This window comes from Microbulbifer pacificus (assembly GCF_033723955.1).
Lineage (GTDB): Bacteria > Pseudomonadota > Gammaproteobacteria > Pseudomonadales > Cellvibrionaceae > Microbulbifer > Microbulbifer pacificus.
In genome coordinates, this window is sequence record NZ_CP137555.1 from 1,205,115 (window position 1) to 1,317,500 (window position 112,386).

A 112,386-nucleotide genomic window follows, 5' to 3' on the forward strand; every position below is an offset into this window, starting at 1 on the left:
AGCTGGCAGACCGGGAAGAATTCTACAAGGTGGTACTGTCCCCCCGCGGCGGTGGCACCGGCACCAACGGCCAGTCCCTCACCGATGGCCTGGTGGTGGACATGTCCCGGCATATGAACCGCATCCTCGAGATCAACCCCGAGGAAGGCTGGGCGTGGGTGCAGACCGGGGTGGTGAAGGACCAGCTGAACGCGGCGCTGAAGCCCCACGGGCTGTTCTTCGCCCCGGAGCTGTCCACCAGCAACCGTGCCACCATTGGCGGCATGATCAACACCGATGCCTCCGGCCAGGGCTCGTGTGTGTACGGCAAGACCCGCGACCATGTGCTGGAACTGAAAACCGTGCTGATGGGCGGCACACTGTGGCAATCCCATGCTGTCGATGATGCCAAGCTGGGTGAAATCAGCCACCAGAGCAGCCGCGCCGGCAAGATCCACCGTATGGTGGACAGTATCGAGCGGGACAAGCGCGACCTGATCGACGCCAAGTTTCCCAAACTGAACCGCTGCCTCACCGGCTATGACCTGGCGCATATCCGGGACAGAGAGAAGGACGGCCGCTTCAACCTGAACAATATCCTGTGCGGCTCCGAGGGCACCCTCGGGTTTATCGCCGAGGCCAAGCTGAACCTGCTGAAAATCCCCAAGTGCGCGGCACTGGTGAATCTCAACTACGACCACTTCCAGGACGCACTGAAAGACGCCCCCGACCTGATGAAAGCAGGCCCCACCTCCATCGAAACCGTGGACAGCAAGGTGCTGCAGCTGGCCATGGGGGATATCGTGTGGGACAGCGTGAGCGAATTTTTCCCGCAGACCGCTGATGGAGAACAACCGCGCCCGGTAAACGGCATCAACCTTGTGGAGTACACCGCGGAATCCGAAGAGGAACTGGACGCGGCGCTGGCCAAATTCACCGCCCATGTGGACCGCCTGAGCGGACAGCCGGGCAAAAGTTTCGGCTACACCATTGCCCGTGGTCACGCCCAGGTGAACAAAATCTGGGGGATGCGCAAGCGCGCGGTGGGTCTGCTGGGCAACGTCCAGGGCGAGCAGCGCCCTATCCCGTTTGTGGAAGACTGCGCGGTGCCGCCGGAAAACCTCGCCGACTTTATCGCCGAATTCCGCGCCGCGCTGGATGAGGCCGGTTTTGCCTACGGCATGTTCGGCCATGTGGACTGCGGTGTACTGCATGTGCGCCCGGCCATCGACATGAAAGACCCGGAGCAGGCCAAACAGGTAAGGATCATCACCGAGAAAGTGGTGGAGCTGGCGCAGAAGTACAACGGCCTGCTGTGGGGGGAACACGGCAAGGGCGTGCGCTCGGAGTTTGCACCGGCATTCTTCGGCGAGCTGTATCCGGAGCTGCAGAAAATTAAAGCCGCGTTTGACCCGCGCAACCAGCTAAACCCGGGCAAGATCGCCACCCCCAGCGCCGCTTCCGGCCTGCTCAAGATCGACCAGGTACCGACCCGTGGCGAGTACGACCGGCAGATTCCGGTGCAGGTGTGGGATGGTTACTCCGATGGCGTCTATTGCAACGGCAACGGCGCCTGTTTCAACTGGAACCCGGACGACGCCATGTGCCCCTCCTACAAGGGCACCCGCAACCGTATTCACTCCCCGAAAGGCCGCGCCTCCCTGATCCGCGAGTGGTTGCGCCTGCTGGCGGACCGCGCGGTGGATCCGGAGGCGGTAGCGCGCAAGAGCCGCGAGCAGTCCTTCATTCTCGGCCTGCCCGGGCGCATCAAGAACAGCCTGGCCAAGGCCCGCGGCGAATACGACTTCAGCCACGAGGTGAACGAATCCATGCAGGCCTGCCTGGCGTGCAAATCCTGCGCCGGCCAGTGCCCGATCAAGGTGGATGTTCCCACCTTCCGTGCCAAATTCCTCGAGCTCTACTACAGCCGCTACCTGCGCCCCGTGAAAGACTATTTCGTGGGCGGTCTGGAGTTTTTAATGCCGCACTTGGCGCGGGTACCACAGCTGTATAACTGGCCACTGAAGTTGAAGCCGGTGCGCTGGCTGCTGGAGCAAGGCCTGGGCCTCGCGGACTCCCCCAGCCTCTCGGCCACCAACCTGGACAAGGCGATGCGCGAACTGGGCGTGCCCTACGCCAGCCGCGAAAGCCTGCGCACCATGGGTCCGGCCCAGCGCGCCAAGGCGGTGGTGATCGTGCAGGACGCGTTCACCAGCTACTTCGACGCGGATGTGGTGGCCGATACCCTGCGCCTGCTCAAGCTGCTGGACTTCTACCCGCTGGTGGCACCGTTTCGAGCCAACGGCAAGCCCCTGCACGTGCACGGTTTCCTGCGCCAGTTCGCACAGACCGCCGCCGGCAACAGCGCCATGCTCAACAGCCTGGCGGAGAGCGGTGTACCGCTGGTGGGCATAGATCCGTCCATGACCCTCACCTATCGCGGCGAATACAAAAAGCTGATGGGCGACAAGGCGCCGAAGGTTCTGCTGCTGCAGGAGTGGCTGGCGCAGCACACCGATCACCTGGCCACCAATCGCAACCGTCTGCAGTCGGGCAGCTTTACCCTGTTGCCTCACTGTACCGAGCAATCCAACGCCGCCGGTGCCGGTCGCCAGTGGCAGGAAGTCTTTACCGCGCTGGGTATGCAACTCAGCACCCAGGCCGCAGGCTGCTGTGGCATGGCCGGCACCTATGGTCACGAGGTGGCCAACAAGGAGACGTCGCGGGTGATTTTCCAGCAGTCGTGGGAACCTAAACTGAGCGGCGACACCAGTGCCATCCTTGCCACCGGCTATTCTTGCCGCTGCCAGAGCAAACGCTTTGCCGGCAAAAATTTGCGCCATCCACTGCAGGCACTACTGGCGCAGATCGAAGATTCGGGGTTTACTGTCAGTACTCACTAACCTGTCGCCGGAGCACCGGCGACCCCCGGAGATGTCTGGCGATGCTGAGTCCGCGGAATAACCCGGCCCGGTGCCTGCTCAAGGTTCTCGGCGCCACCCTGCTGGCGGTGCACTTCGGCGCGGCCTCGCTGGCGCGGGCGGAACCCAACGAATCCGAGGGCGTGGCACCGCTGATCGCAGAGGCCGAGGAAAATGCCTTGGCCGGCGATTACGATGCTGCCCTGCCACTGTACGAACGGGCCATCGCCGGGCTCGCCGCCGACCCGCACAGCCAGAACCTGCTGCGCTACCGCTATGGCATTGTGCTGAACGCACTTGGCGGTGAGCGACCGGATCTCTACCCGCTGGCCCGCAGCCAGTTCCAAGCGGTCCTCGCCTATATTGAATCTTCACCGGGACTGCCGTTCGAGCACTCTGCCGCGCGGGTGCGCTCCGCTATGGCCCACACCTATCACCAGCACTCGGCACTGCAGGACAACCCCAACAAACGCACGGCCATGCTGCGCAACGCCTACCAGCTTTACGCCAGCGCCATCGGCGATCTGCGCCGGGAGGGCGACTGGCAGAACCTCGCCATTACCGCCTTCAATATCGGCCAGGTGTGCGAGTGGCAGGGCAATCTGGAAGAGGCCATCCAGTGGCTGGAGCAGGCGGTGGAACTGGACCGGCGCCACGGCTTCGAGGACCTGGAAGAAGACATGGGCTACCTGTCCGCACTGCGCGAAATGGTCAGCCCCCAGCAGCCCGTGGGCGATACCGCCATCTGAGCGGCCACCTCTCCGCTACTCAGCCCCCTGTCGGACCACCTGTTCCCGGGCTCCATCGCGCCCCCCTGCCAGGAATCCGTACTCCCTGTTTGCGCGAAAGAGCGAGATATCACACCTAGCACATGGGCTTTTCTATCGGCGTGATAGTCACAGTCTTGCGTGAAACAGGGAAAACACCGGTCCCGCATCCCCCTTACAACGCTGTCATCGATAATATTTCACGCTTTTGAACCACGGGTCGCAAAAAAAACGAAAAAAATTTTGTTCCACGGACCCACAGGTACAGCATCCCAAATAGCGCATTTTTCCACCAACCAGAGATGACATCGCTGTCATAGCAATTTTGCGATCGGAAACCAGATACCCATTGAAATCCTTTTTTTTGCGTCAATCTCTGTCACAAAACCATAACAACAGAATAAAAATTACCAATAAAACGATTTAATAAAGCACATTAGGCTAAGAACAAAAAATAACCGATTACTCTGTAGGGAAAATCCCGCCGGTTGCGCAAAAGATTGATTCGCATCCAGTGCCGTTTAATATGGCCCTCCCTGATCAAACATTGATCACTTATTACGAAATCAACTTGGAGGCGGGGGTGAACAGGCGACGCCTGTGACCGGAGAGCTTCCAGAGGTCTTCCAGAGGTAATGAGACTTATGCGACAGAGCCTTAAAAAGTACATCATCGTAATGGCCGCTTCCCTTGCAGGCCTGGTCGGCGGCGACGCTTTCGCCGCAATCAAGAAGGAAGAACCTGCAGACAAGAAGAAATCCATGACCGTCACCGCCACGGCCTACAACTCCATCGAAGGCCAGACCGATGACGATCCCTGGACCGCCGCCTGGAACAACCGCCTGCGCCCGGGAGACAAGATCATCGCGGTATCCCGCGACCTGGAAAAGCACGGCCTGACCAACGGCGCCAAGGTAAAGATCGAAGGCCTGCCGGGCACCTACACCGTGCGCGACCGGATGAACAAGCGCTACACCAACCGCATCGACGTGTGGATGGAGAAGGATCTGAAAAAGGCACGCGCCTGGGGCAAGAAGCAACTGAAAATCGTCTGGCACCCGGAAAAAAAGTAAGGCACGGCTTCTTAAAGCAAAACGTCGCTAAGAAAACGTTGCCCGCCAGAACCTTGCCTGGAAATCAGGTCCCGGACTGAAGCTAAACGACAGCCGGACAACAGAAAGTACACAGGGCTTTGCCAAGCACTGCTTTCAAAAACAAAACCCCGCTTAATGCGGGGTTTTGTTTTTTTGCACCATCGGTAATTCAGGGCTCGGTTGTGGTATCCACTCCGGGAAGTTCGCGGCAGCCCTCGTTTTCGATATAGAAAATACTCGGCTGCCGGCCCTCGTTGTAGCGGTGTTCCACGCCTTCATCGCGAAACACCAGTAAATACTCCTCCTTCATCCAACCCTTGTCGGTGCGGTACTCCGTCAGCCATAGCAGCGCGGGGGAGTTCTCATGGCAGCTGCCATAAAACATCCGGGTCTTTTCCACGAGCTTGTTGGTCAGGTAGTCGCGGTATCGCCCCGGGTAGCTGAAGCTCTCACCGGAGAGATCCACCTGCGTAACGCCATCGGCATCGCCGTCCATCTCCACCTGGGAGCGGTCCCCGCGCATGGCGGCGGTCTCGCCCGGCCGATCCTTTTCCGGCGCCACAAACTCCTCCGGTTCCGGCGGTTCATCCAAATCGCGAACGGGAACCGGCTCACCGTCGATCTTCTGCAGGAAAATGGCGGTATTTTCGTCGCAATCGATACAGGTGCGCCCGGCGATGATGGCGTAGCCCTTGAGCTCGGAAATGAGGCGAGCCTCAGCCAGGTCCACATTAAGTACGCGGTTATCAGATAATTTGAGCTCAATGCCGGAGAACGCCAGCAGGACGCTGGAAAAAAGCAATAGGGGGAAACCCAGAAGGGGAAGGAATTTTTTCATGCAGAGCAACCACATTTAATACATCTGCAGACCGCGAACAGTTGGCACCGCCCGGGCAACTTTCCCTGCTGCCCGTAGCGGCACCGCGATTGGGGTAGTGCTGTCACACTGTCGCGATTCCCTTCTATTTATAACCTTAGCAGGCAATAAAAAAACTGCGTGGTACAGGGGTATTTATTTGTAATCGCTCTTGCGGCGCCCAGTCACGCACACTAATGCAATAACCGGGGCTTCAGTTGATTCAAATCAAGCGGAATTGCCGAAAATGACAGAATCAGGGCGCTTCCCAGCTGCCGGATTCCGCAGGGCCTATAAATGCCCCCACCCCCTCTTCCTTCAGTGCATCCAGCGCTTCCTGCAGCGCCTCCTCATCGGTCTCGAAGACGTCTTCCCATACGGTGGTGTTGTTGTGTTCGTCCACGATTTCCAGCAACCAGCCGCCCTCGCCATCTTCGTAGATGTCGATGTTGACGGTGTGGTTACCATCGCTGTATGCGCGGCTCAGTGGAGAGTCCTGGGGAGTGAAGTCGTCGGCCATGGAAAAACCTCGCTGGAAATGAGGAAAGTGGAAAATGGCGGCCAATCTGACAATTTATGAACCACTGGTCAAGGCCCGCCCTTCACTGCGGAAAAAGTGTACGCCAGCATCGGCAAATTTTTGTTAAAATGCGCGGCGATTTTTACCAATGTTTTAGCCCAATGCCCCGGATTTACGCTCCGGCCTGCAAAAGGAACCCCTCATGACTGATTCCACGACCGTGGTCTGTGCGCTGTACAAATTTGTCAGCCTCGATGATTTCGAATCCCTGCGCGAACCCCTGCTCCAGGTAATGCTCGACAACGAAGTGCGCGGCACCCTGCTGCTGGCGCGCGAAGGTATTAACGGCACTGTAGCCGGCAGCCGCGCCGCGATCGACGCCCTGCTCACCTACCTCAAGTCTGACCCACGCCTGGCCGAGCTGGATTACAAGGAGTCTTTCACCGCCGAGATGCCGTTCCTGCGCAGCAAGGTGAAGCTGAAGCGCGAAATCGTCACCATGGGCGTGGAAGGTATCGACCCCCGCCAAACCGTGGGTACCTATGTCAAACCACAGGACTGGAACGCGCTGATCTCCGACCCGGAAGTCCTGCTCATCGATACCCGCAACGACTACGAGTACCAGGTGGGCACCTTCGAACACGCGGTCAATCCGAATACCACCAGTTTCCGCGAATTCCCCCAGTATGTGAAAGACCACCTGAACCCGCAGAAACACAAGAAAGTGGCCATGTTCTGCACCGGCGGCATTCGCTGCGAGAAGTCCACCGCCTACCTGAAAGAACAGGGTTTTGACGAGGTCTACCACCTGCAGGGTGGTATCCTGAAATACCTGGAAGAGGTGCCGAAGGATGAAACCCTGTGGAAGGGCGAGTGCTTCGTATTCGACGATCGCGTAACGGTCAATCATGACCTGGAGCGTGGCAGCTACCAGCAGTGCAATGCCTGCCGTATGCCGGTGACCGAGGAAGAAGTGCAATCCCCGATGTTCGAGCAGGGTGTCAGCTGCCCCCACTGCTTTGAGGCGGTATCCGACGCCGACAAGGCGCGTTTCCGCGAGCGCGAAAAACAGATCCAGTTGGCCAAGGCCCGCGGCGAAGACCATTTGGGTCACGACGCCAAAGCCGTCACCGAGGCACGCCGCCAGTACAAGCAGGAATTGCGCAAACAGCAAGCCGAACAGGCGCGCCGCGCCTGATTTCTTCCCGCTATTTCTATTCCCGTTTTATAGCTCCGGCTTGTTTATAGGCCCGTCTGACAACGAGGTACCCCTAGCCGGGTACCTCCGCGCGGCGGTGAACACTAAACAGGGTCGCGACCCGCGCTTTCAGCGTCTGCCACCAGCCAAGCCAGTGCAGCCTGCTCGGTGACAAATTCCCGCACATCCATACCCTCAGACTGGGCAGTACTGTCGATAATAATGTTCGCGTTGAAGTTTGGCGCGTGCAGCACGGCAACGCGGCCGTGGCGAAGGCCGGTGAGATGGGCGGCAAAGGAACCGAATTTCTGGCGCTCGTTTATCGTAAGAACGATATCCGCCCGGCGCACATCCACCAGCAAGCGCAGCGGGTGCAGATGGCCAAATTTTTCGGCGATCTGGCGTGCGGAAGCCAGCTTTTCTGCAAAGTCCACACGATCAAAAAATACCGCGTTGACGATGCGCGCTTCCGGGTTAAAACGAATTTGAAAACTCAAGTTCCGCCTCCTGCGCGGCGACTATCTGAGCCATGTAGCGAATTTCCGACAAGAACTCCGCTACTTCACCTGAATGGATCAATACTGGTGAAATCCGGTGGTTATTGTACGCACCGGATCTGGACACAACCAACGCACTGATCACAAATTCAGCGCCTATTCCATTTCAATTTCGGGCAGTGCGTCCTCTCCGGCCGCCAGCCATACCTGCGCCGCCGCCTTGCGGGCAATGTCGCGGTAGAGTGCGGCCACTTCGCCTTCCGGTTCCGCCGCCACCGTGGGCAAGCCGCCGTCGGCCTGCTGGCGGATGGACATGGCCAGAGGCAGTTGGCCGAGCAGGCGGGTGTCATAATCGGCCGCCATTTTCTCGCCGCCACCGGCCCCGAATACCGGTTCCTGATGACCGCAGTTGGAACAGGTGTGCAAGGCCATGTTTTCCACAATGCCCAGCACCGGCACCGATACCTTGCGGAACATCTCCACGCCCTTGATGGCGTCCACCAGCGCCAGGTCCTGAGGCGTGGTGACAATCACCGCCCCCGCGAGCGCCACTTTCTGCGACAGGGTGAGTTGGATGTCGCCGGTGCCCGGAGGCATGTCCACCACCAGGTAATCCAGCTCCTCTTCACCCTCGGCCCACAGGGTCTGGGTCAGCATCTGGTTAAGGGCGCCGCTCGCCATCGGGCCGCGCCACACCGCCGGCGTATCTTCGGTAAGCAGGTAGCCGAGGGACATGGTCTTGAGTCCCAGTGCCGGCACCGGTACAAAGAACTTGCCACCCTTCACTTCCGGGCGCACGCCCTCGGTACCGAGCATGGTGGGCAGGCTTGGACCGTAGATATCCGCGTCCAGCAGGCCCACAGAGGCGCCCTCCGCAGCCAGTGCCAGGGCCAGGTTCACGGCGGTGGTGGACTTGCCCACACCGCCCTTACCGGAGGCCACGGCGATAATGTTTTTGACCGCTTTGAGTGACTCCGGTACCTCACCGGCTTCTGTACGCCCCACATCGAAAAACAGATCAAATTGCAGCTCAGACCCAGCCAGTGCGCCCTCTTCCAGTAGCAGTACACAGGCGGCGCGCACACGCTGCTCCCAGGCCTGCCGCTCACTGGCGCAGGGATACCCGAGAGTCACCCCCGTATAGACTGTGCCGTCCTCGAAGCCCACTTCGATATCCGCATCCAGGGCATCCAGCGGCAGACCGGTGGCCGGGTCCTGCAGCGCACCGATGACTTCGGCAATCGCCTCGAGCTGCGCCTGCACGTCCTCAGGGATGTCCTCGTGGTCATGGTCGTGATCGTGGTCATGCCTATGATTGTGTTCGTGGTCATCGCAATGGTGGTGGTGATCGGTCACGCTGTAGTCCTCACTGGCGCTCTGTTCGGGCCGGCATTTTGGGCAAGCCCCCGAGTGAATACAAGGCCGATACCCACACAACCAATAGCCTAGCCCGCGGCGCTGCGGGTGCCTTGCAGGGCCCATTTCTGCTATATTCCGCGCTCTTTTTCGGCGGGCCTCTACGTGGGTAGCCGCCGACCGAACAATTTCCACCGACAAGTCTCGTCCACCGACAAGTCTCGCAGCCTTTGGAAGCCAAGATGTCTCAGACCGACCATCAGCCCAGAAACATCCTCGTCACCAGTGCCCTGCCCTATGCCAACGGCTCCCTGCACCTGGGTCATATTCTCGAGTACATCCAGACCGATATCTGGGCCCGTTTCCAGCGCGCCCGCGGCAATCAGTGCCTGTACATGTGCGCCGACGACGCTCACGGCACTGCCATCATGCTGAAGGCCGAACAACTGGGGCTGACCCCGGAGCAGCACATCGCCAATATGCAGGCGGAGCACGAGCGCGACTTCGGCGGCTTCCTGATCAGTGTGGATAACTACCACTCCACCCACTCGGAAGAGAACCGCGAACTGTCGGCGATGATCTACAAGCGCCTGCGGGAGAATGGCCACATCGCTTCGCGCACCATCACCCAGGCCTATGACCCGGAAAAAGAACTGTTCCTGGCGGACCGCTACATCAAGGGCACCTGCCCGAAATGTAAGGCCGAGGACCAGTACGGCGACAACTGCGAAGTCTGCGGCGCCACCTACAGCCCCACAGAGCTGATCAACCCGGTATCCGCCATTTCCGGCGCTACCCCGGTGGAAAAGGAGTCCGAGCACTTCTTCTTTACCCTGCCCGCGTTTAACGACTTCCTGAAAGAGTGGACCCGCGCCGGTCACCTGCAGACCGAAATGGCCAACAAACTGGCCGAGTGGCTGGACGAGGGCCTGCAGGAGTGGGATATCTCCCGCGATGCGCCCTATTTCGGCTTCGAGATTCCCGATGCGCCCGGCAAGTATTTCTATGTGTGGCTGGATGCGCCCATCGGCTACATGGCCAGCCTGAAAAATTACTGCGACCGCAACAACCTCGACTGGCTGGAATTCTGGAAGAAGGACAGCAGCGCCGAGGTGTATCACTTTATCGGCAAGGACATCGTCAACTTCCACGCCCTGTTCTGGCCGGCGATGCTGCACTCTGCGCAGTTCCGCACCCCCACCAAGGTGTGCGTGCACGGTTTCCTCACCGTCAACGGCAAGAAGATGTCCAAGTCCCGCGGCACCTTCATCAATGCACGCAATTACCTGGACCACCTGAATCCGGAATACCTGCGCTACTACTTCGCCGCCAAGCTCACCGCCGGTGTCGACGATCTCGACCTCAACCTCGAGGACTTTATCGCCAAGGTGAACTCCGACCTGGTGGGCAAGGTGGTGAACATCGCCTCGCGCACCGCCAAGTTCGTGAGCAAGTCCGGCGGCGCACTTGCCGCTGAAATTGCCGACGAAGCGCTGTGGAACCAATTTGTGGAAGCGGCCCCGCGCATTACCGAGTACTTCGAAACCCGTGAATACAGCCGCGCCATCCGCGAAATCATGGCACTGGCCGACGCCGCCAACGCCTGGATTGCCGACAAAGCGCCCTGGTCGCTGGCGAAACAAGAAGGCGCGGAAGCGGAAGTACTGGCGATCTGTTCCCAGGGCGTCAACATGTTCCGCGCCCTGATCACCTGGCTGGCGCCGGTACTGCCGGAAACCGCACTGAAGGCCGAGGAATTCCTCGGTGTGAAACTGGACTGGAACAGCGCTACCGCGCCCCTCTCTGGCCACACCATCAACACCTTCAAACCGCTGATGCAGCGCGTGGAAAAAGAGCAGGTAGACGCGATGCAGGAAGCGGCAAAAGAATCCCTGGCGCAGCTGCAGGCGGAAACCAAACCGGCAGCCTCAGGCCCTCTTGCGGACGATCCCATCGCCGCGGAAATCCAGTTCGATGATTTCGCCAAGATTGACCTGCGCATCGCACTGATCGCCAATGCGGAACACGTGGAAGGTGCCGGCAAACTGCTGAAACTGACCCTGGACCTGGGCGGTGAAACCCGACAGGTATTCTCCGGCATCAAGAGCGCCTACAAGCCGGAAGACCTGATCGGCAAGCACACCGTGATGGTGGCCAACCTGGCACCGCGCAAGATGCGTTTCGGCGTGAGCGAAGGCATGGTGCTGGCCGCCGGCCCCGGCGGCAAGGACCTGTGGATTCTGGAACCCCACGCCGGTGCCCAGCCCGGCATGCGGGTAATGTAAACGGAAAGGACCTGATCCATGCGCGGAGTATTTCTCGATACGCTCACCATGAAACCGGAAGAGCTGGATACTTCCGCGCTGGAAAGCACCCTTGATCACTGGGATTTTTTCGCCACCACATCGCCCGATGAAACTGCGGTGCGTATCGCCAGCGCCGATGTGGTCATCACCAACAAGGTGGTGCTGGACCGCGCACTTATCGAAAGCGCCCCCAACCTCAAGCTCATCTGCGTCTGCGCCACCGGCATCAACAATATCGACCTGGGCGCCGCGGCAGAGAAGAACATTCCGGTAAAAAACGTCACCGGCTACACCGGCAGCTCCCTCGCCCAGCACACCATCGCCCTGCTGCTGGCGCTAGCCACCCGCTGGCACCGGTATTCCGAGGATGTGAAAAGCGGCCGCTGGAGCCAATCGCCAGTTTTCTGTCGGCTGGATTACCCGGTGATGGAGCTGTCGGGAAAAACCCTCGGCATCATCGGCTACGGTGATCTCGGCCAGAAGGTGGCGCTGCTCGGCGAAGCGCTGGGTATGCACGTACTTGTCGCACAGTCCGCAACGGGCGGGCACCAGCCGGGACGGGTTTCGCTGCAAACCCTGATCGCCGAGTCCGACGTCATCAGCCTGCACTGCCCACTCACCGAGCAGAACCGGCAAATGGTAAACCGCGAGTTCCTCGCCGCCATGAAGGACTCCGCGTTCCTGATCAACACTGCCCGCGGTGGGCTGGTGGATGAAGAAGCGCTGGCGGAAGCATTGAAATGCGGCACCATCGCCGGTGCCGCCCTGGATGTACTCAGCGTCGAACCACCACCTGCGGATCACCCGCTGCTGGCAAGTGATATTCCCAACCTGATCATTACGCCCCACAACGCCTGGATCAGCCGTGAAAGCCGCCAGCGCCTGCTCGACGGCGTGGTCAACAATATTCAGGGCTGGTTACGGTCCTGACTTAAAGTCCTGAAAATTCTATCCACGCAGGCGCTGGCAACGATTGCACCGGACGCGCAAAAAAAAGGCCGAATTCCCTCCCACTGACCCTACCCTTTTAGCTCACCTTGAAATTTCCGAGGAGGGCATCATGGCAAGCGCAAAATCTCCCAACAGCGACTCCGGCATCCATTCCGGTCGGGAAAAGCTGCACCAGGCGTATAACCTGGCCGGCGAAGCCGCCCTCGACACCGCCGCGCATGTCAAAACCCGTGCCCGCGAAACCGCGGATCAGGTGAAAACACGCACTCGCGAATCCATGGAAAAAGGTAAACAACGCGCACAAGATGTTGCCGAACGGGCGGAAAACTCCATCAAGGCACACCCTCTGGTGAGCGTGGGCTGTGCCTTTGCTGCCGGATGGCTGATCGCGAAGATTCTCAAGTAAGTTTTGCAACGCCATTCAGTGCCGGTGGGGCTTTTAATAAGTCCTGCCGTTTGGCTCTGCGCACGTTACATTGCCGGAAACGCTGCATGATTCTCTGGCATTCACTGGGGTTCTACTGATGGCCGGTCCAGACAACGCCCGCAAACAATACTCCGAGAAGCCTGCAGACGACGCTAAATTTTCATCCACTGCTGCTGAAGATGGGTTGCACTCCGAAGTCGCCGCGCTGATGGATCGCGCGGAGGCCACCATGACACTGGCCGCAGCGTGGACGGAAAACCTGAGCCGCCTGGTACATCTGGAATTCCAACGCACTCTCGCTGCCGGCAAGCGCATTGTCGCGCTGCTGTTGCTGGTATTTTTCCTCGCCATCGCCTTGGTGGTGAGCCTGTGCGCCGGGCTGGGGCTGCTCGGCTATTACTTTTTTCAATCCGTGTATATCGGCTTCGGCATTTTCCTGCTGGCGCAGCTGCTGATTGTCGCGGCCATGCTGCTTTCGGCCCACCGGCTGCGCCGGCTGCTCGGCTTTGAGGAAACCCGCAAACAGGCGAAAGAGGCGATCGACGATGTCACTGCGCTCTTTAAACAGACAGATTGAAAGTTACGGTTTCGAAATGGCACGGCAGCGGCGCTGTGCCGTGGCGCTGATGCAGCAGCAGAAAGTACAGACGCTAACCCAGGCGCAGAGAATCCCACTGCCGCTGGCCATGGGCGTGGCTTTCGCGAGCGGGTTTATCCTGCAGAAATTCTTTAATACTCCCGCGCCCAGAACCCTGATGAACTGGTATCTGACTTACCAGGCTTTCAGCCAGGGAGCGAGCCACAATACGCCGGGGTGACAATATTGCCCGGCATTAGCGGATTTCTTCAGCAAGCGTTTCCGCGGCTGGTCGCACACTACCGCTAGTCCCACCACCCGCGCTGCCGTCACGGCCGCCGATTTGCAGGATTTTTTCCGCAACGTCAGCGAGTTTCAGATTCATCTCCATCGCGCGGGTCTGCATGCTGCGGTAGGCTTCCTCTTCGCTCAGTCGCAGGCTGCGCATCAGAATCCCCTTGGCACGCTCCACCAGTTTGCGCTCGGTCAGGGCGCGGCGGGTCTTCTCCAGCTCCTCACTCACCCGGTGAATATGTGCAACCTGGGAGCGGATCAGGTCGTACAGGGAGTGAGCCAGGTTTTTCCCCGGCAGCGGCGGCACCGCGGTACTCGGCGCACTTCCGTACAGCCCGGGAACTTCCGGATCAAACAGTACCGCCAGTGCCGGCGGGCGCGTCCACTCGGTAGATTTCATGCGCTGTAACTGCGCGTAGTGATACCCCAGTTCCGACTGCGCCTCCGCCACCCGCTTGCGGCTCACCTGCAACAGACGCGCCGCCATGGCATCTTCGAGACAGTGCATGGCATCGATGCGCGCGGTGGCGAGGTCATACCACACCTCACTGATTTCTGACGCAATCGGTTCGCCCTCCTTCAGTCCGGCAATGACCTGGCGCAGGCGCTGCAAGTCGCGGGATGCCTCGCCACCCTCAATCGTTTGCCAGCGCGTCTGCTCCGCTTCACCGGAAAATTCCACAAACAATTCCAGGCTACCGCGCTGGCAATCCTGCAACTGTGCCAGGCGCCCGTGCAGCTTTTTGTCAAAGCGGCAGCCGGCAAAGCCGATCGCACCCCAGGCGCGCTCCTGCCCGGCAAATTCCTTGGCCTGCATAAAGTTGAACAGGGCCACCAGCAGCCGCGTCACCTCCGGATCGTCCGCCACGTCGGCCGCTTCGAAAACCACCGACAGCAATCCGGCAATCAGCCGGCAGTAGGCATCGGTGGATTCGAGTGCACTCACTTCGAATGCATCGACGTGGAGCCGGAGGTTGGCGAGTTCATCCAGCCCGTGCAATGAATAGGCGATGCTGTTCAGCAGACGCATATCCCGCGGGCTTTCATCCCGACCGGACCGCAGATAGCGGTTGTGCAACAGGCGCCGGAATACCTCCTCACTATCGCGGCCATTCTGGATCTGCTCCTGACGCTGTGCGGAAAAGCGAAAGCCTGTAGATACCAGGTAAATGTTGCTGATCCCCCGCTCCCGCTGCAGCTGGTGCACCAGGTCGGAAACCGTCGTCACCAGCTCGCAACTGCCGACGAGCCGCTCCAGCGCCTGGATTTCTGCGCGCTTGGCCGCCAGCAGGAATTTTTCTGCATCATCGCTGTGTGTCGAGCTGGATCTGGGCATGGTTGCGCTTCCGCATAACAAGGTCACCCACTGTTCCAGCAATAAATATTCCACTCGCGAATGTGTACACGGCAAAAATCCCGCCTCCTCACATAGCGCACCATTCGGGAGCGGTCGGGCAACATTGCACCAGTTCGACGCAAACGCGATTGCGGTCAAGGCAAGTCCACTGCGCACAGGCCAGCCCGCGAGATTGTTTTACCCCGCTATTAGTTCACAGACGCATACTTCCCGTGGCGCCAAAAGTACCGAGGGTCAAAAAGTTGGCACCGAGCTTGCTTTTGCTTTTTCAGGTACAGATACCGCGCTGCCGTTTCGGCGCAGGTGCGGGTCTTACCGGGCACAATATGCCCAGCACAATCAGAACACTCTGGATAAAGGCGTCCATCACTTTCCGGCAGCGGCCGGTCTGTGTGGGCGCTTTTTTTATGCCCCGAATTTACCCGTGTGCAGAGGCAGCAGGACGCCACAGGGTCAATTCAGCACAGATGGACACCCGATCCTCGAACATCATTAAAGGTGATCACTATGGCTTATCTCGTTCCAGCAGAATTCGTGACCAAAATGGTCGACGCCGGGGAATCCAAAATCTATATGTCCACCCGCGACACCCTGGTGCGCGCGTATATGGCCGGTGCCATTCTGGCGCTGGCTGCGGTTTTTGCGGTTACCGTGGCGGTGGCCACCGGCTCGCACCTGATCGGTTCCATCCTGTTCCCGGTGGGCTTCTGCATGCTCTACCTGATGGGATTCGACCTGCTGACCGGGGTATTCGTACTCGCCCCGCTGGCACTACTCGACAAGCGCCCCGGGGTTACCGTACAGGGCGTACTGCGCAACTGGGGCCTGGTGTTTGTCGGTAACTTTGCCGGCGCACTCACCGTTGCGGTGATGATGGCATTTGTATTTACCATGGGCTTCAACACCGACCCCGGTGCGGTGGGCACCAAGCTCGCGGCCGTAGGTGAAGCCCGTACCCTGGGCTACGCCAAATACGGTGCCGATGGCTGGTTTACCATTTTCCTGCGCGGCATGCTGTGTAACTGGATGGTATCCATGGGCGTAGTGGGCGCGATGATTTCCACCCATGTGAGCGGCAAGGTCATCGCCATGTGGATGCCAATCATGCTGTTCTTCTTTATGGCCTTCGAGCACTCTGTGGTGAACATGTTCCTGTTCCCCACCGCGATCATGATGGGTGGCGACTTCTCCGTGATGGACTACCTGATCTGGAATGAAATTCCCACCGCCCTCGGCAATCTGGTCGGCGGCCTCGCATTCACTGGCCTCACTCTGTACAGCACTCACTATAAAACCGCACCCAAGCGCCAACTGACTGCCGAGCGCAATAGCGCAGGCAAAGAAGCTCTGGCCTGATAACGTGTCAAAGCCCCGCTGCGCGGGGCTGATATTTTTCTATGAACAATAAACTCACTCTGGACATCGGCCAGCACAGCAGTGCGGGACTTAAGGCGGAAAACCAGGACAGCTGCGGCGCACGCCTGCCGGAAGAGCCGCAGCTCGCCATGAAGGGTGCCGCGTTTGCGATTGCCGATGGCATCAGCTCAAGTCCGGTCAGCGCCGTTGCCAGCGAAACCGCGGTAAAGAGTTTTCTCGACGATTACTACTGTACCTCCGACAGCTGGAGCGTAGCGCATGCCGCGAAACAGGTACTCAGGGCCACCAATGCCTGGCTCCATGGCCAGACGCACCAGAGTCCCTACCGCTTTGACAGGGACAAGGGCTACGTCTGCACCTTCAGTGCGATGATTATCAAAGGCATCGAGGCACACCTGTTTCACCTCGGCGACTCGCGCATTTACCGTCTGCGCCGCGGCACACTGGAACAGCTCACCCACGACCACCGCCTGTGGCAGGGAGAGCAGAACAGCTATCTGAGCCGCGCTCTGGGTGCGCAGCCACAACTGGACATCGACTACCGCCGGGTTTCCCTGGAAGCCGGCGACCTGTTTGTCCTGAGTACCGATGGGGTGCACGAATTCCTGTCGCAACCGACACTGATCGAACATCTGCAACAGCATGCAGACTGCCTCGACAAGGCCGCCAAAACCCTGGTAGCCGCGGCACTGGCCAATGGCAGTAACGACAATCTCACCGTGCAGCTGGTGCGAATCAGGAACTTGCCTGCTCCGGTACTGGAACCTCTGGAGCACGCGGGCACCTTACCGCTGCCTCCCATCCTGAAAAGCGGCGACGTGTTCGACGGCTATATCATCGAGCGCGAAATTCACGCGAGCAGCCGCAGCCACGTCTATCTCGCCTGCGACCAGACCAGTGGCAGTCGTGCAATCCTGAAAACACCTTCCATCGATCTCTCCGAGGATCCCGCCCATCTGCAACGGCTATTGATGGAGGAGTGGGTGGCGCGGCGCGTCAACAGTGCCCATGTGGTGCGCGCGGCCGTCAGCCGGCGACCGCGCCGATTTCTCTATACCGCGATGGAAGTGGTGGAAGGACAGACGCTGCGGCAGTGGATGACCGACAACCCCCAACCCAACCTGGAAACCGTGCGCGGTATAGTCGAACAGGTAGCGCGTGGCCTGCAGGCCCTGCACAGGGCAGAAATCCTGCATCAGGACCTGCGCCCGGAAAATATCATGATCAGCCACGCCGGCACTGTGACCCTGATTGACCTCGGCTCGGCCAGGGTAGCCGGCATCGCGGAAACCGCCGATGAAAACGGTCAGCTGATTCTCGGTACCGCCCTGTACAGCGCGCCGGAATATTTTCTCGGCGACCAAGGTACCATTCGCTCGGACCTTTTTTCTCTCGCGGTACTCACCTATTACCTGTTATCCGGTGAGTTCCCCTACGGTACCCAGGTAGCCCGCTGCAGTACCGTAGCCGCGCAACACAAGCTGCGTTACCGCAGTGTACTGAGTGAGTCCCGCGCGATTCCCGCGTGGATCGACGCCACCCTAAAAAAAGCGCTGCAACCAAACCCGCTGCGCCGCCACGAGGCGCTATCGGAATTTGTTTATGAGTTGCGCCACCCGAACCCCGAGTACCGCATTGCCACCCGCCCACCGTTGATGGAGCGCTATCCGGTGCGTTTCTGGCAATCGGTGAGCGGCATTCTGCTGCTCGTTATTGTTTATCTGTTGAGCCTGATTTCCAGCACCACCTGACCCCCACCAATAAAACATGCAAGGAGAAAATCCATGATCAGTAGCCGTCAGCAAGTCACCGATATGATTCTCGTCGTCAAGGTGCAGAAGGATCTGAAATGGTCCCAGGTGGCAGAAGCCATCGGCCTGTCGAAAGAGTGGACCACCGCCGCCTGCCTGGGGCAGATGACGTTTACCAAACAGCAGGCCGCCGTGGTGGGCGAGCTGTTCGATCTCAGCGACGAGGCCGTCGCCTGGCTGCAGATTGCCCCCTACAAGGGATCCCTCCCCACAGCAGTCCCCACCGACCCACTAATTTATCGCCTGTACGAGTTGGTGAATGTGTATGGCACCACCATCAAGGAGCTGATCCACGAGGAGTTCGGCGATGGCATCATGAGCGCCATCGACTTTTCCATGGATATCCAGCGGGAGGCAGATCCCAAGGGGGATCGGGTGAATATGGTGATGTCCGGCAAATTCCTGCCATATAAAACCTACTGAGGATGGTCCCGGCGCTGGCGGCCGCTGCGCCGCCGGCCTACGCCCTAAACAACATCAATACAACGTCCCACCGCCAGACTCGCTACAATACCGGTCCTGACATTTGCCCAGAATCGGCCAGAATCATGAGTCTTAGCACGCCTTCCTCCTCTGCCCTGCAAGAAGAAAACGCCATTGTCGAATCTGAGTTATCCACAAAGAAAGCTGCGGAGCAGCTGGCGGAATTTATTCACCGTCACCCGCGCCTAACGGTGCTGACCGGTGCCGGTGTGAGTACCGATTCCGGAATTCCCGATTACCGTGACCGCGACGGCCAGTGGAAGCGCAAGCCGCCGGTGGATCACCGGGATTTCATGGCGAGTGCGGCCACACGCCAGCGCTACTGGGGGCGCGCACTGATCGGTTGGCCGGTGATCCGCAATTCGGCGCCGAACCCCGCGCACTTTTATCTGGCGGAACTGGAGCGCCGCGGACATATCCATTTGTTGATTACCCAGAATGTGGATCGCCTGCATCAACGCGCGGGCAGTGAAAAGGTCATCGACCTGCACGGTCGCGCGGATGAGATTCGCTGTTTGCGCTGTGATTACCGCGCAATGCGGCAAGCCGTGCACGATCGCAGCTACGATCTGAACCCCGCGTTTCGCCACTATACGGCGGAGACAGCGCCGGATGGGGATGCCGACCTGGAAGTGGATTTCAGCGGCTTTGAGGTGGTGGACTGCCCGGATTGCCGGGGGATTCTGAAGCCCGATGTGGTGTTCTTTGGCGACAATGTGCCAAAGGCACGGGTCGAGCAATCACTGGAAGCCGTGCGCGAAAGCGATGCACTGCTGGTCGTGGGATCGTCCCTGATGGTCTACTCCGGATTCCGCTTTTGCCGCTATGCGAAAGAGTGGAGCAAACCGCTGGCCTCACTGAACCTGGGGCGCACCCGCGCCGATGACCTGCTCGATCTGAAACTGAATGCACGCATCGGGGAAACCCTGGCCGGAGCGCTGAAGCAGCTGTAACTACCCACGCACCCAGCCGCGCCCCTGTGTTATTCCGCCGGCAGCCCCAGCACAAATACCGCGAGGCAGATCAGGCCAGTCACGGTAAAACACAGCATATACCAACGCCGCCGCGGCAAGCCCTGCGTTTGTCGGGCAACCAGTAAAGCCGCGGCGCACTGGAACGCATAGAACAGGGCGAAGGCGCGCGAGGCATAGGCGATGATTTCCTGAACGCTGGTAAGCCAGGCCAGGCATACGGTAACCGCCATGATCAGCACATAGGCGTAGCGCTCCGGTAATTTCTGGCGCGAAATATCTTCGATCAAGCCCCCCGCCCCCGCCGAGTCTGCGACCGAAGCACTGAACTGGCTGCCAATTGCGGCAATGGATATCAGCATCGGCAACACCGCGGCAATCGGCGCCGTCATGCCAATGATGGCGGTCACATCGGCCCCGAGCCTTTTGTGAAACAACACGGTCGCCAGGGCGATGAATACCAGGTAGATGCCGGCAGAGAGCAGCTGCGCAATGCGCATGGTGGCAATGCGCTGCTCCGCCGAATGCTCACTGCCCAGATAGCGAGAAGTTTCAAATCCCTGCACCACGATCAGCAGCCCGAGCAATACACGCACGTCGTGGGACCCGATGCTCGAATCGACATCCGGCAATGCCCAGTCACCACCCAGGAAGAGCCGCAGGTTATATACAAACAGCGCCACCAGCAGCGCACCGATCATGCCCAGATTAAGGCTGACCGCGTACTTTTCCAGCGCCTCCAGTTCACTGAGGCCACGCCAGATACCGACGCCGCCGATGATGACCAGCAGCGTGGTGGTTATGCTATTGGCCAGGAATTCACTCTTCATCCCCATGGCATTCAGCAAAAATTCCGCCAGCAACTGCAGGTAATAGGTGACAGAGATGGAATAGGCTCCAGCCAGCACCACCCGCGAAGCGAGCGCTACTTTCTGTGCCGGACCATTCAGGTGCTCAACCGGCTCTAAATGACGGATATTGAAACGAATGGCACTGCCCACGGCGTAGGCAATAACCAGCAACACCGCCATACACAGCACTGCCAGATTTCCGACAATGCCCGCCAGTAACGGCGCGCTGACCAGAAAGCCACTGCCCATGATGGAAGCCAGTGGTGTTACCGTGGCTTTCCAGCCAGAGGAGTTTGCCACGCGCGGTGAAAACGCCAGATAGGCTGCAATCAACAATGCGACGCCGATTATCAGGACATTCACCCGTCAACCACTCCTTTTAGCGTTCCTTTTAGCGGTCCTTCAATCGCTCTGTTAGAGAAATTTATTTCGCGGCGTCAATTTTATGCATGCACAACCTGCATCGAGTCTAATTTAGGGTATTTAAATATAGCCCTTAACTCGCAGCAAAATATTGGCATCGATATTTACTCATAATAAAAATTGTCTACCAGAATTCATTAAAAATTCGCTGTGTTAAAAAAATAACACGCCACCTAATAACCCCACAAAAAATATGCTTTAACGGAAATCCAACCTTATATAAACACACATCGACTAATGGATTCTTAATGGAAGCGCATACTTCTGCCCACCCAGTCAAAACAGAGAAATCAACGCCTACACCAATAAAATCAGGACCCACCCTAAGTGTCGAGCTCACATGGGATGGGGCAAAAAAATTACTGCATTCCTGGGAGCACACAGATCACAAGGGTGCCGCGAGAGTCGCCACCGCAAAAGCCAATTTCTTCCTGCCATTTATCGCAGAGATGCCCGGCGAAAAAACGCCTTATGTAGCGCTATGGAACAAAGATGGGGTGCCTGATGGGATGCTGTTAGGCCGCCTTGCTTTTACGCGCCCGGTGGCAAGAATCGGGAACTGGCAGGTTCCGATGCCACTGCTTCGCACCCTGAATATTACCGAGGGTGGGCTTGAGGCACTGACCACAGAAACTGCCCTGCAGCAGAAAAAATACTTGCAAGAGTTACTGGCTAGCGGAAATTTTGACTGCATTTCTATTTTTCGCCTCGCTCCGGATAGCGAAGTCGGGCGAGTGTTTGAAAATGGATTCCTTAAGCCTGGCGATGGATTCCCGGTAAAAATAGCGCGCTGGTTCACCGAGCTCCTTGATTCCCACGGTCGCCCGATAGCCGCAAACTCAGCAAAAACACGCAGCGGATTTCGCCGCAAAGACCGCAAACTGGTTGAAGCGTTTAATGGTGCCGTTGAAATACGGGAAATTCGCGATCCTAAAAAGGTAACTGAATATTTGAAGATGGCCGTCAAAATCGGCGCTGCAGGCTATCAAAGGAGTATCGGCGTAGGGGTAAAAGACGACCCCATTTGGAACAGTGTATTCAGAATCCATGCCGAAAACGGCAACTTCCGCGGATATCTGCTGGAGGCCGAAGGCGAGCCCATCGCCTATATCGTAGGGCCGGTGGTGGACGGTACCTTTTCATTACTCGCCACATCCTATCTGCCGAAACACAGCCGATTGGCACCGGGCACCTATTTACTCCGCAGGGTAATCGAACGGCTTCAGGACGAAGGCATTCGCTGGATCGACTATGGTGAGGGCGATTACAGCTACAAAGAACTCTATGGCACCTACCGGCGGGAGGATGCCTCGATGAATTATTATGCTTCGTCACCCAGGGCAAAAATCGCCTGGCTGTTGAACAGCGTGGCACATGGCACGATGCGATTCCTTCATTCCAGTGGCTTGTTGGTACGCCTGAAAAAAATCCGCCGGTTTATTATTGACCGTCTGAATAAAAACAAACTGGACGCGGATTAAATTCAAGACTGACGCTTGCGGTCAGGTATCCTTCTGGCCGGAGAGCTTTGCTTCCGTGCGCAATTCAAAATCACTGGCATCGTGCCGCTCGTGTAATTGCTCCGATGGCTCACCCCAGGTGCGATTTACCATACGCCCGCGAATCACCGCCGGGCGCTCACCGATTTCATTTACCCAGCGATTGACATTGATGTAGCTGTGGGTTTCCAGAAATTCTGCCGCATCGTATGCCTGATTTTTTACCAGCGCACCGTACCAGGGCCAGATGGCCATATCTGCAATGGTGTATTCTTTGCCGGCAATATATGGATGTTGCGCAAGCTGCCGGTCGAGTACGTCGAGCTGGCGTTTGACTTCCATCGCGTAACGGTTGATGGGGTATTCGTATTTCTCCGGCGCATAGGCATAGAAGTGGCCAAAGCCGCCGCCGAGGAAGGGGGCGGCGCCCATTTGCCAGAACAGCCAGTTCAGCGTTTCGGTGCGCTGGGCCGGGGTGTGGGGGAGGAAAGCCCCGAATTTTTCTGCCAGGTACAGCAGGATAGAGCCGGATTCGAACACACGGATCGGTGGCGTGCTGCTGTGGTCCACCAGGGCGGGGATCTTGGAGTTGGGGTTGATGTCCACAAAACCACTGCTGAACTGATCGCCCTCGGTAATACGGATCAGGTGGGCATCGTACTCAGCACCGTTTTGCCCGAGCGCCAATAGCTCCTCGAGCATGATGGTCACTTTCACTCCATTCGGCGTACCCAGCGAGTAGAGCTGCATCGGGTGCTTGCCCACCGGCAGCGCCTTGTCGTGGGTCGGGCCGGCAATGGGACGGTTGATGTTGGCAAACTGTCCGCCATTGGCGCTGTCCCATTTCCAGACCTTTGGTGGTACGTAAGTTTTGTCAGACATTCTAAAGTTCCGATGTTGAGAATTAACCGGCCCCGCGGCCGCTACCCCTGGATTGTCCTTAGCCCGTTTCTGTCCGCAATTGAACTCGCCCACGGGCGATCAGCGCCAGGGCGCCCCATAACAGCAGGCTCACTATCAGCACCAGACCATACTCCCCGAACGGAATGCGCAGTGGCTGCTGCCAACTCATCACGCCGCTACCGATCAGACCCAGCAATACCAGCACATACCCGATGATGATGCTGCCAACCACCCTCTGCGACAAGCCCAGGCCGTGAATCTGGGTTACCACCAGCATGCTCAGAAAACCGGTGAAGAACATGGCCACAGCGGACCAGCCCTGCAGCGGTGACAGGTAAGCGACCACCACTCCGTGAATCAGCACAAAGCTTTCCAGGAAAACGGTCCAGTAACGGTTGCGGTGACTGCGGGTGAACATCAGGCTTCCCTGCAGCAATAATGCGAACAGGTAGAAAAAGCCGAGCAGGTGTCCCGGGGTCAATTCAATCGGGTGATACCAGAAGGTGTAGAGGATCGCCCAGGAAAAGTAGTAGCCGTGATAGCGCTTGAGGCAGGTGACCACGGTCTGCTTGATCGGAACCCGCTTGCCAAAAAACAAGCCCCGGCGCGGGTTTTCCATGATCAGCACGACCACCAGCAGGAAGATGACAGAAAACTGCGATGACCACACCGAAACCGTCTGTGCCAGGCCGTCGTAGAACAACTTGGTCTGCAGTATGTGCAGGCCGATGAAAAAGGCATTGCCCACCAGCGCCAATACGTTGATGGGGTGCAGGCCACTGGTGTATCCCATACCTTCTTTGTGATGCGCCTGTCTCGCGCGAAAGATGATCCACCAGTGAAACAGCTGATGGGCGGCATAGCCGACCCAGGCCGTGATAAACGCCCAGGTAGATGGCTCGGGTAACTGCCAGTAATACCAGCCTCTGGTTTCATCTGGCAGGAATTCAATGTGTTCACTGTAGGGGCCAGTAATGATCGCCACCAGCACTAGCGCGAGGCAGCCCATCAGGCCCCAACGCAATTGAAAGCGATAACTCTTGTGGCTATTTAACCAGTTGTTGAGCGCCATGCTCCCCCCGGTGATGACCTTCGGTTAATGAAGAATCCTGACTGCGAAGCTATCTTATCCATGCTCAGGAGATGACACACAGTTCACCATATCTATCGAGACAATTTCTCGGATACAAAGCTGTAGCTCGTTATACGCAGATGGCAGGCCCAGTGGATCAACGTATCGCGGCAACGCTTTATTGCAAATCCAGCCACGACACGCTAGAGCATTAATCAAAACTGCGGTGCGAAAATTTCTCCTCACATGCAGAATTCCAAAGGTGGCTCCATCTCCCGTTGTTGAAGCCCCCCTGACGCTCCCCCATAATACCGGCCCAATTTCCATCAATGCGCCGCCTGTCGCCAATCACAGACTAGGGCCCCAACCCGGCTAGTTGCTAGTCTTGCATTAACAGGCGCCCAATTTTTGTACTACGCCAATTCAGTACCCAGGGCCACAATGCGGTGGCCCAAACGGAACGTCTATGACCGAATTCACCGTCATCCTGCTCTCCACCATCCTGGTGAACAATTACGTGCTGGTGCAGTTCCTCGGCCTGTGCCCGTTTATGGGGGTTTCCAACAAGCTGGAGACGGCCATCGGCATGGCTGGCGCCACCACCTTCGTACTGACACTGGCGGCCATCTGTTCCTATCTGGTGAATACCTACCTGCTTGAACCCTTCGGCATGGAGTACCTGCGCACCATTTCCTTCATCCTGGTGATCGCAGTGGTGGTGCAGTTCGCGCGTATGTTTATCGAGAAGACCAGTCCGCTGCTGTACCGGGTACTCGGGGTCTTCCTACCGCTTATTACCACCAACTGTGCAGTGCTGGGCGTGGCGCTGCAGAACACCCTGAAGGCAAACAATTTTGTGCAGTCCACCCTGTACGGCTTCGGCGCGGCGGTGGGTTTTTCGCTGGTGTTGATCCTGTTTTCCGCAATGCGCGAACGGCTGGCTATGGCGGATGTCCCCAAACCGTTCAAGGGCGCGGCCATCGGCATGATGACGGCGGGGCTCATGTCGCTGGCGTTTATGGGCTTCAGCGGGCTGGTATAAGGAGCGGCGACGATGGATTGGCTTTCTGATGTTTCCACACCGCTGCTGATTCTCGGCGGCATGGCGCTGGTGTTCGGCGCCCTGCTGGGCTTCGCCGCGGTGCGCTTCAAGGTGGAGGGCGACCCCATTGTCGACCAGATCGACGCCCTGCTGCCCCAGACCCAGTGCGGCCAGTGCGGCCACCCGGGTTGCCGCCCCTACGCCGAGGCCATCGCCAATGGCGAGGCCATCAACAAGTGTCCTCCCGGTGGCCAGGCCACCATCAACGAACTCGCCAACTTGCTGGATGTGGAAGCGATTCCGCTGGATGCGGAGCACGGGGTGGAAGACGTCAAGAAAGTGGCGTTTATCCGCGAGGCAGAGTGCATCGGCTGCACCAAGTGCATCCAGGCCTGCCCGGTGGATGCCATCGTCGGCGCCGCCAAGCAGATGCACACGGTGATCGTGGACGAATGCACCGGCTGCGACCTGTGCGTGGAACCCTGCCCGGTGGACTGTATCGACATGGTGCCGCTGGAGGTAACCCTGCAGCGCTGGCACCCGAGCAAACCCAGAGACAGTGTCCAATTGATTGCCAGTGACAGACCCGAACTGCACGCCGATGACCGGAGTGCAGCATGAGCCAGGTAGATGAACGACTGAGCGCCAGCGAGCGCCGCGCCGCCCGCGAGGCCCACCTGATCGCCAGCGAAAAGGCCCGCGACCTGTCCCGCGAGTTGAAAATCAACGACTTCCACGGCGGTGTCCACCCGCCGGAGAACAAGCACCAGTCCACCGGTGAGCCCATCGGCAGTATTCCGCTGGCGGAAGATTTGATCGTGCCCCTGAACCAGCATATCGGCGCCACCGCCATCCCGCTGGTGAAGCTGGGCGACCTGGTATTGAAGGGGCAGAAGATTGCCGAGGCCGATGGCCCGGTGAGCTGCCCGGTGCACGCGCCCTCGTCCGGCAAGGTGGTCGCCATCGAGCCCATGGCGGTGCCGCATCCCTCCGGCATGGTGGCGGATTGTATCCAGATCCGCACCGATGGCCGCAATGAGTGGTGTGCGCTCACTCCGCTGGCGGACTACCAGAACCGCGATAGCGACGAGCTGCTGGAGCAGATTCGCGACTGTGGCATCGCCGGCATGGGCGGTGCCGGTTTCCCCACCGCGGTGAAACTGAATCCCCGCGGCGGCGCAACCATCGACACCCTGATCATCAACGGCACCGAGTGCGAGCCCTATATCACCGCCGACGACATACTGATGCGCGAGCGCGCCGATGAGATTATCGGCGGTGTGGAAATACTCGCTCACCTGCTGGACCAGCCGGAGCGGGTGCTGATCGGTATCGAGGACAACAAGCCAGAAGCCATCAAGGCGATGCAGCGGGCCGCCGAGGGCACCCGCTTTCACGTGGTGGTGTTCCCCACCAAATACCCCTCCGGTGGCGAGAAACAGCTGATCCAGATTCTCACCGGCCGCGAGGTGCCGAACGAGGGTCTGCCGGCGAATGTGGGCATTGTGTGCCAGAACGTCGGTACCGCCCGTGCGGTGTACCGCGCCATTCACTTTGGCGAGCCGTTGATCAGCCGGATCACCACCGTGGTGGGGGAATCCCTGGCTCACCAGCGCAATATCGAGGTGCCGATCGGCACCCCGATCCGCCACATCCTCGAATGCCACGGCATCGACCGCAAGCAACTCCAGCGCATCGTGATCGGTGGGCCGATGATGGGTTACACCATCGAGGATGAGTCCGCGCCGGTGGTAAAGACCACCAACTGTATTCTCGCCCCCACCAACAAAGAGCTGCCGCCGGCGCCGCCGGCCCAGGCCTGCATCCGCTGCGGCCTGTGCGCCGAAGCATGCCCGGCAAGCCTGCTGCCACAGCAGCTGTATTGGTACGCACGCGCGGAGGACCGCGACAAGTTGCAAGCCTACAACCTGTTCGACTGCATCGAGTGCGGCGCCTGCTCCTATGTGTGCCCCTCCAGTATTCCGCTGGTGCAGTACTACCGCGCCGCCAAGGGGGATATCCGCGAGGCACGCCAAGAAAAGGAAAAGGCGGACCGCGCCCGCGAACGTTTCGAATACCGCAAGCTGCGCATGGAAAGAGCGGAGCAGGAGAAGGAGGCCAAGCGCCTGGAGCGCAAGCAGGCCGCCGAGGAAGCCCGCAAGCTGCGCGAGCAGAATGCCGGCAGCCCGGAAGCGCAGGCAGCCAAGCAGGAGGCCGATGTGGTCGCCGCGGCTCTGGCGCGGGTAAAGGCCAAGCAGGCCTCACCGGAACAGCAGCTGGCCCGCGCCCAGCGCACCCTCACCAGCGCGGAACACCGGGTGGAACGGATGCAGCAGAAGGTGGCTGAGGCGGATGAGAACCAGCGCGCGCAGCTGGAGGCCCAGCTGAAGACCGCCGAGCTGAAACTGAAGGAAGCCCGCGACAAGCTCGCCGAAGCGGAAAGCCTTTCCGCCGCGGCTCCCGCAGGGGACCAGTCACCAGAGGCAGCAAGCACGCCGACGCCATCGATCACCGAAGACAAGCTCACCGTGGCCGGTGCTTCGTCCTCCGCCGCCGGCGCCGCGATCGAAAGAGCCAAGGCCGCGGCCGCCGCCCGCGCCAGCATGAGCCCGGAGGAAAAGCTCGCCGCGGAAATCGACGCGCTGAAAACGCGGGTGGAAAAGGCCGAGGCGCGGCTGCAAAAGGCCCGCAGTGACGACGATCCCAACACCGCCGCGTTTGAAACTGCACTGACCAAGCTGCAGGAAAAGCTGGCGGAAAAACAGCAACAGGCCGGAATCCAGGACTGAGGCGAGGGAAATAAAGAGAAACACCATGTCCCTGATGCGAATCACATCCCCCCACGCCCACTCGGGCCAGAGCACCTCCAAGGTGATGCTGCAGGTGGCCGCCGCCACCATCCCCGGCATCCTGGCGCTGGTCATCTACTTCGGGCCCGGCGTACTGATCAACATTGCGCTGTGTATCATCACGGCGCTGGCGAGCGAGGCCGCGGTAATGAAGCTGCGCAATCGCCCGGTGGGCTTCTACCTGAAGGACTACAGCGCACTGGTCACGGCGGTGCTGCTGGGTATCGCCCTGCCCCCCTACTGCCCCTGGTGGATTCCGGTGGTAGGCAGCATCAGCGCCATCGTGCTCGCCAAGCAGCTCTATGGCGGTATGGGCTACAACCCGTTCAACCCCGCCATGGTGGGTTACGTGGTGCTGCTGATCAGCTTCCCGGTGGAAATGACCCGCTGGGCCGGCCCGGCGGAACTGATCCAGGGCGTTCCAGGCCTCGACGAGACCTTCGCACTGGTCTTCGGCAATATGAATGTGGACGGTTTTACCCGTGCCACACCGCTTGAAATCGTGCGCCTGAACCAATCCACCATCCTTTCCCAGCTGTATGAGATGGAGCCGGTGTTCAACAAGGGCACCCTGGCGGGACTCGGCTGGGAGATGGCCAACGTCGGCTTCCTGCTGGGCGGCCTGTTCCTGTGGTTCCGCCGCCTGATCACCTGGCACGCACCGGCGGCGATGCTCGCCACCCTGGCAGTGCTTTCCATCATGTTCTATGACGGCGGCAGCTCACTGAGTGAGGGCTCGCCCCTGCTGCACCTGTTCTCCGGCGCCACCATGCTCGGCGCCTTCTTTATCGTCACCGACCCGGTGAGCGGCTGTACCAGCAACAAGGGGCGGCTCATTTTCGGTGCCGGCGTCGGTCTGCTGGTGTTTGTGATTCGCGCCTGGGGCGCCTACCCGGATGCGGTGGCGTTCGCGGTACTGCTGATGAACTTCGCCGCGCCGTTTATCGACAACTACACGCTGCCGCGCACCTACGGCCACAAAGCCGCACGCAAGGCTACCGACCTGGAGGAGCAGTGATGCTGAAGCGCTCCATCGGCAAGAACGCCGCGGTGCTGGCGCTGTTCGCAGTGGTCACCGCCGGCACGCTCGCCATCACCCAGATCACCACCAAAGAGCCCATCGAGCGGGCCGTGCGCGAAGCCTCCGCCAAGGCCCTACTGGAGATCATCCCCATCGACCGCCACAGCAATGACCTGCTGGTAGACACCTACCCCATCCCCAAACAGTACTGGGCCATGCTCGGGCTGAAACAGGGAGGCGATATCAACCTGGCGCGCCAGGGCGATGGCACCATCGATGCGGTGATCATCCCTACCGTGGCGCCGGACGGTTACTCCGGCCCGATCCGCATGCTGGTGGGCGTAAACCGCGATGGCAGCATCGCCGGTGTGCGGGTCACCAACCACGCGGAGACCCCCGGTCTCGGCGATAAGGTGGACGTGAAGAAGAGTGACTGGATACTGTCGTTCAACGGCAAGTCCCTCGACGATCCCGGCCGCGAAATGTGGAAGGTGCAGAAAGACGGCGGCGCCTTCGATCAGTTCACCGGCGCCACCATCACCCCGCGTGCGGTGGTGAACCAGGTGCGCAGGGTGCTGGATTTTGTCGCCGAACACCAACAGGCGATTTTCAGCGCGCCGGTGTCCAAGCGCGCGGTGGAAATCGAGCAGTCAACAGCGCCCGAGGGGGAGAACAACTGATGGCCACCCCGAGTTACTCAGAAATCACCCATAACGGCCTGTGGAAGAACAACCCCGCGCTGGTCCAGCTGCTGGGTCTGTGTCCGCTGCTCGCCGTCACCGGCTCCGTGGTCAATGCCATCGGCCTCGGCCTCGCCACCACCGCGGTACTGGCCTGCTCCAACCTGGCGGTATCGCTGTTGCGGCATCAAATGCCGGAAACCGTGCGCCTGCCCGCCTCGGTGATGATCATTGCCACCTTCGTGACCTGCGCCGAGCTGTTGATGAAGGCATTTACCTACGAGCTGTATCTGGTACTGGGGATTTTCATTCCGCTGATCGTGACCAACTGTGCGATCCTCGGCCGCGCCGATGCGTTTGCCAGTAAAAACCCGGTACTGCCGTCGCTGCTGGATGGGCTGATGATGGGCGCGGGCTTCAGCGCGGTGCTGATCGTGATCGGTGCGATACGGGAAATAATCGGTCGCGGCACCCTGTTCAGCGATATGGACCTGCTGCTCGGCCCGGCCGCCGCCGACTGGGCACTGCCGGTGCTGGGACAGGATTACAGCGGCTTTCTGGTGGCGGTACTTCCCCCCGGTGCATTCCTGGTGGCAGGCCTGCTGATTGCGGCAAAAAATGCGATCGATGCCAATGCGGAAAAACGCCGCAAGGCACTGGCTACGGTGGTGACCGGCAGCAAGCGGGTGAGAACCACCGGAAAAATTCAGTGATTACACGCTCGTCTATTTTTTTAATTGGTTTTCACGCCATGAAATGCCGGCCAAAGCGCCGGCATTTTAATGACCAATTCGCTCCATATATCCAAACCAACTTTTTTTCACGCCTGACCAATCGCGGGTTTTCCGTCGCGTGCTTCAACAAATTCCTCCCTGTAATGAAATGTAATGGGATTTGCCTCACAAACATGAATTCCGCGATGGCCACAGCCCGGCACATCGATAAAATAGCGCGGCCGTTCCAGAGTGGCTTATGGGTCGAATCTATCCATGGTAATGAGTCCACGACATTCGTTAGACTGCCCCCACAAAGATAAAGCACTCTGAGAGCGGAACACTGTGTACAGGCCATGTCGCCCATACCCTTATTACCACGCTATTTTTATCCGGATTTCGTATTACCTGATTGCCGATAGCACTCCGCTCACCGCCGCAAAGGAACTACCGTCACCATGACTTTGGACAATGGAAAGTCTGAACTGGTCTATCAGGGGCGCAAAGCCCAGCGCGCCGACAGCCGTCAGCGCCGCAAAGCCATTCTCGAAGCCACCCTGCGCCTGATTGTAAAAGACGGCATCCGTGGAATCCGCCACCGCGCGGTTGCCAAGGAAGCCGCTGTGCCTCTCGCCGCAACCACCTACTATTTCAAGGACCTGAACGACCTGATCAGTGACGCCTTCACATTCTTTGTGGAACAAAACATTGATCAGACCCGGGGCCTGCAGGAAGAAAGTTTCGCCGCAGCACGCCAGCTCACACCGGAGCAGCTGGCCTCCCCCGAGGGACGCCGCCAGCTGATCCAGCAACTGACTCGCTTTGTGCTCTCGCACATCCGCGCCCAGGCGGCGAGTCGCGACAATCGCCTGCTGGAGATGGCATTCAAGAATGAAGCACTGCGCAACGAACAACTGACCCGCGCAGTGCGCATGGCCAATCAGTCCACGGAAAGCATGATTGTGGAGTTCTTCGACCTGCTGCAAGTGGCAGACCCCGCCGCTGCCGCACAGATCGTGCACGGCACCATTCTGAACCTCGAGTTCCAGGTGCTCTGCGGCGCCATCTCCATCGAATCTCCGCTGCTGGAGCGGACCGTCACCATGATGATCAGGGGCCTGATTCCCTCTAGGGCGGGAGAAAACACCCCGGAGCAGATGGTGAACATGCAAACGACCTAAGCTGGCGTTTTGCACTGAAACCGCGATATGGGTAGCTGCAGTCAATTGATATGACTGCGCTGCCGATATCCGAAACACACTTCCCCCCTGCGCCCTCCCGTGACCGCCCCATTATTGCGCGTTTACAGTTACTCCCACCTCTCCACACCCGCCTGGATTAATCTTCCCCGCTCCGCGTTTTTCATTCCCGGCGTGTAAACACACCGATTGCGTGCGCAGATCCGAACTGTGGTCGCCCGTTGAGCAACTAAACTGAAAGGGTTTACACCGGAAGTTTTTGAAGACGCACTATGGATTTTCCCGCATTCCGCAGGCTGCTATGTTGCCTGATCATTCTGCTTCCGGTCACCGTCGCCTGCCAGCGAGATACGCAGTCGCCATCCTCAGAAAAAAACATCGCGGAGCAAACCGACGCCGCTAATGGAGAGACGGCTGGCACTAGTACCGAAGACACGGACGAAACAGGCCTGCGTGCCGCAAACAATGAGGATGTGCGCCCTGAAGCCGCATGGCCCCCGGAGACCAGCGGTGAATACCCGATCAATGCCTACAACAACTACGTCGAAACTGGCGACCTGGATGCGATCAAAAAGCGGGGAAAGCTGCGAATACTGGTGGATATCGCCAACGTTGACTCCCTGCATCGTGAAGCGACACAACAGGATATCGAGCTGGAAGAGACCAAGAGGCTGGCCAAGCACCTGGGGTTGGAGCCCGTTGTACTTTACGCAAACAGCTTCGACCAGCTCATACCGCTGCTACAAGAGGGAAAGGGAGACATCATCGCCAATAACATGGTGGTAACTGAATCCCGCAAGCAACAGGTTGATTTCTCAATACCGACGGCAAAAACGCATTTCATCCTGGTTTCGAGAAGTGATTTTAAACCCGTCACTGCGGTGGCCGACCTCAAGGGAAAGACCCTGGAGGTCACCAAAGGCACGGCTTACGAGGCGCTCGTACGAGCGTATGCTGAAAGGTACCCCGGCCTGGAATTCAAGGTATCCGAAAAAAATTATGTGGAACTGGTAATCGCGGTAGCCGAAGGGCTTCTGGACTTCACTGTGGTTGAGCAGCAGATTTACGATCTCGTATCCCAGTTCAAAGACAATCTGCAAAAGAACTATGTCTTCCCGGAAGAGCGGGAAATGGCCTGGGCAATGCGCAAGGACTCTCCAGAGCTCGCTAAAGCCGTCAATGACTTTATCCGTCAAAGCAAATTGAGCCGCTCCATCGAAAGGTCAGTTGGAGACCTGGATAAAATCCGCGAACGCGGCTACATCCGATTCCTCACCAGGAATCACCCCGGAACCTACTTTATGTGGAAGGGGCGGATTATGGGATATGAATTTGAACTCGCCGAAGCCTTTGCCAAGGAGCTGAAACTCCGGCTCGAAATCGTAGTGGCCCCTACCCATGAGGACCTGCTCAATATGCTCAGAGACGGCAAGGCAGACGTTGCCGCAAGCCTTATTTCCATTACCGAGAGACGAATGAGTAGCGGCATGGCGTTCGGCCCACCCTACATGAATGAAAGGGTTGTTGTGGTGGGGCGCGACGGCGACAACATCGCGAGCCTTGAAGATCTGGCGGGACGCACGATATTCGTGCGCAAGTCCAGCAGCCATTACGATGTGGCCATGGAGCTCCAAAAGAAGGTTCCAGGCGTAAAAATCGAGCTGGCGCCGGAAGAATTGAATATCCAGCAGATCATAGATCGGGTTGCCGACAAAGAATATGACCTCGCCATTGCCGATGATATTTCTGTCAAACTGGAAAACGCTTGGCGGACCAATATTGTTGAATTGATAGACCTGCAACAGGACGATAACACCTATGCATGGATGGTTCGCGACAGCAATCCGGAGCTACTCAAAGCAATCGAAAAGTTCTTTCACCACAAAAGCACCAAGAAACTGCAAAAGACTCTTTACACCAAATATTTCGATTCTCCTAAGCGCACGCGTCCGGAGATCAATGAGCTGAATGCCGACGGCACCATTTCTCCGTTTGACAAACACGTCAAAAAATACGCCGAGGAATTCGACTTCGACTGGCGCCTTGTCGTCGCACAGATGTTCCAGGAGAGCACCTTCAATCCCAAAGCCAAGTCCTGGGTTGGCGCGCGCGGATTGATGCAGGTCATGCCGGACACCGGCAAACAGGTCGGGGAAAAAAATCTGTTCGACCCGGAAACCAGCGTCCGTGCGGGCATGAAGTACCTCGAGTGGCTGCACCGGAAATTTGAAGACAAGGACATCAGCCCAGAAAACATGATGTGGTTTACCCTCGCCGCCTACAACGCCGGGCTGGGGCACGTGTACGATGCACAGGATCTGGCAGAGGAAAAAGGCTGGGACCGCAGGGTGTGGTTCGACAATGTGGAAAACGCCATGCTGCTGCTGTCGGAAAAAAAATATTACAAAAATGCCCGCTTCGGCTACGCCCGCGGACAGGAGCCTTACGATTACGTACGCAAGATTCAGGCGCGCTATCGCACCTATGTCGCACTGCTGGAAGACTACGAGCGCCGCAATGCCGATGAAACCAGTGGCCTGCTCGATTTGGTGTATCCGGGGTTCTATCCCGCAGCGTTCCGAAGCGCGGCATCGCTGGTGCAGTAAAAGCGAGAAATTTGCCGGGACAGGATAGAAAATTAGAGGTCGGGGAGAGAAAGCTGGCGGCGGTAGGGAACCGCCGCCGAAGGCCTTAAAAACAGAGTATCAGCTGCAGTTGCCGGGCATAGTGGCAATCCATTCCTTGAGCAGCTCCGTTCCCTCTTTGTGCACCAGACTGCGACCGAGCTCCGGCATCATCGCACCCGGATCGGTGGATTCCACCCGGAAGTTCAGGATGGATGCGTCCGGACTGCCGGGAACAATGGCGAACAGGCGATCGCCAGAACCTGTACCCGCCGCCACTGGCGGCTTGCACACGCCGAGGCGACGCATATTGTGCTCTGCGCTGTAAAGCATCAAACCTGAGGTATCCGCCGCCCCTTTGGGGTTATGGCAGTGACCGCAGTTGATATCCAGGTAGGAACGCGCGCGCTCTTCCAGGGATACCGAGGTATCGCTATAGCTTACATTGTGTGGAACCTGCGCCAGCTCTGGCAGCCCACTCAGGTAACCCACCTGCTGCCAGTAGAGCAGCTGGTTTTCCGTTCCGCCCTGATAGGCGTAGTCCTTGTTCAGGTGGCGGGCACGGGGACCGATGGGGCGCGTGGCTTTCTGGGTATGGTTATCCGCGTGACAGCCGGAGCACTGGTTGGCATCCGGTACCACGTAGGTAAACCCTTCGCTGCTGCCGTCGTCACTCGCCAACTGCAGGCGGGTTGCATCACCGGCAATTTCCAGTACTGCATCGGTCTGGGCTTCGTTCCACACATACGGAAGCGCCTGCCAACCATCCGCCCGCTTGACCAGCATGCGGGTTTCAATCAGCTTGACCTTTTTCAGGTTGAGTCCGCTACCGGCGAAATCCTGTGAGTAATCATCGGTCTTCAGCACACTACCGTCCGCAGCGAGCGGATAGTAAAAAGTTTTGCTGATGATGGTCCCCACCGGATAGTCGAAATCGTCCTCACCGTATGCGGCGCTGGAACCTTCCGGCATCCATACGGTGCGCAGCTTGTGTGCGTAGTCGGTAAACAGCGCAGTGTTCAGGTCGTAAGGGGTAACCCGGTCATTGAGCGCCAGCTTGCCGTCAATGGCCTCGACCACGTGCCAGTCACTCAGGTTATCCGGGATGGCGTTGCGCTCGTGAATGGTGACTGCCTCGCGGGGCGCACCGCACCCCGCGAGCATCAGGGCCAGCACCGCGCCCCAATAGATCTTACGCATCAGTTACCTCATTGACTGCGTGTTGCTCTTCCTGAGGTGCTTCCTGTTTGTTATCAAAGTCGAGCACGATCTGCGGCAGTTTTTTCAGGCTGCAGTGGTGCTGAGTGACATCGGTAGTAATGTTCTTGTAGTTGTTCATGACATCGACATTGATGATGCCGACTCCTTCGTTTTCGATACACAGCTTCAGATCATCCGGCAGCTTGCCGTCGACCATTTTTTTCTTGTCCACGGCACCGTCCCACATCACGTCGGGCAGGCTGCCGGTCAGGCCGAACTTGGCGATTTTCAGGGCCTTCAGTTCCATGTGGTCCGGAGAGGTACCGCCGCCGGTGAAGGTGTTGTTGTAGATGTAGATACCTTCCGGGTAGGGGTCGAAGTTTTCCTGGGTGGACTTGTCGCTGTAGTAACCGGCGGCAAAATAGCTGCTGACGATCACGTTGGCGGTGTCGTTATCGGAAATTTCGTTGTTGAAAATTTCCACATAGTCATTGGAGTTGATGACCACACCGGAACCCGCCGGTACGGCGGCTACCGGAGTGCCATCGTGGCCGAAGTTATCGGTGTTGTTCTTGTACACCTTGTTGTTGTACACGCGGGTGCTGTGGCCCGGCTGCGGCAGGTTCGGCATGTTGAACACCAGGATACCGCCGGTGTTGTTGGTAGCGACGTTGTCGTACACGTCGGCGCCGATGGTGTTCTCGATCTCGATACCGGCAACGTTGAACTCGGCGCGGTTGTTACGCACGATCACGTTGCGGGACTGGCCCACATAGATACCGGCGTCGGATGCACCGATGGCCACATTGCCTTCCAGCAGGGTGTTCTCGGTCTGCACCGGGTAGATACCGTAGGCGCCGTTCTCGGTAGACGGGCCATTGGTCCACTCCACGCGGATATTGCGGATGATGATGTTCTTGCCTTCGTTCACCTTCAGCGCGTCGCCGATGGTGTCTTCGATGGCCAGATCCTCGAGGGTGAAGTCGCTGGCGTTCACCAACAGGCCTTCTGCGCCCTGAATCTGGTCCTTGAAGGACAGGATGGTTTTGTCCATGCCAGCCCCGCGAATGGTCACGCCGTCCACATTCAGGGACAGGCTGCGGTTCAGCTGGTAGTGGCCTTCCGGAATTTCGATCACGTCACCGGGCTGTGCCTGGATCAGCTGCTTGAGCAGTTGCTTCTGGAAATCTGCAGACGCCGCGGATGCTTCCGGTGCCCCGTTGCTATTGCCGTTGTCCTGGGAACAGGCCGCCGCCAGTGCTGCAATTATCGCAACACCCAATTTGACTGGTGCTTTCATGGATTCTCCCGCTTTCCTTATTCGAATGTTTTTTTACAGTTATTTGTCGAGCACATCCGGTTCAGACCGCGACCGGATTGGTGGCATAACCGGCACCCCCCACCGGCGCTGCTTAGAACGCCGATTTATGACTATCGTTAGGCCATCAGTGTTATTTGGTACGACTGTACCAATTTCGAGGCGTAAAAAATGTCGATTGCCGTCGGCCGGATACTATCCAATGGTCATATAAGCAGCAACCGATAAAGCGGAACTCTGTCTCGTTTTAACCAAAGAGCACGCGACCGGAAGGTCAAAACCAGTCAAAAAATACGCAACCGAGATCTTGCCCGCGGCAACAGGCTAAATAAAAACCCGCGCAGAGGCGAACTCCACGCGGGTTGCATTCTCATCGCGACGGCAGTTCACTGGTCCGTCGCGGAAATTACGATCACCTCAGTGCTGGAACACCGGCGCCGCCACAAAGCTCCAGAACAGCACCGTGGATACCATCACCACCACCACCATCACCAGGCATACCGTTACCACCGCACTGGCAAACAGGAAACCGCGCTCCTCGGATACATTCATCACGATGGGAATACCCACATACAACAGGTAAACGGCGTAAGCGACCGCCACCGTTGCCAGCAGGATATCCAGCCACAGGACCGGGTAGAGACCGGCGGCGCCGGCGATGAAAATCGGTGTTGCAGTGAATCCCGCGATGACCATCCCCTTCATCGGGTTGGTTTTGGCCCCGTAGGTTTTTGCCATCCAGTGGATAAAGTAACCCACGGCAATCACTGCCAGAATCATGGTGACATAGAACACCGCCACCAGAGAGAGTGCACTATTGCTGGTCAGCGTGCGCACTTGCCCGCCACTGCCAATATTCCAGCCGATTTCCGTGGTACCGAAATACCAACAGAGCGCCGGCAGTAGCGCGAGAACGATGACGTAAGGGATCTGGCGGTTGAGCCCTTTTTCAGAAAGACCGGCAATTTCTTGCCACTGCCTGCGGGGTTGTACCATCAGGCCGTAGAGATGATTCAGCATTCCCATTCTCCTCACTCGCGAGGAACCTCACGGCTTGTGGCCGCGGGGGAGAGCCTTTTATGGAGCCACAGCCCTGATTCGACTCCTGTGTCTCAAATTGATCTGGATACTACTTGTCAAAGTGAGGGATACCGCCAAAGGCTATTCCCAAAGTTCCAGCTTATTATTTGTGCGCGCTTTCAAACGCTTGCTTACCGTTTTCCGCACGGATTCGCGCGGCTACCAGCCCTGAACACCTCATCGCAACTGACTCGTTTTAAGAGTCTTTTCCACAAGATTTCCCGGGTTCCATAACGTTGTAACACCTCGGTCATGCAAGTCAACGAAGCCGGTTTAAAAGCCACAAATAAAAATGCGGCCGTTTCCCCTGGAAACAACCGCATTTCAAAGAGTGCTACCTAATCACTCGACCATAGTTTTGGGGCATGATTATCAGCAGGGGCAGGAAAAAAGCCGCCGGGAATTTTTTCGCACACCAGGAAAAGGAGCGGATGAATGTCAGAACCTCGCCACCTGCACCATTTGCATCCAGCCGAATCGGTCTTCCGCCCGCCCCTCCTGGATATCCAGTAACGCCTGGCGCAGCTGTGTCGCAACCGGTCCCGGCGCCTGCGCCAGGCGGTAGCGCTGTTCGCTATCTCCCAGCTCACTGATGGGGCTCACGATGGCCGCGGTGCCACAGGCAAAGGCTTCACTGCAGGTGCCGGATGCCACCAGTTTCAGCAGGTCATCGATATCAATTTCACGTTCGTGTACTTCAATCCCCAGGTCCCGAGCCAGTGTCAGCAGTGACTCCCGGGTGACACCTTCCAGAATCGAGCCATTGAGCGCCGGGGTGTGCAACGCGCCGTCCATCACTGCGAAGAAATTCATCCCCGAGAGTTCGTCAACGGTGCGACGGTTGCCCGGGTTGAGCCACAGTGACTGGTCGTACCCCCGCGCCTTGAGCTGGGAAATACTCAGTAGGGACGCGGCGTAATTGCCCCCCACCTTGGCATCGCCGGTGCCACCGACCGCGGCGCGGCTGTCTTCACGCTCCACCCACAGACGCATATTGCCGGGGTGGTAGGCTTCAGACGGACTGGCAATGACATAGAACTCATAGGCACGGCTGGCCGTGACCGACAGATCCGGCTGGGTACCCATGAGGAAGGGGCGGATATACAGGGATTCGCCGCTGTTGCCGGGTACCAGGCCGGCGCAGTGCGCCACCACGACACGCACCGCATCCATAAACAGCGTTTCAGGTACCGGTGGCATACACAGGCGCTGTGCGGAGTGCGCCATGCGCGCGGCATTGCGCTCAGGGCGGAACAGCCCGACACCGCTGCCGCAACGATAGGCCTTGAGGCCCTCAAAACAGGACTGCGCGTAGTGCAGGACCTTGGCGGCGGGATCCAGTGCCAATGGGCCATAGGGTATCAGCTCACCGTCACTCCAGCGGCCGTCCTGGTAGCGGGCGCGGAACATGACCGGGGCCATGACGGTTCCGAAGCCCAGCCTTTCCGGCATCTCGAATCCCCGCAGGCTGGCGATGGCTTCCGGTTGTATTTTTATGCTCACAAAGCTCTCCCACTGACGATTGCACAGTTTCGCTCTAACCCGCGAATTATGACCTTAAAACCCAGCCAATCCAAACACACCAACCACCAAATCGGGCTAACGAGCAATATTTCAGACAGTTTCACCCACAAAATAGGATGAGTTCCATCCTCAACAGCGAAAACCTCGGCAAAGCAAATAACCAGGCCCACCGCACAAGCTAGCCCGGCCGGCGCAATCGCGCGCCCACATCTGACACCCGTTGCATCCCCGGAGAAATTATTGGCATCGGCTTTTGTGAGATCGCCCTTCCCGCATCCTTGCGACTGCCAGACTCAATGAACCCTGAACCGATCGCCACCCCACCTGCAACACACGTATTCCCGGGCTATCGCGCAATGGCGCCCTTCCCTACGCGGGGAAGTAAAGCGCGAAAATTCGTTGGCTATACTCAGAAATACATGGGCGGTGCTCGCCAAATGCAAGAGAAACCGATGCCAGGTTGCAGATTGTGCAGCCGGAAAAGGTCTCTCGGCACCAAAGCCCAGCGTCGATATCGACAACACACCGGGAAACCGGCAGGAAAGTGAACGAACCACACTTCAGGGAGAGAAGTTCCGCGCAACCGGGGTTGCCGCAGACGCCCTGCGTCTGAATAAACACCGGCTATTCGACGGAATTCGCGCTTACCGTGCCTCCGCCCAGCGGATGCCGGCAGGCCTGGAACAACATGGAATGGAAGTGGTTCAACCGTGACACAGACAGATACCAGCAACGCAATTGCTATCGGCTTGATGTTTACAGCCTCAGCTCTGCTGTGTGGCTCTGTTGCGGCGGAAGAAATCTCCGCTCTCGACTCTGCCGTAAACAACGCCAAGGCTCCTCCGGCGGCTTATATTGAAGCCGCCTCAAAACCACTGGAAAAACCCACGCGGCAGCTGCGCCCGTCAAAAGCAGCCAATGATTACCGTGATCGCATAGAGGAAATGGAAGCCGAATTCGGTGCCTACGGTGCCGGCATTGATGAACAACTCACTGGGCTGGGTACCGCCCTGCAACGCAGTGGCGCACACGAGGAAGCCATCACCCAGTTCCGCCGCGCGATGCTGATCAACCGGGTAAACGAAGGGCTCTACTCCCTGAATCAGGTGCCAATGATCGAGCACATGATCGAAAGCCAGATCGCCCTGAATCAGTGGGAGGAAGCCAACGACAACCAGGAATACCTGTTCTGGCTGCATGCAAAAAATTACGGGGAAAAAGACCCGCGCATGCTGCCCATCATCAATCAGCTGAGCAGCTGGCACCTGCAGGCATACATTGATGAACAGGGCACGACACTATTCGAGCACCTGATCAATGCCACCAACCTTTACGCGCTGGCGGTGGACATCATTTCACAGAATTTTGGTGCCAATGACCTGCGGCTGGTGGATGCATTGCGCGGCCTCAAAGCCACCAATTATTACCTCGCCACCTATGACGGTGAACCGCAGGAAACAGTGGTAATCAATACCAGTTTTGGCGGTGGCGACCTCAGCCCGGACCGGCGTGCACAGCTCGATCACTACCGTATGAACAGCTTCAGTTCCGGTAAAACGGCGATCACCAAGATCATGGATGTGTACCAGAAAAACCCGGCATCACCGCCGGCGGCCTCCGCCAAGGCCAAGGTGGAACTGGGAGACTGGTACATGATGTTCAATAAGTGGCACTCCGCCCGCGAAACCTACGGCGAGGCCTACCAGGCTCTGTGGGACAACGGCGCCACCAACCGGGAAATCGAGGAAATTTTCGGGCGCCCCGCCGCACTGCCGACCCTGCCATTTCTGGAAGAAGATCGCGAGGTGCTGGCAAATTCCTACGTTACGGTTTCCTACGATGTGACCGCGTTTGGCAAGGCGCGCAATATCCGCATCATCAGCGCCAAGCCGGAAGACAAGGTCAGTATTCGCTCGCGGGTGCGCAATGCATTGCAGAAGGCCAAGTTCCGCCCGCGGTTTGAAAATGGCGAGCCGGTGGAAACCACCGGTATCGTGCAGAAATTTGTTTTTGAGTGAAGCAATCGTGTTCGACTGATGTAGCGATGTTGGTTTGAGTCTGACGAGTACAGTGAAAACTGGCAGAAAATGATTTCTGCCGGGCAAACCTGAAAAGACAAAAACTGTCGAACGGAGAACAGGAAACGGGCCGCTGCGATTTCGCCGCGGCCCGTGAATGCATCAGGAGATGACCCATGGCATTACGGAAGATCGCGCAGCGCTTTAACCATTCATCCATTCACTCCCAACATTTGCGCTGGCAAACCCTGGCCTCTGTTGTGGTACTGGCTGCGGTCATCAGTGGCTGTAAAAACCAGCAGACACAGCAGCAGCCACCGGCGCAGCCACAACAGTCTCAATCGCAATCGTCCAGCTCGTCGCAATCGCAATCGCAATCCCAGTCGCAGTCGTCCAGCTCGTCTTCCAGCCAGTCGCAATCGAGCCCATCTACGGCCAGCAGCATGCCTTCGCCGAGCTCACCAAGCAGTAGCCGCAGCCCGAGCATGTCCACGGCGAGTAGCCGCTCACAGCCGAATACCTCGTTCCCGAGCATCGACTCCAGCGACCGCTCCAGCCAGGAGTCCAGCACATCCTCTTCCCAAAGTGGGGAGGAATCCGCGCGGCAGTCCCGCTCCCAGAGCAGCAGTGACGGCGAACCCACCGCCAGCAGAAACCCGTCGACACCGGTGTACAGCGAGTCCGACCAGCGCCCGGAAGAATCCCGCATGCCACCGGATCCGTCTTCCAACAAGGAGGGCCAACCGCCGGATGAGGTCGACTTCTCCGAAGAGCAGGAAACGGCCAGCAGCAGCTCTTCTTCGAGTTCGTCCTCCAGTTCATCTTCAAGCGCTTCGAGCAGCGCATCGGCCAGCAGCACCAGTAGCGCTTCCGCCAGCGGTGCGCCAAGCAGTGCCTCCAGCAGCGCGCCGTCCAGCAGTTCTGCGGCGGGCGCCCAGGGCGGCGGGCAGAGCGGAGGCCAGTCCACCGCTGCCGCCGGCGGCCAATCCGGTGGCGGTGCGCCAGCCACTGCTTCCAGCGCCGGCAGCCCTCCCAGTGGTGGCGGCGCTCCCAATGAAGCGCCGATGAGTTCCTCCGAGCGCGTGGCGGAACTGGAGGGACGCTTCGAATCCACCATGGCCACTTACGACGGCATGATCCTGCGCGAGCGGGACTACGTGCGCAACCGTCCCGCTTCCGCCGAGGATGAATCGGCGGAGGATGAAGTGCCACCCGGGGAATCCCTGGAAGACCTGATCGCGGACGCAGAAAGTGCGTTACCGCCCGCACCGCCCGCTGGCGGCGGTGAACCCGGCGGCGGCCCGGAGGAAAACAACTCCAGCGGACAGGCAACCGGTCCCGGCCTACCCACCAAGGGCCGCAAAGGCGAATTCGACCACACCAATACCGCAGCGGTTGTACCGGCAGATATCCCCACCGGCGATGACGACGATGTGGTCGCACGCCAGATTCGCGAAGCTGCCACTCGCGAATCCGATCCGGAACTGCGGGAAAAACTCTGGGAAGAATATCGGAAATATAAAAAGACTCAGAAATGAAGATGACGAATCATCAGGGAGAGTAGTGATATGTTTTTCTCGCACACACGCAGCACCCTGTGCAGCCTGACGCTGGGCCTGCTGGTCCTCGCCGGCTGCACCACAACCGAGGTGCGCACCACCGCCTATACACCACTCACAGTGGAAGATACTGCCATAGCGGAAAACCGCCTGTTGGATGTGGGTATCATCCAGTTCGATGCGGGCCTCGACCAGGAGGAAGAACTGGAAGAGGACGATCTGGTATTCCCGGAATTGCGCCATGCGGAATCCCGCTACATCGCCGTCACCCTCGCGGATGCGGTGCAATCCAGTCAGGGCTGGGGCGCGGTGCGAGTCATTCCCAGTGCACGTACCAATATCGACGTTACTGTCACCGGGAAAATCGTGCAGTCCGATGGTGAGACCTTAACCGTGGATGTCACGGTTACCGACTCACGCGGCCAGGTGTGGTTTAGCAAGCAGTACACCGAGCAGGCATCCCACTACGCCTACGACCGTAAACATCCCACTGAGGGCGACGCGTTCCAGGGTATTTACAATCGTATTTCCAACGACATGTTGGTATACCGTCAGGGACTGTCCGATCAGTACATCGCGGAATTGCGCACCATTTCCGAAATCAAGTTCGCACAGAGCTTTTCTCCCACCGCGTTTGAACGCTATCTGGTACAGGACGACAAGGGTATCTACAAGCTCACCGCACTGCCCGCGGACAACGACCCGATGTTGATGCGCGTGCGCCAGATCCGCGAGCGCGACTATCTGTTCGTGGACACCCTGCAGGGCTACTACGGTACGTTCGTCAAAACCATGGAGGCGCCCTATCAGGAGTGGCGCGCCATGAGTTACGAAGAAGTTAAGGAAATGCGTGAGCTCAAACGCAAGGCCCGCAATAACACCATTATGGGTGTGGCCGCGATCGTCGGTGGTATTGCCGCCGCCGGCGCCGGTGGCGGCGCTGCGCGCCAGGCGGGCAATGTGGCCGTGGCCGGTGGCGGCTATCTTGTAAAAAGCGGGTTCGACCGCCGCGCGGAAGCCAAAATGCACATCGAAGCCCTGCAGGAGCTCGGGGATTCGATGGAAGCGGAAGTGGAACCCCGCATCGTGGAACTGGAGGATCGTACCGTGACCCTTTCCGGCTCGGTGGAAAACCAGTACCAACAGTGGCGCGAGCTGCTGAAAGAAATCTATGAGGTAGAAACCGGTGGTATGAGCGACATCTGATCCACCGGGAACTTCCCTGAACACACTCAGCCGGCAGTGGGTAAGGTATCAATTGCCACTGCCGACGGTCTGAAAATAACAGCGAACGGTGCGGAACATCATGCAATACCGCGATCCATCATCGGACGATGAATCCTTTATCCAGCCCGCCGACTTTTCCTTCGGCGGTGAGCCACAAACCGACAAGCCAGCCGGTACGAAAGCAGAGCGCCAGGGCAACGCCAGAACCAGCAGCGCGCGCACTTCCGCAAATTTGATCCCCTATTTAGCGGGAGGCGGAATGGTCGCGGCACTGGTGGGCGTGATCTGGGTATTGCCACAATACGTGGAAAAACCGGCGATAAAGCCCGTAGCCACCCCAAGCCAGGCAAGTGCGACACAGAAGACCGCGCCAAAGGTAGAGGAATCCCCCTACACCGAAGCAGAAATCACCCAGCAGCGCCGTGAGGTACAAAAGGTGTTGCAGGAAATCCTGCAACTGCAGGAAGAGTTGATTGAACGCAAGGTAGAAATCTGGGCCGCGGAAGAATACTTCGCCGCGCGCGCACTCGCGGAACAAGCCGACGGCATTTACCGTCAGCGAAAATTTATGGATGCCCTGCAACAGTACCGCCAGGCACTCAACGGTATGCAACAGTTGCGCGACCATATTCCCGAGCGCATTGAGCAGCACCTTGCGGAAGGCAATAGCGCGCTGGATATCGGCGACGGGTCCGCGGCGAACAAAGCCTTTGATCTGGTACTCACGATTTCGGCAGATCATCCCCGCGGGGTGAAAGGCAAGGCCCGTGCGGCACTGCTGCCGGAGGTTTGGCCGCACGTGACCAGTGCTAAAGACGCGTTTGCAGAAAACGACCTTGATACCGCCAAGGCGTCGCTGGAAAAGGCGCTCGCCCTCGATGCCGACACCGAGCCCGCTAAAGCCCTGCTACCACAAGTGAAAGCGGCAATACTGGAACGGGATTACAGTCAGGCCATGTCCGCGGGCTACGCCGCTATCGCCAGCGGCCATTACGACAAGGCCAGTGAATTATTTCATCAGGCCAAAAAACTGAAGCCCGCCGCCAACGATCCGGACGTGGGTCTTGCCCAGGCGGAAAATGGCATCGCCAAGGCACGCCTCGACCGCCTGTTTGTCAGCGCCTCGGAACATGAAGCACAAGAGCGGTGGCACCAGGCGGCAAACCAGTACGGCAAGTTGATCGAACAGGATGGCAGCCTGGTAGAGGCCATCACTGGCAAGGCGCGTGCCGACGCCCGCGCCAAGCTGGACGATCAGTTGCAGGAACTGCTGGGTGATCCGCTCACCCTTGGGCAAAGCAAACGAAACCAGTACGCGCGCAAGGTACTCGCTGATGCCCGCGCGCTCAAGGCGGAATCCCCGCGTCTGCAAAGACAGGTAGAACAGCTGGAAACGGCGCTGACGAAATCGCTGATACCCATTACCGTTTTATTGCAATCCGACACCAGCACCCATGTGACCATTTACCACGTCGGCAAACTGGGGAATTTTTCCGAGCGGGAAATCGCGCTAAAACCCGGTCGCTATACCGCGGTGGGAACCCGCCAGGGTTATCGCGATGTGCGCCAGGAATTTGTCGTCGATCCCTCTTCTGAATCGCCGGTGGTTACGATTCAGTGTGCAGAGAAAATTAACAGCGCCAATAATTCCTGATCCCGGAAACCCTGCCTGCGCGGGCAGATCAAAATATATACGGCTTGGATGTCGTGATGATTTTGATGTTGCTGCCCGCGGTGCCCGCAGATTTTATCTGACTGCCCGCCCACTTTTTCGGTCGCGTTATACCGCCAATATTTGCCCCGGAGATATGCGTCACAGCCCTCTCCCGCCATGGACGAAATTGTCGTCCCGGTGTCGGTAAAACCGAAAAATCTACGCCAAAAAACCCGGCGCCGAGGCCGCCAGGGCCAGAGCGGACTAAGCTGAAATGCGCGGCTCTGTCTTTGGACCTTTTGCCCCCTACCGCCACGGCAGGGAAACCAGCGCGACAGCAGCGGCGGAAAAATCAATAAATACGCAGTAACAGGAAACCATAAATGACAGCCCAGGAAGCGGTACCCGTTCGCGACAGTGAGCCGGCTAATGAAGATGCCTCCGTCATCCAGCCGATCGGATTCATTCCCGCCCCGGTTTCCACAGGTGGCAACAAACTGCTGCTCTCTCCCAAGGCCATCGCCGTTGCCACCTGCCTATGCCTCGGTGCGCTGATACTGGTGTATCTGCTGGTGGCACGCTCGCTGATTTTTGAAACCCAGCCGGCAGACGCCGATATCTCGGTAAGCGGCTTCGCCCTGCGCCTCGGTGACGGGCACCTGGTACTGCCCGGTAACTACCACTACACCGTCTCCGCCACCGGCTACCTGCCACAGAGCGGTGAAGTGGAAATCAGCAGCGACAGTAACAGCCGCCACGCGGTCAAACTCGAACGCCTGCCCGGCCACCTGCAAGTCATCGCCGAACCGCGGGTACCGGTGCGCGTTCTCGTCAACGGCACCGAAGTGGACAGCAGCGACGGCCTCGCCCAATCCATTCCCGCAGGCCGCAAACGCATTACCATACTCACCGAGCGCTACCTGCCCTTCAGCAAGGAAGTAGAAATCGAGGGCCTCGACAATACCCAGACGCTCACTGCCAGCCTGCGCCCGGCCTGGGCCAATGTACACATCACCAGCAATCCCGCCGGCGCCACCGTCAGCGTGGAAGGAAGAATTCTCGGTACTACACCGCTGACTGCGGAACTGGTACAGGGCGATCGCACGGTCGATATCTCCCTGCCGGATTACAAAACCGTGCAGCTACCCGTGCCGGTAACCGCCGGTGTGGACCAGACTCTGCAAACCGTCAATCTCGCCGCTGCCGATGGCACTCTGCGGGTGGTAAGCAATCCACCCGGCGCCAGTATCACCGTTGATGGAGAGTATCGCGGCCGGGCGCCGATGGATGTGGAACTCTCTTCCAATCGCCGGCACCAGCTGCGCTTTTTCCTCGACGGCTACAGCTCCGTGGAACACTCCGTGGATGTGCGTGCCGGCGACCTGCGTGATCTGAATGTGGAGCTCACTGCGGTGTTCGGCGATGTCACCATCACCAGCAGCCCGCCGGAGGCACAGGTGTTTATCGACGGCAAGCTGGCGGGCATCGCCGGCGAGACCTTCACCCTGCCCACCCGCAGCCATACCATCAGCGTGCGCAAGGCAGGCTATGAGGATTACCAGACCACCATCGTGCCCTCCAGCAAGCTGAAACAGAGCGTACGCGCAGTGCTGCTCACCGGCGAGCAGGCACGCTGGAGCAACGTTCCCGCGGAAATGACGCACGGTGCCGGCGGCAAAATGCTGCTGATGCGACCCAATTCGGAATTCACCATGGGCTCGTCGCGACGCGAACAAGGGCGCCAGGCCAATGAGGTGTTGCGCAAAATTTCCCTCACCCGTCCGTTCTACCTGGGCACTACCGAGGTCACCAATCGCGAGTACCGCCAATACCAGCGTATGCACAGTTCCAGCCACGCCAACGGCGTCAGCCTGGATAACGACAACCTGCCGGTGGTGAACATCAGCTGGAATGATGCTGCTCTTTTCTGCAACTGGTTGAGTGCCCGCGACGGTCTGAAAGAGGTTTATCGCACCGAGCGCGGTCGCGTGGTGGGGTTTGACGTGAATGCCAATGGCTACCGTATGCCTACCGAAGCCGAATGGGCCTGGGCCGCCCGTTACGATCGCGGTGCCATGCGCAAATTCCCCTGGGGCGATGCGCTGCCGGTGGGGAAAAACTCGGGCAACTACGCCGACAGCAGTGCCGGGCAAATAATCCCCGCGGTACTGCGCACCTACAACGACAGCTACGCCGCCACTGCACCGGTGGCAAGTTTCAGCCCCAACCACCTAGGCCTGTTCGATATGGGTGGCAACGTCTCCGAGTGGATCCACGATCTGTACACCATTGGCACAGGCCTATCCACCAGGGCGGAAGAAAACCCGGTGGGGCCGCAGGATGGCGATTACCACGTACTGCGCGGCTCCAGCTGGCGGCACGCAGGCCTGACCGAGCTGCGCCTGGCGTACCGCGATTATGGCGCCGAAGCGCGCAACGATGTGGGCTTCCGTGTGGCCCGCTGGGTTAACTGAGAACGTCAACGGATAGCGAAACCCGACAACCGCGAGGTAACGGTATGCAACAAAAAAAACGAAGCGCGGTGCTGCAATTCCTGCCGCTGATACTGCTGTGCAGTTTCTCTGTGGGCGCGCTGGCTCAATCAGCCGCGGAAAGCAGCGAAGCCGATCAGGAAAAGCAGGAAGAAACCGTCAGTGCGCAGCCAGCATCGGTAAGCAACAAAAAGCCGCCCGCGACCATCAAGGCACAGAGCGCGCAGAGCGCGGACAATTACGAAGCAACGGAAGAAATCTCGGAGGATCTGTCGGTCTCCTACCCGGTGGATATCTAGACATAGCGCTTAACGCGAAGAATCCAGCGGAAACCAGAGTAATACCCGGGCCTCGCCAAAGGAATGGCCCCACAAAAATGCGGGAATACCCATGAAATTCAAGTCATCAGATTTTATGTTCCAGCTGTTCGCGCTGCTTGGCGCCATCATCCTGGTGCACGCCATTTATGTGGCCATCATCCGCCCCAACGCCGATGCCCTGATCCAGGAACAGCTGGCGCGGGAAGCGGCCGGGGAGACCTATATTCAGCAGCGCTCGATGTACATCGTATTGCGCGACTACGAACAGGAAGCCTGCTTTGTACTGATGCTGTGGGCCACGGCCATCATGGGCCTGAAAGCGCGCCGCAGCATGCGCGAGCGCAAGCTGCTGGACCAGGCACTGCTGAACGTCAGTGAAGGAACACCGATTCTGCCGGAAGACGCGCGCGACCTGTCGCGGCCAATCCAGGCCTTGCCGGAAGAGGAACGCAACTTCCTGTTGCCTCGTGCACTCCTCACCGCACTGCAGCGCTTCGGTTCCACCCGCAACGTGGCCGCAGTTTCCAACTCGGTAAAAGAGGTGTGTGAAACCGAGGGCGACCGACTGGACTCAGAACTGGCGATGGTGCGCTACATCACCTGGGCCATTCCCTCCATCGGGTTTATCGGCACCGTGCGCGGTATCGGTGAGGCGCTGGCGCAGGCACACCGAGCGGTGGAAGGTGATATCGCCGGAGTCACCGTGAGCCTGGGCGTGGCCTTCAACTCCACGTTTGTCGCACTGGTGATCAGCATTGTGATCATGTTTTTCACGCACCAGCTGCAGCTGATGCAGGAGCGACTGGTGCTGGACACCCAGAATTACTGCGACAACAAACTGCTGCGTTTTTTGAAGGTGAGCTGATCGGCCTGCGGGCAAATCTGTATCGGGCGAGTACCAACGGAATAATCGGCGGGTAACCGGGGACAGGGTTACCGCATCAGGGAAACAGGAGCTCCCATGAGCAAAGGTGTACTGGAAATCAACGACTGCGGCCTGCGGATGTTTCACGGCACCACCGAAGTGCTGGAAAGTCCCGGCGTGGCCATCGTCAACAACCGCGAAATCATCACCGGTACCGGCGCACTGATGCGTGCGCGCAGCCACCCCACTCAAGTCAATCACCAGTTCTGGCGCAGGCTGAGTCTGGAAACGGTGAAATCCGAAAACCCCGGCTGCCGCCACCACGCGGACCTGGCGTTCTGCCACCTGAAAGAAATCGCCGGGCTGTGCGACCTTCCCGATGAAGTGGTTCTCGCCGTTCCCGCCAATTTCACCCGTGAGCAATTGGCGCTGCTACTCGGCGTGGTAAAGGAGAGCCCCTTTAATGTCGTGGCTCTCGCCGATGCTGCCACTGCCTGTATCAGCAGCTGCGCGCCGCGCGGTGTGCATCTGCATGTGGAGTTGCACCGCCACCAGACACTGGTAAGCCGTGTGGCCGTGCACGAACGCGCAGAACTGGATATTGCGGAAACCGTAACCGATGCCGGCCTGCAGCATTTCCAGGAAGCCTGGGCGCGGATATTCACCGATGCGTTCATCATGCAATGCCGCTTCGATCCGCTGCATTCTGCAGAAGCAGAACAGCAGCTTTATGACATGTTGCCGCTGTGGATTGCCCGCGCCATGCGTCAGGGCGAAGTCATGGCGGAACTGGATGACCGCACCGCCAAGGTCAGCCTGCGCCAACTGCAGGACGCAAGCACGCCGATCCTGTCGCGGGTGCGCGCCATGATCGAAAACCTGAGCGAAGCCAACAGCGTGGTGTTTGTCTCCCATCGCTGGGCGGAAATTCCCGGCGGAGCACAACTGGCGGAACGTATTTACCTGATGCCCCACAATGCAGTGGCGCTGGCGGTAGACAAGCGCTGGCAGGAAGTGCACAGCGAAACGGGCAACCTGCGGCTGATCACCGAACTGAGCGCAGCCCCCGTGGGTGATATAGCGGTGCAGGTCAATGCCGCCACCGAGGCTGGCGCCACCCACCTGCTTTTTGGCAATCGCGCACTGGCAGCGCAACAACCGCTGTTCGTCAGCTGGCAGGAAGGAAAGCTTCAGGTTACACCGACACCGCCCAGCCACCCCGCCGCCACCATTACCCATCACGCGGGTCGACTCGCATTGCGGGTGGATGCTGGCGCGCAACTGATGCTGAACGGCAAGGAAATTTCCACACCGGTCAATCTTACCGCCGGCGACCGTATCGGCGTGGCGGATTTTTCCGATGTCATAACTGCGATCAGTGTGGAGCACTATGGCGCGTAAAAAGCGGCGGTTTACCACCTTCAGCCTGTCGTTTCTGGACATCATGTCCTGCGGCTTCGGCGCCGTGGCACTGATCTTCCTGATCATAAAACACGGTGCTGACCACGACTTTAAGGCTGAAAATCAGGATCTGGCGGCAGAAGTAAACCTGCTGGAGGAGGAGGTGCAGTTCGGTCAGGAAAATCTGGTACTTGCCCGTAACACCCTCGACACCACCAGTGATGAGCTGGCCAAGACCCAGGGACTTGCGCGGCGCATCATGGAACAGATTGAGGAGGTGAAAGGCAATATTGCCGAAGTCGACAGCACCACCGATGAAATGGAAGTCGCCCGTTTGCAGGAAAAACTGAAAAAGCTCGAGCAGGCGAAACAGAAACTGGAAGAGGAAAACAAAAAGCTCGGCAACAATGTGCGCAAGTTTGTGGGCGATGGCGATCGCCAATACCTCACCGGCCTGCGCCTCGGCGGCGATCGCATCCTGATCCTGCTGGACTCCTCCGCGAGTATGCTGGGCGATGAGCTGATCAAAGTGATCCGTACGCGCAATATGTCCGATGCGGTAAAACGCGATACGGAAAAATGGCGCCGCGCCAAACAGACAGTGTCCTGGCTGGTATCGCAGTTCCCCCAGGACAGTCAGTACCAGATCTACACTTTCAATACCAGTTTCCGTGCTGCCATCGTCGGTACCGAAACACGCTGGTTGAATGTGGACGACCGCGCCCAGATGGACGATGCCATCAAGGGGCTGGAAACCATCGTGCCACAGAATGGCACCAGCCTGGAACGGATATTCAGTGCGGTAAACAACATGTCGCCACTGCCAGACAACATCATCCTGATCACGGATGGCCTTCCCACCCAGGGAATGCAGGCGGCAAAAGGCAACACGGTTTCCGGCAATGACCGCCTCAAATTGTTCCGCAAGGCGGTGGATGCGCTGCCGAAGAGCATTCCGGTCAATGTGATTCTCGCACCCATGGAAGGCGATCCTATGGCGGCCAGCGAATTCTGGAAGCTGGCCATGGATACCCACGGATCATTCCTCGCACCATCAAAGGATTGGCCATGAGTAGCAAACGCAATAAACGGCAACAGGAAGAATTCAGCATTTCCTTCCTCGACGTGATCTGCTGTGGTTTCGGCGCCATCGTCCTGCTGCTGATGATCGCCAAGACTGTAGAACCGATTGTGCTGGAAGAAGCCGATCTGGATCTCGACGGTCAGGTACAGGAGCTGCAGGAGCAGTTGGCGGAAATCCGCGGAGAGACCAGTGTGTTGAACCGCGACCTCAACGCGAAAAAAGAGCAGCTGGATATCGAGACCAAACGTATCGCCAAACTCAGGGGCGAGCTGGAAACGCTGCAAGCGGTGTACGCAAAGAAAACCGAAAACGACTCCGAGGAAGGCAAACTCAAGGGCGAGCTGACCATTGCCTTGCAGTCAATGACCGATGAGATGAAGCGGCTACTGGGGGAAAACTACCAGCGCAAGAACAATGTCATCGGCGGAATTCCGGTGGACAGTGAGTACATCCTGTTCATCATCGATACCTCCGGCAGTATGTTCAATTACGGCTGGGACCGCATGATTCAGGAGATGGTCAACACTCTCGACCTGTATCCGAATGTGAAGGGTATCCAGGTACTGAACGACATGGGGGACTACATGTTCTCCAACTATCGCAACAAATGGATCCCCGATACCCCCGGGCGCCGCCAGGCGGTACTGGACCGGTTGCGCTCCTGGAATCCCTTCAGTAATTCCAGCCCGGTGGAAGGTATCCAGAAGGCCGTGCGCACCTTCCACGACCCCAACAAGAAAATCAGTATCTACGTGTTGGGCGACGAATTTACCGGCAAATCCATCCGCAACGTGATGATGGCGGTGGATCGGGTGAACGCCGAACGCGGTGAAAACGATCGCATGGTGCGTATCCATGCTATCGGCTTCCCGATCCAGTTTTCGCGCCCGCTGCACCTGCAAACGACCGGAATCAGGTTCGCGGCGCTGATGCGTGAGCTGACCTACAGGAATGGCGGCACCTTTGTGGGGCTGAACGATTTCCGTTGAATGGAATAACGACGATGGGTGAGGAAACTAGATGATTCACTTGTTAAAGGGACTTTTTTTATTTAAGCCACGCGCGCTCAGGAGCGCCGCCATGGTGATACTCACTGGCCTGCTGACGGCCTGTGCGCACACCGTTTCTGTGGATGGCAAATTTCCCGCGCCAGTGGGCACCCAGCATCCACTCACCGTGGGGATATTCCTGAGTGACGACTTCCGCAAATTCAGTTACAGCGAAAACCGCGATGATCGCGACGAATGGAATATCAACACCGGGCGTGCACAGAAAAATCTGTTTGAAACCGTACTCGGCTCCATGTTCAAGGAGACGGTGAACCTGTCCCAGTACCCGAGCGATCTCCCCCAGGGCGTAGACTTGGTGATCGTACCGGAAGTGCGTGAACTGCAGTTCACCATGCCGCGGGAAACCCGGGTCAATATTTTCGAGGTGTGGATCAAGTACGACATGCACGCCTACAACCAGCAGGGCGAATCTGTGGCGGATTGGGTGATCACCGCCTACGGCAAGACCCCCACCGCGTTTCTGAAGTCCCAGGAAGCCGCACTGGCGCAGGCGATCAATGTGGCACTTAGGGACGCGGGCGCGACCCTGTATACGGGGTTTGAGCGGGTACCGGAGCTGCAGGCGTTTCTCGCTGGCAAGCAGCGTGCCCTGAGCATGAAGCAGACGGAAACTGACGAATAGTTTTCTACCGATGGAGTCGTTCCCCGGGCACCCCAGTTCAGACGGCTGCAAGCACGGGTTTCAAGGAGGATGTAGTGGTGAAATTTCTAGGCACACTTTTTTCCATATCGATGTTGGCCGCGCTCAACAGTGGCTGTACCACCGTGGTGATCGACGAGTATCGCCGCAGCACCGGTGAGCTAGCCGTAGGTGATTCGGTGGTGATTCTCGGGCGCCGCCACTCGAGCGATTACGAAACCGAGCCGGATCTCATCGACTGCGTGGGCAAAACCCTGAACAACCCGAAGGCCGGGGTGGTCGTCATTCCCGAGCAGCAATTTGTGGACGCGCTCTACCCCTGGTTTGAACCGCGCACTGCGCCCATGCACATCAAGTCCCTCAGCAAGCTGATGGATATTCCCGACGTACGCGACCGCATGGAAAAGTACGGCATCAAATACATCGTATGGATTGACGGCTCCACCGAGACCACATCGAGCGCCGGCTCCATCGGCTGCTCCATCGGTACCGCCGGCGCAGGCTGTTTCGGTTTCGGCACCTGGGACAAGGAGTCCGATTACGAAGCGTCGGTGTGGGATTTCCGCGATCAGGAGCTGTCCGGAAAGATCAGTGCCGATGCCCAGGGCACCTCCTATATGCCGGCCATCGTGGTGCCAATCCCCCTGATTGCGCGGGTTCAGAACAACGCCTGCAAGGGCATGGCTGCACAACTTCAGGAATTCTTGTTACCGCCACAATCCGCCAGCCGCTGAACGCTTTGGAACCTGACCGCAGCGGCGATCACGACTGGAGACAATAACGACAGGAGACCCAGATGCATACGCTCAACAGAATCATGGCCGCCCTACTGCTGGCCACCGCAACCGGTTGCGCCTTCAATCCGGCCACCAACCGGCCGGATCTGGTACTGATGTCGGAGGAAAAGGAAATCAAGATCGGGCGCGAGATGCACGAGAAGCTGGTGGCCAGTACGCCCATCTATAACGACCCGATCCTGACCGCCTATGTGGAACACGTGGGTCAGAAGGTCGCCAAGGCCAGTGACCGGCCGGATCTCACCTACCACTTCACCATCATCGACAGCCAGGACATCAACGCCTTCGCACTTCCCGGCGGCTACGTGTATATCAACCGCGGGTTGCTCACCTACCTGCACTCGGAAGCGGAAATGGCCGCGGTACTGTCCCATGAAATAGGGCATATCACCGCACGCCATGCGGTGCGCCAGAAGACCGCTGCCACCGGTGCCGGCGTTGCCTCGGTACTGTCGGTGCTGGTTACCGGCAGCGGCGTGGTAGGCGATGTCGCCAACCTGTGGAGTACCGCGGCGGTCAAGGGTTACGGGCGAGATATGGAACTGGAGGCCGACCGCTTTGGCGCCCAATACATGTACAACGCTGGCTATGATCCACAGTCCATGATCAACGTGATCGCGCTGCTGAAGGATCAGGAAACGTTTTCCCGTCGCCGCGCGAGGATCGAAGGCAAGCAACAGCAGACCTACCACGGCGTGTTTTCTTCACACCCGCGCAATGATGTGCGTTTGCGCGAAGTGGTGGAAGCGGCGGGCAAACTGCCGGAAGACAAGAAGGTCACCAAGGTCGAGTACTATCGCGAAAAAACCGACGGCATCGTCTACGGCACCAACGCCCAGGAAAGCGAGAAAAACCGCTTCAATCACAAAAGCCTCGGTTTTTCCCTACTCTTCCCCGAGGGCTGGACGGTTGAGAACCAGCGTTCCGCCATTGTCGGCACCGCACCAGACAAATCCGCGACACTCACCATCAGGGTGGACAAGCGCGATGGCAACCAGCCGGCAGATATGGCGCTGCGCGACGTATACGATGTGCGCAGCCTGGAACAGGATGAGGCCCTAAGCCAATACCGGCTGGAAGGCTACACCGGCAAGCTGCCGGCCAAGTCCGCCGACGGCCCCGACCGGGTGGCAATCCTGTTTTACGGCAGCCGCCAGTACATTCTGGAAGGCAAGTCCATCGAGAAACCGAAAAATACAGAGGCCGCGACAGAACTCGATAATCTGTACATGACCAGCATTCGCAGTTTCCGCCCCCTGCGCCAGACCGACATCACCAAGCCGGACATCAAGCGCGTGCGCTATGTGCAGGCCAACGACAAGACCACCTTCGCTTCGCTGGCACGGCATATGGAAATCGGTGAGTACGCGGAAGAACAGTTGCGCCTGTTGAATGGCTACTACCCGCGCGGGGAGCCGAAGCCGGGTGAGTGGATCAAAATCGTGCAGTGATCCGCAGCGAAACTTTTCCACTGCCGCAATAAAAAAGCCGTGGGCCAAGCTGGCTCACGGCTTTTATTTTTTAACTTATTCCGATGTTCCTTCGATCCCGGTCAGGGTTCAGCGTCACGCAGGTTCCAGGCTCGACAGCATATCGACATGCTGTGACTCAGAAAGCGGCAATCCCCTTTCACTCGCATTCGGTTCCGCAGTGTACTCAACCACCATATTGCGTCCGCGCTCCTTGGCACAATAGAGGGCGTGGTCCGCCTGCCGCAGCAGCTGCTCTACCGATTCGTCCTGTGTGGCATGGGCGACACCGATGCTCGAGGTAAATTGCACGCTGCCCACAGGACAGTCCAGGCGGATCTGCGCGATATTGTCCCGCAGGCGCTCGGCAGTGTGCAGGGAGTCCGGACGGGTTTCCGTAATCAGCAGGGCAAACTCCTCGCCGCCAAGGCGCCCGAACACGTCGGTTTCACGGATTTTCTGCTGGATGGTTACGCTGAACTGGCGCAGGGCTTCGTCACCGATACCGTGGCCGTGGTTGTCATTGATCGACTTGAAGTGGTCGATATCAAACATCAGCAAACTCACCGGCTCACCCTTGCGCTGGGCGCGCTTGATGCACAATCCGGCATCGGCGAGGAAACTGCGGCGGTTGCGGATACCGGTGAGCGGGTCCGTACGCGCCTCCAATTCCGCCTGCTGCTTCGCCTTTTCCAGTTCCTCGGTGCGCGCGCGCACCAGACCTTCAAGCTTGACCTTGGACTGCTCGAGATGGCGGCGGTACTGCCGCTCTGATTCCAGCCCCTGCAGGCGCAGGCGACGCAGCTTCATGCCCATGGCGGCCATAATGGTGACCATTTCGATAAATGAACTGAGCGGCGGCAGGTAGTAGTTCACCAGGTTGTGCTCTACATACCCCAGATCCCGCAGCGCCTGGAAGAACAGCCCCGCCAGCAACAGCGTCCAGCCCACCGCAAACACCGCCGCCTCGCTGGACCCCTGGCGCCAGCGCACTATCGCGATCACGGTAGATGCCGGGTACAACAACAGCGCCAGGGTGATGCTGATCAGCGCCAGGGCCTTGATCTGCAGCAGCGCGCTGCCGAGCAATACCGCAGCATTCACCATCATCAGAATCAGGACCAGATCCAGCCTGGGGGTATATTTGCGTGTTTGCAGGAACAGGCGGTCAAAGATGACACCGCACAGGATACTGACCGCGCCCGCGGCAGACATATAGCTCCAGTGAAATCCGTCGCGCAGTAAATACTGGTGGGTAAAGCCAAGAATGGTGCCCCAGGCCGCAATCTTGGACAGGCCGTAAACGAAATAGGCAAAGAAACTGGACTCGCGGGTGGTCAGCCCGACAATCAGCGAGAACAGTGAAATCAGGGTGACGCCGCCAAACAGGAAGGACAGTACCGCGGTCTCAGCGGTGTGGGATTGGCTCAGCGCATCGGGAGTCCAGATCCGCATGGACGGAAACACGAATCCGGCCTCTTCGGAATCAAGCCGGATCAGAAAGGCTTCTGACGCGCCGGGTTCAAGTTCCACCGGCACCACAAACCGGTTGTGAAATACGGGCCGCATCGCAAAGGATTCGCCCATGGCGAGATTGGCCACCTCCGCAAAATCCGGTGCGGCCCTGACCGGGCTCTCGAATGCCTGTAACCGGATCAGCTGGTGGTCCACATATTCCAGGTGCAGTGGCACCGGCGCATCCGTGGAGTTGTGCAGCACAAAGAAAGACCAGTAGCTGCCCTTCTGCATCCCGGTAGAACCGGCACCGGGCAATGGACGGAAATCCCCCGCTTGCAGCGCACGCAACGCCGCAGAGAGGTCCGCCTGGCCGCTGGTATCGTGCCAGACAGCAGCCTGCCCGGTACGCTTGCTGCCATCCTCCGCACCATCGATATCGATGACCTCAGCGTAGGTATGTAGCGGCGCAGTGAGCGCAAAATTCTGCGTATTTTCCCCCGCAGCCTCTGCGGAGACCCCGGCATGTACCTGCGCGCACAGCAATCCCCACACAAGCGCGATGAAACCCAGTGGGAAGCCGCAGCGGAGCCGTGACATGGTAAAACGAACGGAAAGAGCTAAGACGTTCATGGTCCTGAAAACCAGGTTATCGCAGAAACCCTGCGCAATTTTGAATGTTCCGGGCGCGGGCGAATCTTATCTTTTGGAAAATTACCCGGCGGAAGTTCAGGCACTGGATAGTCGGCCGTACTAGAAAGTGTACCGGCTCACGAATTGTTAATCATGCCCCAATTTACACTGGACAAAGCGGATCCCTTAAAAACAAACAGAACAAAACCACACTAAAAACATAAAAAATGAGAACTACATCCCAGCAAACGTGCTCTATGGCAAACGAAAAAGGTCACCCTAGGTGACCTTTTTGAAATATTTACCCGGAAAATGTTTACCCAGGACAACAGCAAACCGTACAAATATCAGTCAAACCGGGAAAAATCTGCCGGCCTTTTCTCCATAAATGCCGTAGCCGCCTCGCGAAACTCCTCGGATTTCAGGCGTGTCATAAAGTGTCCGGCCTCTTCCTGGATAGCCTTCATACCATTTTCCAGCGTGCCCTGGCGCAACAGTTTTTTGGTCAGGCGTAGCGCTTCCGGTGCCTTCTGTGCGAGTTCTGCCGCGTAGACCCGGGCGCGGTCCAGTGCCCCACCCGCATACACCACCTCATTGCAAATGTTTACGTCCGCCGCGGTCTGTGCATCAAACTTTTTCCCCAGCAACAGCAGTTCCGAGGCCTTGGCGTGCCCCATAATCCGCGGCAACAGGAAACTGGAGCCGTATTCCGGGCACAGACCGAGATTCACAAAAGGCATTTGGAAAACCGCGTCGTCTTCGGCAATGGAGAGATCGCAGTGCAGCAGCAGTGTAGTACCGATACCTACCGCCGGACCGGCCACTGCGGCAATCACCGGCTTGGGGAAGTGGTACAGCGCATGCATGAAGCGGAACACCGGGGACTCCTCGCCACTGGCGGAACCGCCGAGAAAGTCGGTCAGATCATTGCCACTGGTAAAAACGCCACTGGTGCCGGTCAGAATGACCACTCTTACCCCGGGGTCCCCAGCGGCCTCGTTCAGCAGATCTGCCATGGCGGCGTACATGGCCATGGTAAGGGCGTTCTTGCGCTCCGGACGGTTGATGGTGATTTCCAGTACCCGCCCGGATACCTGAGTCTGAATTTCCGCACACTGGCTCTGCATGTGGTGGGCTCCGCATATTCTGTGGTTATCGCGATACTGCGCGCTCGGTTTTCCGCCGGCCCTGGAATTCGCCGGGAATCCGCAAGTCTCGGATACCGGGCGGGCATCGCATTTATAGTCTGAACAGGCCAATAGTGTAGCGACTCCCCCGCTGGCGCACGAAGTCCGATTCGACCAGTTTGGGTTGCCAATTCTCCACGCAGTCCGCCAGCACCTCAGGGCCAAAGGAATTTTCCAACTAATTTGGAGGAGACCTTATAATGCGGCCACAGATTTGCGAATTGACGCAATTTAAGATTCACATCACTGGCAAAACCGGTACAACCATTTCGGTCGCAGTGTTAGCAAGACAGGAATATTCCCCAAATGACGGTGACATACAGCTCCTATCTCAAGGTCGACGAGCTGCTGCAATGCCAGCAGCCACTGTCGGATGGCCCGGAGCACGACGAACTGCTGTTTATTGTGATCCACCAGAGCTACGAGCTTTGGTTCAAGCAGCTGCTGCACGAACTCGACTTCCTGGTGCGCCTGTTCAACGGCGGCGAGCGCAACCGCGCACTGCACACCCTGAAACGGGTGGACGCCATCTACCGCACCCTGATCCAGCAGGTGGATATCCTGGAGACCCTCACACCGCTGGAGTTCATGTCTTTCCGCGACCGCCTGTCCACCGCCAGCGGCTTCCAGTCCTACCAGTTCCGCGAGCTTGAATTCCTCTACGGTGCAAAGGATGCAAAGAAGCTGAGTAACTATGAACCCGGTTCCGAGCACTACCGCCGCCTGCAGAAGCGCCTTGAGGCTCCGACCCTGTGGGACGCCTTCCTGCGCTTCCTGGCCCATGAGGGGCACCACATTCCCAAGTCGGAGCTGGAGCGGGATTTCAGTCAGGTAGCGGCCCCCTCGACAGCCGTGCAGAAGGTGCTGATCGATGTATACCGGAACGACCCGCTGGTGAGCGATATCTGCGAAGCGCTGGTGGATATCGACACTTCGCTGCAGCAGTGGCGCTACCGCCATGTGAAGATGGTGGAGCGCACCATTGGCCACAAGATGGGAACCGGCGGCTCCAGCGGTGTCGGTTACCTGCAGAGCACCCTGTTCAGGCCTGTATTCCCGGACCTGTGGGCCATCCGCTCGGAGTTCTGATCGGCGATATGCACTTTGGCGAGCGCGGGAGGACCGCGCCGTCAAAGCGCTCTTCAACAGCGCCTGCAAATCGCAGACATAAAAAAAGCCAGCAATTGCTGGCTTTTTTGTGCCCCGAGGGGCGGGCCCTGAAGAAGCGTTACCGCTTTTTGTCTTCGAAAGGCACCAGGGAAACCTGAATGTTCGGGTTTACCGCTTTCGCCGCGTCGGCGATGGTCACGTAAGTATCCGCGCTGGACTTGTTGTGCGCGCGCACGATCACGATGGCCTGGGGGTTTTCCGCGTACAGCTGGGCAATACGGGCACGTACCGCACGGCTATCAATACGGCTGGCTCCCATCCAGATTTCGTCTGCCGCGTTCACGGTCAGCAGGATGTTCTGCTTGTCGGGGTCTGGCGGAGTCTCTACTTGCTGATCAGGATCGGGCACGTTCACGTCCAGCGCCTTCTCTTTTACGAAGGATGCCGTCACGATAAAGAAGATCAGCATGATGAACACAACGTCCAGCATGGGCGTCAGGTCAATATCGGCCTTTTCTTCTTCTACGGCCTTACCGCGTCGTCTACTCATAAAACACCGTACTGTTTTTTAATTCGAATTACGCCGGTTACCCGGTCTAATCAGGTGGGGAAGATTGCCGGGAAATGGCCACCAATGCAAGTGCAACCTTTTTGCCGAAAAATAATCCCTTAAAATCAACAAGTTACAATGCCGTCCGGTTCGGGCAGCACAAATTTCAGGCAACGATTTCACCCTTTCTTTCCGCCAGATAGCCCTGATAGTCAGGTACCTGCCGGGGAAAACTGCGGGTCATCAATGCGGAATGGATCATCATATCGGCACTGCTGGCATTACACGCTACCGGGATATTCCACACTGCGGCGATGCGCAGCAGCGCCTTCACGTCCGGGTCGTGGGGCATGGGCTCAAACGGGTCCCAGAAGAACACCAGGATATCTACTTCGCCCTGACAGATGCGGGCGCCCAGCTGCTGGTCGCCACCCATGGGGCCGCTGAACAGCTTTTCCACCGCCATACCAGTGGCAGCCTCGATCTGCGTACCGGTAGTACCGGTTCCCAGCAGTTGGTGCTGCTCGAGAACGCCGCGGTGTTGCAGGCACCATTCAATCAGGCTCGCTTTGCGATTGTCATGCGCCACCAGTGCGATGCGCTTCTGCGCGCCAATCGGCTGATCTATATAGTTCACTTGGCCCCCCGGGCAACTGTGGATGAAAACGCTACTGCTCCCCGCCGCCGACTCTGGTGTGAGTGTGGTTATTCAAACCCGCCCAACGCAAAATCCGGGAGAACGGGACGATTATGCTAAATTCCGCCGCCGCCATCCATTCGTGTAAATTCCAGCTATCGCACTGCGAAACGCCACCTTGATACAGCGGCCGAGGGTATAATCCGCCCCCTTTACGTTCACGCTTTCATATATATAGGAGTGATTATGAGTGTCGGCGCCTGGGAACCCGCCAAATCAGCTTCCAATGACCAGTCGCGCAAAGAAATCGACCGGACACTGCTGATACGTATTATCGACGCCCTACAGGAGACAGATGCAGGAAACGTACCCGGTCTGTCGGCACCGGATCTGCTAAACACGGACTCTGAACTGACTTCCGCAAGCTGGCTCTCGGGCCTGCCGGCAGCACAGTGGCTGGAGGAAGCTGCGCAGTGGGACGATGAACAGGTTTGGGCTCTGATCCGTTTTTTCACCCTGGCGGAAGCGCAACTACAGGACTGGCAGGGCGGCGCCGAGTCTCCGGTCATCCCGCTGGCCAAATCCCTGCGTTTGCGCAAATCCCCCCTCGCCCGCGAACAGTTGCTGTGGATTCGCCAGCACTCCGACAACCGCTACCTGCCCTACGGACCTATCTAGTACTAAACCGATCCAGTACTAAACCGATCTAGCACTAAGCCGATCTAGCACTAAGCCGATCTAACATTGATATGTGCAAATGGGGACTTTCGCTCCGCAGCATATTGAATCGCTGACAGCTAGGTTGGCGAACCAAAAACAAAAGGCGTATCGGAAAACGATACGCCTTTTGTTTTTTCTATCCAGGGAAATTCACCCTTCATTTATCTGCCAAAGTTCATTTTCGACGCCGGCTTTTCACAAGCCGGTTTCGATTGCCGGTCTGTATTTTCATTCCTGCAAGCGGAACAACTGGCTGCCCAGGGTCGCCACAGAAACCGGGGTTCGATAATTGGCGGCAAGTTCCCGCCACAAGATATTTCCCTCCGCATCCACAAGCCAGGCACTCGGGCGCGCAGCATCTTTGATCCAGGGGCGCAGAAGAAACGGTGCAGCGTTAGCGGCAACGAACATTTCCGGCACTGGTTGTGCAAGCTGCCTTACCCGCAGGGTATTAACAGCCGAGTCATGGGCCAACAACCAGCGCGGCCATTTGTTCTCTCCCTGTACACTCCAGAGCACTAGACCGACATTTTTCCCCAGCAGCTCTTCCTGCAGCGCGCGCAGTTGGTGCAACTGGTTGCGGCTATCCGCGCAATAACTTCCCCGCAGAAAGAGCACTATCACTCCTTCCACGCTGTGCTCGCTACAGTAATCCTCCACTCGCCAGCGGCCTTTATTCATTTCTTCAACCGCAGGAAAAAGAGAATCCACTGCGGGCGCCGGCGGCCAGGCGACCGAACTCAAGTGGTAGAGATAGAGCAGGAATACAAACAGATTGTATATCGCCAGATAGACGGGCCAACCGCGCTCGCTGTCCGCAAGTAAAACCAGTGCAAGCCCCAGCAGCACTCCGGCAAATGCACCCGGCTCACGTATATCCCCGGATATTTTTGCGGGAAACAAATAGCGCAACAGCATCCAAAACGGTAATGCCCAGGCATTTATTAAAAGACCAATCCAGGCGGTTACTGAACTGGTATCCGGGCCCCGCAACAGGGCGAGCACAGCCCAAAATCCGCAGGCCAGCAACCAGAAAAACCCGATAAACGTAAAAAAAACCTTAAATTTATTCATTACGGAGTAAAAACACCCTTAAAACACTTGCATTCAAGTATATAAATGAGCTGCAATTAGCGCGATGAATTCCACTCATCCAAAATAACACCTAGATATTAAATTCAGATACAGGGATATTTTATGGCCGCACGTAAGAAAGCCACCACTACCACGGTGAGCGCCGTTGCGAAGTTGGAAGCGGAACTCGCCTCTCTGAAAGCCCAGCTCGAAAAGGCCCGCAGCGGCCAGGAAGCTGAAGCCAAAAAAGAAGCTGACAAGCTCTCCAAGGATGCCGACGCCGCCGCCAAAAAGGTAGCTGCTGCACAAGCCAAAGTAAAAGCTGCCCGCGCCAAGAAAAAGTCTGCTGCTCAGCAGAAGCAGCTGAAGGCCGCCCAGGAAGCAGCCGCTGTAGCCAAGAAGGCCGCCGCTGTCACCAAAGCAGCTGCCGCTGACGCGAAAGCCAAGCTGGCCACCATCAGCGCTGACAACAAGCTGATGGCAAAAGTGGCCAAGGCCGTAGCCAAAGAAGAGGCTACCATCACCAAGAAGCTGACTGCTGCTGAGAAGAAAAAAGCCGCAGCCGAGAAGAAGAAAGCCACCGCTGCCGCCAAGAAGAAGGCTGCTGCGGAGAAGAAGGCCGCTGCTGCTGCGAAGAAGAAAGCCTCTGCCGCTGCCAAGAAAAAAGCCGCTGCTGCCAAGAAAAAGACTGCCGCTGCTGCCAAGAAGAAAGCTGCCGCAGAGAAGAAAAAAGCTGCCGTAGCCAAGAAGAAGGCTTCCGAGAAAGCCAAAGCTGCTTCCGCCAAAGCCAAGGCCGCTGCCAAGAAAAAGCCCGGTCGCCCGAAGAAAGCCGCTGCTGAAGCTGGCGCTGCCGCCCCTGCCGCCAAGAAGCCCGGCCGTCCGGCCAAGACTAAGGCTAAGGCTGGCGCTGCCAAGAAAAAGCCCGGTCGTCCCGCCAAAGCTGCCAAGGCTGGTGCCGCCAAGAAGGCTCCGGCTCGCCGCGGTCGTCCGCCGAAGGCTCCGGCTCAAGCCTAAGCTGTCATTTCTGGCAGACAGAAACAAAAAACCCCGGTATCCCCGGGGTTTTTTTATGGCTGGCGTCAGGTCTTCGGGGCCTGCGCCCCGACCTTCTTCTGATTACTTCCCATCTTTCATCGGCAATAGTGGCTTCAAGCCCCTCATAACACCAACCATGATTTCTCTAAGTGCGGACGGCAACGCCAGCATTACCGGCGTCACAATGAGGGTCAACAGTGTGGAAAAGCTGAGTCCATAGACAATGGCACTGGCCAGCTTTACCCAGAAAGATGCGATCACGCCGTTTACCACAACCGTGCGCCCGACCATATCAACACTCACCCCCATTGCCAGCGGCAACAGGCCGAGGATGGTAGTGGCGGTGGTGAGGAATACCGGGCGCAACCGCTGTGCCGATGCCTTCACGGCGGCGGCGGCACAGCTCAGCTCGGGTTCCGCCTTGCGCACATAATTGTAGGTATCGATCAGTACAATATTGTTGTTCACCACGATACCTGCCAGCGCCACGATCCCCACCCCGGTCATGATCACACTGAAGGTACTCTGGGTAAGGGTAAGTCCCAGTATCACCCCAGCGGTGGACATGATCACCGATGAGAGAATCAGCGCGGACTGGTAGAAGCTGTTGAATTGAGTCACCAGCAGGATAAACATCAGGAACAGCGAGAGAGAGAACGCAACCTGCAAGAACACCAGGGACTCGTTCTGATCTTCATCGGCACCGCGGAATAACAACTCCACTTCAGAATCCATCGGGTGCTCCACCAGCCACCGGCGAATTTCGCGTACCTTGTCGTCGGCCAGGACACCATCGTTCACATCGGCTTTCACCTGCATGCGGGTAATTCCGTCGATGCGCTCGATCTTGTCCACCTTGGGTCCGGCTACCCTGGATACAAAGCTGCCAATTGGCACCGCGCCATTGGGTGTATTCACCTTGAGCTCGTCCAGCGCGGTAATACCCCGTGCGTGTTCCGGATATCGAATGCGGATATCCACTTCCTCGTCGGAATCATCCGGGCGGTATTCCGCCATCAATACACCGTTAGTCACCAGCTGCACCGCACGACCGACGCCGGTCAGGTCTGCGCCATACAGCGCGGCCTTGGCGCGGTCGACCTTTACCTCCCACTCGATTCCGGGAAGCGGTGCGGTATTGACGATATCCCGCAGGCCGTCGAATTCACCTTCCATCGCCCGGTGCAGACGCCAGGTCTCCGCCAGCAATTTGTCATAATTGCGGCTGCGCAATTCCAGCACGATATCCTTGCCCACCGGCGGCCCACCCTCGAAGGGATTGGCGACGGTTTTTATCCCGGGAAAATTGCCCGTACGTGCGCGGATATCCGCAAAGATCTCTCGACTCCTGCGCTCGCGCTCCTTGGAGGGCACAAGCTCAACCAGCAGGTTGGCTATCTGGTCCGGGGACTTTTCCGAATTGCCGGAGATACCACCAGAGCCGATGGCCGAGTAAACGATGCGCACCTCCGGCACCTGCATCAGCGCAGATTCCACCTGGGCGACCAGCGCTTTCTTTTCCTCGATCGACAGGTTGCCCTGGGCACGCACTTCCACGTTGCCGTATTGCTCTTCGGTCTCGGTAAAGAATTCCACTCCGGGATTGAACCTGGCGAAGGCGATAAATATTCCGATCAGCACCAGTATCGTCGCCACAAATGACACGAAAGGTCTGCGCACGATCGGGTCCAGCATCCGCGCGTAGAGCCCGGTAATGCCACCAAGGGAAACCGGCTCACCGTTTTCCAGCTGTTTCAGATACTGCTGGGTCTGCAAATCCATATTGCTTTTGCCAAACACCGACCCGAGTATCGGGGCAAAAAACAGCGCGTACACCAGTGACCCGGCCAGAACGGCAAAAACGGTAACCGGCAGATAGCGCATGAAATCGCCCACAACGCCGGGCCAGAAGATAATCGGCAGGAAGGCCGCAAGCGTAGTGCCGGTAGAGGCCACCACCGGCCAGAGCATCCGTCGCACTGCGATGGAATAGGCCACCCGCGCTGACAGGCCCTCTGCCATTTTGCGGTCGGCGAACTCGGTGATCACGATGGAGCCATCAATCAGCATACCGAGCGCCAACAGCATGCCGAACATCACCATGAAATTGAATGTGTAACCCAGATACCAGGTGATGATGCAGCCAAAAAGCAGGGAGAATGGAATACCTAAACCCACCAGTAGGCCCGAGCGAAAACCGAGCGCCCCCACCACGATGATCATGACCAGCAACATCGCCGTGAGAATATTTCCCTCCATTTCACTGACCATGTCCCGGGCAAATTGTGACATGTCGAACACGAAATCGACGTTCACGCCACGCGGCAAATACTCACGCTCCGCATTTACCACCGCGCGTACCCCGTCTGCAACATCCACAGAGCTGGCACCAGTGCGCTTCTCTACATTGATCGCAATCCCGGGCTGGCCGTTCACACTGGTAAAGCTGGTGGCATCCTTGAAGGTGCGACGGATATCCGTCACCTGCCCCAGTGTCACCACACCGTGTTCCGACCGCTTGAGCGGAATCTGGTAGACATCGTCGGCGGTCTCAATCAGGCCCGGAACCTTTACCGAGAATCGCCCCTTGCTGACATCCATTTCACCCGCGGGAATCAACAAGTTGTTGCCAAGCACCGCGTTGATCAGTTCACCACTGGTAATCTGATAGTGTTCCAGACGCACCGGATCAATGGTGGCCTCCACTACCTCCTCCCGATTGCCGGTGATATCCGCACTCAGTACATCGCCGATCGTTTCGATCTTGCGCTTCAACATCTGTGCGCTGCGCAGTAGCTCCCTTTCACTTAGGCCATCGCCCGCAAGGGTCACGACAATAGCCGGAAACGGATGCGTCGACGCTTCTTCAACAATGGGTTCATCGGCATCGCGGGGCAACTCAGCCTTTGCGCGATCCACTGCATTGCGTACCTCGTCCACGGCTTGGTCGATATCCACCGCCGAGTCGAATTCAATCACCAGATACACCAGTGACTCCCGCGCGGTGGCCATCACTTGCTCGACACCTTCCAGCGAACGAACTTCCTGCTCTAAAGGCCTGATCAGCAATCGCACACCGTCTTCGGGAGAAATGCCCTCGTGCCTGACCTGAACGATGACGATCGGTGGGCTTACTTCCGGATTGGATTGCACCGTCATGGCACCGCGCGCCGCGATACCCATCAAGACGATCAACAGCATCAGGCTGATACTGCTGCGGAAACGCTCTACCGCGCTCTCCAACAGTTTCATGGCTGGACCTCGACTTGTGCACTGTCCGCAGACTGCGCGCTGGGAGCGGGCAGATCTCCGGCGGTATTTTCAAACACCGCCTCGACCCGCTCGCCTTCGGTCACATATTCCTGTCCCACAGTGATCAACGTCGCCCGCGATGGCAGACCGGTAATCCAGACACCCTCGTTCTCATCACTGATCAGCTGCACACGGGCAAAATGCACCCGCTGCTCCTCATCCAGCGTCCGCACCCCCAGGCGCCCTTCATCATCCAGGGTCAGCAGGGAAGAGTTAATCCGGTGCGCCAGCACTTCCCCGGTGGGAAGCGCCATACGCGCACTGATACCACTGCGCAATACGCCTTGTTCATTGGGGACAGCCATTTCCACCCGGTAGGCGCGAGTGACAGGGTGTGCCTCCTGGCTCACGTATCGCAGGTTTCCCTGAACCACCTGCCCCAGTTGCAATTGCGCACTGGCCTGGGCTCCGGGGTTAAGACTGACCACCTGTACCTCGGAAACTTCACCCACAACCAGAATCGGGTCGAGATCCAGCAGGGTTGCACACTCTTCGCCGCGGCGAATGAAATCTCCCAGCTCTACCGCGCGACTGTTGACCAGCCCGGTAAAAGGAGCGCGGATCTGCAGGTTATCCACATCCACCTGTGCGCGCTTCAGGTCCGCGCGCGCAGTCGCCAGTGCCACTTCCTGCTGCGCCATGGCCGCGTCCGACTGCAGCCCCCGGCCCTGCAATTTTTTCGCTCCGGCAAAGTCCAGTTCTGCCTTGCGCAGAGCGACGCGCGCGCGCGCCAGTTTTTCCGGCCGGTCTTCCTCGGCAATCTCACAGATCACATCACCGGCAGCCACCCGCTGGCCCTCCGCCACTGGCAGTGCGGCAATCACGCCATCCAGTTCCGCGCGCAACTTGACGCTGCGATTGGGCTCGGTGCGACTATTCACCACGACACGGGTTAGGTAAGGCTGGGCTTCCAGCTGGCGCGCACGGACACTCAGGGTTTCCGCACCTGCCCGCCCGCGGGCGGACTCGGCAGCCGGCTTCCCGCCCATGTCGGCGGTATCATCCGACCACAACCCGCTCAGCAGCCAGATGAATGCCGCGAGCGCCACCCCCGCAGCCATCCGATAGTTGCGTTGCCGCCAGAAGCTCAACAGAAAATTCATACCTGCATTCCTGCATTAACGGAGGTTGAAAAACTCAGCCAGGACGGCTTGAAGATGGGCATTTTATGCACAAAGTCCCTACCCTGCATTGACTACAGCTGTCGGATTGCGAAATCCACAGGAACATCTGGCCACAGAAGAACAGAAAAAGATGACGCCGGTGGGAAAACCATCAATCCACAAGTCCGCAGCATGTTGCCGCTGTCCCCTGATACGCTGAAAGCCGGTCTGCTGGATCAGCCTAGGGAAGGGTTAATGCGGACACGGATTGATGGAGTCCATATATAGAAGGAAGAACATGAAGTATCCCGCCCAGGGGCAAAGCCGGCCGGCAAATCCCGCCCGTTGAGATGCCACCCCAAGATCGGCCGCACGTACAGATCAATGCCTTGGGGTTGATCGAGGAATCGCGCTGCGGATCAGGAAAGGATGGATTCGAGAAAATCGGACATGTCAGACTCCTCGGCGGCCAATTGCCCGCTGCCAAATTCTGCATTCCAGTCCAGCAGGATTCGCGCCAGGTCCCGCGCCTGATCCGCCAGCGCCAGCAATTCTTCCCGGCAGTTTTTAGGCCCGGTATAGAGCTTGAGCCGGCGATGGCTGTTGGCCAGCTCGTGGGTGGGATATTTCGAACGATAGACTTCGAGCTTCCAGCGCAGCGAATGCACCATGTTTCGGTAGAACACCAGCTTGGAGGGCAGATGCAGCAGGGAAAAGTCTTCGAGGTCACCGAACAGGGTGCAGTCCACCGCCAGCACCTGAATTTCCTGGCCAACCGGTGCCGCCACGATGGTGGCACTGCGCGGCTCAGCCAGCAGCATGGAAAGATCGCCGAACAGTTCGCCCGGGCGGATCACAGCCAGCGGCCGCTCACCTCGCGCCGCCGCCGTATCGTCCACGTGGACCTGAAGCTCTCCGCGCAGCAGGAAATACACCCACTGGTCGACATCTCCAGCGTGCAGCAACGCCTCCCCGCGCGCCAGGGAAACCAGGCGCGAGCGTTTCAGCAAGACATCGTATTGCCACTCGCTGGTGGCACGAATATCGCGAAAGAGATGAATGACATTAAGAAGTCGATCAACCGCATCCCGCGGAAAATCACTAAGCGGTTTGTAATCCATGAAAATCTTGGCTGTTTAAAACACACATTGTTGCGTGTTGCTTATATAAACGTCCGACATATCGGGCATGCCCGACATTCATTTACCCGGTCGTTCTTGTTCGGCCCTTGATCGGTGCGCTGTCGATGTAACGCAATATATCGCGCACCACCAGATGCCGCATTCTAGGCTGAAAGTGACAGCTGTCTGCCCCAGCAGATCGCGGATTTGAAAAAACGAGACATTTTACCCATTTCAGGGTTGAACTCCATTGCAGTTGAAGTAGAGTTGGGCGGTACTCCGAATAATTTCATATTGCGCGTGGAGAAATTTCAACCACTCGCCGTTCGCGACTTTTTTCGGAGCCCGCACCTTTCGGGGGGAGGGTGCGATCGAAGTGGCTGGAAATTTGTCTGGGGTATTTTGATTGATTTTTCAGCGCTTGATCTGCCGGTTTCTGCCCATCCGGCTTTAGATAGATATCCAAGCAAAATGAAATCGACCAAACTCGTCTTCGCCCTGCTTTTGTTCGCTACGGCCCTGACTGTAAAAGCGGCACCGCTTCTGAACGGTCTGGCCCTGGAACAGCAATTCAATAAAGACCAATACTTTGCTGCGGTATATTCCGAGCGCCTGTCAAACGATTCCGCGTCCCTACTCGATAACAATATGCCGCGGGCACTGGAAATTCGCGTGGTTGCCGATCACCTCTCGGCTCGTCGCCTGCGCAACCAGTGGATGGAAGGTATCGCCATCAACAACCCTGCCGACACTCTCTCCGGTCAGGCAGACAACATGGTGACCTTTGCCAATTTGTTCAGCGGTCGCTTGCTGGCAGGTGACATCCTACGTATCGACTTCGCAGCAAGTAGTGGTGCCACCAGCGTATCCCTGAACGGTGTCGAGCTCGACACCATCAAGAATCGCGACTTTTTCAACACGCTGCTGCGCGCCTGGATTGGTTCCGTACCGCCTTCTACCGAATTCCGCGATAACCTGATGAAGTCCGGCCAGGTGAAAGGCGGCCTGCTGGCCACCTTCGAAGCCCTGAAGCCGAGCGCCGAGCGCATGGCTCAGGTTCGCGCGACCTACGAAAAAGAGGAACAAGTAGCCGCTGCCAGCGCACCGGCCAAGTCAGAGCCGAAAAATGAAACCAAGCCGGAACCAGCCAGGGTTGTAGCCGTCGCCAAGCCTGACCTGAGCGCCGATATTCCCGCACCGACACTCGCCGCCATCGGCAGCGCCGCTATCGAAAAGCCCGCTCCGGCGCGCCCCGAACCCAAAGCGGAAACACCAGCCGTGGCGCAGACCCAGCTCAAGCCGCTGAAGCCCACCACCACGCGTCCGGCGACACCGCCCATGGATGATGAAGAGGAAGAGGAAGATGAGGCACCGCTCACCGCGGATATGATTCTGGCCCGCCAGATCTATCACTCCATGCTGCTGCGTCATACATTCAAGCACATCAACTATCCGAAGCGCGCCATGGAGCGCGGTCAGGAAGGCAGTGTGCGCCTCAACGTCACTATTGATAGCAAGGGCAACGTGATCGATGTGGCAACGCTGCAGGAGTCACGCTTCTCCAGCCTTAACCGCGAGGCGCTGGATGCGGTGGAGCGCGCGGGCCCCTACCCCGCCACACCGTCCCAGCTGAAGATGAACGAGTACAAGTTCACCGTACCGATCACTTTCCGCCTACCGGACTGATGCACAGATAAAAAACCCCGCCGATGCGGGGTTTTTTATTGCTCAAAATTTGCCAGATCATGAAACATAATGCATATAACAAACTAAAATCACGCAACCATAGCTTCAACTTTTCGCAGCGAGCGGGAATAACAACCTCCAACGCTAGAAGGCAACTCCCATCTCGCGGGGAATTCCATCGCCCACCTGCGGCGACTGGGCGCAAGGCCCCTTGCCCACCACAAGTGCCCTTGCATACTATGTCCAGTCAAATTCCACCCGGTCCGCGGACCGACCAAGAAATAACAAGCCCAAAAGGCCATTCATGAAGAAACTGCTTTTACCCCTGGCGATTGCTGGTGCCATTGCCGGTACCTCACTGACCGGCTGCTCGAAATCCGAGGGCCCGCAGGCGGATGCCGCCCAAGCAAAACCGGCCGCAGAAGCTGCCGCCCCCCAGGTCGCACTCGGTTCCGGTATCGACATCAGTGCGATGGATACCAGCGTGCGCCCGCAGGATGATTTTTTCTCCTACGTAAACGGCAACTGGATCAAGAACACTGAAATCCCCGCGGACAAATCCAGCTGGGGTGGATTCACTATCCTGCGCGACAAGGCCACCGAAGAAGTGAAAGCGTTGATCATGGAAGCCGGAGAGCACGCGGACAACGCCGGTGCCAAGCAGATCGGCGACCTGTACAACAGCTACATGAATGAAGAGCTGATCGAGAAAAAAGGCCTGACGGCCATCGCCGGTGAGCTGGCCAAGGTCGATGCCATCAAGTCCCAGAAAGACCTGACCGACTTCTTCGCCTACGCAGATACCGCTGGCTACACCACGCCCTTCGGAGCCGGCATCAACCAGGACCTGAAGGATGTGGAAAACTACATCACCTTCTTCTGGCAATCCGGCCTCGGTCTTCCTGATCGCGACTACTACTTTGACGAGTCCGAAAAAGGTCAGAAACTGCAGCAGGCCTACCGCGAATACCTGGTGAAAATGCAGCAGATCGCCGGCCTGGATAACGCCGAGCAGTATGCCGAGACCATTTATCAGCTGGAAAAAAGCCTGGCGGAACATCATCGCACGCGCGTGGAAAACCGCGACCCGGACAAATACTACAACAAGAAGTCTGTTGCCGAGCTGAAGGCCTTGATGCCGGCCGTGGACGTTGACAGCTACCTGCAGAAAGCCCACCTGGAAAAAGCCGAAAACTTCCTCGTCGGTCAGCCTGAATACCTGGAAGCCGCCAACAAGATCATCGCGGATACCGATCTGGATACCTGGAAGCGCTACCTGAAAATCAACGTGCTCTCCGCTACCGCGCCTTACATGCACGGCGAAATTGCCCAGACCAACTTCGATTTCTACAGCACCACCATTCGCGGTGTGAAGGAAATGGAACCTCGCTGGAAGCGCGCCGTGCAGTTCGTAAACGGCTCCGTGGGTGAGCTGGTCGGCCAGCGCTACGTGGAAAAATACTTCCCGCCGGAAGCCAAGGCGCGCATGGTCAAGCTGGTGGACAACCTCAAGGCCGCTTACAAGGAGTCCATCGAGTCCCTGAGCTGGATGAGTGAAGACACCAAGAAGGAGGCCCTGACCAAGCTGGCCAACTTCACCACCAAGATCGGCTACCCGGACAATTGGCGCGATTACAGCGAACTCAAGGTAAGTGCCGACGATCTGGTGGGCAATGTGCTTGCCTCCAATATCTTCGACGCTCTGGAAGAGCGCAGCAAGCTGGGCAAACCGCTGGATCGCAGCGAGTGGCACATGAGCCCGCAGACCGTCAACGCCTACTACAATCCGCCGATGAACGAAATCGTATTCCCGGCAGCCATCCTGCAACCGCCGTTCTTCAACATGAACGCAGATGATGCGGTGAACTACGGCGGTATCGGCGGTGTGATCGGCCACGAGATCGGCCACGGCTTTGATGACAAGGGCAGCAAGTTTGACGGTAAGGGTTACCTGAATAACTGGTGGACCGATTCCGACCGCAGCAACTTTGAGGGCCTCACCAACAAGCTAGTTGCCCAGTACAACGGTTTTGAACCGCTCAAAGACGAGCACGTAAACGGCGAGCTGACCCTGGGCGAAAACATCGGCGACCTGTCCGGTCTCGGCATTGCCTACAAGGCCTACAAAATGTCGCTGAACGGTGCCGAAGCTCCGGAGATCGACGGTTTCACCGGCGACCAGCGCGTATTCCTCGGCTGGGCACAGGTGTGGCGTAGCAAGATGCGCGATGAGGCCCTGAGTGAGCTAATCAAGACCAATCCGCACTCCCCGGCGGAATACCGGGTTCAGGGCGTAGTGCCCAATATCGAAGCCTTCTACAAAGCCTTCGATGTGAAAGAAGGCGACGGCATGTACCTGCCGGAAGAGGAGCGTGTGGTTATCTGGTAATCCCGATATCCACTTCACTTAAATGTCCCGCTCCTTGCACTGCTGTCGACTTAAGCATTGCAAGATGATATCGGACTCCAGAAAATCCGGTTTCCATTCCATGGAAGCCGGATTTTTTGATGCTCTTACGTAGTGTTACCTCGACAAGCCAGGCGTGAGCCTCTCGTGTATCCATAGCAAGCCTCCTCGCAATAATGTGGGTATGCGCCCGGCCATTACACCTTGCCAGCAGGTACCTCGTTATGAGGCAGCAATTCGCCGATAGCACTGGCGCGCTGCATCTCATCTTTCAGATATGCAAAGGGATCATCGCCATTCAACTTTACTGGCTGGATCAGACTTGTCACCGCTACCTCACCGTGGCCACTGCGCAAGCTATACCTATTTCCAAAAACCATCTTCAAAGCCCGGAGTTCTGGGAACTTGGTGATTTGGCAAGAAGGTGCTGGTACAAGGGGTGGCACAAGGCTACCGCGTGATCCTCCGAGACGGAGCTTACCTGATGCTCCAGCGTTACTTTCTGGCAACCGACTTAGTGGCCTCGCTGAAGCGTATCGGGGTCTCAGGCCAGCGGCATATCGCAATTCTGACCAGTGGTATTACCCGGTAATTCTAAGGCGCCGGAATTTGCGTTGACCCCCATGTTGTTGACGCCGATTTCGGTGTCAGTACCGAATTCGTCATGCCCTGCTTGATGCAGCTATTGATATATTTTTTCGGTGAGGCTACAAGAGGACAAGAGCGGAGATACTCGCCGCTTCCTAGTCTCTTCCCTTGTGCCTTTCGATGGCGTGTAAGTTGGCGCGGTCTAGTTGTTGTTCGACCAGACTGTGCTTAACTGCGTTCATGAGACAGCATCCAATATTTCTTCACTTTTTGCTCCCTGCAGTGTGCTTTGCACCGGCAGCCATCGGTTGCTCTTTTCACGCTCTTGAGGTGCAGCTTGACCGCATGTACCCCGGCTCTTTCCCGGTTGCAGTAGCTCTGCGCAACGCCGCGGACAAAGGTGTTATCGATTCTGCAGCCCTTGCCGCCTCAGGTACCGGCACCACCAACTACATCTATACGGTGCACTTCCTACAGTCGTTCGGGAAAGTACTGGCTGTGTCACCCGCCGCTGGGGAGCTGCCGGCGAACTTTTCTCTGGGTTACGTGGATAGTCAGCTTTGGGCCCGTTACTCGCAGTCGGACGGCAAGATCCGCGTCGATATCCACACCGACGGCCCGGCCGCAGGGGAGCCCGTTGTCCTCACCGGCGAGGTGGTATTGGTGCAAGTTCTGGCCGGCAAACTGACGGTCGACCGTGCCCTGGCGGATGGCATGCTCCTTATCGATGGAAGCGAAAGGGATCAGGCGGTTATTCGCCACGCACTGAAAACAACGTCCATCGCCAACAATGTCAGCAGGCGCTAAATCAACGATCACGCTTTTATCCAGGTCTTGAAACAGGGAAGTACGAAAACATGAAGCTACGGTGCACAGTTTTATCTTTTTTATTGACCACCGGCCTCGCTCAGTCCGTCGTGGCGGCCGACATCGGAAAACCCGCCACCGACGCCACCAAGGCGGCCAACGCGGCGGTGCTCAAGGAGTTACCGTTTAGCAACAAGCAGGCCTTCGAGGACTCAAAGAAAGGGTTTATTGCGCCGCTGGAAAACAACGGTGTGGTCAAGAACGCCAAGGGTGACATCGTCTGGGACCTGCCCAAGTTCAATTTTCTTAGTGGTGACAAGCCGGCGCCGGACACGGTCAACCCTAGCCTCTGGCGGCAGGCTCAGATCATGCAGCACTACACCGGCCTGTTTAAAGTGACAGAAGGCATTTACCAGGTTCGCGGTCTGGATATCTCCAACATCACTTTCATTGAGGCCCCCGAGGGCGTGATCGTCATGGATCCTTTGGTTTCCGCCGAGGTCGCCAAGGTGGGGCTGGAACTCTACCGCAAGCATCGTGGCAATAAACCTGTTGTGGCGGTCATTCACTCCCACTCGCATATCGACCATTACGGCGGGGTCAAGGGGGTGGTGAGCCAGGAGGATATCGACTCCGGTAAGGTCAAGGTTTACGCGCCAACTGGTTTCACGGAGGCGGCACTCAACGAAAACGTGATAGGCGGCAACCGCCAGACCCGTCTCAGCGGCTACCAATACAGCCAGCTGGTAGAGCCCGGCCCCACCGGGAGCGTGACAAGCGGCTTGGGCCTGATTAACTCCAGGGGAACCATCACTTTCGCGGTGCCGACGAACGTGATTACGAAACCGGTCCAGAAGGAAACCATCGCCGGTCTGGAGTTCGAATTTATGCTGGCGCCGGACACCGAGGCGCCGGCGGAGATGTTTTTCTACATCCCCAAGTACAAGGCGCTTTCCACCGCCGAGGACGCGGTGCACACCCAGCACAACGTGTATAGCCTGCGCGGAGCCAAGGTGCGCAGTGCTTACAACTGGGCCAAGTACCTGAAATTGGCCAATGAGCGCTGGGGCAACCAGGCGGAAGTCCTCTACGCACCACACCACTGGCCTATCTGGGACAAGGAGCGCATCAGTGAGCACCTGGTAAGACAGTCGGCGGCCTACAAGTACATCAACGACCAGTCGGTGCGTCTGGCAAACTCTGGCTACGATATGGTCGAGGCCGCAGAAATGCTCCAGTTGCCCAAGGAACTGCAATCCGAATGGGGGCTGCGCGGCTACTACGGGACCACCAATCACAACGTCAAGGCCGCCGTCGACAAGCACTTTGGCTGGTTTAATGGCAACCCCGCTACCCTGCATCCGTTGCCGCGGGTTGAGGCCGCCAAGAAGTATGTCGATTACATGGGTGGCGCCGATGCCATTCTCACGAAGGCCAAAGCAGATTTCGACCAGGGGGATTACCGCTGGGTGATGCAGGTGCTGATGCAGGTGGTCTATGCCGACCCCGGTAACATGAAGGCGCGGAATCTTATGGCGGATGCGAGTGAGCAACTCGGCTACCAAGCGGAGGCCGGCACCTGGCGCGGCTGGTACATGAGCGCTGCCAAGGACCTGCGTGAGGGGGTCAAACCCATGCCGATCGCGGTATTCGCCAGCCCGGACACGGTCGCAGCCATGCCGCTGGAACTGTTCTTCGACTACCTGTCGATCCGCCTCAACGGTCCCAAGGCAGAAGGCAAGACCATCAAGATGAATCTGGATTTGCCAGACACCAAAGACAAGTATCTACTGGTGGTACAGTACGGCGTTCTGCAGTACCACAAGGACCAGCAAGCTAAGGATGCCGATGCCAGCCTCACCATGAGCCGCGACACACTGAACGAGATCATCGGTGGCAAGCTGAAGGTCGAGCAAGGAATTACCAAGGGTGCGATCAAGCTCCAAGGAGATCCGCAGAAATTCGAAGAGTTTGTATCTCTTCTGGATACATTTGACCCTTGGTATCAGGTGGTGATGCCGATGGGAACCAAATAAGACAGAGTGGGGGCAGCGATACCAATAGAGTAAGGTCTGTACTACATCGTCCAACTTGTATGGAGCCTGATGGTATGCGCCCTGACTTCACACCTTGTCAGCAACTACCCAGTTGTGAGGTAGTAATTCGCTAATCGCACTCGCGCGCTGCGTAGGTAACCGCTGCATCACATCTTTCAGATACGCAAAGGGATCGTGGCCATTCAGCTTGGACGACTGGATCAGTCTCATGATCGCTGCCGCTCGCTGGCCACTGCGCAAGCTGCCAGCGAACAGCCAGTTGCTGCGTCCCAGTGCCCAAGGGCGAATCTGGTTTTCCACATGGTTGTTGTCGATGGGCACATTGCCATCATCACAGTAGTGCGGCAGCGCCTGCCAGCGTTTCAGACTGTAGTCGATCGCTTTGGCGGTGGCCGATCCGTTGGGCACCTTCTGGCGGTGTGTCATAAACCATTGGTGGAGACTGTGCAGTAGCGGTTTCGAGCGCTGGAGCCGGAGTTGCTCTTTCGCCTCTGCGGTAAATTCCTTGGCGTCCCGCTCAATGTCATAGAGCCTCTGGATCTGTTGCATGGCCTGTTCGGCAATCTGGCCTTTGTTGGCCAGGTACAGGTCGTAGAACTTCCGGCGAGCATGGGCCATACAGCCGATCTCGGTAATCCCGTTCGTAAAGCCCGCCTTGTAGCCGCTGTAGTCGTCACACACCAGTTTGCCCTGCCAGCCTTCGAGGAAGCGGCGGGCATTGGCGCCGGCACGGGTCTCCGCGAAGTCATAGACCACGGCGTTGACGGTTGCCGCCGAGGTGCTGCAGTAGGCCCAGATGTAGGCGCGGTGGGTTTTCTTGTTGCCGGGCGCCAGCATCGGTACCGGGGTTTCATCTGCGTGGAGGACCGACTGCTGCAGCAGTTCTTCGCGCAGGACATCGACCAGCGGTTGCAGGGCAACACCGCAGCGGCCAATCCACTCCGACAGCGTAGAGCGGGAGATGGCGAGACCTGCGCGGGCAAAGATGTTCTCCTGCCGGTAGAGCGGCAGGTGATCAGCGTATTTGGCAATCAACAAGTGGGCCAGCAGACCACTGGTGGGGATCCCCTTGTCGATGATCTGTGGCGGCACCGGTGCCTGGATAATACATTCGCAAAGTTTACAGGCCCACTTGCCGCGGATATGGCGTTCTACGGTGAAGGTGCCCGGGGTGTAATCAAGCTTTTCACTGATGCCCTCACCGATGCGTTGGAGCTGACAACCACAGTCGCACTGAGTGCTGTCGGGTTCGTGCTCGATGATCTGACGGGGCAACTCGGGAGGTAACGGCGAACGCTTGGGCTGGCGCTTCTCGGGCTTCGCTCTGGTGTCCGCACGGGATAGCTCCATTTCAACGGCGGCGATATCGGCTTGCACCAGTTCGTCCAGCAGGCTGGTCTGGTGGGCATTGGGTGCTTCGCTGCTCTTGCCGAAGCGATGGCGCTTGAGGATGGCGAGTTCGTGTTTGAGCTTGTCGTTAAGCAGTTGCTGGTTGTGGATGAGCTTTTTGTTTTCCGCTGACTCAGCCAGCAACTGCGCCGCGAGCTGGCGCAGTTGGTCGGCATTAATCCCGTGCTGTAGCGCTCGCGACGGAAGTGCCGGGCTCTTGGCAAGCTCTGAGAATCTTGGTCTTAAGCTCCGGGGGATGCCGGCGACGCTTAACGGGTGTCTTAACAGGGATGATGTCACTCAAATTAGGTGTCCACTTGTTGATAGGTGGACACCTAAATTACAGCGGGGAAATGGATTTAGAAGACGGATTTGCCGGACGCTTACTAATGTGGGGGCATATCGTTACTTGAACACCACTCTTTGCCAGTACCAAGCAGCATCAATTCTCTTCCCCACACTGGCTTCGCGCCCCTAGAAATTGACCAGGAAGGTTACTCGACTCTTTGCAATAGCCCTAACTAAAGCAGCGTGAAATGCTATCGAGTCAAGTTTTTTCAACCATAAATGCCGCGCACAAATAGATTCATTCTCTATTTGTACAAAATTGTACAAATTGTACAAATTCACCCCAAAATACTTTCGCAGATATTTCTCGTAGGTTAAGTTTCATCCTTCTGTGACAAGACCGCCCGTCGCGTTTAGCCAAAATTTTGGCGGGCACAACATAAACAAATGGGTTGAATGAAGGTCGCACTTGCGATGGCCACAGGTTTTTCCAATGCATGCAAACTCGAACGGGGCTTGCAGTTGATCAAGTGGGTTATGGGACTGATCCTATGTTTACATATACCCGCTCAAGCCTCTGTAACCGTCCAGGAAGTCGATGACTATATTCCCGCTGGGAATTGGCAAGTATCTCTCGCGGTGGGCGGTGGGGAACTGCAAAGCCCCCTCTCTAATTCCAAGAACATCGATATGGCCGTTTTTCCGTCCATTAGATACTACGGCCAACGCTTTTATCTTGAAAACACATCCATGGGGTATAACCTTTACGAAGTCCCTCGCTTCGCCATAGATCTGGCGGGACGCTTGAATTTCGATGGAATATTTTTCCCGGGAAGCGGCAGTCACGTTACCAAAAAAATGGCGGCGTCGGGACAATTTGATGTGCCGGGTGAGCGTCCGTCCAGTGTATTACCCCCACCCAATCGAAGGCTTTCTTATCTTGGCGGAATGTCGTTTCACTGGTTGGGGCCAGTTAATGCTGACTTGAGTATTCTCGGAGATCTCTCGAGTGTACACGGCGGCAGAGAGTTGGAACTGATTGTCGGCAGAAGCTTTGCTTTTCGAGCATTTAAGATCGGCATCGAGCTGGGCGCAAACTATAAAAGTCACGCATTGGTGGATTACTACTACGGTGCGGAGATCAAACTCCCCGCGATGCCAGAGCCTGTGCCACTATACCAACCGCGCGAAGCAGTAAATTCTCACCTGAAGCTGGAGGGAATATTTCCACTGACTGAAAGTGTTCAATTGCTTGCCGCAGGGCGCTTGGACAAATTAGACAGTGAAATCTGGCGCAGCCCCTATGTGATTCAACCTGAAACCCGGTCTTTTTTCATCGGCATTCAGTACACCCTGTAGCAGTATCATAATGGAACGGTTATCCGTCATTCCTTTTGCCTTGTATCTTTCTTTTTCGGCAACTCCTGCCATAGGGGAGAGTTTAATCGAAAATCGAGGGATCAAGTTTTTCAATGTCGTGCCCGGCAACTGCATCGTAAAATCAGCCGAGTCATGCGAGGTGAGCTTTCAGTTTTCGTGGGCGCTAATGAAGCTCGAGGATGCCTGTATATTCATGGAAGGACAGCCTGACGCCATTTACTGCAAACATGCCGAAGCGGGTGACATTATTCTTGATTTGGCAGTGGATCAGTCACAGCAATTCACGATAATGCTTACAGAGGCGCCTCAGTACAAGAAGTCTCGACGCGTCAAGGTCCTGGCGATTGGCGAAGATATCCGGATTAAACGAAAACATTTATGGAGCTTCTTGTAATGCGCGGGAAGCGAATCCTACTAATCGAAGATGATCAGAGACTGGCACGATCAATCATGGTGTTTCTGGAGAAGGAAGGTTTTGTGGTGCGTCACTTTGGTGACGGCGACAGCCTGGGCCAACTTCTCCATAGTTGTGCGTTTGATCTCGTATTGTGTGACGTTATGTTGCCTGGTGCTGATGGCTTCGAGATCTGCCAGAAGATCAAGAGTAATTTTAATGGCCCCTACCTGTTCCTTTCTGCGCTGAGCGATGTTGATACCCAGTTACGGGCATTCGAACTCGGGGCCGATGATTTTATTATTAAACCCGTGGACCCAGGGATTCTGTTAGCAAGGATTCTCGCTCGTTTCCGGCGCAGCCAGCCAGAAGCTGCAAGGGAGATGGTGACGCAAGTAAAAAATCTGGTCATCGATAAAGCGAAGCGCTGCGCTCACGTTGAAGGTGAGTCGCTTTCCCTGTCTACCAGTGAGTTTGATCTCCTGTGGTTGTTGGCCAATCATCCGCATCAGGCGTTGAGCAGAGAGTTCTTGTTCATCCATACCGTTGGCCGTCGCTACGATGGACTCGATAGGACCATCGATGGGCGGATCAGTCGCTTGCGCAAAAAACTGGAGTCCGTAGAGCAACTTGATATCACTGTTCGCACGGTTTGGGGACAAGGATATCTATTAGCAGATGGGTAGCCTATGTACAGAGCGCTGATCCGCTATCTGTCTCTAGTATTACTCGGCCTTGCAGCGGCAGTATGGATCGCCGATCAGGCATATATACAGCGACAATCGGAGGTTCCAGGGCTTGAGGCTCGTCTGATATCAGAAGCGCTCAAGGGGTACTGTGAAGTAAATTCATGTCGGGCAGGAAATATGCCTTGGCCGGGACTCGAATTTTCACGCATGTCTGAATTTTCTTTACCCGAGAATGAGACGAAAGAGCTTGCCCGTGGGCGGATGCTGCGCGCGAAATCCAGTACAAACGAAAATTTCTATTACGTGAAAATTGACGACCTGATTGCCCAGATCGGTCCATTTGATGAAAGCAGTCAAGTAGAGAACGATTGGCATACAGAATTATTCTATTTACTTCTCGGTGTTTCAGTATTTCTTTGTTTTTGGCCAATACTGCGGGACTTGCACCAGTTAAAATTGGCCGCGACACGGTTCGCACGAGATCGGGATCCGCAACATTTTCGCTTCCCCCACAGCAGTTTTTTTAGCCCGATTTCCGAAGCAATGATTTGGATGGGTAACCGCTTGGCCCGCTCACTGGCTCTTCAAAAGGAACTTTCCTCAACCCTGTCTCATGAGTTGCGAACGCCGATCAGCCGCTTGAAGTTCTCTGTAAATACACTACCTGCAACGGGAGAGGAACCTACCAAAGCAGAAATGCTGGAAGACCTGCATGAGCTGGATCAACTAGTGTCCGAATACCTCACGTTTGCTCGACAGGAAAGTGAGCGGCCACTGCTGGATTTTTCTCAGGTCGACCTGGTCGATGTGGTAGCACGGCTACTTGACCGGCTCGGTCAGTACAGCGGAAAGCGCATTGAGCTGATTGCGCCTGACTCCCTGCGAACCCGGGCTGACATACGCTCCATTACTCGCGCACTGAAAAATCTCATTGAGAATGGAATAAAGTATGCACAGAGCGAGGTCCGGGTAGGACTGTATGATGATTCAGGTGAAGTCGTTGTCTGTATCGAAGATGACGGCCGCGGACTGGAGGGGGAAGCATTCGAAGATCTTTTCCTGCCCTATGTTCGAGAGAAATGTGTAAGCAAGATTTCAGGCTACGGTTTGGGGCTAGCCATTGTAAGGAAAATCGTTGATTGGCATGGTGGCCACATTATTGCCAGCCATTCGATAGCCCTTGGCGGTGCCCGTTTTGAGCTGCGCCTGCCTGATTCACCGTGGGAATTTGATTCACTTAGTTGATTCCCCCGGGATATCTATTTTTTCATTTCAGAAAATCTCTGATTAAAGCCCCGACGCCTCAGGCTCTGCGAGCCCCTCCAATACGACCAACTCTTTCCAGCTCCCCGCCATAGGTCGCAATTTTAATTAACCGCGCTATCTAATCTCCCTGCACCCTGCCTCGTCTCCAGCAAGACCTGTACAAATTTGCACAATTGCGAATTTCCACCCGTGTCACAATCTTTGTCGGTCGGTAGCGAGAGAAGCAGTCAATTCCAGCAATGCTTCCCACCATTTTCCCCATCCGCCATAAACGATAAAAAAAATACACTTCAGGAGTCCTAGTTCGTGAAACTTACCAAACTAGCAGCGGCAATTGGCGCAGCGCTATATGCAGGCAGTCTTGCCGCGACTGTAGGATCGCCGCTCCCAAGCAACGGTTCCCCCCAAAAAATAGAGCAGGCCTCGACACCGTCTTCCGAGTGGCTGGCGCGCAAGCAAAAAATATCCCGCACAGCGGGCTCCAGGGTTGCGCAAAACAACGGTCTGAACACGCAACTGCAGCGTAAAAGCGCCACAAACCTCTTCCAGTGGGAACCCGGCTTAACCGGTGACCACACCTATATGATTCAGCTGTCCGATGCGCCGGTTGCCACTTACCAGGGCGGTACGGCGAACCTGCGCGCAACCAATCTGCGCAGCCAGAAGCAGCCCGTCGGCGTGGTGTCGTCCTCGAAAATCAACAAGTTGTTTGTACAGGGCGCAGAGCAAACCCCTGCGGTTAGCCAGTACCAGTCGTACTTGTACGGCAAGCAGGAAGCCGCCATTCGCGAGGCTTCCAACATACTGGGACGCCGCCTGAACGTGCACCGCCAGTTTACCGTGGCCTTTAACGGATTCTCGGTGAAGCTTACCCAGGAACAGGCGCAGAAAATGAGCCAGATCCCTGGCATTAGCAACGTGGTGCGTTCCAAAAATCGCCCATTCATGACCGACCAGGGGCCCGCCCATATCGGCGCCGAGAGCGCCTGGGCCGGGGTAAATACGCACGGCAATCTGCCCGTCAAGGGTGAGGGCGTGATCGTCGGCATCATCGATACCGGTGTGAATACCGATCACGAGGCCTTCGCCGATGTCGGTGGTGACGGTTACGACCACAGCAACCCCTGGGGGCAGGGCAATTACGTGGGCGACTGCGCGCTCGACGAATATGAGTCCATGTGTAATGACAAGCTGATCGGCGTGCGCAGCTACAGCATCATTACCGACTTTTTCTCGTCGCCAGAGGCACAGGCGCCCGACTGGCAACACTGGCAGCCGCTGAAGCAGATTCGCCCACCGGTGGGCGAGGATTACCAGGGCCACGGCTCTCATGTGGCCAGCACGGCCGCCGGCAACGTAATCTTTGACACTCCGATGCTGTACACGCAATTGGGCGATGGCGACGGCGCCGATACCGGCTTCCGCTTCGAGCGAGTTTCCGGTGTCGCGCCGCACGCGAACATCGTGTCGTATCAGGTTTGCTATCCCGGTGACAAGCCTGCCTACCAGGGTTGTCCGGAAGAAGCGCTGGTGGCAGGTATTGAAGATGCCATTGTCGACGGAGTTGATGTCATCAACTTCTCCATCGGCGGCGCCGAGAAACTGCCGTGGGAGGACCCGGTGGAAATGGCCTTCCTGAGTGCGCGCGAAGCCGGCATTCTGGTTGCCACGGCGGCCGGCAACTCCGGCACCGACGGTAACCAGGAGCTGCTCGGCTATATCGATCACTCCAGCCCGTGGCTGCTGAACGTGGCGGCCACTACCCATGGGCGCAACATGGCAACCAGCGACATCGCGCTGGAAAACCTCTCCGGCGGCGACGCCACCATCACGCCGCCGACCGTGACCGGCAAGGGTATCGGCGAAACCTTCAGCGGCTTTTTCAAGCTCGCTGCCAACCATGGCGATACCCGCTGCCTGGAACCCTTCCCGGCCGGAACCTTCACCGCCGATGATATCGTCGTGTGTGAGCGCGGTGACAATGCGCGGGTAGCCAAGGCGGCCAACGTGCAGGCCGGTGGTGCCGGCGGCATGGTGCTGTATAACACCACCAGTTATGGCACCGGCAGTGACCTTGTTGCCGATGTCTACCCCATCCCCACCATTCACATCGACTACAACAACTGGAGCGGTACTTACGCCAACAACTACATTGGTCTGCAGGACTGGCTGGCGAGCGGTAGCGACCATATGGGCACCATCACCGCGACCACCATTTCACGGGTGGTGGATCCTGCGGAAGCAGACAAGCTGGCGGCATTCTCCTCGCGCGGCCCCAGCAGCCAGACCCGGGAACACCTGATCCCGTCGGTGGCTGCGCCCGGTGTGGATATTTATGCGGCCTTCGCCGATGAGCACCCCTTCGACAGCCTGAGCCTGTCCAGTGACTACGCCTTCCTGAGCGGTACCTCCATGGCATCGCCCCATGTGGCGGGAGCCATGGCACTGATGCGCCAGGCCAAGCCGGACTGGACCGCCGCCGAGATCTCCTCCGCGCTGCAGATGACCGCCACGCCGGTGATCTTCAACGACAGCCTCTGGGGCGAAGACTGGCAGGACGCGGGCAACTACCGTGCCGGTTCCGGCCGCATCGATGTCGAGGCGGCGCTGGCGGCGGGCCTGGTCATGGATGAGACGGTGGAAAACTTCCACAATGCCAACCCTCAAAATGGCGGCGCGGTGCGCAACCTGAACCTGCCGGAACTGGTGAACATGCACTGTGAGCGGACCTGTAGCTGGGTGCGCACGGTGACGGCCACCAAAGACGGCACCTGGACCGCGACACCGGGCAAGGTGGTCAACTGGGCCACCCACCCCAGCAATCAGCACGAACAGGTCGGCATTGATATCGCCGTCAAACCCGCCAGCTTCACGCTCAAGGCCGGTGAGACCCAGTCTGTGGTGGTCACCGCGACGGTGACAGCCACTCAGGATGCCTTCGGCACCGCGGACGATATTGAACTGCACTCCGATGTGACATTCAGTTCCGACGACGGCGAAACGCCGAACGCCCAGTGGCCGCTGGTGTTCAATTTCTTCAAGGGCGAGATGCCGTCGATGCTCGACGTGGTCGCACACCGCAACCAGGGCAAACACACCATCAAGGACCTGCCGCTGAAGAAAATTGCCCAGGGCAGCTACCGCGCTTACGCGCCGGCGCTGGCCAGCAAGCAGACGCTGACACTGACGCAGGACAATGACACCACCATCCTGCTTGGCGACTATGGCATCCACAAGCAGATCTATCTTCCCGATTACTCTGCCACCATCGACGACCTCGATGACCTGACCAGTGAGCATGTACACGTGGAATGGCAGAGCGTGCCGTCGGGCGCCAAGCGCGTCTATGCGCGCGTGAGTGCCCTGTCCACTACGGCCAAGAACGCGTGGGAAGCCGGTGTGCCGGTCGTGAGCATGGGTAGAGACCTCAACAATGACGGTGAAATCCAGTTTATGGATGAAGTCATGTGTGTGTCTTACCACGAGGACTTCGACAACTTCTGTAACGTGGCCGACCCGGACGCCGGCAACTACTGGGTTGTGGTGGAAAATGCTTATAACTTCGGCCCCTGGGAACTGGAAGACACCATGGAGCTGACCATGGGCGTGGTAACCGGCGAGATTGCCGGCAACGTCACCGTATCCGGCCCCGCGTCAACCAATGGGCTGGAACCCGTTGATCTCGCGATTAACTGGGATATGGACATGGCCCAGGGCGACGAGTACCTGCTGGCCATCGACGTGGGCACCGACGCCAACAATGCCGGCAACCTGGGAATGACTTCGGTCAACCTGCTGCGCGGCGACAATGAGTGGACGGCCAGCGGTAGTCAGGATCGCGCCCGCGCCGGCGATATCGTCGACATCAAGCTGCACATGATGGAGAACGTCAGCGGTGCCGACCGCGCGTTTGAGATCAATGCCGTGATCCCCGAAGGGCTGACCCTGGTACCCGAATCCCTGAATCTGCCCTCTGGCTATGCCGAGCAACTGACCGTGGAAGACGGCAAGCTGCACCTGAAAGCCGAGCAGGCAGACACCAGCGAATGGGAACCGCGCTACGACTTCACCACAAATGCAACCGATGCCATGTGCCGGACGCCGGATTACGGCGACTATCCCACTGGTGGCAGCGCCAATGGTGGCTACGTCGATCTGGCACAGTATGGTCTCAACCCGATCCTGGGCGGCAACTGGAATGACCAGTCCTATCGCTTCGACTTCGCCTGGTTCTTTGGCAACGAGCACAAGGAGTACCTGCACTACAACAATGCGGATGCACCCTATAGCGCCTTTACCGTGTCCCCCATGGGCTACATCCAGCTGGACCAGATGCCGCTGTTCTTCCAGGACCACCGCCCGCTGCCATTCCAGGACTTCCCCGACAGCTTGATCGCGCCGTTCTGGAGAGGCAACCAGACCTTCTTTGACAACACCAGTCTTGGCGTCAACCTGGTGCAACGCCCCTGGGATCTGGACAGTCAGGAAGGCATCACCGTTGCCTATGCCGGCGACGAGCTGCTGATCGAGTACGACAATGCGGCAACCCAGCTGAAAACCTACGACCCGGAACTGGGCCGCAATGTCTACCTGAACCAGGGCGACAGCTACGATTTCGAAATGATTCTGAATATGGCTGCCCGCTTTGGCGATGGCGAGTACGAAATCATCATGGCCTACGACAACCTGGACTTCGCCTCACAGGGCGAACACGGTTCCATTGGCGTCAAGGGCTTTACCGGTCCGCGCGGTACCTATGGCCCCTACTCGGAGTACAAGGGCACCCAGTACGCGTATAACGACCTGATGTCCAAACTGTCTGACAACCTGGTGGTGTGTTACGACTACGTCGGGCCGGAATCCAGCCAGTTCGATATCACCTTCCAGGTACGCGTGGATGAGTCTGTAGCCGGTCAGGATCTGACCATCGCCACGCAGGCAAGCATCGATGGCGCGCAGCAAGTGGCTGATCACACCATCAGCGTGAACAGCAACCTGAGCCTGGGCGAGTTCAACGATATCACTGTGGATGAAAACGCGTCCTTCGACATCACGGTGGCCTACTCGGATGACGACAGTGGCAAAAACGTGATCTCCGTTTCCGGTGATCACATCTCCTATGTCGCTGACGATCACACCCCCGGCGCCGAGGTGACCATCACGCCGGAAGCCAACTGGCACGGTGAAACCCAGGTTACCGTTACCGTTGCCGACGCGCTCTACCCGACCGACAAGGTGAGCAAGTCTTTCCGTCTGACCGTGGTGAGTGACGGTGTGGAACCGGGTTGTACCGATTCGAATGCGACCAACTACGACGCCGGTGCAACCGAGGACGACGGCAGCTGTGCCTATCCGGAACCCGCTCCCGAGACCAAGCCCAAGAAGAAGAAATCCGGTGGCGCCACAGGAACTCTCCTGCTCGGCCTGCTGATGCTGCTGGGCCTTGGTCGCCGCTACCGCTTAACCGGCCGTCAACGCTAAGAACTCCATCCGTAAGGATGACATGACACAGCGGTGAATTTCGCGTTCACCAAGTGAAGCCCCGGCCGTAAGGCCGGGGCTTTTTTGTGTGCGAGAGATAACGCTGCATCCCCCGCATTAATCGCATACCATGACGAAAACGGACTTTCAGGGAATTCGTATGGCCGATAACAACCAATTTGCGCTGCTGGGCAGCCGCCGCTTTCTTCCCTTTTTCTGCACCCAGTTTCTCGGCGCCTTCAACGACAATGTGTTCAAAAATGCCTTGATCGTGATGATCGCTTTCCGCCTCGCGGCCAGCGAAGCCAACTTCCTGATCAATCTCGCCGCCGGGCTGTTTATCCTGCCGTTTTTCCTGTTTTCCGCCACCGCCGGCCAGATTGCCGACAAAACCGACAAGAGCATTCTTATCCGGCGTATCAAGCTCGCGGAAATCGGTATCGGCGCTTTCGGGGTCATCGCGCTGTTCAGCGGCAACAACTACCTGTGCCTGTTTGTACTTTTCCTGCTCGGCGTACAATCCGCATTCTTTGGCCCGGTGAAATACGCGATCCTGCCCCAGCACCTGCAGAAAACCGAGCTGGTGAGCGGCAACGCGCTGGTGGAGATGGGCACCTTTGTCTCCATCCTGCTCGGCACCATTGTCGGCGGCCTGCTGGCGGGGAAGACCGGCGAGGGCGAATCCGGGCTTTACTGGATCTCGGCCATCATCATGACCACTGCAGCCCTCGGCTACAGCGCCGCCCGCGCCATTCCCAGCGCCGCCGCCCCGGCACCGGAGCTGAAAATCAATTACAACCCGGTTTCCCAGACCAGCCGGATTCTCAAGGAAGCCGCGAAAACCCCTTCCGTGTTCTACGCGATCATCGGCATTTCCTGGTTCTGGCTGCTGGGCGCGGCCTATCTGACCCAGATCCCGAGCCTCACCCGCAATGTGCTCGGCGGCAGCGAGTCGCTGGTGACCCTGCTGCTGTGCTGTTTCACCATCGGTGTCGCCATCGGCTCACTGCTGTGTGGGCGCCTCTCCGCTGGTCGGGTCGAGCTGGGACTGGTTCCCATCGGTGCCGCCGGGCTGACGGTTTCGGGGTTGCTCCTGGCGAACGCCACCGGCAGTTTCACCCCGCCGGCAGAGATGACCATTTCCACGTTCTGGGGGGCCGCCGGTGCCTTCCCCATTCTGATCAACCTGACTCTGATCGGTATTTTCGGCGGTTTCTATATCGTGCCGCTGTACTCCATGATGCAGGAGCGCTCGGCGCCTGAAATCCGGGCGCGGATTATCGCGGTGAACAATGTACTGAATGCGCTGTTCATGGTGGTGGCCGCGGTAATGGGGATCGTGTTCCTGAACATGTTGGGCGCCACCATTCCCCAGTTTTTCCTGATCATCTCGCTGATGAACGCGGCCGTGGCGGTGTTCGTGTTTACCAAGGTGCCCGAGTTCGCCATGCGCCTGATGATCTGGTTGCTGTCGCACACCATGTACCGCGTTAAGCACCAGGGGCTGGAACAGATTCCTGCAGAAGGTGCGGCGATCATTGCCTGCAACCATGTGAGTTATGTAGATGCTCTGCTGCTGGCGGGTGCGGTGCGTCGCCCGATCCGCTTCATCATGTACAAGCCGATCTATGAAATCCCGGTGCTGCATTTCATCTTCAAGACCAGCCGGGCAATTCCCATCTGTTCCAAGGAAAAGGACCCGGAAGGTTACGCGAAGGCGTTTGCCGATATCGAACAGGGGCTGAAAGACGGCGACCTGCTGTGTATTTTCCCGGAGGGCCAGCTGACCAAGAACGGTGAGCTACAGCCGTTCAAGGCCGGTATCGAGAAAATCCTGCAACGCACACCGGTGCCGGTGATACCCATGGCACTGCGCGGGCTATGGGGCAGTTTCTTCAGTCACAAGGACGGCCATGCGTTCAGCACGCTGCCGAGAAGGTTCTGGTCAAAGGTGTGTGTAGTGGCAGGCCAGCCGCTGGAGGCTGCGGCAGTGAAAGCAGAACAACTGCAGGAAACCGTGCTGGGACTGCGCGGAGACCACCGATAAATCCGGCCGTGATAAATCAGAGCAGCGCGCTGCACCACTGCGCCAGCGGCCGCGCGAGCGGCAGCTGCCAGCGCGGTCCCCGGCCGAGTTCCAGGGACTCTTCCCAGGTATACACGGCGTTGATTGCCTTGTAGGCGAGCCAGGGTAGCGGCTCCGGCTCCCATCCACGCAACAGGCGGTTTGGATCCCCGCGCAACGCCCAGGGCATCGCCGTCAATTCCGATTCACGCCCCAGAATCAGGTCTGCGAGGGTGCGCCCGAACAGGTTCGACGCACCCACACCCTCCCCTCCATATCCCCCAGCCAACGCCAGGCCGCTGCGCTCATCAAACATCGCCGCCGGTCGCATCCTGCGGGAAAACGCCAGGTTTCCGCACCAGTGATGGCTGACCGCCACGCCCTGCAGGTCAGGGAAGAAATCCAGCATCAGTTGCTGCTGTGTGCGCAGTTCGTGATCGAGCAACTTCGCATCCCGGCGGATCTTGCCGCCGCGATCGTAGCTGCCGCGCGCGCCGAATAGCAGGCGGCCATCGGCACTGCGCTGCATATAGGAAACCAGCCGGCTGGCATCCGAGCAGACCAGGCGCCGGGAAAAGCCGATCGCCTGCCACTGCACCGGACTCAGTGGTTCGGTGGCGAGTACGCGGCTGACCACCGGGATTGCATGGCGTTTGAACGGGCTGCTCAGGGTATTGCTGAATCCTTCCAGGGCCGACACCACCACATCGGCATCGAGTCCGCCGCGTGCGGTCCGCACCCGTCCGGATTGGATTTCGGTCACCGGGCTCTGCTCGTAAATGGTCACCCCCAACCTTTCCACCGCATCCGCCAGACCGCGCACCAGCTTGGCGGGATGGATGGCGGCGACATGGCGGGCGTACATACCGCCGAGGGTGCCGCGAATATTGACGAGCCGTCGCGCCTCTTTGGCGTCGAGCCAGCAGTAGTCGTCGTCGGTGAAACCCAGAGCCCGGTAGTAATCCAGATACCGGCGCACGCGGGCGCGCTGCGCGGGAAACCGCGCCGCGCTCGCCAGCCAGCCCTCGCGGGCGAGGTCGCAGTGAATACCTTCTTGCAGGCAAACCCGCTCCACCTCGGCGACCATACCCGTCGCCAGCGCACGGGCGGCTGTTTTTTCCGCATGCGACAACGGTTTGAGGTAATCGCCGAGACCGGCGAATTCCCCCATCAGCCAACCGCCGTTGCGTCCGGAGGCACCGTAACCGGCAACCTCCTGCTCGACTACGGCAATGTTCAGTTGAGGGTTTTGTTGTTTGAGGTAATAGGCGGTCCACAGCCCGGTATAACCCGCACCGACGATGGCGACATCCACCTGACGTTCTGATGCCAGCATCGCGCGCGGGGTAATCTCGGTGCCGAGACTGTCAAACCAGTAACTCAGTTGGCGATAGTCATTCACAGAGCTGCTCACGGGTATCCGCTCAACCTACGTCAATGCCGTGCGCAAGCAGTTCATCGCGCATCGGCTGCAGTTGGGTTTCGTAGCGCCCCCAGCGGCCAATGGAACGCGTGTGTGCTGGCTCCCGCACTTGTGCCGCACTGGCGGTAGAGACCGCGGTTTGCTGGTTGTGAAACTCCAGGCAGGCATCCTCCCAGGGCAACTCCAGAAACTCGAGCAGGCGACGCGCGTTCGACGCCACATCGCGCGCGGTGTCCTCGTAGGCAATATCCAGGAAACGTCCGGGGAAGCGCGCGCGCCAGGTTTCCATCAGCTTGCGATAGCGCGCGTGATGCCGGGCCATTTCCCGCTGGTCGTAGGAATGCAGGTAGGCGTCCGCAAACAGTTGCTTGAAACTGGCAAAGCAGGCGTCCATCGGATTGCGGGTCAGGTGCACAATCTTGGCGTTGGGCAGCGCCTTCAGAATCAGCGGAACCAGCATGTAGTTCTGTGGCAGCTTGTCGACAAAACGCGGGGTTTCCCCGCGCACCTTTGCCACCGACTGCAAATAGAGCCCACCGAGTTTTGCCGTATCGATGTTGAGGGCCCCCTCGAACAGGCCGGCAGAAAAGCGTTTCGGATCGGTGTAACTGGTGAGGCGGCGCACCGCCAGGCCAAATTGCTGCAGCTCGCCCGCCGAGTGCACCTGGGAGTGCGCGGTGATGATGCGCTCGACCAGTGTGGTTCCAGTGCGCGGCTGACCCAGCACGAAAATGGGGGAGGCATCGGGGTTGCCTTCGGCCACGCTGTCAAACCACTCCCGGGTGTAATGGGACTGCAGAAAATCGAACGTGGCCTGCTCGGCCCTCTCATCAAATGCAACCGTTTCCCGACGGGCGCTGGCGCCCTGAGCAAACGCCTCGAACGCCGGCTCCCACTGCTGCAGGTCCTCAAGTTCCTTGCCGATGGCGTAGTAATAGAACGCCTGTGCCCGTGGCGGCATGTTGCTGCGCGCGAGCAATGTGCGCATTGCATCAATATGAGACGAGTCCTGCGCTTTGCGCGCGCCGGCAAGGGCCCAGTGCGCTTGGGGACTGTCATTTTGCTGCGCAATAATTTTCAGGAATACGTCTTCTGCTTCTTCCGTTTCACCGTGGTAAACCAGGTTGTTGGCATAGTTCAGCAGATAGGCGGGATGTTCGGGTTCCGAGCGCAGCGCGCGCTCAAAACAGCGCTTGGCTTCGTCGTAATACCCCATCATGGAGTACACGGTGCCGATCAGGTCGTTCACCGCCGCATCAGCTCCGGCGCAGCCCTCGGCGCGTTCCAGGGCATTGCCTGCCGCATTGAAATGCCCGTCGCGCATAAACAACTTGGCGATGTGAGCCCAGGCTGCGGGGTGGTCCTTTTGCAGTTTGACCACCGACTGGAAGGCGCTGAAGGCGATCTTGGGTTGCTGCGACTCAAGGGCGACCAGTCCCACCAGAAAATGGCCCTGCACCAGGTCAGGCTGGACCTTCAATACCGCCTGGCAGCATTTTGACGCGGTGTCGATATCGCCGCGCGACAGTGCTTGGAGGCCATTTGACAGGGTTTGTTGGAGAAATGCTTGTTTGCTCAACTGCCGGTCGTTCATCACTGTGATCCCCTTACTGCAACGGACACTATACGTCGGCGCGCCAGACAAATAAAAAGAGGGACAAATAAAAAAGCGGTAGCGGCGAGCCGCTACCGCTTTTCATTCAGGAGATCGCTTGCTTAGTCGAAATCCATTCCGAAACGTATACCGAAGGTCCGTGGGCGCTTGGGACCGAAGAAATGCGACGGCAGAATGCCTCCGTTGTTGTTCTGACCGTCCCAGGTAAATTCATTGGTCAGGTTTTCAACGTAGGCGTCAACCCGCCAGTTGCTGTTTGACTCGTAACCCACCCGCAGGGCGACATCCTGGTAGGCATCGATCTTGGTGGTCTCGAGACCTTCCCAGCCGCCACCGCGCTCGCTTTCCCAGAAAGTTTCCAGGCTGGCGGTGAGGATGCCGTCGCCATAGGGAAAGTGCGCATCCAGCACCAGGGATCCGGCGAATTCCGGCGCCCAGAACAGGGAGCTGCCCTCACAGCCGTCCGCATCTTCCAGTCCACAGATGTCCTGCAGCTTGTTGGCCTCACTGTCCAGCCAGCCTAATGAAAACATCACATTGAAGTGATCGTTCAGCTCGGCGGTAATCGACGATTCGATACCGAAGCTGTCCACTTCACCGACGTTCTTCACGATGGATGCACCACCATCGTAGGTGACCACCTGCAGGTCGGTGTAGTTGTACATAAAGCCGGTGATATCGAACAGGGCGCGGCCACCAAACAGGGTGCTCTTGTAGCCGGCTTCAAAGGAGTCAATTTCTTCCGGGTCAAACACGTTCGGGCCGAAGCCGTCCGCCTGGGTCAGCTCGGTGTTGCCAATGGCGGGGTCACCGGCGGCATTGCTGGCCAGGTTGAAGCTGCCAAAACCACCGGACTTGAAGCCCTCCGTATAGCTGACGTAGTAGGTGTCCTCATTATTCGGCTGGTAGGTGAGCATCGCGCGCGAGGTGAGCTTGTCCCAGGACTCGCTGCCGCGGATAAAACCATCGGTGGAGAAACCGTAAGCCCAGTAAGGGCCAAGTTCGCTGTCCGGGGTGGGCACGCTGATGGCGAAGTCCTTGTCGTCCCGGGTATAGCGCATACCCAGGCCGAGGGTAAGGGTATCGGTCAGCGCGTAATCCATGTTCACGTAGGAGGCCCAGCCGGAGTAGGAACCGCGAATATGGCCGGTCTCGGTCAGCTTGCCATCCGCCGCCGGACTCCAGGCGTAACCGTAATAGGCGTACAGGTCGGAACAGCCGGTGAAGCCGTTGCCGGGATAGTAGTAGTTGCCGTAGTAGGCACACATAAAATCTTCATCGCCGCGGAACAGGAACTTCGCGTCGATCTCTTCCTTGTAGTAGGAAGCACCGGCATACCAGGACAGCGGGCCATCGGTGGTGGAAGTGACACGCACTTCCTGCTGGAAGTAATCGCCGGTCTGATCCATGCCGAAGTCGTTCACGTTCAGCGGTGTACCGTCGTAGTCCTCGGTATAGAAGTAATCGTGGTCCTTGTAACCGGTGTTCGAGGTCAGGGTAAATTTGTCGAACTCGTAATCGACATGCACACCCAGGGTAAGCACATCCGAATCGTCGGCATCGCCGCTGTAGCGATCCACATCCACATCGCCCTTGCGCGGATTGCCCCCCATCATCGGGTCGCCGATGGAATCGACGAACGCTTCCCAGATATCGCCCTCTTCGATCGCCCGGTAAACGGAACCGGACTGTTCGCGCGTCTCGTATTCCGCCATGGTATGGACGGTCAGGGCGTCCTTCTCATAGGTGGTGGAAAAGCGCAGCGCCTGCTTGGAGTGGGCGATCAGGTCTTCGGAACCGGGGTAGGCATTGTTGACGAAACCGTCTTCTTGCGAGGTGTAGCCGGCGAGACGCACGGCGAAATTATCGCTCACGCCGATGTTAGCCGCGCCTTCGGTTGCGAAGCGACCGTACTGGCCGACATCGGTTTCAAAGTAACCACTCACGCCGTCTTTCAGCTCGGCCTTGCGGGTGTGGACACTGAAAGCACCGCCAATGGAGTTGCGGCCAAACAGAAAGCCCTGCGGGCCGCGCAGGATTTCCGCGCGATCCATATCGTACAGGCTGGTTACCGCGGAACCGTTACGCCCCTCGTAGAGGTCGTTCTTGAAGAAGGCTGCTGAGGGGTCACCGCCGACACCGAAGTCCTGGGTGCGGATACCGCGCACGCTGATGGCATCGATAAAACTGTCCTGGCTGTTGCCGGTGACACCGGGCGTAAAGGACACCAGGTCTTTCACATCATTCAGGTTTACTTTCTGGGTGAAGTCGCCGGAGAGCGCGGTAATGGCCAGCGGCACATCCTGCACCGACTCTTCGCGTTTGCTCGCGGTGACCGTCACCTCCTCGATCTCGAGCACCTGCGCCGCGGCGGGCAGTGCCAGTGCCGAGGTCAGAACGGCAGCGGTCACTGCGGAGGCCAGTTGGTTTTTCTTCAGAAACGGAGCGCTGGAAGCCAGCTCTCCCGAACGACGATTGGTCATTGGGTTCCCTTTGCTTTTTTTATGATCAAGGCGGTACCAGTACAGTCAGCAGGTACATTAATCTGCCACGCAGAGCAGATAAAGCATCTTCAGTGACGCCAAGTCACAATTGACGTTGATTATTGCGCCAATAGCGGCCCGGCTCCCCGTATGGGAGGCCATATAACTGCGCTGCAAACTTGATGCCAACAAAAGGGAAATCGTGCCATTTTTGCCGTGCGTCAGGCTTTGAGCAAAAAGGTGAATTGGGTGGTTTGCACCAGCCAAAAGTAAAACACCCCGCTGGGTGCGGGGTGTTTTTGCTGGGAAATGCAGAGCAAATCCCGACCGTTAGCCGTGGAGGATCAGAGAGCGGCCAGCGCTGCCTCGTAATCCGGCTCGCTGGCCACTTCCGCCACCTGTTCGGTGTAGGTGACCTTGCCGCTTTCATCGATCACCACCACCGCGCGGGACAGCAGGCCTTTCAGCGGGCCGGTTTCGAACGCCACGCCGTAATCGCCACCGAAGCTGGAGCGGAAAGTAGAGCCGAGCTTCACATTGGCAATGCCTTCCGCACCACAGAAGCGGGTCATGGCAAAAGGCAGGTCCGCGGACACACAGACCACCACGGTATTTTCCAGTGATGCGACTTTCTCGTTAAACGTGCGCACGGACATGGCACAAGTGGGCGTATCCACCGACGGGAAAATATTCAATACCACGTACTTGCCGGCGAGATCCGACAGGTTGAGTTCGGACAGGTCGCCCTGCACCAGAGTGAATGCCGGCGCCTGGCTGCCGACCGCAGGCAAATCGCCAACCGTGGTGATGGGGTTACCTTTCAGAGTGATAGTGGCCATTGTGCATTCCTTGACGTTCAGAATTGTGAAGTTTGCGTCGAAAGTGCCCGCAGCATGACGACGCAAGAGGGCAAAGTCAATTTACCCACAGGTAACAAAAAACCCCGCAAAATGCGGGGTTTTGAGCGTTACAGGATAGTTCCAGATCAGTGTTCCGTGGATACCCGACCGAAATCGCCGTCCATTTCCGTCGCCAGAAATGACATCACTACCCAGGCCGCCACATTCTGTTTGAGGTTTTCCGGGTCCACCTTGTCCAGGGTGTCGTTGGGCGTGTGGTGGTAATCGAAGTAATCGGTACCGTCCTGGTGCAGGGTCATGGCCGGTACGCCCTGCGCCACGAACACACTACCGTCCGGGCCACCGGACGCCTTGTTGTCACCGCGCTTGATGCCGAGCGGCGCCAACAGCTGCATCATCTGGTCCGCTATGGCGAACTTGCTCTCGGGGATGCGGGTGTCAAAGCGCCAGATTTTGCCGGCGCCGAAATCGGACTCGGAAACCATGATGATCTTTTCCAGATCATTGGCGTGGGCGTCCACATACTGTTTCGCGCCAACCAGACCGATCTCCTCGGCACCGAACAGCACCACCCGCAGGGTGCGACGGGGACGCTGGGGCAGCTCGGCGATCAGGCGCGCGGTTTCCATCACCACCGCCACGCCAGCGCCATCGTCCAGCGCACCGGTGCCCTCATCCCAGCTGTCCAGGTGGGCACCAATAATCACCACTTCTTCCGGCTTCTCGCGGCCGACCACTTCACCAATCACGTTGAAGGACGGGCCATCGGCCAGCGCTTCGTTGTGCACATTCAGTTTCACCTGCACCGGCTTGCCGCGCTTCAGCATGGCCTCCAGCAGGTTGGCGTCCGGTGCGGACAGCGCCAGTGCGGGCACCGGGTTTTCCACGCCGTCTACCGACATCATGCCGGTGTGGGCGAAACGGTCCGAGTCGGTACCCACAGAGCGCAGCAACAGCGCCGCGGCGCCCTTCTCTGCCGCCGCGCGCATGCCCTTGCTGCGGCCGGCCGCTGCCGGGCCGTAGCCCTCACCGGTGCGAGCCCGTTCCATGCGCTTGTTGATAAACGCGATCTTGCCCTTCACTTTGCGCGCCGGCGCTTTCAGCAGCGCGTCCACATCGGCAAACTCCACGATTTCCGCGGTGAGCCCACCTTCCGGAGTGGATGCACCGTAACCCAGGGAGGTCACCACCAGCGGCTGCGGAAAAGGCGCGGTAACTTCTGCATGAGCGTGACCGCGGGCCCAGCGCTTGACGTCGATCTGCTCGGTATAGACCCGGTCAAATCCCAGGTCTTTCATTTTCTGCTGCGCCCAGGCCACCGCGCGCTCGTCGCCCTTGGTGCCGGCGCGGCGCGGCCCCACTTCCACGGTGAGGGACTCTACGTGGCTGTAGGCATCGGAAGATTCCAGCGCGCGATCCCGCAGCACTTCCGCCACGGAGATATCTTCCTGCTTCAGGGCTGTAGCCTGTGCCGACATCACCAGCAGTGCGGCTGCCAGCCCCCCGGTAAAATTCATCAGTGGCTTTAACATGACTTCTCCAGTTACAGCGCTTTGGGTATTTATGGAAATTATTCAGTTTCATCCTGCGGTGGCAGCGCCAGCAATCGCTCGCGCACATCCCGCAGTTGTTGCAGGCCGGTCTCGGTAAACAGATAGGGCGGCTTGCCGGTGTACTCTTCTTCTTCGATCTGCAGGCACTCGAGGCGGAGCTGCTCCAGTGGCGGGTCGTGGCGCATCGGATAACTGATCAGCACCCGCCACTCGTTGTCATCTGCCTGCCCGACAATCACATCTTCCAGACCGCGCTGGAACTGCTCGCGCTCCATGCGAAAGCGCGGTGTGCGCATATGCATCATGCCCCAGAAAATCAGGGCGAACACCGCGAAGGACAGGCAGAGCGTAATTGCGATATTCACTACTGCCCTCCTCCGATTTCTCAGGCGACTTAGTCCAGATCAGCCCAGATCCGTCTGGTGTTCCGGGTTGCGCCCGCGGTATTTGCTGAAGCGCCGCTGGATCTCCTTCATGTCCTGCTCCAGTTCACCGGTAGGCTGGTACAGGGAATCTATACAGATGCGTTTGGTGGGGAAGTCCCAGGCCACCAGCAGCACCGGCACATCCGCGGCATAGGCAATGCGCAGAAATCCGTTCTTCCACTTGTGCGCCTTCTTGCGGGTGCCTTCCGGAGTAATCGCGACCCACATTTTTTCGTTCTGCTTGAACTGGCTCGCCATTTCCTTGGCCAGCCCGCCCGCCGCGCCGCGGTCGGTGGGAATTCCGCCCAGCGCCATGAACAGCCCTTTGAACGGGAAGAAAAACGCTTCCTTTTTCATCATCCACGACGCTTTGAGCTTGAGCGCCATGATGAACGGCATGGCCACCACAAAATCCCAGTTGGATGTGTGCGGAGCCAGAGCCACCATCAATTTCTTTTCCGGCGGAAAATTGCCATCAAACCGCCAGCCGAGCATTTTGACGATCATCAGGCCGATACCCTGGGTGAGCCAGTTGCCCACCCGCGGCATTTCTTCCGGCAGATCGGCAGGGATAGTTGTTTTCTTTGCGGCTGTCACTGCGAATTTCTCTTCTTGTTACTGCGGATATTTTTCGGATCAATGCTCACGGGTTGCGTAGAAGCGGATTTCCTTGTGGCGCTCTTCCGCCAACTGCAGGTTCACCCGCGTCGGCGCCAGGTAAGTGAGATGCCCGGAACCGTCCAGCGCCAGGTTGATGCTTGCCTTGTTGCGGAAGGCTTCCAACTCTTTGGCACTGTCGCTGTCGACCCAGCGCGCGGTGTTCACATTCACGTTCTCGTAAATGGCTTCCACCTTGTACTCGTCCTTCAGGCGATAGGCCACCACTTCAAACTGCAGCACCCCCACGGCACCAACGATGATGTCGTTGTTATCCAGCGGGAAAAACACCTGGGTGGAGCCCTCTTCGGAAAGCTGTTGCAGTCCCTTCTGCAGCTGCTTCAGCTTCAGCGGATCCTTCAGGCGAATGCGGCGGAACAGTTCCGGGGCAAAGTTCGGGATGCCGGTAAATTTCAGGCTCTCGCCCTCGGTGAAGGTATCGCCGATCTGGATGGTGCCGTGATTGTGCAGGCCGATAATATCGCCGGCAATCGCCTCTTCCACGTGAGTGCGGTCGCCGGCCATGAAGGTCACCGCGTCGGCGATTTTCACATCCTTGCCGATGCGCACGTGTTTCATTTTCATACCGCGGTTGTAGGTGCCGGAGCACACGCGCATGAAGGCGATGCGGTCCCGGTGCTTCGGATCCATGTTCGCCTGGATCTTGAACACGAACCCCGAGAACTTGTCTTCCGAGGGTTCTACGGTGCGCTCGTTGGTCGCGCGCGACTGCGGGCCCGGTGCCCACTCCACGAAGCCGTCCAGCATTTCGCGCACGCCGAAGTTGCCGAGCGCAGTACCGAAAAATACCGGGGTCAGTTTACCCGCACGGTACTCGTCCAGATCAAATTCGTGGGTCGCGCCGCGCACCAGCTCGATTTCATCGCGCATGTCGTCGGCATATTCACCCAGCAGTGCGGTCGTCTCTGCAGAATCAAGACCCTGGATCTGGATATCGTCGGGAATGGTGTGTCCCTGCCCCTGCTTGAACACGTGAATGGTGTCGGTGTAAAGGTTGTACACACCCTTGAAGTTCTTGCCGGAGCCCAGCGGCCAGTTGATCGGCGCCGCCTTGATATTCAGCACTTCCTCGATTTCGTCCATCACTTCGATGGGATCGCGGATATCCCGGTCCAGTTTGTTGATAAACGACAGGATCGGCGTGGTGCGCAGGCGACACACGTTCATCAGCTTGATGGTGCGATCCTCGACACCCTTGGCACCGTCGATCACCATCAACGCGGAATCCACCGCGGTGAGCACGCGGTAGGTATCTTCGGAGAAGTCCTCGTGTCCGGGAGTATCCAGCAGGTTTACCACGCGGCCCTTGTAGGGGAACTGCATGACGGACGATGTCACGGAGATACCGCGCTCCTGCTCCATCGCCATCCAGTCGGAACGGGCGTGCGGCCCCTTCTTGCCCTTGACCGAGCCCGCCAGCTGAATGGCATTTCCGAACAGCAGCAACTTTTCGGTCACCGTGGTTTTACCGGCGTCCGGGTGGGAGATGATGGCAAAGGTACGGCGGCCATTGATGCCCGCCAGGGAGGAGGATTGACCCATAATGCAAAAATACGGCTGGATAAAAAACAGGCGCGCATTATACACGTCGGCACACGGCTCTGGGGCCTGTTAGACTGCAAAATCTGTCAAGAAACTCTATCAAGAAACCCCGTGGCATCTTCCACGATTCAAGAGGTGAATAATGAGTCAGGAACGTCTCGAGGCACTGCGGCAAGCACTGGCTGAGCAACAGGTACAGGGATTCCTGACCCCCCGTTGCGACGAATACCAGAACGAATATGTACCTGGCTCCGACGAGCGTCTCGCCTGGCTAACGGGGTTTACCGGTTCCGCCGGCCTCGCCGCCACCGCCGGCGAGCGCAGCGCACTGTTTGTGGACGGCCGCTACACCTTGCAGGCCGCACAGCAGATCGGCAGCCAGCCCATCGAACAGCAGAGCCTCACGCCTGTGGATATCACCAACTGGCTGTGCGAAGCGCTGCGGGAAGGCGATACCCTCGGCTATGATCCGCGCCTGCACACCGAGCCCGGACTGGCACCGCTGAAAAAGCGCTTCGATGAGTGCGGCATCCACCTGCGTGCACTCGACGCCAATCCGATCGACAGCATTTGGAAAGACCGCCCCGCCACCCCGAGTGGTGCCGCGCGCCCGCACCCGCTGGCCTTTACCGGCGAGGAGTCCACCAGCAAGCGCCAGCGCATTGCCGAAATGCTGGCAGCAAAGAAACAGGACGCCCTGTGGCTCGCCAATCCGGAAGTCTGCGCCTGGCTGTTCAATATTCGCGGCAGCGACATCCCTCACCTGCCGGTCGCGCTGTCCATGGGATTCCTGTATCGGGATGGCAGCGCCACCCTGTATCTGGCGGAGAGCGCCACCAGTGACGCCCTGCGTCAGCACCTTGGCCGGGATGTGGAAATCGTCAGTGATAAGGCCTCCCTGTTTGTTGCCGCCGAGCGCCAGCATGTGCAGAAAGTGTGGGCCGATCCGCTGCTCACTAACTGTTGGACCCTGCACGAACTGCGCAACCGCGAGATGCAGATTCTGCTGGAGCGCGACCCCATCACCGTCGCCAAGGCGCGCAAGAATACGGTGGAACTGGAGGGCAGCCGCGCCGCGCATATCCGTGACGGCGCCGCACTGTGTGAATTTCTCGCGGAGCTGCCGGGCGCAGTGGGTAGCGAGAATTTTGGTGAACTGGAAGCGGTGGATTTACTGCGCAGCAAGCGCGAACAGCGTGAGGGGTTTACCGACGACAGTTTTGACTCCATCTCAGGCTATCGCGGCAACGGTGCCATCGTGCACTACCGTGTAACCCAGGAATCCAGCCTGCCGATGCATGCCGAGGGTATCTACCTGATCGACTCCGGCGGCCAGTACCCGGACGGCACCACCGATGTCACCCGCACCGTGGCGCTGGGCGATTTTCCGGAACAGGCAAAAGGACAATTCACCCGGGTATTGAAGGGCCATATCGCCCTCGCCACCCTGCGCTTCCCCAAAGGTACCTGTGGCGAGCAGATCGATGCTTTCGCGCGCAAGTCCCTGTGGGATGTGGGGCTGGACTACGCCCACGGCACCGGTCATGGCGTGGGCAGTTTTCTGAGTGTGCACGAGGGCCCACAGCGGATCGGCAAGGCCACCACCAACGTGGCGCTGGAGCCGGGCATGATCGTTTCCAACGAGCCGGGCTTCTATCTCACCGGTGAGTACGGCATCCGCATCGAAAATCTGATCTTTATCACCGAGAGCCAGAACTATCCCGGCTTTTTGGAATTTGACGCGCTGACCCTGGTGCCCATCGAGCGCCAGCTGATTGACCCGGCACTGCTTAGCGATAGCGAGCTGGGATGGCTGAACGATTACCACAAGAAAGTGCAGGAGACCCTGTCACCGCTGGTGAATGAGCAGACCAGGGCCTGGCTGGTTGCGGCTACCGCGCCGCTAGCGAGAGCCTGATCCCCATATGCCAGGCTCGGGCGCTGTCAGCTCTAGGACGGCGCCCGAGTGTCACGTTTGTTACAGGGGAGCACTCCCGATAGACGTGCCCGCCTCCACCGGTCCCATCTCATCCTCGGAAACATCCAACCCCGACTGGCTGCGACTCTCGTCCCAGAACGGCAGCATGGCCGCCAGTACCCGGCGGCTCACTTCCGGTTCCAGCGCGTGCCCCATGCCGGCAATCGCCACAAACTGCGCGCCGGGAATCTTGTCCGCAGTATCGCGACCGTGATCCGGTGGCAGCAGCGGATCGCTTTCGCCGTGAATGACCAGCGCCGGCACATCAATGCTCCCGAGCAGTCGCGAGCGGTCGCCACTGGCAAGAATCGCCTGGAACTGTCGCACGGTACCCGGTCCGTAGCTGCCGCGGTTCAGTACCCGCACTGCCAGCTGCCGGGCATAGTCCTCGGAGAAATAATCCGGCGAGCCAATGGTGCGCGCGATGGTCACCCGATTGGCCAACTCCAACTCGCGGCCGATATCGGATTTCGCTCCCAGCGCCAGCGCGGAAATCGCTTCGGTCTTGGATTCGGTGAGGTGAGGCGCACCGGAACTGGACATGATCGAGGTTAAGGTGAGTACCCGCTGCGGATATTCCGCCGTCAACACCTGTGCAATCATGCCGCCCATGGAGGCACCGACAATATGTGCCTGGCGGATGTTGAGCGTATCCAGTACCCCTACGGCATCTGCCGCCATATCTTGCAGACGGTAGGCGGGTTCCGGGGTAAAACCGACTTTCGCCCGCACCAGCGTCCACCACACCGGCGGTGCCGACAGCGCGTAAAATTTCTGCGACAGCCCGGCATCCCGGTTATCGAGCAACACGACCCGGTAACCACTGTCCAGCAGCCCCTGTACCAGCGTATCCCCCCAGTGCAGCATCTGCGCACCGAGCCCCATGATGAGCAGCACCGCCTCGCCATCTCGCGGCCCCATATCCTGATAGGCGATCGCGGTTTCGTTGACCGTGGTGAAATGGATCGGATAGCGGTCAAACGGGCTCTCCGTCGTACTCGCAATCTCAGCGCGTAGCGCTACACCCCCGAGCGCCATCCAGCCAAGCACCATCCACCAAGACATTCGCCGCACAACAGGCATCAACATACAAAGTCCCCACCGCGTTAATTTGGAATTATTTCGCCAGCGCGCTTTCAAGCTGTGCAGCACGCGTTCCCAGGTAGCGGCGCAGCCACCACCATGCCATGGCGCCAATCGCCAGATTGGAAATCACCGTCGCCACAAACAGCCCCTGTATCCCCCAGTAGTGATTGCCCAACCAGGCGAGCGGTAGATACAGCCCGAGCACGCGCAGGAACGATATGAATGTACCGGGCAGAGGATGACCGAGACCATTGAACGCGGCATTCGCAGACATGACAAAGCCATAGCCGGCATAACTGATTGGCACCAGGGTGAGGTAGGCCACGGCGACCGCCAGTACCTGCGGGGAGTCACTAAAGAGTGAAGCCACCTTGCCGCCGAACAGCCATAACACCAGCGCGAGGCCAACTCCAAAGAAAATACTGAAGCGCGCCAGCACCGACACCGTCTCGATCAGCCGATCGTGCCGGTTTGCACCCGCGTTCTGGCCCATGAAAGGACCGACCACGGAAGACAGCGCATAGAATACGATCAGCGCCACCGGCTCGATGCGCAGCGCCACACCGAGCCCCGCCACCGCGTCGGCGCCGTGGCTGGCCACCAGCGCCACAACCACGCCGCCGGACATGGGAATGATCACATTGGTGGCAATTGCCGGCAGCCCCACCGCCAGCAGTGCCCGCCAGGACGCTTTCAGCTCCGGCCAATGTCTGCTCGGCATTCCCAAAATCTGCTCCCGCCGCACCAGTACATTGAGTGCGATGGCAAAGCTCAAACCGCGGGCGATCACGGTCGCCAGCGCTGCCCCCTGCAGTTCGAGCCGAGGAAAGCCATAAAGGCCAAATATCAGCAGTGGGTCGAGGATCAGGTTGAACAGCGCCACCGCCATCAGGATGCGTCCGGTAATGGCGCTGTTGCCAATGGCGCGCAGCGCCGACAGTGCAACCATCGGTACCACCGCAAACACGGCGCCCAGATACCAGGGCACCATGTATTCCGCGATCAGCGGCAACAGCCGCTCTTGTGCACCCAGCATCCGGAACAGAGGCTCGATGGTCAGCAATCCCAGCGCGCTGACAACCACAGCGATAACAAGCGCCAACAGTGTGGCGTTGCTGACCAGCTGTTTCACCTGCAGCATATCGCCGGCACCACAAGCCCGCGCCACCGCCGAAGACGTCCCGGCACCAAGCCCGATGGCCAGCGCATTGATCACCATCACCACTGGGAAGGTAAAGCTCATTGCCGCCAGTGGCCCGTCCCCCAATTGGGCGACAAAGTAGGTATCCACCACATTGAACGACATGGTGGCGAGAATGCCCCACACCATGGGCAGGGCCAAACGGCGCAGGTGTGCCGCAACCGGACCTTCAAGCAGGGAGGGCAGGGTTCGTTGGGATGACATCGAATTACCGGAATACTAATCAGGCGGGGGACGATACAGAGTCACGACGAACTGACCGTCCAAATTGGTGATTACAATATCAGACTCATCAGCAGTGCGTCTTCCCGACTGCCATCCGCCTTGGGGTAATAATTCTTGCGGCGGCCATCTTCGGAAAAGCCCAGCTTGTGATACAGCGCGCGACCGGCGCGGTTGGAGGCTCGCACTTCCAGCAGTACCCGCGCCACATCTTCTGGCAGTGAGGAGAAAATTTGCTGTAGCAGACTTGCTCCAACGCCACGGCGTCGCCATTCCGGCGCTACCGCGACATCGAGCACTTCCACTTCATCGAACACCCGGCTGACCACACAGCAGGCGGCAATCGCGCCTTCATTGGTACGAAACACCCAGCAGTGGTGTCCGGATTCCATGCTGCCGCGATACTGACCCGCGCTCCACGGATGAGTGTGGGCACTGCGCGCCAGCTGCGCCAGAGCGTCGCAGTCAGGCAATGCCGCCTGTTCCAGCGTCAGCCCGGTAATCGTATCGGAATGGGGAAGATGCCCAGAGGGGGAGGTATTCACCGCGCGATATCCAAATTCGGTTTGGGTCCGGCAGGCAAGACTCAGCGCCGGGTCTGCTCGGGGTAGAGTTTTCGAAGCAATTGCCACACTTCGCGCTTGCGCAGTGGCTCGCTCAGAAGTTCAGTAAGGCTGGGCATGGCGACCAGTTTCACACCGTTCCAGTCCGCGACGCCATCCTCCAGGGATACCGGCGCACAGAAATCCCGTGCCTGCGCCCCCATCAGCCAGATGGACTTCACCGGCCTGCGCGCGACTGCCGCTTCCAGCCAGCTAGTGCAAGTATCGCGGGCATCCGCGGCACCGCCAGCAGCGGCAAACGGGTTTTCTGCCAGTGGCCACTTGAGCTTGTCGCGCCCACTAGCCAGCTGGTGCCAGCCCAGTGCACGGGTAATATTGCCAAACAGCGCTTCCACCGGCAGTGCACTGCCGGGTTCGCGACTGTCGACCGCCAGCAACTCGTCGCCTTGCCACCAGCAGCTCAGTACAAAGGGGGTGACCTGCTGCTGAGGCGCCAGCGGTTCCGACTCCACCTCCACGCGGGGAGCGCGGGTTTCGGTGGTGATACTACCGATTACCCGGCTGATTTCTGGCGCAGAGTTCGAGCGCAGCCCCTCAACAGACTGCGGGCGTTCGGCTACCGGTGACGACGGCACAGCACCTATTGCGGCCATCACTGCCGCCGCAGGCGCCGCTTCTGCAGCTTCGTCAATGGCCGGCGGTAACTCCGCCTGGGTCGGCTCCGGGGCCAGCGACAGACGGAAACGCGGCATATAGCTGGTTACACCCAGTGCCGTTAGGTATTCCGTCCGCTGTAGTTCGTTCACATCTGGCCCCGTTTATCCGATCAAACGCCTTCCGGCTTGCTGCTTTTGCTGGCGAGCAAGTTTAAAGCATCCAGATAGGCTTTTGCGGATGCCACCAAAATATCTGTATCGGCACCCACACCATTGACCAGTCTGCCATCGCGCTCAAGTCGCACGGTCACGCTGCCCTGAGAATCTGTCCCCTGGGTCACCGCATTCACCGAGTAGAGTTTCAGATCCGCGTTGCTACCGACCACTGATTCGATGGCCTTGAAGGTAGCATCGACTGGACCACTGCCCTCCGCACTACAACTGGTCTTTTCACCGCCGATCTCAAGTTCCAGCCGGGCCTGTGGATTGGTGCCACTTTTACTGCGCACCTCGAGATCCACCAGCTGGTAGTGTTCTACCGGGGCTGAAGCGCCGGAAATCAGAGATTGCAGGTCCTCGTCAAAGATCTCGTGTTTCTTGTCGGCGAGATCCTTGAAGCGCTGGAACAACACATTGAACTCACCCGGGTCGGCAAAGCTAACACCGAGCTCTTCGTACCGCGCCTTTACCGCCGCACGCCCGGAGTGTTTGCCCAATACCAAGCGGTTTTGTCCCCAGCCCACGTCTTCTGCGCGCATGATTTCATAGGTTTCGCGATGCTTGAGCACGCCGTCCTGATGAATGCCGGATTCATGTGCAAAGGCATTGGCCCCCACAATCGCCTTGTTGGGCTGCACCGGAAACCCGGTAATGGAAGATACCAAGCGCGAAGTGGGTACGATCAGGGTGGTATCAATGCCGGTCTCCACCGGGTAGATGTCATGGCGGGTACGCACCGCCATCACGATTTCCTCGAGAGAGGCGTTACCCGCCCGCTCGCCCAAGCCATTGATCGTGCACTCCACCTGGCGCACACCGTTCATCACCGCAGACAGGGAGTTCGCCACCGCGAGGCCCAGGTCGTTGTGACAATGGGTAGAAAAAATCGCCAGGTCTGAATTGGGCACATTCTCGATTACCCGCTTGAACATGGCGCCGTACTCGCCCGGCTCACCGTAACCCACAGTGTCGGGAATATTGATCGTGCCGGCACCGGCCTTGATCACCGCCTCGATAATGCGGTACATAAATTCCGGCTCGGAACGGCTGCCGTCTTCGAGGGAGAATTCCACATCGTCGGTAAACTGGCGCGCAGTTTTAACCGCCTCCACCGCTTGGCGCAGCACATCTTCTGGCTCCATTTGAAGCTTGTACTTCATATGAATAGGAGATGTGGCAATAAATGTGTGAATACGCGAGGAATTGGCCTTCTTCAGCGCCTCACCGGCGCGAATGATATCTGGCCCTACAGCGCGGGCCAGGCTGCACACCGTCGAATCTTTAACGGTCTCCGCCACCGCCTGCACCGCTTCAAAATCGCCTTGGCTGGCGATGGCAAAGCCTGCCTCAATCACATCCACCTTCATGCGTTCAAGCATGGTCGCAATACGGACTTTCTCTTCCTTGGTCATGGAAGCGCCGGGGCTCTGCTCACCATCGCGCAAGGTGGTATCAAAAATGACTAATTTATCTTTTTTAGTGTTCATTTGGACTCTTCTCCTAGTCTGGCCCGAGGCTAAACAGCAGGACTGCCGCTGTCTACGCACTGCTCTAATTAAGTACGGAATTCTGTCGAGAGGTACGCGAATAAAATTATCTGCCGCGATTGGGCAGTCGTAGCAGGCCAGCTAGTAGTGGAGAGGAAGCAGAATACCCAGTAGCAAGAGAATTTCTGGCGCTGAGGAAAATTTGTGAGTGCTGGAGGCCTATTGGGCAAAAGACAGTTCGCCTTCCGACCGGCACTATCGAATTGACTGGGATAGTGGGAAACATGGCTATAGCTTCAATGTTCTGGTTGATTGAATTCAATTATGTCGAAGCCCTTTTGAGGCTCCCGCAACAACCCGAATGCCTTACCCGGGTGTCACGATCCAAGACTATAAGCCCGCAGCGCCATCCCCTCAATGCCCATCCTACTTAGAGCGTTTAATCGACAACCATTTGCAAAAACATCATCACAAAAGCCAAATATTTAAAAAAACATCTCGGTTAGGACAGGTTCACGGTGAGGCGATGTGGCCCCCGTGAACCCTCAATTGGCTCAAAGCAGTTTTTCGATATCGGATGCCAGCGCCTCAGGCTTGTCTTTTGGCGCATAACGCCCAACCACCTGCCCATCCCGGTTGACGAGAAACTTGGTGAAGTTCCATTTGATCCCCTCAGTACCGAAAATTCCCGGAGCCTCCTTCTTCAGCGAAGTAAACAGGGGGTGGGCATTTCCACCATTTACATCCACCTTGGAATACACCGGAAAGCTGACACCATAATTGATTGCACAGAACTCCTGAATTTCGCTATCGCTCCCAGGCTCCTGCTGACCAAATTGATTGCAGGGAAAACCGAGTACCACTAGCCCCTGCTCACGGTATTCGCGATACAGGTCTTCCAGTCCTTGGTACTGGGGAGTAAATCCACATTTGCTCGCCGTATTTACGATCAGCAATACCTTGCCTTTGTGTTCTTCCAGCGTGGTCTGTTTGCCATCAATGGTTTGGAAAGGAATGGAGTAGAGGTCGGTCATTTGAAGATCTCTTGTTTCAGGAAGAGCCCAACGCTACTGGTGTCCGGTTCGAATGGCAAATCCGTATACCACAGGTATTTGTTATTCCCGGCACCGAAGCCTGCTGCTTTAGCTTTCCCGGGATTTGATGTGGATTGTTTTTAATGGAGTTTTTTGGGTTATACACAGGCCTCTTACTCACAGAAACACTGGACAGAGCTGGGGATAAGTTTGGGATATTGGACCTGAGGCCCGTGGTTACTGGGGTTCGGGAGGCGTTTAAAAAAGCGTCGGTGGGTAATTTAGCAGAGCCCTGGATAAGCTTTGCAGCCTGGTGAGGAAATAGAGCAACCGTTATGTTCCGGGAGTTACGCGAGCTCCTGCAGAGCCATCCGCTGTTCGGCGGCCGCGTCGTCATGCAGGTAAAAATAAAAAGCAGATAAAGAAAAAGGCCGTACAGTTTCCTGTACGGCCTTTTGGATTAGAAGCCTGACGATGACCTACTCTCACATGGGGAAGCCCCACACTACCATCGGCGATGTTGCGTTTCACTTCTGAGTTCGGCAAGGGATCAGGTGGTTCCACAACTCTATTGTCGTCAGGCAAACTGGCTTGGGTTGGTGTTGGTCTTATGGGCGATTGTTGCCCTGCGCTACCTGTTATCGCTGTTTGCCTGGTCTCTTCGGACCGCGATAACCCCAAATTAATCGGTGAAACATTCTGTAGTAATACACCGCAAGTCGATCTTGCTTGTGTGTCTCTTGGGCCACAACCCAATTCAATCGTTAGTAACCATCTCTGTTGTATGGTCAAGCCGCACGGGCAATTAGTACTGGTTAGCTCAACGCCTCACAACGCTTCCACACCCAGCCTATCAACGTGGTAGTCTTCCACGGCCCTTTAGGAGACTCGAAGTCTCAGGGAGATCTCATCTTGAAGGAGGCTTCCCGCTTAGATGCTTTCAGCGGTTATCCCGTCCGAACATAGCTACCCGGCAATGCCACTGGCGTGACAACCGGAACACCAGAGGTTCGTTCACTCCGGTCCTCTCGTACTAGGAGCAACTCTTCTCAAATCTCCAACGCCCACGGCAGATAGGGACCGAACTGTCTCACGACGTTCTAAACCCAGCTCGCGTACCACTTTAAATGGCGAACAGCCATACCCTTGGGACCGGCTTCAGCCCCAGGATGTGATGAGCCGACATCGAGGTGCCAAACACCGCCGTCGATGTGAACTCTTGGGCGGTATCAGCCTGTTATCCCCGGAGTACCTTTTATCCGTTGAGCGATGGCCCTTCCATACAGAACCACCGGATCACTATGACCTACTTTCGTACCTGCTCGTCATGTCTGACTCGCAGTCAAGCGCACTTATACCATTATGCTCATTGCATGATTTCCGACCATGCTGAGTGCACCTTCGTACTCCTCCGTTACTCTTTGGGAGGAGACCGCCCCAGTCAAACTACCCACCATACACTGTCCTCGATCCAGATAATGGACCAGAGTTAGAACCTCAAACATACCAGGGTGGTATTTCAAGGATGGCTCCACAGGAACTGGCGTTCCTGCTTCAAAGCCTCCCACCTATCCTACACAAGTAGGCTCAAAGTTCAGTGCAAAGCTATAGTAAAGGTTCACGGGGTCTTTCCGTCTAGCCGCGGGTACACTGCATCTTAACAGCGATTTCAATTTCACTGAGTCTCTGGTGGAGACAGCGTGGCCATCGTTACGCCATTCGTGCAGGTCGGAACTTACCCGACAAGGAATTTCGCTACCTTAGGACCGTTATAGTTACGGCCGCCGTTTACCGGGGCTTCGATCAAGAGCTTCGCTTACGCTAACCCCATCAATTAACCTTCCGGCACCGGGCAGGCGTCACACCCTATACGTCCACTTACGTGTTTGCAGAGTGCTATGTTTTTAATAAACAGTCGCAGCCACCTGGTCACTTCGACCGGCCTCAGCTTAAGGAGCAAGTCCCATCACCAAAACCGGCGTACCTTCTCCCGAAGTTACGGTACCATTTTGCCTAGTTCCTTCACCAGAGTTCTCTCAAGCGCCTTGGTATTCTCTACCTGACCACCTGTGTCGGTTTAGAGTACGGTTCGCAATTGCCTGAAGCTTAGAAGTTTTTCCTGGAAGCAGGGCATCAACCACTTCACTTACCGAAGTAAGCTTCGTCATCAGTTCTCAGCCTTAGGGGACCGGATTTGCCTAATCCCCCAGCCTACGACCTTAAACATGGACAACCAATCGCCATGCTGGCCTAGCCTTCTCCGTCACTCCATCGCAGCAATTGCAAGTACAGGAATATTAACCTGTTTCCCATCGACTACGGCTTTCGCCCTCGCCTTAGGGGCCGACTAACCCTGTCCCGATTAGCGTTGGACAGGAACCCTTGGTCTTCCGGCGGGGAGGTTTTTCACCCCCCTTGTCGTTACTCATGTCAGCATTCGCACTTCTGATACCTCCAGCAAACCTCACAGTTCACCTTCAACGGCTTACAGAACGCTCCTCTACCATGCCCATAAAGAGCATCCGCAGCTTCGGTTACCAGTTTGAGCCCCGGTATATCTTCCGCGCAGGCCGACTCGACTAGTGAGCTAT

Annotated in this window: 85 protein-coding genes, 2 rRNA genes and 1 pseudogene (2 of these 88 running past the window's edge); 49 read left to right on the forward strand and 39 right to left on the reverse strand. The window is 57.9% G+C overall.

The window, feature by feature from the left end; all coding sequences use genetic code 11:
• The 3 genes from ydiJ to R5R33_RS05495 all read left to right on the forward strand — a co-directional run.
• Window positions 1–2,882: the 3' portion of a D-2-hydroxyglutarate dehydrogenase YdiJ gene (gene ydiJ, locus R5R33_RS05485; protein WP_318955038.1), read on the forward strand. Its footprint begins 205 nt before the window's first position; 2,882 of the gene's 3,087 nt are visible here — the last part of the coding sequence; its start codon lies beyond the left edge, outside the window; the stop codon is at window positions 2,880–2,882.
• 41 nt (window positions 2,883–2,923) lie between these two features.
• The gene (locus tag R5R33_RS05490) at window positions 2,924–3,649 is read left to right on the forward strand and encodes a tetratricopeptide repeat protein (protein WP_318955039.1); all 726 of its coding nucleotides are present in this window, start codon (window positions 2,924–2,926) and stop codon (window positions 3,647–3,649) included.
• A 662-nt stretch (window positions 3,650–4,311) separates the two neighbouring features.
• Window positions 4,312–4,740 carry a 3D domain-containing protein gene (locus R5R33_RS05495; protein WP_318955040.1) on the forward strand — a complete coding sequence of 143 codons (429 nt, stop codon included), beginning with the start codon at window positions 4,312–4,314 and terminating at the stop codon, window positions 4,738–4,740.
• A gap of 190 nt (window positions 4,741–4,930) precedes the next feature.
• Here R5R33_RS05495 and R5R33_RS05500 read toward each other — a convergent pair whose 3' ends face one another.
• Both R5R33_RS05500 and R5R33_RS05505 read right to left on the reverse strand, forming a co-directional pair.
• Window positions 4,931–5,599 carry a hypothetical protein gene (locus R5R33_RS05500; RefSeq protein WP_318955041.1) on the reverse strand — a complete coding sequence of 223 codons (669 nt, stop codon included), beginning with the start codon at window positions 5,597–5,599 and terminating at the stop codon, window positions 4,931–4,933.
• 274 nt (window positions 5,600–5,873) lie between these two features.
• Window positions 5,874–6,137 carry an RNA-binding protein gene (locus R5R33_RS05505; protein ID WP_318955042.1) on the reverse strand — a complete coding sequence of 88 codons (264 nt, stop codon included), beginning with the start codon at window positions 6,135–6,137 and terminating at the stop codon, window positions 5,874–5,876.
• A gap of 202 nt (window positions 6,138–6,339) precedes the next feature.
• Between R5R33_RS05505 and trhO the strand changes: the two genes are divergently transcribed.
• Complete coding sequence (gene trhO / locus R5R33_RS05510; protein ID WP_318955043.1) at window positions 6,340–7,335, forward strand: oxygen-dependent tRNA uridine(34) hydroxylase TrhO; 996 nt, start codon at window positions 6,340–6,342, stop codon at window positions 7,333–7,335.
• 104 nt (window positions 7,336–7,439) lie between these two features.
• On the opposite strand, the gene R5R33_RS05515 is transcribed toward trhO, so the two are convergent.
• Complete coding sequence (locus R5R33_RS05515; RefSeq protein WP_318955044.1) at window positions 7,440–7,832, reverse strand: hypothetical protein; 393 nt, start codon at window positions 7,830–7,832, stop codon at window positions 7,440–7,442.
• 156 nt (window positions 7,833–7,988) lie between these two features.
• A complete protein-coding gene (gene apbC, locus R5R33_RS05520; protein ID WP_318955045.1) occupies window positions 7,989–9,188 on the reverse strand; it encodes an iron-sulfur cluster carrier protein ApbC in 1,200 nt (399 codons plus the stop codon).
• Window positions 9,189–9,430: 242 nt separating this feature from the next.
• Between apbC and metG the strand changes: the two genes are divergently transcribed.
• The 5 genes from metG (at window position 9,431) to R5R33_RS05545 (ending at window position 13,690) form a co-directional block, all read left to right on the forward strand.
• Window positions 9,431–11,473, forward strand: a complete 2,043-nt coding sequence (metG, locus tag R5R33_RS05525; RefSeq protein ID WP_318955046.1) for a methionine--tRNA ligase — start codon at window positions 9,431–9,433, stop codon at window positions 11,471–11,473.
• Between the two features lie 18 nt (window positions 11,474–11,491).
• On the forward strand, window positions 11,492–12,424 hold the full coding sequence (locus tag R5R33_RS05530) for a D-2-hydroxyacid dehydrogenase (RefSeq protein WP_318955047.1): 933 nt from the start codon (window positions 11,492–11,494) through the stop codon (window positions 12,422–12,424).
• Between the two features lie 130 nt (window positions 12,425–12,554).
• Window positions 12,555–12,851 carry a DUF883 family protein gene (locus R5R33_RS05535; RefSeq protein ID WP_318955048.1) on the forward strand — a complete coding sequence of 99 codons (297 nt, stop codon included), beginning with the start codon at window positions 12,555–12,557 and terminating at the stop codon, window positions 12,849–12,851.
• Window positions 12,852–12,969: 118 nt separating this feature from the next.
• Window positions 12,970–13,449 carry a hypothetical protein gene (locus R5R33_RS05540; RefSeq protein WP_318955049.1) on the forward strand — a complete coding sequence of 160 codons (480 nt, stop codon included), beginning with the start codon at window positions 12,970–12,972 and terminating at the stop codon, window positions 13,447–13,449.
• 16 nt (window positions 13,450–13,465) lie between these two features.
• Window positions 13,466–13,690: a hypothetical protein gene (locus R5R33_RS05545; protein ID WP_318955050.1), complete on the forward strand. Its 225-nt coding sequence runs from the start codon at window positions 13,466–13,468 to the stop codon at window positions 13,688–13,690.
• A gap of 15 nt (window positions 13,691–13,705) precedes the next feature.
• Here the strand turns inward: R5R33_RS05545 and R5R33_RS05550 are convergent, their stop codons facing one another.
• Window positions 13,706–15,079, reverse strand: a complete 1,374-nt coding sequence (locus R5R33_RS05550; RefSeq protein ID WP_318955051.1) for a nitrate- and nitrite sensing domain-containing protein — start codon at window positions 15,077–15,079, stop codon at window positions 13,706–13,708.
• A gap of 528 nt (window positions 15,080–15,607) precedes the next feature.
• On the opposite strand from R5R33_RS05550, the gene R5R33_RS05555 reads away from it, so the two are divergent.
• The 4 genes from R5R33_RS05555 to R5R33_RS05570 all read left to right on the forward strand — a co-directional run bounded on the left by R5R33_RS05555 (window position 15,608) and on the right by R5R33_RS05570 (window position 19,724).
• The gene (locus tag R5R33_RS05555) at window positions 15,608–16,456 is read left to right on the forward strand and encodes a formate/nitrite transporter family protein (RefSeq protein ID WP_318955052.1); all 849 of its coding nucleotides are present in this window, start codon (window positions 15,608–15,610) and stop codon (window positions 16,454–16,456) included.
• Window positions 16,457–16,497: 41 nt separating this feature from the next.
• Window positions 16,498–18,228 carry a bifunctional protein-serine/threonine kinase/phosphatase gene (locus R5R33_RS05560; RefSeq protein WP_318955053.1) on the forward strand — a complete coding sequence of 577 codons (1,731 nt, stop codon included), beginning with the start codon at window positions 16,498–16,500 and terminating at the stop codon, window positions 18,226–18,228.
• Window positions 18,229–18,261: 33 nt separating this feature from the next.
• Window positions 18,262–18,711 (forward strand): cyanase, encoded by a 450-nt coding sequence (gene cynS, locus R5R33_RS05565; protein ID WP_318955054.1) that lies wholly within the window; start codon window positions 18,262–18,264, stop codon window positions 18,709–18,711.
• Window positions 18,712–18,836: 125 nt separating this feature from the next.
• Complete coding sequence (locus tag R5R33_RS05570) at window positions 18,837–19,724, forward strand: NAD-dependent protein deacetylase (RefSeq protein ID WP_318955055.1); 888 nt, start codon at window positions 18,837–18,839, stop codon at window positions 19,722–19,724.
• A 29-nt stretch (window positions 19,725–19,753) separates the two neighbouring features.
• On the opposite strand, the gene R5R33_RS05575 is transcribed toward R5R33_RS05570, so the two are convergent.
• Window positions 19,754–20,956: a hypothetical protein gene (locus R5R33_RS05575; protein ID WP_318955056.1), complete on the reverse strand. Its 1,203-nt coding sequence runs from the start codon at window positions 20,954–20,956 to the stop codon at window positions 19,754–19,756.
• Window positions 20,957–21,264: 308 nt separating this feature from the next.
• Here R5R33_RS05575 and R5R33_RS05580 point away from each other — a divergent pair, with 308 nt between their 5' ends.
• The gene (locus tag R5R33_RS05580) at window positions 21,265–22,497 is read left to right on the forward strand and encodes a GNAT family N-acetyltransferase (RefSeq protein WP_318955057.1); all 1,233 of its coding nucleotides are present in this window, start codon (window positions 21,265–21,267) and stop codon (window positions 22,495–22,497) included.
• Between the two features lie 21 nt (window positions 22,498–22,518).
• Here R5R33_RS05580 and yghU read toward each other — a convergent pair whose 3' ends face one another.
• Complete coding sequence (gene yghU / locus R5R33_RS05585) at window positions 22,519–23,397, reverse strand: glutathione-dependent disulfide-bond oxidoreductase (protein ID WP_318955058.1); 879 nt, start codon at window positions 23,395–23,397, stop codon at window positions 22,519–22,521.
• A gap of 58 nt (window positions 23,398–23,455) precedes the next feature.
• On the reverse strand, window positions 23,456–24,490 hold the full coding sequence (locus tag R5R33_RS05590) for a hypothetical protein (protein ID WP_318955059.1): 1,035 nt from the start codon (window positions 24,488–24,490) through the stop codon (window positions 23,456–23,458).
• Window positions 24,491–24,956: 466 nt separating this feature from the next.
• Here R5R33_RS05590 and rsxA point away from each other — a divergent pair, with 466 nt between their 5' ends.
• The 8 genes from rsxA (at window position 24,957) to R5R33_RS05630 (ending at window position 34,600) form a co-directional block, all read left to right on the forward strand.
• Window positions 24,957–25,532 carry an electron transport complex subunit RsxA gene (rsxA, locus tag R5R33_RS05595; protein WP_280322074.1) on the forward strand — a complete coding sequence of 192 codons (576 nt, stop codon included), beginning with the start codon at window positions 24,957–24,959 and terminating at the stop codon, window positions 25,530–25,532.
• A 12-nt stretch (window positions 25,533–25,544) separates the two neighbouring features.
• Window positions 25,545–26,153: an electron transport complex subunit RsxB gene (rsxB, locus tag R5R33_RS05600; protein WP_318955060.1), complete on the forward strand. Its 609-nt coding sequence runs from the start codon at window positions 25,545–25,547 to the stop codon at window positions 26,151–26,153.
• Window positions 26,150–28,321: an electron transport complex subunit RsxC gene (gene rsxC / locus R5R33_RS05605; RefSeq protein ID WP_318955061.1), complete on the forward strand. Its 2,172-nt coding sequence runs from the start codon at window positions 26,150–26,152 to the stop codon at window positions 28,319–28,321. Before rsxB ends, rsxC begins: the two co-directional genes overlap by 4 nt.
• Before the next feature lie 25 nt (window positions 28,322–28,346).
• Window positions 28,347–29,399: an electron transport complex subunit RsxD gene (gene rsxD, locus R5R33_RS05610; protein ID WP_318955062.1), complete on the forward strand. Its 1,053-nt coding sequence runs from the start codon at window positions 28,347–28,349 to the stop codon at window positions 29,397–29,399.
• Window positions 29,399–30,082 (forward strand): electron transport complex subunit RsxG, encoded by a 684-nt coding sequence (gene rsxG, locus R5R33_RS05615; protein ID WP_318955063.1) that lies wholly within the window; start codon window positions 29,399–29,401, stop codon window positions 30,080–30,082. The genes rsxD and rsxG overlap by 1 nt, the downstream gene beginning before the upstream one ends.
• Entirely contained in the window at window positions 30,082–30,795 is a 714-nt protein-coding gene (locus R5R33_RS05620; RefSeq protein ID WP_318955064.1) for an electron transport complex subunit E, read from the forward strand. The genes rsxG and R5R33_RS05620 overlap by 1 nt, the downstream gene beginning before the upstream one ends.
• A gap of 458 nt (window positions 30,796–31,253) precedes the next feature.
• Window positions 31,254–31,976, forward strand: a complete 723-nt coding sequence (locus tag R5R33_RS05625; protein ID WP_318955065.1) for a TetR/AcrR family transcriptional regulator — start codon at window positions 31,254–31,256, stop codon at window positions 31,974–31,976.
• 290 nt (window positions 31,977–32,266) lie between these two features.
• Window positions 32,267–34,600: an MltF family protein gene (locus R5R33_RS05630; RefSeq protein WP_318955066.1), complete on the forward strand. Its 2,334-nt coding sequence runs from the start codon at window positions 32,267–32,269 to the stop codon at window positions 34,598–34,600.
• Between the two features lie 99 nt (window positions 34,601–34,699).
• Here the strand turns inward: R5R33_RS05630 and R5R33_RS05635 are convergent, their stop codons facing one another.
• The 4 genes from R5R33_RS05635 to R5R33_RS05650 form a co-directional block, all read right to left on the reverse strand.
• Window positions 34,700–35,818 carry an SO2930 family diheme c-type cytochrome gene (locus tag R5R33_RS05635; RefSeq protein WP_318955067.1) on the reverse strand — a complete coding sequence of 373 codons (1,119 nt, stop codon included), beginning with the start codon at window positions 35,816–35,818 and terminating at the stop codon, window positions 34,700–34,702.
• Complete coding sequence (locus tag R5R33_RS05640; RefSeq protein WP_318955068.1) at window positions 35,811–37,118, reverse strand: parallel beta-helix domain-containing protein; 1,308 nt, start codon at window positions 37,116–37,118, stop codon at window positions 35,811–35,813. Before R5R33_RS05640 ends, R5R33_RS05635 begins: the two co-directional genes overlap by 8 nt.
• Window positions 37,119–37,553: 435 nt before the next feature.
• Window positions 37,554–38,156 (reverse strand): Yip1 family protein, encoded by a 603-nt coding sequence (locus R5R33_RS05645; protein WP_318955069.1) that lies wholly within the window; start codon window positions 38,154–38,156, stop codon window positions 37,554–37,556.
• A gap of 498 nt (window positions 38,157–38,654) precedes the next feature.
• Window positions 38,655–39,719, reverse strand: a complete 1,065-nt coding sequence (locus tag R5R33_RS05650; RefSeq protein ID WP_318955070.1) for a branched-chain amino acid aminotransferase — start codon at window positions 39,717–39,719, stop codon at window positions 38,655–38,657.
• A 731-nt stretch (window positions 39,720–40,450) separates the two neighbouring features.
• Between R5R33_RS05650 and R5R33_RS05655 the strand changes: the two genes are divergently transcribed.
• Window positions 40,451–41,758: a hypothetical protein gene (locus tag R5R33_RS05655; RefSeq protein ID WP_318955071.1), complete on the forward strand. Its 1,308-nt coding sequence runs from the start codon at window positions 40,451–40,453 to the stop codon at window positions 41,756–41,758.
• Between the two features lie 337 nt (window positions 41,759–42,095).
• On the opposite strand, the gene R5R33_RS05660 is transcribed toward R5R33_RS05655, so the two are convergent.
• Window positions 42,096–42,812, reverse strand: coding sequence for a hypothetical protein (locus tag R5R33_RS05660; RefSeq protein WP_318955072.1), 717 nt, complete (start codon window positions 42,810–42,812; stop codon window positions 42,096–42,098).
• 10 nt (window positions 42,813–42,822) lie between these two features.
• Between R5R33_RS05660 and R5R33_RS05665 the strand changes: the two genes are divergently transcribed.
• The 12 genes from R5R33_RS05665 (at window position 42,823) to R5R33_RS05720 (ending at window position 56,318) form a co-directional block, all read left to right on the forward strand.
• Window positions 42,823–43,296: a hypothetical protein gene (locus R5R33_RS05665; RefSeq protein WP_318955073.1), complete on the forward strand. Its 474-nt coding sequence runs from the start codon at window positions 42,823–42,825 to the stop codon at window positions 43,294–43,296.
• 30 nt (window positions 43,297–43,326) lie between these two features.
• A complete protein-coding gene (locus tag R5R33_RS05670) occupies window positions 43,327–44,523 on the forward strand; it encodes a hypothetical protein (protein WP_318955074.1) in 1,197 nt (398 codons plus the stop codon).
• A gap of 100 nt (window positions 44,524–44,623) precedes the next feature.
• A complete protein-coding gene (locus tag R5R33_RS05675) occupies window positions 44,624–46,198 on the forward strand; it encodes a tetratricopeptide repeat protein (RefSeq protein WP_318955075.1) in 1,575 nt (524 codons plus the stop codon).
• Window positions 46,199–46,581: 383 nt separating this feature from the next.
• Window positions 46,582–48,672 (forward strand): SUMF1/EgtB/PvdO family nonheme iron enzyme, encoded by a 2,091-nt coding sequence (locus R5R33_RS05680; RefSeq protein ID WP_318955076.1) that lies wholly within the window; start codon window positions 46,582–46,584, stop codon window positions 48,670–48,672.
• 44 nt (window positions 48,673–48,716) lie between these two features.
• Window positions 48,717–48,989, forward strand: a complete 273-nt coding sequence (locus tag R5R33_RS05685) for a hypothetical protein (RefSeq protein WP_318955077.1) — start codon at window positions 48,717–48,719, stop codon at window positions 48,987–48,989.
• 91 nt (window positions 48,990–49,080) lie between these two features.
• A complete protein-coding gene (locus R5R33_RS05690; protein ID WP_318955078.1) occupies window positions 49,081–49,875 on the forward strand; it encodes a MotA/TolQ/ExbB proton channel family protein in 795 nt (264 codons plus the stop codon).
• Window positions 49,876–49,971: 96 nt separating this feature from the next.
• A complete protein-coding gene (locus R5R33_RS05695) occupies window positions 49,972–51,276 on the forward strand; it encodes a hypothetical protein (protein ID WP_318955079.1) in 1,305 nt (434 codons plus the stop codon).
• Entirely contained in the window at window positions 51,266–52,348 is a 1,083-nt protein-coding gene (locus R5R33_RS05700; protein ID WP_318955080.1) for a VWA domain-containing protein, read from the forward strand. The genes R5R33_RS05695 and R5R33_RS05700 overlap by 11 nt, the downstream gene beginning before the upstream one ends.
• The gene (locus tag R5R33_RS05705; RefSeq protein WP_318955081.1) at window positions 52,345–53,349 is read left to right on the forward strand and encodes a VWA domain-containing protein; all 1,005 of its coding nucleotides are present in this window, start codon (window positions 52,345–52,347) and stop codon (window positions 53,347–53,349) included. The genes R5R33_RS05700 and R5R33_RS05705 overlap by 4 nt, the downstream gene beginning before the upstream one ends.
• 91 nt (window positions 53,350–53,440) lie before the next feature.
• Window positions 53,441–54,052: a hypothetical protein gene (locus R5R33_RS05710; RefSeq protein WP_318955082.1), complete on the forward strand. Its 612-nt coding sequence runs from the start codon at window positions 53,441–53,443 to the stop codon at window positions 54,050–54,052.
• A gap of 74 nt (window positions 54,053–54,126) precedes the next feature.
• Complete coding sequence (locus R5R33_RS05715; protein WP_318955083.1) at window positions 54,127–54,804, forward strand: hypothetical protein; 678 nt, start codon at window positions 54,127–54,129, stop codon at window positions 54,802–54,804.
• Between the two features lie 62 nt (window positions 54,805–54,866).
• On the forward strand, window positions 54,867–56,318 hold the full coding sequence (locus R5R33_RS05720) for a M48 family metalloprotease (protein ID WP_318955084.1): 1,452 nt from the start codon (window positions 54,867–54,869) through the stop codon (window positions 56,316–56,318).
• Between the two features lie 114 nt (window positions 56,319–56,432).
• Here R5R33_RS05720 and R5R33_RS05725 read toward each other — a convergent pair whose 3' ends face one another.
• Window positions 56,433–58,391, reverse strand: coding sequence for a sensor domain-containing diguanylate cyclase (locus R5R33_RS05725; protein WP_318955085.1), 1,959 nt, complete (start codon window positions 58,389–58,391; stop codon window positions 56,433–56,435).
• A 380-nt stretch (window positions 58,392–58,771) separates the two neighbouring features.
• On the reverse strand, window positions 58,772–59,551 hold the full coding sequence (locus R5R33_RS05730; protein WP_318955086.1) for an enoyl-CoA hydratase: 780 nt from the start codon (window positions 59,549–59,551) through the stop codon (window positions 58,772–58,774).
• Window positions 59,552–59,917: 366 nt separating this feature from the next.
• Between R5R33_RS05730 and R5R33_RS05735 the strand changes: the two genes are divergently transcribed.
• Window positions 59,918–60,700 carry a tryptophan 2,3-dioxygenase gene (locus R5R33_RS05735; protein ID WP_318955087.1) on the forward strand — a complete coding sequence of 261 codons (783 nt, stop codon included), beginning with the start codon at window positions 59,918–59,920 and terminating at the stop codon, window positions 60,698–60,700.
• Window positions 60,701–60,839: 139 nt separating this feature from the next.
• On the opposite strand, the gene R5R33_RS05740 is transcribed toward R5R33_RS05735, so the two are convergent.
• Together R5R33_RS05740 and R5R33_RS05745 are read right to left on the reverse strand one after the other, a co-directional pair.
• Entirely contained in the window at window positions 60,840–61,271 is a 432-nt protein-coding gene (locus R5R33_RS05740) for an ExbD/TolR family protein (protein ID WP_318955088.1), read from the reverse strand.
• A gap of 166 nt (window positions 61,272–61,437) precedes the next feature.
• A complete protein-coding gene (locus R5R33_RS05745; protein WP_318955089.1) occupies window positions 61,438–61,908 on the reverse strand; it encodes a methylglyoxal synthase in 471 nt (156 codons plus the stop codon).
• Window positions 61,909–62,154: 246 nt separating this feature from the next.
• Here R5R33_RS05745 and R5R33_RS05750 point away from each other — a divergent pair, with 246 nt between their 5' ends.
• Window positions 62,155–62,586: a hypothetical protein gene (locus R5R33_RS05750; protein WP_318955090.1), complete on the forward strand. Its 432-nt coding sequence runs from the start codon at window positions 62,155–62,157 to the stop codon at window positions 62,584–62,586.
• Between the two features lie 270 nt (window positions 62,587–62,856).
• Here the strand turns inward: R5R33_RS05750 and R5R33_RS05755 are convergent, their stop codons facing one another.
• Window positions 62,857–63,540 carry a hypothetical protein gene (locus R5R33_RS05755; protein ID WP_318955091.1) on the reverse strand — a complete coding sequence of 228 codons (684 nt, stop codon included), beginning with the start codon at window positions 63,538–63,540 and terminating at the stop codon, window positions 62,857–62,859.
• A 336-nt stretch (window positions 63,541–63,876) separates the two neighbouring features.
• On the opposite strand from R5R33_RS05755, the gene R5R33_RS05760 reads away from it, so the two are divergent.
• Window positions 63,877–64,716 (forward strand): hypothetical protein, encoded by an 840-nt coding sequence (locus R5R33_RS05760; protein WP_318955092.1) that lies wholly within the window; start codon window positions 63,877–63,879, stop codon window positions 64,714–64,716.
• 102 nt (window positions 64,717–64,818) lie between these two features.
• Here the strand turns inward: R5R33_RS05760 and R5R33_RS05765 are convergent, their stop codons facing one another.
• From R5R33_RS05765 to R5R33_RS05775, 3 genes are all read right to left on the reverse strand, one after another.
• A complete protein-coding gene (locus R5R33_RS05765) occupies window positions 64,819–67,989 on the reverse strand; it encodes an efflux RND transporter permease subunit (RefSeq protein WP_318955093.1) in 3,171 nt (1,056 codons plus the stop codon).
• Window positions 67,986–69,152: an efflux RND transporter periplasmic adaptor subunit gene (locus tag R5R33_RS05770; RefSeq protein WP_318955094.1), complete on the reverse strand. Its 1,167-nt coding sequence runs from the start codon at window positions 69,150–69,152 to the stop codon at window positions 67,986–67,988. The genes R5R33_RS05765 and R5R33_RS05770 overlap by 4 nt, the downstream gene beginning before the upstream one ends.
• Window positions 69,153–69,571: 419 nt before the next feature.
• Complete coding sequence (locus R5R33_RS05775; RefSeq protein ID WP_318955095.1) at window positions 69,572–70,273, reverse strand: cyclic nucleotide-binding domain-containing protein; 702 nt, start codon at window positions 70,271–70,273, stop codon at window positions 69,572–69,574.
• Between the two features lie 471 nt (window positions 70,274–70,744).
• Between R5R33_RS05775 and R5R33_RS05780 the strand changes: the two genes are divergently transcribed.
• Both R5R33_RS05780 and R5R33_RS05785 read left to right on the forward strand, forming a co-directional pair.
• Window positions 70,745–71,959 (forward strand): TonB family protein, encoded by a 1,215-nt coding sequence (locus tag R5R33_RS05780; RefSeq protein ID WP_318955096.1) that lies wholly within the window; start codon window positions 70,745–70,747, stop codon window positions 71,957–71,959.
• A gap of 304 nt (window positions 71,960–72,263) precedes the next feature.
• Window positions 72,264–74,348: a M13 family metallopeptidase gene (locus tag R5R33_RS05785; RefSeq protein ID WP_318955097.1), complete on the forward strand. Its 2,085-nt coding sequence runs from the start codon at window positions 72,264–72,266 to the stop codon at window positions 74,346–74,348.
• A 215-nt stretch (window positions 74,349–74,563) separates the two neighbouring features.
• On the opposite strand, the pseudogene R5R33_RS05790 reads toward R5R33_RS05785, so the two are convergent.
• Window positions 74,564–74,725: pseudogene (locus R5R33_RS05790) on the reverse strand (transposase domain-containing protein); the annotation flags it as partial.
• A gap of 469 nt (window positions 74,726–75,194) precedes the next feature.
• Here R5R33_RS05790 and R5R33_RS05795 point away from each other — a divergent pair.
• Window positions 75,195–75,761 carry a hypothetical protein gene (locus R5R33_RS05795; RefSeq protein WP_318955098.1) on the forward strand — a complete coding sequence of 189 codons (567 nt, stop codon included), beginning with the start codon at window positions 75,195–75,197 and terminating at the stop codon, window positions 75,759–75,761.
• Between the two features lie 50 nt (window positions 75,762–75,811).
• Entirely contained in the window at window positions 75,812–77,797 is a 1,986-nt protein-coding gene (locus R5R33_RS05800; protein ID WP_318955099.1) for an alkyl/aryl-sulfatase, read from the forward strand.
• Window positions 77,798–77,884: 87 nt separating this feature from the next.
• Here R5R33_RS05800 and tnpC read toward each other — a convergent pair whose 3' ends face one another.
• Window positions 77,885–79,387, reverse strand: coding sequence for an IS66 family transposase (tnpC, locus tag R5R33_RS05805; protein WP_318955703.1), 1,503 nt, complete (start codon window positions 79,385–79,387; stop codon window positions 77,885–77,887).
• A gap of 564 nt (window positions 79,388–79,951) precedes the next feature.
• Between tnpC and R5R33_RS05810 the strand changes: the two genes are divergently transcribed.
• The 6 genes from R5R33_RS05810 to R5R33_RS05835 all read left to right on the forward strand — a co-directional run bounded on the left by R5R33_RS05810 (window position 79,952) and on the right by R5R33_RS05835 (window position 90,752).
• Window positions 79,952–80,854, forward strand: a complete 903-nt coding sequence (locus R5R33_RS05810) for a MipA/OmpV family protein (RefSeq protein ID WP_318955100.1) — start codon at window positions 79,952–79,954, stop codon at window positions 80,852–80,854.
• A 10-nt stretch (window positions 80,855–80,864) separates the two neighbouring features.
• Complete coding sequence (locus R5R33_RS05815; protein WP_318955101.1) at window positions 80,865–81,269, forward strand: DUF3019 domain-containing protein; 405 nt, start codon at window positions 80,865–80,867, stop codon at window positions 81,267–81,269.
• Window positions 81,254–81,955 carry a response regulator transcription factor gene (locus tag R5R33_RS05820; RefSeq protein ID WP_318955102.1) on the forward strand — a complete coding sequence of 234 codons (702 nt, stop codon included), beginning with the start codon at window positions 81,254–81,256 and terminating at the stop codon, window positions 81,953–81,955. The genes R5R33_RS05815 and R5R33_RS05820 overlap by 16 nt, the downstream gene beginning before the upstream one ends.
• 3 nt (window positions 81,956–81,958) lie before the next feature.
• Window positions 81,959–83,203: a sensor histidine kinase gene (locus tag R5R33_RS05825; protein WP_318955103.1), complete on the forward strand. Its 1,245-nt coding sequence runs from the start codon at window positions 81,959–81,961 to the stop codon at window positions 83,201–83,203.
• A 603-nt stretch (window positions 83,204–83,806) separates the two neighbouring features.
• Complete coding sequence (locus tag R5R33_RS05830) at window positions 83,807–88,705, forward strand: S8 family serine peptidase (RefSeq protein ID WP_318955104.1); 4,899 nt, start codon at window positions 83,807–83,809, stop codon at window positions 88,703–88,705.
• Window positions 88,706–88,865: 160 nt separating this feature from the next.
• A complete protein-coding gene (locus tag R5R33_RS05835) occupies window positions 88,866–90,752 on the forward strand; it encodes an MFS transporter (protein ID WP_318955105.1) in 1,887 nt (628 codons plus the stop codon).
• A gap of 16 nt (window positions 90,753–90,768) precedes the next feature.
• Here R5R33_RS05835 and R5R33_RS05840 read toward each other — a convergent pair whose 3' ends face one another.
• From R5R33_RS05840 to R5R33_RS05875, 8 genes are all read right to left on the reverse strand, one after another.
• A complete protein-coding gene (locus R5R33_RS05840; RefSeq protein WP_318955106.1) occupies window positions 90,769–92,184 on the reverse strand; it encodes an NAD(P)/FAD-dependent oxidoreductase in 1,416 nt (471 codons plus the stop codon).
• A gap of 10 nt (window positions 92,185–92,194) precedes the next feature.
• Window positions 92,195–93,787, reverse strand: a complete 1,593-nt coding sequence (locus tag R5R33_RS05845; RefSeq protein WP_318955107.1) for a tetratricopeptide repeat-containing sulfotransferase family protein — start codon at window positions 93,785–93,787, stop codon at window positions 92,195–92,197.
• Between the two features lie 122 nt (window positions 93,788–93,909).
• The gene (locus tag R5R33_RS05850) at window positions 93,910–96,291 is read right to left on the reverse strand and encodes a TonB-dependent receptor (RefSeq protein ID WP_318955108.1); all 2,382 of its coding nucleotides are present in this window, start codon (window positions 96,289–96,291) and stop codon (window positions 93,910–93,912) included.
• Between the two features lie 344 nt (window positions 96,292–96,635).
• Window positions 96,636–97,130, reverse strand: coding sequence for a thiol peroxidase (gene tpx / locus R5R33_RS05855; protein WP_318955109.1), 495 nt, complete (start codon window positions 97,128–97,130; stop codon window positions 96,636–96,638).
• Window positions 97,131–97,276: 146 nt separating this feature from the next.
• Window positions 97,277–98,683, reverse strand: a complete 1,407-nt coding sequence (locus R5R33_RS05860; RefSeq protein ID WP_318955110.1) for a M20/M25/M40 family metallo-hydrolase — start codon at window positions 98,681–98,683, stop codon at window positions 97,277–97,279.
• 38 nt (window positions 98,684–98,721) lie between these two features.
• On the reverse strand, window positions 98,722–99,069 hold the full coding sequence (locus R5R33_RS05865; RefSeq protein ID WP_318955111.1) for a hypothetical protein: 348 nt from the start codon (window positions 99,067–99,069) through the stop codon (window positions 98,722–98,724).
• 39 nt (window positions 99,070–99,108) lie between these two features.
• Complete coding sequence (locus tag R5R33_RS05870; protein ID WP_318955112.1) at window positions 99,109–99,726, reverse strand: 1-acyl-sn-glycerol-3-phosphate acyltransferase; 618 nt, start codon at window positions 99,724–99,726, stop codon at window positions 99,109–99,111.
• Window positions 99,727–99,765: 39 nt separating this feature from the next.
• A complete protein-coding gene (locus tag R5R33_RS05875; protein WP_318955113.1) occupies window positions 99,766–101,349 on the reverse strand; it encodes a peptide chain release factor 3 in 1,584 nt (527 codons plus the stop codon).
• 142 nt (window positions 101,350–101,491) lie between these two features.
• On the opposite strand from R5R33_RS05875, the gene R5R33_RS05880 reads away from it, so the two are divergent.
• Window positions 101,492–103,267 carry an aminopeptidase P family protein gene (locus R5R33_RS05880; RefSeq protein ID WP_318955114.1) on the forward strand — a complete coding sequence of 592 codons (1,776 nt, stop codon included), beginning with the start codon at window positions 101,492–101,494 and terminating at the stop codon, window positions 103,265–103,267.
• Between the two features lie 60 nt (window positions 103,268–103,327).
• On the opposite strand, the gene R5R33_RS05885 is transcribed toward R5R33_RS05880, so the two are convergent.
• The 8 genes from R5R33_RS05885 to R5R33_RS05920 form a co-directional block, all read right to left on the reverse strand.
• Entirely contained in the window at window positions 103,328–104,416 is a 1,089-nt protein-coding gene (locus tag R5R33_RS05885; protein ID WP_318955115.1) for an alpha/beta fold hydrolase, read from the reverse strand.
• 28 nt (window positions 104,417–104,444) lie between these two features.
• Window positions 104,445–105,818: an MATE family efflux transporter gene (locus R5R33_RS05890; protein WP_318955116.1), complete on the reverse strand. Its 1,374-nt coding sequence runs from the start codon at window positions 105,816–105,818 to the stop codon at window positions 104,445–104,447.
• Between the two features lie 71 nt (window positions 105,819–105,889).
• A complete protein-coding gene (rimI, locus tag R5R33_RS05895) occupies window positions 105,890–106,381 on the reverse strand; it encodes a ribosomal protein S18-alanine N-acetyltransferase (protein ID WP_318955117.1) in 492 nt (163 codons plus the stop codon).
• Window positions 106,382–106,422: 41 nt separating this feature from the next.
• Window positions 106,423–107,205 carry a hypothetical protein gene (locus R5R33_RS05900; RefSeq protein ID WP_318955118.1) on the reverse strand — a complete coding sequence of 261 codons (783 nt, stop codon included), beginning with the start codon at window positions 107,203–107,205 and terminating at the stop codon, window positions 106,423–106,425.
• 20 nt (window positions 107,206–107,225) lie between these two features.
• The gene (locus R5R33_RS05905; RefSeq protein ID WP_318955119.1) at window positions 107,226–108,761 is read right to left on the reverse strand and encodes a 2-isopropylmalate synthase; all 1,536 of its coding nucleotides are present in this window, start codon (window positions 108,759–108,761) and stop codon (window positions 107,226–107,228) included.
• A 554-nt stretch (window positions 108,762–109,315) separates the two neighbouring features.
• On the reverse strand, window positions 109,316–109,795 hold the full coding sequence (locus R5R33_RS05910) for a glutathione peroxidase (RefSeq protein ID WP_318955120.1): 480 nt from the start codon (window positions 109,793–109,795) through the stop codon (window positions 109,316–109,318).
• A gap of 466 nt (window positions 109,796–110,261) precedes the next feature.
• Window positions 110,262–110,377 (reverse strand): 5S ribosomal RNA (rrf, locus tag R5R33_RS05915).
• Between the two features lie 202 nt (window positions 110,378–110,579).
• Window positions 110,580–112,386: ribosomal RNA gene (locus tag R5R33_RS05920) — 23S ribosomal RNA — on the reverse strand; it runs 1,079 nt beyond the window's last position.

Bases quoted from the DNA above. Each gene is read 5' to 3' on its own strand.
- R5R33_RS05490 (WP_318955039.1), top strand. From the start codon at position 2,924: ATGCTGAGTCCGCGGAATAACCCGGCCCGGTGCCTGCTCAAGGTTCTC.
- R5R33_RS05495 (WP_318955040.1), top strand. From the start codon at position 4,312: ATGCGACAGAGCCTTAAAAAGTACATCATCGTAATGGCCGCTTCCCTT.
- R5R33_RS05500 (WP_318955041.1), bottom strand. From the start codon at position 5,599: ATGAAAAAATTCCTTCCCCTTCTGGGTTTCCCCCTATTGCTTTTTTCC.
- R5R33_RS05505 (WP_318955042.1), bottom strand. From the start codon at position 6,137: ATGGCCGACGACTTCACTCCCCAGGACTCTCCACTGAGCCGCGCATAC.
- trhO (WP_318955043.1), top strand. From the start codon at position 6,340: ATGACTGATTCCACGACCGTGGTCTGTGCGCTGTACAAATTTGTCAGC.
- metG (WP_318955046.1), top strand. From the start codon at position 9,431: ATGTCTCAGACCGACCATCAGCCCAGAAACATCCTCGTCACCAGTGCC.
- R5R33_RS05530 (WP_318955047.1), top strand. From the start codon at position 11,492: ATGCGCGGAGTATTTCTCGATACGCTCACCATGAAACCGGAAGAGCTG.
- R5R33_RS05535 (WP_318955048.1), top strand. From the start codon at position 12,555: ATGGCAAGCGCAAAATCTCCCAACAGCGACTCCGGCATCCATTCCGGT.
- R5R33_RS05540 (WP_318955049.1), top strand. From the start codon at position 12,970: ATGGCCGGTCCAGACAACGCCCGCAAACAATACTCCGAGAAGCCTGCA.
- R5R33_RS05545 (WP_318955050.1), top strand. From the start codon at position 13,466: ATGGCACGGCAGCGGCGCTGTGCCGTGGCGCTGATGCAGCAGCAGAAA.
- R5R33_RS05550 (WP_318955051.1), bottom strand. From the start codon at position 15,079: ATGCCCAGATCCAGCTCGACACACAGCGATGATGCAGAAAAATTCCTG.
- R5R33_RS05555 (WP_318955052.1), top strand. From the start codon at position 15,608: ATGGCTTATCTCGTTCCAGCAGAATTCGTGACCAAAATGGTCGACGCC.
- R5R33_RS05560 (WP_318955053.1), top strand. From the start codon at position 16,498: ATGAACAATAAACTCACTCTGGACATCGGCCAGCACAGCAGTGCGGGA.
- cynS (WP_318955054.1), top strand. From the start codon at position 18,262: ATGATCAGTAGCCGTCAGCAAGTCACCGATATGATTCTCGTCGTCAAG.
- R5R33_RS05570 (WP_318955055.1), top strand. From the start codon at position 18,837: ATGAGTCTTAGCACGCCTTCCTCCTCTGCCCTGCAAGAAGAAAACGCC.
- R5R33_RS05580 (WP_318955057.1), top strand. From the start codon at position 21,265: ATGGAAGCGCATACTTCTGCCCACCCAGTCAAAACAGAGAAATCAACG.
- yghU (WP_318955058.1), bottom strand. From the start codon at position 23,397: ATGTCTGACAAAACTTACGTACCACCAAAGGTCTGGAAATGGGACAGC.
- R5R33_RS05590 (WP_318955059.1), bottom strand. From the start codon at position 24,490: ATGGCGCTCAACAACTGGTTAAATAGCCACAAGAGTTATCGCTTTCAA.
- rsxA (WP_280322074.1), top strand. From the start codon at position 24,957: ATGACCGAATTCACCGTCATCCTGCTCTCCACCATCCTGGTGAACAAT.
- rsxB (WP_318955060.1), top strand. From the start codon at position 25,545: ATGGATTGGCTTTCTGATGTTTCCACACCGCTGCTGATTCTCGGCGGC.
- rsxC (WP_318955061.1), top strand. From the start codon at position 26,150: ATGAGCCAGGTAGATGAACGACTGAGCGCCAGCGAGCGCCGCGCCGCC.
- rsxD (WP_318955062.1), top strand. From the start codon at position 28,347: ATGTCCCTGATGCGAATCACATCCCCCCACGCCCACTCGGGCCAGAGC.
- rsxG (WP_318955063.1), top strand. From the start codon at position 29,399: ATGCTGAAGCGCTCCATCGGCAAGAACGCCGCGGTGCTGGCGCTGTTC.
- R5R33_RS05620 (WP_318955064.1), top strand. From the start codon at position 30,082: ATGGCCACCCCGAGTTACTCAGAAATCACCCATAACGGCCTGTGGAAG.
- R5R33_RS05625 (WP_318955065.1), top strand. From the start codon at position 31,254: ATGACTTTGGACAATGGAAAGTCTGAACTGGTCTATCAGGGGCGCAAA.
- R5R33_RS05630 (WP_318955066.1), top strand. From the start codon at position 32,267: ATGGATTTTCCCGCATTCCGCAGGCTGCTATGTTGCCTGATCATTCTG.
- R5R33_RS05635 (WP_318955067.1), bottom strand. From the start codon at position 35,818: ATGCGTAAGATCTATTGGGGCGCGGTGCTGGCCCTGATGCTCGCGGGG.
- R5R33_RS05640 (WP_318955068.1), bottom strand. From the start codon at position 37,118: ATGAAAGCACCAGTCAAATTGGGTGTTGCGATAATTGCAGCACTGGCG.
- R5R33_RS05645 (WP_318955069.1), bottom strand. From the start codon at position 38,156: ATGCTGAATCATCTCTACGGCCTGATGGTACAACCCCGCAGGCAGTGG.
- R5R33_RS05665 (WP_318955073.1), top strand. From the start codon at position 42,823: ATGAGTTCCTCCGAGCGCGTGGCGGAACTGGAGGGACGCTTCGAATCC.
- R5R33_RS05670 (WP_318955074.1), top strand. From the start codon at position 43,327: ATGTTTTTCTCGCACACACGCAGCACCCTGTGCAGCCTGACGCTGGGC.
- R5R33_RS05675 (WP_318955075.1), top strand. From the start codon at position 44,624: ATGCAATACCGCGATCCATCATCGGACGATGAATCCTTTATCCAGCCC.
- R5R33_RS05680 (WP_318955076.1), top strand. From the start codon at position 46,582: ATGACAGCCCAGGAAGCGGTACCCGTTCGCGACAGTGAGCCGGCTAAT.
- R5R33_RS05685 (WP_318955077.1), top strand. From the start codon at position 48,717: ATGCAACAAAAAAAACGAAGCGCGGTGCTGCAATTCCTGCCGCTGATA.
- R5R33_RS05690 (WP_318955078.1), top strand. From the start codon at position 49,081: ATGAAATTCAAGTCATCAGATTTTATGTTCCAGCTGTTCGCGCTGCTT.
- R5R33_RS05695 (WP_318955079.1), top strand. From the start codon at position 49,972: ATGAGCAAAGGTGTACTGGAAATCAACGACTGCGGCCTGCGGATGTTT.
- R5R33_RS05700 (WP_318955080.1), top strand. From the start codon at position 51,266: ATGGCGCGTAAAAAGCGGCGGTTTACCACCTTCAGCCTGTCGTTTCTG.
- R5R33_RS05705 (WP_318955081.1), top strand. From the start codon at position 52,345: ATGAGTAGCAAACGCAATAAACGGCAACAGGAAGAATTCAGCATTTCC.
- R5R33_RS05710 (WP_318955082.1), top strand. From the start codon at position 53,441: ATGGTGATACTCACTGGCCTGCTGACGGCCTGTGCGCACACCGTTTCT.
- R5R33_RS05720 (WP_318955084.1), top strand. From the start codon at position 54,867: ATGCATACGCTCAACAGAATCATGGCCGCCCTACTGCTGGCCACCGCA.
- R5R33_RS05725 (WP_318955085.1), bottom strand. From the start codon at position 58,391: ATGTCACGGCTCCGCTGCGGCTTCCCACTGGGTTTCATCGCGCTTGTG.
- R5R33_RS05730 (WP_318955086.1), bottom strand. From the start codon at position 59,551: ATGCAGAGCCAGTGTGCGGAAATTCAGACTCAGGTATCCGGGCGGGTA.
- R5R33_RS05735 (WP_318955087.1), top strand. From the start codon at position 59,918: ATGACGGTGACATACAGCTCCTATCTCAAGGTCGACGAGCTGCTGCAA.
- R5R33_RS05740 (WP_318955088.1), bottom strand. From the start codon at position 61,271: ATGAGTAGACGACGCGGTAAGGCCGTAGAAGAAGAAAAGGCCGATATT.
- R5R33_RS05750 (WP_318955090.1), top strand. From the start codon at position 62,155: ATGAGTGTCGGCGCCTGGGAACCCGCCAAATCAGCTTCCAATGACCAG.
- R5R33_RS05765 (WP_318955093.1), bottom strand. From the start codon at position 67,989: ATGAAACTGTTGGAGAGCGCGGTAGAGCGTTTCCGCAGCAGTATCAGC.
- R5R33_RS05770 (WP_318955094.1), bottom strand. From the start codon at position 69,152: ATGAATTTTCTGTTGAGCTTCTGGCGGCAACGCAACTATCGGATGGCT.
- R5R33_RS05775 (WP_318955095.1), bottom strand. From the start codon at position 70,273: ATGGATTACAAACCGCTTAGTGATTTTCCGCGGGATGCGGTTGATCGA.
- R5R33_RS05780 (WP_318955096.1), top strand. From the start codon at position 70,745: ATGAAATCGACCAAACTCGTCTTCGCCCTGCTTTTGTTCGCTACGGCC.
- R5R33_RS05785 (WP_318955097.1), top strand. From the start codon at position 72,264: ATGAAGAAACTGCTTTTACCCCTGGCGATTGCTGGTGCCATTGCCGGT.
- R5R33_RS05795 (WP_318955098.1), top strand. From the start codon at position 75,195: ATGAGACAGCATCCAATATTTCTTCACTTTTTGCTCCCTGCAGTGTGC.
- R5R33_RS05800 (WP_318955099.1), top strand. From the start codon at position 75,812: ATGAAGCTACGGTGCACAGTTTTATCTTTTTTATTGACCACCGGCCTC.
- R5R33_RS05810 (WP_318955100.1), top strand. From the start codon at position 79,952: ATGAAGGTCGCACTTGCGATGGCCACAGGTTTTTCCAATGCATGCAAA.
- R5R33_RS05815 (WP_318955101.1), top strand. From the start codon at position 80,865: ATGGAACGGTTATCCGTCATTCCTTTTGCCTTGTATCTTTCTTTTTCG.
- R5R33_RS05820 (WP_318955102.1), top strand. From the start codon at position 81,254: ATGGAGCTTCTTGTAATGCGCGGGAAGCGAATCCTACTAATCGAAGAT.
- R5R33_RS05825 (WP_318955103.1), top strand. From the start codon at position 81,959: ATGTACAGAGCGCTGATCCGCTATCTGTCTCTAGTATTACTCGGCCTT.
- R5R33_RS05830 (WP_318955104.1), top strand. From the start codon at position 83,807: ATGATTCAGCTGTCCGATGCGCCGGTTGCCACTTACCAGGGCGGTACG.
- R5R33_RS05835 (WP_318955105.1), top strand. From the start codon at position 88,866: ATGGCCGATAACAACCAATTTGCGCTGCTGGGCAGCCGCCGCTTTCTT.
- R5R33_RS05845 (WP_318955107.1), bottom strand. From the start codon at position 93,787: ATGAACGACCGGCAGTTGAGCAAACAAGCATTTCTCCAACAAACCCTG.
- R5R33_RS05850 (WP_318955108.1), bottom strand. From the start codon at position 96,291: ATGACCAATCGTCGTTCGGGAGAGCTGGCTTCCAGCGCTCCGTTTCTG.
- tpx (WP_318955109.1), bottom strand. From the start codon at position 97,130: ATGGCCACTATCACTCTGAAAGGTAACCCCATCACCACGGTTGGCGAT.
- R5R33_RS05860 (WP_318955110.1), bottom strand. From the start codon at position 98,683: ATGTTAAAGCCACTGATGAATTTTACCGGGGGGCTGGCAGCCGCACTG.
- R5R33_RS05875 (WP_318955113.1), bottom strand. From the start codon at position 101,349: ATGGGTCAATCCTCCTCCCTGGCGGGCATCAATGGCCGCCGTACCTTT.
- R5R33_RS05880 (WP_318955114.1), top strand. From the start codon at position 101,492: ATGAGTCAGGAACGTCTCGAGGCACTGCGGCAAGCACTGGCTGAGCAA.
- R5R33_RS05885 (WP_318955115.1), bottom strand. From the start codon at position 104,416: ATGTTGATGCCTGTTGTGCGGCGAATGTCTTGGTGGATGGTGCTTGGC.
- R5R33_RS05890 (WP_318955116.1), bottom strand. From the start codon at position 105,818: ATGTCATCCCAACGAACCCTGCCCTCCCTGCTTGAAGGTCCGGTTGCG.
- R5R33_RS05905 (WP_318955119.1), bottom strand. From the start codon at position 108,761: ATGAACACTAAAAAAGATAAATTAGTCATTTTTGATACCACCTTGCGC.
- R5R33_RS05910 (WP_318955120.1), bottom strand. From the start codon at position 109,795: ATGACCGACCTCTACTCCATTCCTTTCCAAACCATTGATGGCAAACAG.